General features: G+C 63.4%; 101 protein-coding genes and 1 pseudogene (1 of these 102 cut by a window edge). 52 read left to right on the forward strand and 50 right to left on the reverse strand.

The features are described 5' to 3' along the window. Positions 1-827: 827 nt before the first annotated feature. Genes VGO12_RS17355 through VGO12_RS17365 form a run of 3 tightly spaced genes read right to left on the reverse strand, consistent with a single transcriptional unit; the run spans position 828 to position 3,180 of the window. Positions 828-1,634, reverse strand: a complete 807-nt coding sequence (locus tag VGO12_RS17355; protein WP_327513992.1) for an aspartate dehydrogenase — start codon at positions 1,632-1,634, stop codon at positions 828-830. A gap of 26 nt (positions 1,635-1,660) precedes the next feature. Then, complete coding sequence (locus VGO12_RS17360) at positions 1,661-2,203, reverse strand: 3-hydroxyanthranilate 3,4-dioxygenase (protein ID WP_327513993.1); 543 nt, start codon at positions 2,201-2,203, stop codon at positions 1,661-1,663. A 20-nt stretch (positions 2,204-2,223) separates the two neighbouring features. Beyond that, positions 2,224-3,180 carry a dihydrodipicolinate synthase family protein gene (locus VGO12_RS17365; RefSeq protein WP_327513994.1) on the reverse strand — a complete coding sequence of 319 codons (957 nt, stop codon included), beginning with the start codon at positions 3,178-3,180 and terminating at the stop codon, positions 2,224-2,226. 141 nt (positions 3,181-3,321) lie between these two features. Here VGO12_RS17365 and VGO12_RS17370 point away from each other — a divergent pair, with 141 nt between their 5' ends. Continuing rightward, positions 3,322-4,227, forward strand: coding sequence for a LysR family transcriptional regulator (locus VGO12_RS17370; protein ID WP_327513995.1), 906 nt, complete (start codon positions 3,322-3,324; stop codon positions 4,225-4,227). Positions 4,228-4,300: 73 nt separating this feature from the next. On the opposite strand, the gene VGO12_RS17375 is transcribed toward VGO12_RS17370, so the two are convergent. From VGO12_RS17375 to VGO12_RS17395, 5 genes are all read right to left on the reverse strand, one after another. Next, positions 4,301-5,731, reverse strand: coding sequence for an NAD-dependent succinate-semialdehyde dehydrogenase (locus VGO12_RS17375; RefSeq protein WP_327513996.1), 1,431 nt, complete (start codon positions 5,729-5,731; stop codon positions 4,301-4,303). A gap of 202 nt (positions 5,732-5,933) precedes the next feature. Beyond that, the gene (kynU, locus tag VGO12_RS17380; protein ID WP_327513997.1) at positions 5,934-7,175 is read right to left on the reverse strand and encodes a kynureninase; all 1,242 of its coding nucleotides are present in this window, start codon (positions 7,173-7,175) and stop codon (positions 5,934-5,936) included. A gap of 12 nt (positions 7,176-7,187) precedes the next feature. Next, on the reverse strand, positions 7,188-8,111 hold the full coding sequence (locus VGO12_RS17385) for an ABC transporter permease (RefSeq protein WP_327513998.1): 924 nt from the start codon (positions 8,109-8,111) through the stop codon (positions 7,188-7,190). A 7-nt stretch (positions 8,112-8,118) separates the two neighbouring features. After that, positions 8,119-8,898, reverse strand: a complete 780-nt coding sequence (locus tag VGO12_RS17390; RefSeq protein ID WP_327513999.1) for an ABC transporter ATP-binding protein — start codon at positions 8,896-8,898, stop codon at positions 8,119-8,121. Between the two features lie 140 nt (positions 8,899-9,038). Further along, positions 9,039-10,025 carry an ABC transporter substrate-binding protein gene (locus VGO12_RS17395; RefSeq protein ID WP_327514000.1) on the reverse strand — a complete coding sequence of 329 codons (987 nt, stop codon included), beginning with the start codon at positions 10,023-10,025 and terminating at the stop codon, positions 9,039-9,041. A gap of 164 nt (positions 10,026-10,189) precedes the next feature. Between VGO12_RS17395 and VGO12_RS17400 the strand changes: the two genes are divergently transcribed. The 7 genes from VGO12_RS17400 to VGO12_RS17430 all read left to right on the forward strand — a co-directional run bounded on the left by VGO12_RS17400 (position 10,190) and on the right by VGO12_RS17430 (position 19,200). After that, entirely contained in the window at positions 10,190-10,969 is a 780-nt protein-coding gene (locus VGO12_RS17400) for a GntR family transcriptional regulator (RefSeq protein ID WP_327514001.1), read from the forward strand. Between the two features lie 237 nt (positions 10,970-11,206). Next, a complete protein-coding gene (locus VGO12_RS17405; RefSeq protein WP_327514002.1) occupies positions 11,207-12,943 on the forward strand; it encodes a hypothetical protein in 1,737 nt (578 codons plus the stop codon). Between the two features lie 147 nt (positions 12,944-13,090). Further along, complete coding sequence (locus VGO12_RS17410) at positions 13,091-14,164, forward strand: porin (protein WP_327514003.1); 1,074 nt, start codon at positions 13,091-13,093, stop codon at positions 14,162-14,164. Positions 14,165-14,947: 783 nt separating this feature from the next. Further along, complete coding sequence (locus VGO12_RS17415) at positions 14,948-17,311, forward strand: Orn/Lys/Arg decarboxylase N-terminal domain-containing protein (protein ID WP_327514004.1); 2,364 nt, start codon at positions 14,948-14,950, stop codon at positions 17,309-17,311. A 15-nt stretch (positions 17,312-17,326) separates the two neighbouring features. Continuing rightward, positions 17,327-17,887, forward strand: coding sequence for an N-acetyltransferase family protein (locus VGO12_RS17420; protein ID WP_327514005.1), 561 nt, complete (start codon positions 17,327-17,329; stop codon positions 17,885-17,887). Between the two features lie 271 nt (positions 17,888-18,158). Beyond that, positions 18,159-18,878: a hypothetical protein gene (locus tag VGO12_RS17425; protein ID WP_327514006.1), complete on the forward strand. Its 720-nt coding sequence runs from the start codon at positions 18,159-18,161 to the stop codon at positions 18,876-18,878. Continuing rightward, complete coding sequence (locus VGO12_RS17430; protein ID WP_327514007.1) at positions 18,871-19,200, forward strand: hypothetical protein; 330 nt, start codon at positions 18,871-18,873, stop codon at positions 19,198-19,200. The genes VGO12_RS17425 and VGO12_RS17430 overlap by 8 nt, the downstream gene beginning before the upstream one ends. An 86-nt stretch (positions 19,201-19,286) precedes the next feature. Here VGO12_RS17430 and VGO12_RS17435 read toward each other — a convergent pair whose 3' ends face one another. The 3 genes from VGO12_RS17435 to VGO12_RS17445 all read right to left on the reverse strand — a co-directional run bounded on the left by VGO12_RS17435 (position 19,287) and on the right by VGO12_RS17445 (position 22,918). Next, entirely contained in the window at positions 19,287-20,240 is a 954-nt protein-coding gene (locus VGO12_RS17435) for a substrate-binding domain-containing protein (RefSeq protein ID WP_057249660.1), read from the reverse strand. 63 nt (positions 20,241-20,303) lie between these two features. Beyond that, entirely contained in the window at positions 20,304-21,314 is a 1,011-nt protein-coding gene (locus VGO12_RS17440; protein WP_327514008.1) for an ABC transporter permease, read from the reverse strand. Between the two features lie 77 nt (positions 21,315-21,391). Next, entirely contained in the window at positions 21,392-22,918 is a 1,527-nt protein-coding gene (locus VGO12_RS17445; RefSeq protein WP_327514009.1) for a sugar ABC transporter ATP-binding protein, read from the reverse strand. A 161-nt stretch (positions 22,919-23,079) separates the two neighbouring features. Between VGO12_RS17445 and VGO12_RS17450 the strand changes: the two genes are divergently transcribed. Continuing rightward, the gene (locus VGO12_RS17450) at positions 23,080-24,102 is read left to right on the forward strand and encodes a LacI family DNA-binding transcriptional regulator (RefSeq protein ID WP_327514010.1); all 1,023 of its coding nucleotides are present in this window, start codon (positions 23,080-23,082) and stop codon (positions 24,100-24,102) included. A gap of 111 nt (positions 24,103-24,213) precedes the next feature. On the opposite strand, the gene VGO12_RS17455 is transcribed toward VGO12_RS17450, so the two are convergent. Continuing rightward, on the reverse strand, positions 24,214-25,557 hold the full coding sequence (locus VGO12_RS17455) for an enoyl ACP reductase FabMG family protein (protein ID WP_327514011.1): 1,344 nt from the start codon (positions 25,555-25,557) through the stop codon (positions 24,214-24,216). A gap of 325 nt (positions 25,558-25,882) precedes the next feature. On the opposite strand from VGO12_RS17455, the gene VGO12_RS17460 reads away from it, so the two are divergent. From VGO12_RS17460 to VGO12_RS17485, 6 genes are read left to right on the forward strand one after another with little or no spacing between them, the layout of a single operon-like run. Then, positions 25,883-26,905, forward strand: a complete 1,023-nt coding sequence (locus tag VGO12_RS17460; protein ID WP_327514012.1) for a LacI family DNA-binding transcriptional regulator — start codon at positions 25,883-25,885, stop codon at positions 26,903-26,905. Between the two features lie 34 nt (positions 26,906-26,939). Further along, positions 26,940-27,896, forward strand: a complete 957-nt coding sequence (locus VGO12_RS17465) for a substrate-binding domain-containing protein (protein ID WP_327514013.1) — start codon at positions 26,940-26,942, stop codon at positions 27,894-27,896. Next, positions 27,896-28,699: an ATP-binding cassette domain-containing protein gene (locus VGO12_RS17470; RefSeq protein ID WP_327514209.1), complete on the forward strand. Its 804-nt coding sequence runs from the start codon at positions 27,896-27,898 to the stop codon at positions 28,697-28,699. The genes VGO12_RS17465 and VGO12_RS17470 overlap by 1 nt, the downstream gene beginning before the upstream one ends. After that, the gene (locus tag VGO12_RS17475) at positions 28,696-29,697 is read left to right on the forward strand and encodes an ABC transporter permease (protein ID WP_327514014.1); all 1,002 of its coding nucleotides are present in this window, start codon (positions 28,696-28,698) and stop codon (positions 29,695-29,697) included. Before VGO12_RS17470 ends, VGO12_RS17475 begins: the two co-directional genes overlap by 4 nt. A gap of 5 nt (positions 29,698-29,702) precedes the next feature. Beyond that, a complete protein-coding gene (locus VGO12_RS17480; protein ID WP_327514015.1) occupies positions 29,703-30,770 on the forward strand; it encodes a phosphotriesterase in 1,068 nt (355 codons plus the stop codon). A gap of 40 nt (positions 30,771-30,810) precedes the next feature. Then, the gene (locus VGO12_RS17485) at positions 30,811-31,578 is read left to right on the forward strand and encodes a glutamine amidotransferase (RefSeq protein WP_327514016.1); all 768 of its coding nucleotides are present in this window, start codon (positions 30,811-30,813) and stop codon (positions 31,576-31,578) included. A gap of 27 nt (positions 31,579-31,605) precedes the next feature. On the opposite strand, the gene VGO12_RS17490 is transcribed toward VGO12_RS17485, so the two are convergent. Next, entirely contained in the window at positions 31,606-32,505 is a 900-nt protein-coding gene (locus VGO12_RS17490) for a ribokinase (RefSeq protein ID WP_327514017.1), read from the reverse strand. Positions 32,506-32,529: 24 nt separating this feature from the next. On the opposite strand from VGO12_RS17490, the gene VGO12_RS17495 reads away from it, so the two are divergent. Genes VGO12_RS17495 through VGO12_RS17505 form a run of 3 tightly spaced genes read left to right on the forward strand, consistent with a single transcriptional unit; the run spans position 32,530 to position 35,299 of the window. Next, on the forward strand, positions 32,530-33,372 hold the full coding sequence (locus tag VGO12_RS17495) for a BtpA/SgcQ family protein (RefSeq protein WP_327514018.1): 843 nt from the start codon (positions 32,530-32,532) through the stop codon (positions 33,370-33,372). A gap of 2 nt (positions 33,373-33,374) precedes the next feature. Next, positions 33,375-34,022, forward strand: a complete 648-nt coding sequence (locus VGO12_RS17500) for a TenA family protein (protein WP_327514019.1) — start codon at positions 33,375-33,377, stop codon at positions 34,020-34,022. A 26-nt stretch (positions 34,023-34,048) separates the two neighbouring features. Next, entirely contained in the window at positions 34,049-35,299 is a 1,251-nt protein-coding gene (locus tag VGO12_RS17505) for a Zn-dependent hydrolase (RefSeq protein WP_327514020.1), read from the forward strand. A 22-nt stretch (positions 35,300-35,321) separates the two neighbouring features. Here VGO12_RS17505 and VGO12_RS17510 read toward each other — a convergent pair whose 3' ends face one another. Both VGO12_RS17510 and cysK read right to left on the reverse strand, forming a co-directional pair. Next, positions 35,322-36,824 carry a pyridoxal phosphate-dependent decarboxylase family protein gene (locus VGO12_RS17510; protein ID WP_327514021.1) on the reverse strand — a complete coding sequence of 501 codons (1,503 nt, stop codon included), beginning with the start codon at positions 36,822-36,824 and terminating at the stop codon, positions 35,322-35,324. Between the two features lie 10 nt (positions 36,825-36,834). Further along, positions 36,835-37,923 (reverse strand): cysteine synthase A, encoded by a 1,089-nt coding sequence (gene cysK, locus VGO12_RS17515; RefSeq protein ID WP_327514022.1) that lies wholly within the window; start codon positions 37,921-37,923, stop codon positions 36,835-36,837. 77 nt (positions 37,924-38,000) lie between these two features. On the opposite strand from cysK, the gene VGO12_RS17520 reads away from it, so the two are divergent. The 3 genes from VGO12_RS17520 to VGO12_RS17530 all read left to right on the forward strand — a co-directional run bounded on the left by VGO12_RS17520 (position 38,001) and on the right by VGO12_RS17530 (position 40,651). Then, positions 38,001-40,016: a transcriptional regulator gene (locus tag VGO12_RS17520; protein ID WP_327514023.1), complete on the forward strand. Its 2,016-nt coding sequence runs from the start codon at positions 38,001-38,003 to the stop codon at positions 40,014-40,016. Positions 40,017-40,147: 131 nt separating this feature from the next. Beyond that, positions 40,148-40,315, forward strand: a complete 168-nt coding sequence (locus tag VGO12_RS17525) for a hypothetical protein (protein ID WP_327514024.1) — start codon at positions 40,148-40,150, stop codon at positions 40,313-40,315. Positions 40,316-40,357: 42 nt separating this feature from the next. Further along, positions 40,358-40,651 (forward strand): hypothetical protein, encoded by a 294-nt coding sequence (locus VGO12_RS17530; protein WP_327514025.1) that lies wholly within the window; start codon positions 40,358-40,360, stop codon positions 40,649-40,651. A gap of 58 nt (positions 40,652-40,709) precedes the next feature. Here VGO12_RS17530 and VGO12_RS17535 read toward each other — a convergent pair whose 3' ends face one another. The 4 genes and pseudogenes from VGO12_RS17535 to VGO12_RS17550 all read right to left on the reverse strand — a co-directional run bounded on the left by VGO12_RS17535 (position 40,710) and on the right by VGO12_RS17550 (position 42,652). Further along, complete coding sequence (locus VGO12_RS17535; RefSeq protein ID WP_327514210.1) at positions 40,710-41,330, reverse strand: YdeI/OmpD-associated family protein; 621 nt, start codon at positions 41,328-41,330, stop codon at positions 40,710-40,712. A gap of 255 nt (positions 41,331-41,585) precedes the next feature. Next, positions 41,586-41,774 carry a hypothetical protein gene (locus VGO12_RS17540; RefSeq protein ID WP_327514226.1) on the reverse strand — a complete coding sequence of 63 codons (189 nt, stop codon included), beginning with the start codon at positions 41,772-41,774 and terminating at the stop codon, positions 41,586-41,588. Positions 41,775-42,059: 285 nt separating this feature from the next. Continuing rightward, positions 42,060-42,188, reverse strand: a pseudogene (locus VGO12_RS17545) (TetR family transcriptional regulator); the annotation flags it as partial. Positions 42,189-42,265: 77 nt separating this feature from the next. Beyond that, positions 42,266-42,652 carry a hypothetical protein gene (locus VGO12_RS17550; RefSeq protein ID WP_327514026.1) on the reverse strand — a complete coding sequence of 129 codons (387 nt, stop codon included), beginning with the start codon at positions 42,650-42,652 and terminating at the stop codon, positions 42,266-42,268. Between VGO12_RS17550 and VGO12_RS17555 the strand changes: the two genes are divergently transcribed. Both VGO12_RS17555 and VGO12_RS17560 read left to right on the forward strand, forming a co-directional pair. After that, positions 42,632-45,775, forward strand: a complete 3,144-nt coding sequence (locus VGO12_RS17555) for a multidrug efflux RND transporter permease subunit (RefSeq protein ID WP_327514027.1) — start codon at positions 42,632-42,634, stop codon at positions 45,773-45,775. The two genes, VGO12_RS17550 and VGO12_RS17555, sit on opposite strands and share 21 nt — an antisense overlap. Positions 45,776-45,790: 15 nt before the next feature. Then, entirely contained in the window at positions 45,791-46,945 is a 1,155-nt protein-coding gene (locus VGO12_RS17560; protein WP_327514028.1) for an efflux RND transporter periplasmic adaptor subunit, read from the forward strand. A 69-nt stretch (positions 46,946-47,014) separates the two neighbouring features. Here the strand turns inward: VGO12_RS17560 and VGO12_RS17565 are convergent, their stop codons facing one another. Continuing rightward, complete coding sequence (locus VGO12_RS17565; protein ID WP_327514029.1) at positions 47,015-47,911, reverse strand: DMT family transporter; 897 nt, start codon at positions 47,909-47,911, stop codon at positions 47,015-47,017. A gap of 149 nt (positions 47,912-48,060) precedes the next feature. Here VGO12_RS17565 and VGO12_RS17570 point away from each other — a divergent pair, with 149 nt between their 5' ends. Further along, positions 48,061-48,522, forward strand: coding sequence for an Lrp/AsnC family transcriptional regulator (locus tag VGO12_RS17570; RefSeq protein ID WP_327514211.1), 462 nt, complete (start codon positions 48,061-48,063; stop codon positions 48,520-48,522). A 7-nt stretch (positions 48,523-48,529) separates the two neighbouring features. On the opposite strand, the gene VGO12_RS17575 is transcribed toward VGO12_RS17570, so the two are convergent. Then, positions 48,530-48,988, reverse strand: coding sequence for an SRPBCC family protein (locus VGO12_RS17575; protein WP_327514030.1), 459 nt, complete (start codon positions 48,986-48,988; stop codon positions 48,530-48,532). A gap of 250 nt (positions 48,989-49,238) precedes the next feature. Between VGO12_RS17575 and VGO12_RS17580 the strand changes: the two genes are divergently transcribed. Beyond that, entirely contained in the window at positions 49,239-50,327 is a 1,089-nt protein-coding gene (locus VGO12_RS17580; RefSeq protein WP_327514031.1) for an adenylate/guanylate cyclase domain-containing protein, read from the forward strand. Here VGO12_RS17580 and VGO12_RS17585 read toward each other — a convergent pair whose 3' ends face one another. Then, positions 50,328-50,783, reverse strand: a complete 456-nt coding sequence (locus tag VGO12_RS17585; protein WP_327514032.1) for an Lrp/AsnC family transcriptional regulator — start codon at positions 50,781-50,783, stop codon at positions 50,328-50,330. It abuts the gene before it with no gap. A gap of 117 nt (positions 50,784-50,900) precedes the next feature. Between VGO12_RS17585 and VGO12_RS17590 the strand changes: the two genes are divergently transcribed. Further along, positions 50,901-51,812, forward strand: a complete 912-nt coding sequence (locus tag VGO12_RS17590; protein WP_327514033.1) for a DMT family transporter — start codon at positions 50,901-50,903, stop codon at positions 51,810-51,812. Positions 51,813-51,837: 25 nt separating this feature from the next. Continuing rightward, positions 51,838-53,037 (forward strand): aromatic amino acid transaminase, encoded by a 1,200-nt coding sequence (locus tag VGO12_RS17595; protein ID WP_327514034.1) that lies wholly within the window; start codon positions 51,838-51,840, stop codon positions 53,035-53,037. On the opposite strand, the gene VGO12_RS17600 is transcribed toward VGO12_RS17595, so the two are convergent. After that, positions 53,021-53,503: an isoprenylcysteine carboxylmethyltransferase family protein gene (locus VGO12_RS17600; RefSeq protein WP_327514035.1), complete on the reverse strand. Its 483-nt coding sequence runs from the start codon at positions 53,501-53,503 to the stop codon at positions 53,021-53,023. The two genes, VGO12_RS17595 and VGO12_RS17600, sit on opposite strands and share 17 nt — an antisense overlap. 157 nt (positions 53,504-53,660) lie before the next feature. On the opposite strand from VGO12_RS17600, the gene VGO12_RS17605 reads away from it, so the two are divergent. Further along, positions 53,661-54,086, forward strand: a complete 426-nt coding sequence (locus VGO12_RS17605; RefSeq protein WP_327514036.1) for an OsmC family protein — start codon at positions 53,661-53,663, stop codon at positions 54,084-54,086. 20 nt (positions 54,087-54,106) lie between these two features. Here the strand turns inward: VGO12_RS17605 and VGO12_RS17610 are convergent, their stop codons facing one another. From VGO12_RS17610 to VGO12_RS17645, 8 genes are all read right to left on the reverse strand, one after another. After that, positions 54,107-54,490 carry a VOC family protein gene (locus VGO12_RS17610; protein WP_327514037.1) on the reverse strand — a complete coding sequence of 128 codons (384 nt, stop codon included), beginning with the start codon at positions 54,488-54,490 and terminating at the stop codon, positions 54,107-54,109. 68 nt (positions 54,491-54,558) lie between these two features. Beyond that, a complete protein-coding gene (locus tag VGO12_RS17615; RefSeq protein WP_327514038.1) occupies positions 54,559-55,239 on the reverse strand; it encodes a hypothetical protein in 681 nt (226 codons plus the stop codon). Between the two features lie 90 nt (positions 55,240-55,329). Beyond that, positions 55,330-56,271, reverse strand: coding sequence for an adenylate/guanylate cyclase domain-containing protein (locus VGO12_RS17620; protein WP_327514039.1), 942 nt, complete (start codon positions 56,269-56,271; stop codon positions 55,330-55,332). A gap of 137 nt (positions 56,272-56,408) precedes the next feature. Next, positions 56,409-57,380 carry an aldo/keto reductase gene (locus tag VGO12_RS17625; RefSeq protein WP_327514040.1) on the reverse strand — a complete coding sequence of 324 codons (972 nt, stop codon included), beginning with the start codon at positions 57,378-57,380 and terminating at the stop codon, positions 56,409-56,411. A gap of 471 nt (positions 57,381-57,851) precedes the next feature. After that, the gene (locus tag VGO12_RS17630) at positions 57,852-59,192 is read right to left on the reverse strand and encodes an HlyD family type I secretion periplasmic adaptor subunit (protein ID WP_327514041.1); all 1,341 of its coding nucleotides are present in this window, start codon (positions 59,190-59,192) and stop codon (positions 57,852-57,854) included. 6 nt (positions 59,193-59,198) lie between these two features. Then, entirely contained in the window at positions 59,199-61,613 is a 2,415-nt protein-coding gene (locus tag VGO12_RS17635) for a type I secretion system permease/ATPase (RefSeq protein ID WP_414650739.1), read from the reverse strand. A gap of 21 nt (positions 61,614-61,634) precedes the next feature. Next, positions 61,635-63,680 carry a type I secretion protein gene (locus VGO12_RS17640; RefSeq protein ID WP_327514042.1) on the reverse strand — a complete coding sequence of 682 codons (2,046 nt, stop codon included), beginning with the start codon at positions 63,678-63,680 and terminating at the stop codon, positions 61,635-61,637. Positions 63,681-63,810: 130 nt separating this feature from the next. Then, positions 63,811-65,559: a hypothetical protein gene (locus tag VGO12_RS17645; protein ID WP_327514043.1), complete on the reverse strand. Its 1,749-nt coding sequence runs from the start codon at positions 65,557-65,559 to the stop codon at positions 63,811-63,813. A gap of 536 nt (positions 65,560-66,095) precedes the next feature. Here VGO12_RS17645 and VGO12_RS17650 point away from each other — a divergent pair. From VGO12_RS17650 to VGO12_RS17665, 4 genes are all read left to right on the forward strand, one after another. Continuing rightward, positions 66,096-66,578 carry a hypothetical protein gene (locus tag VGO12_RS17650; protein ID WP_327514044.1) on the forward strand — a complete coding sequence of 161 codons (483 nt, stop codon included), beginning with the start codon at positions 66,096-66,098 and terminating at the stop codon, positions 66,576-66,578. A gap of 128 nt (positions 66,579-66,706) precedes the next feature. Next, positions 66,707-67,642 carry a DUF817 domain-containing protein gene (locus VGO12_RS17655; RefSeq protein WP_327514045.1) on the forward strand — a complete coding sequence of 312 codons (936 nt, stop codon included), beginning with the start codon at positions 66,707-66,709 and terminating at the stop codon, positions 67,640-67,642. Between the two features lie 230 nt (positions 67,643-67,872). Then, positions 67,873-70,935, forward strand: coding sequence for an AsmA family protein (locus VGO12_RS17660; RefSeq protein ID WP_327514046.1), 3,063 nt, complete (start codon positions 67,873-67,875; stop codon positions 70,933-70,935). Between the two features lie 102 nt (positions 70,936-71,037). Beyond that, positions 71,038-72,303: an alkyl sulfatase dimerization domain-containing protein gene (locus VGO12_RS17665; protein ID WP_327514047.1), complete on the forward strand. Its 1,266-nt coding sequence runs from the start codon at positions 71,038-71,040 to the stop codon at positions 72,301-72,303. Positions 72,304-72,385: 82 nt separating this feature from the next. Here VGO12_RS17665 and VGO12_RS17670 read toward each other — a convergent pair whose 3' ends face one another. Continuing rightward, complete coding sequence (locus tag VGO12_RS17670) at positions 72,386-72,949, reverse strand: methylated-DNA--[protein]-cysteine S-methyltransferase (protein ID WP_327514048.1); 564 nt, start codon at positions 72,947-72,949, stop codon at positions 72,386-72,388. Positions 72,950-73,138: 189 nt separating this feature from the next. Here VGO12_RS17670 and VGO12_RS17675 point away from each other — a divergent pair, with 189 nt between their 5' ends. Next, positions 73,139-74,416 carry a GGDEF domain-containing protein gene (locus VGO12_RS17675; protein WP_327514049.1) on the forward strand — a complete coding sequence of 426 codons (1,278 nt, stop codon included), beginning with the start codon at positions 73,139-73,141 and terminating at the stop codon, positions 74,414-74,416. Positions 74,417-74,486: 70 nt separating this feature from the next. On the opposite strand, the gene VGO12_RS17680 is transcribed toward VGO12_RS17675, so the two are convergent. Both VGO12_RS17680 and VGO12_RS17685 read right to left on the reverse strand, forming a co-directional pair. Next, positions 74,487-75,122, reverse strand: coding sequence for a LysE family translocator (locus tag VGO12_RS17680; protein WP_327514050.1), 636 nt, complete (start codon positions 75,120-75,122; stop codon positions 74,487-74,489). A gap of 64 nt (positions 75,123-75,186) precedes the next feature. Further along, the gene (locus VGO12_RS17685; protein WP_327514051.1) at positions 75,187-76,089 is read right to left on the reverse strand and encodes a M23 family metallopeptidase; all 903 of its coding nucleotides are present in this window, start codon (positions 76,087-76,089) and stop codon (positions 75,187-75,189) included. Positions 76,090-76,208: 119 nt separating this feature from the next. On the opposite strand from VGO12_RS17685, the gene VGO12_RS17690 reads away from it, so the two are divergent. Next, complete coding sequence (locus tag VGO12_RS17690) at positions 76,209-76,697, forward strand: Rrf2 family transcriptional regulator (RefSeq protein ID WP_327514052.1); 489 nt, start codon at positions 76,209-76,211, stop codon at positions 76,695-76,697. Here VGO12_RS17690 and VGO12_RS17695 read toward each other — a convergent pair. The 4 genes from VGO12_RS17695 to VGO12_RS17710 all read right to left on the reverse strand — a co-directional run bounded on the left by VGO12_RS17695 (position 76,680) and on the right by VGO12_RS17710 (position 79,479). Then, positions 76,680-77,690, reverse strand: coding sequence for a mechanosensitive ion channel family protein (locus tag VGO12_RS17695; RefSeq protein ID WP_327514053.1), 1,011 nt, complete (start codon positions 77,688-77,690; stop codon positions 76,680-76,682). The genes VGO12_RS17690 and VGO12_RS17695 overlap by 18 nt on opposite strands. A 76-nt stretch (positions 77,691-77,766) precedes the next feature. Next, positions 77,767-78,171 carry a cupin domain-containing protein gene (locus tag VGO12_RS17700; RefSeq protein WP_327514054.1) on the reverse strand — a complete coding sequence of 135 codons (405 nt, stop codon included), beginning with the start codon at positions 78,169-78,171 and terminating at the stop codon, positions 77,767-77,769. A gap of 43 nt (positions 78,172-78,214) precedes the next feature. Further along, positions 78,215-78,967: an SDR family oxidoreductase gene (locus VGO12_RS17705; protein WP_327514055.1), complete on the reverse strand. Its 753-nt coding sequence runs from the start codon at positions 78,965-78,967 to the stop codon at positions 78,215-78,217. A gap of 32 nt (positions 78,968-78,999) precedes the next feature. Beyond that, on the reverse strand, positions 79,000-79,479 hold the full coding sequence (locus VGO12_RS17710; RefSeq protein WP_327514056.1) for a carboxymuconolactone decarboxylase family protein: 480 nt from the start codon (positions 79,477-79,479) through the stop codon (positions 79,000-79,002). Positions 79,480-79,609: 130 nt separating this feature from the next. Here VGO12_RS17710 and VGO12_RS17715 point away from each other — a divergent pair, with 130 nt between their 5' ends. After that, entirely contained in the window at positions 79,610-80,515 is a 906-nt protein-coding gene (locus VGO12_RS17715) for a LysR family transcriptional regulator (RefSeq protein ID WP_327514057.1), read from the forward strand. A gap of 116 nt (positions 80,516-80,631) precedes the next feature. Here the strand turns inward: VGO12_RS17715 and VGO12_RS17720 are convergent, their stop codons facing one another. Further along, positions 80,632-81,117 (reverse strand): Lrp/AsnC family transcriptional regulator, encoded by a 486-nt coding sequence (locus tag VGO12_RS17720; RefSeq protein WP_327514058.1) that lies wholly within the window; start codon positions 81,115-81,117, stop codon positions 80,632-80,634. Between the two features lie 126 nt (positions 81,118-81,243). On the opposite strand from VGO12_RS17720, the gene VGO12_RS17725 reads away from it, so the two are divergent. Then, on the forward strand, positions 81,244-81,660 hold the full coding sequence (locus VGO12_RS17725) for a DUF2000 domain-containing protein (RefSeq protein WP_414650740.1): 417 nt from the start codon (positions 81,244-81,246) through the stop codon (positions 81,658-81,660). Between the two features lie 299 nt (positions 81,661-81,959). Next, positions 81,960-83,144, forward strand: coding sequence for an MFS transporter (locus tag VGO12_RS17730; RefSeq protein ID WP_414650741.1), 1,185 nt, complete (start codon positions 81,960-81,962; stop codon positions 83,142-83,144). A gap of 87 nt (positions 83,145-83,231) precedes the next feature. Here VGO12_RS17730 and ycaC read toward each other — a convergent pair whose 3' ends face one another. After that, a complete protein-coding gene (gene ycaC / locus VGO12_RS17735; protein WP_327514059.1) occupies positions 83,232-83,858 on the reverse strand; it encodes an isochorismate family cysteine hydrolase YcaC in 627 nt (208 codons plus the stop codon). A 147-nt stretch (positions 83,859-84,005) separates the two neighbouring features. Between ycaC and VGO12_RS17740 the strand changes: the two genes are divergently transcribed. Then, positions 84,006-84,923, forward strand: a complete 918-nt coding sequence (locus VGO12_RS17740) for a LysR substrate-binding domain-containing protein (protein WP_327514060.1) — start codon at positions 84,006-84,008, stop codon at positions 84,921-84,923. A 246-nt stretch (positions 84,924-85,169) separates the two neighbouring features. Next, positions 85,170-85,463 carry a hypothetical protein gene (locus VGO12_RS17745; protein WP_327514061.1) on the forward strand — a complete coding sequence of 98 codons (294 nt, stop codon included), beginning with the start codon at positions 85,170-85,172 and terminating at the stop codon, positions 85,461-85,463. Between the two features lie 71 nt (positions 85,464-85,534). Here VGO12_RS17745 and VGO12_RS17750 read toward each other — a convergent pair whose 3' ends face one another. After that, positions 85,535-86,236, reverse strand: a complete 702-nt coding sequence (locus VGO12_RS17750; RefSeq protein ID WP_327514062.1) for an aspartate/glutamate racemase family protein — start codon at positions 86,234-86,236, stop codon at positions 85,535-85,537. A gap of 247 nt (positions 86,237-86,483) precedes the next feature. Here VGO12_RS17750 and VGO12_RS17755 point away from each other — a divergent pair, with 247 nt between their 5' ends. From VGO12_RS17755 to VGO12_RS17775, 5 genes are all read left to right on the forward strand, one after another. Next, on the forward strand, positions 86,484-88,013 hold the full coding sequence (locus VGO12_RS17755; protein WP_327514063.1) for an ABC transporter substrate-binding protein: 1,530 nt from the start codon (positions 86,484-86,486) through the stop codon (positions 88,011-88,013). A 119-nt stretch (positions 88,014-88,132) separates the two neighbouring features. Beyond that, entirely contained in the window at positions 88,133-89,074 is a 942-nt protein-coding gene (locus tag VGO12_RS17760; protein WP_327514064.1) for an ABC transporter permease, read from the forward strand. Then, the gene (locus tag VGO12_RS17765; RefSeq protein WP_327514065.1) at positions 89,074-89,943 is read left to right on the forward strand and encodes an ABC transporter permease; all 870 of its coding nucleotides are present in this window, start codon (positions 89,074-89,076) and stop codon (positions 89,941-89,943) included. Before VGO12_RS17760 ends, VGO12_RS17765 begins: the two co-directional genes overlap by 1 nt. A gap of 3 nt (positions 89,944-89,946) precedes the next feature. Next, entirely contained in the window at positions 89,947-91,158 is a 1,212-nt protein-coding gene (locus VGO12_RS17770; RefSeq protein ID WP_327514066.1) for an amidohydrolase/deacetylase family metallohydrolase, read from the forward strand. A gap of 22 nt (positions 91,159-91,180) precedes the next feature. Further along, a complete protein-coding gene (locus tag VGO12_RS17775; RefSeq protein WP_414650742.1) occupies positions 91,181-91,696 on the forward strand; it encodes a RidA family protein in 516 nt (171 codons plus the stop codon). 15 nt (positions 91,697-91,711) lie between these two features. Here the strand turns inward: VGO12_RS17775 and VGO12_RS17780 are convergent, their stop codons facing one another. Then, positions 91,712-92,449, reverse strand: coding sequence for an IclR family transcriptional regulator (locus VGO12_RS17780; protein WP_327514216.1), 738 nt, complete (start codon positions 92,447-92,449; stop codon positions 91,712-91,714). A 283-nt stretch (positions 92,450-92,732) separates the two neighbouring features. On the opposite strand from VGO12_RS17780, the gene VGO12_RS17785 reads away from it, so the two are divergent. Both VGO12_RS17785 and VGO12_RS17790 read left to right on the forward strand, forming a co-directional pair. Next, positions 92,733-93,932 carry an aminotransferase class V-fold PLP-dependent enzyme gene (locus VGO12_RS17785; RefSeq protein WP_327514067.1) on the forward strand — a complete coding sequence of 400 codons (1,200 nt, stop codon included), beginning with the start codon at positions 92,733-92,735 and terminating at the stop codon, positions 93,930-93,932. Positions 93,933-93,980: 48 nt separating this feature from the next. Continuing rightward, positions 93,981-95,816, forward strand: a complete 1,836-nt coding sequence (locus VGO12_RS17790; protein ID WP_327514068.1) for an ABC transporter ATP-binding protein — start codon at positions 93,981-93,983, stop codon at positions 95,814-95,816. 7 nt (positions 95,817-95,823) lie between these two features. Here the strand turns inward: VGO12_RS17790 and VGO12_RS17795 are convergent, their stop codons facing one another. Together VGO12_RS17795 and VGO12_RS17800 are read right to left on the reverse strand one after the other, a co-directional pair. After that, entirely contained in the window at positions 95,824-96,354 is a 531-nt protein-coding gene (locus VGO12_RS17795) for a MarR family transcriptional regulator (protein WP_327514069.1), read from the reverse strand. Positions 96,355-96,368: 14 nt separating this feature from the next. After that, the gene (locus VGO12_RS17800) at positions 96,369-96,827 is read right to left on the reverse strand and encodes a hypothetical protein (protein WP_327514070.1); all 459 of its coding nucleotides are present in this window, start codon (positions 96,825-96,827) and stop codon (positions 96,369-96,371) included. 263 nt (positions 96,828-97,090) lie between these two features. Here VGO12_RS17800 and VGO12_RS17805 point away from each other — a divergent pair, with 263 nt between their 5' ends. Then, on the forward strand, positions 97,091-98,788 hold the full coding sequence (locus VGO12_RS17805) for an ABC transporter ATP-binding protein (protein WP_327514071.1): 1,698 nt from the start codon (positions 97,091-97,093) through the stop codon (positions 98,786-98,788). A 21-nt stretch (positions 98,789-98,809) separates the two neighbouring features. Here the strand turns inward: VGO12_RS17805 and VGO12_RS17810 are convergent, their stop codons facing one another. Next, positions 98,810-99,286: an Lrp/AsnC family transcriptional regulator gene (locus VGO12_RS17810; protein WP_327514072.1), complete on the reverse strand. Its 477-nt coding sequence runs from the start codon at positions 99,284-99,286 to the stop codon at positions 98,810-98,812. A gap of 143 nt (positions 99,287-99,429) precedes the next feature. Here VGO12_RS17810 and VGO12_RS17815 point away from each other — a divergent pair, with 143 nt between their 5' ends. The 5 genes from VGO12_RS17815 to VGO12_RS17835 all read left to right on the forward strand — a co-directional run bounded on the left by VGO12_RS17815 (position 99,430) and on the right by VGO12_RS17835 (position 107,192). Further along, a complete protein-coding gene (locus tag VGO12_RS17815) occupies positions 99,430-100,449 on the forward strand; it encodes a 1-aminocyclopropane-1-carboxylate deaminase (protein WP_327514073.1) in 1,020 nt (339 codons plus the stop codon). A 51-nt stretch (positions 100,450-100,500) separates the two neighbouring features. Next, complete coding sequence (locus VGO12_RS17820; protein WP_327514074.1) at positions 100,501-102,888, forward strand: 1-deoxy-D-xylulose-5-phosphate synthase N-terminal domain-containing protein; 2,388 nt, start codon at positions 100,501-100,503, stop codon at positions 102,886-102,888. Between the two features lie 158 nt (positions 102,889-103,046). Further along, complete coding sequence (locus tag VGO12_RS17825; protein ID WP_327514075.1) at positions 103,047-103,802, forward strand: alpha/beta hydrolase; 756 nt, start codon at positions 103,047-103,049, stop codon at positions 103,800-103,802. A gap of 267 nt (positions 103,803-104,069) precedes the next feature. Continuing rightward, positions 104,070-105,254, forward strand: coding sequence for a glycoside hydrolase family 5 protein (locus VGO12_RS17830; protein WP_327514076.1), 1,185 nt, complete (start codon positions 104,070-104,072; stop codon positions 105,252-105,254). Positions 105,255-105,371: 117 nt separating this feature from the next. Further along, positions 105,372-107,192, forward strand: coding sequence for an adenylate/guanylate cyclase domain-containing protein (locus tag VGO12_RS17835; protein WP_327514077.1), 1,821 nt, complete (start codon positions 105,372-105,374; stop codon positions 107,190-107,192). Between the two features lie 40 nt (positions 107,193-107,232). Here the strand turns inward: VGO12_RS17835 and VGO12_RS17840 are convergent, their stop codons facing one another. The 5 genes in view from VGO12_RS17840 to VGO12_RS17860 are tightly spaced (each overlapping or abutting the next) and all read right to left on the reverse strand, a layout consistent with a single transcriptional unit that may run on beyond the window. After that, positions 107,233-108,078 carry a sugar phosphate isomerase/epimerase family protein gene (locus tag VGO12_RS17840; protein WP_327514078.1) on the reverse strand — a complete coding sequence of 282 codons (846 nt, stop codon included), beginning with the start codon at positions 108,076-108,078 and terminating at the stop codon, positions 107,233-107,235. Beyond that, positions 108,075-109,385 (reverse strand): DUF6005 family protein, encoded by a 1,311-nt coding sequence (locus VGO12_RS17845; RefSeq protein ID WP_327514079.1) that lies wholly within the window; start codon positions 109,383-109,385, stop codon positions 108,075-108,077. Before VGO12_RS17845 ends, VGO12_RS17840 begins: the two co-directional genes overlap by 4 nt. Continuing rightward, a complete protein-coding gene (locus VGO12_RS17850) occupies positions 109,382-110,659 on the reverse strand; it encodes an AMP-binding protein (RefSeq protein ID WP_327514080.1) in 1,278 nt (425 codons plus the stop codon). The genes VGO12_RS17845 and VGO12_RS17850 overlap by 4 nt, the downstream gene beginning before the upstream one ends. Next, the gene (locus VGO12_RS17855; RefSeq protein WP_327514081.1) at positions 110,656-112,389 is read right to left on the reverse strand and encodes an IucA/IucC family protein; all 1,734 of its coding nucleotides are present in this window, start codon (positions 112,387-112,389) and stop codon (positions 110,656-110,658) included. The genes VGO12_RS17850 and VGO12_RS17855 overlap by 4 nt, the downstream gene beginning before the upstream one ends. After that, positions 112,373-113,926 carry the 3' portion of an IucA/IucC family protein gene (locus VGO12_RS17860; protein ID WP_327514082.1) on the reverse strand. It continues 141 nt past the right edge of the window, so 1,554 of the gene's 1,695 nt are visible here — the last part of the coding sequence; the start codon falls outside the window, past its right edge — the gene reads right to left on this strand; the stop codon is at positions 112,373-112,375. The genes VGO12_RS17855 and VGO12_RS17860 overlap by 17 nt, the downstream gene beginning before the upstream one ends.

Genomic DNA, 113,926 nt, shown 5'->3' on the forward strand with positions numbered 1-113,926 from the left:
ATGTGTTAAGCCTGCCGCCAGCGTTCGTTCTGAGCCAGGATCAAACTCTCAAGTTGAGAATTCAATCATTGGCATTACGTCACGTTCTGAATCGACGAGAACTCACACCCTTCTTCAATCAACAACAATCCGAAAACCGTCATTGAGAAAATAGGTGTAGTCTCTTGAAAACGTGACCGCCAAAGTCTCTTTCTGAAAGAACCCTTTCGAGTTCCTCACGAGCTCCGCCGCCCACGTTTCTCTTTCTCTGTATTCAATTGTCAAAAAACCGACGAACTCACCGTCCGTCAAACCGTTTCCATCAAGCCCGAAACTCTCGCCTCAGACCCCAAAATCAGCCTCAGCCAACCCAGGAAACTCTAGAGCGAAGATCGTCGTCGCCAGCAGCGCCGCCGCCCTCGTCAGTGATCGGGCTTATAGACCCCACACCTCAGATACGTCAACAGCCAATTTCTCAGTCCGTCGAGAAATCTGTCAACTTATTGAAAAAACACGTTATTTTCTATCCACAGCCGAACAGGGCGGTTTTTCGGCCGAACCAGCACACGAAACACCGGCTGTAACGCGGCCCAGCCGGTGTCGTTGGGGAGCGCGCCGATTGCGTGATCTTCCAGGTGGTCCATGCTTGCTGGACACAAGGCCAAATGCGCCTTCAAGGCTCCCGATTGGCTCGGTGGGCTACACCGTGGCGCTGCCGCCCCATGATCCGCGCGGGTGTCCTCGTTTGCAGGCAGTTCGGAGCGGCTGCGGGCGCGAACGAGGCGCCGGATGATGCCCTGCAGCGATGCGGTCGCCGGTCGCGTGGCTGACGCTCCGGCGACGACGGGTCAAATGACCAGTGCGCTTGTGCGGTTTTCGATCAGGCGCACAAGGTTCAGCGCCGTCATCTCCGAGGATTTCGGGTTGCTGGCGAGCGGGCGGTTCTGAAGGCGGATATCGAGCGTGCCGAAGGGGCCGTGGGCGTGAATGCTGTGGCTGTTTTCGGTGGCCTTTGGATCGGCAACCAGGCGAACGCGGGTCAACTCCATGCCGATGCCGGCAAGCGACGTGGTCGCCGCCACATTGGCGTTCTGCGGAAAGGCCGTGGCGGCTTCAGCGGCAGACCCTTCGAAGAAGGCTTCCGCCTGCTGCAGCTCCGCGAGCCGACAGAGCGTCTCGGCCGGCGTCCCGAGCCAGGCTCTCGCGGGCTTGGTGATGACGTGCTCGACGCTGTCGAGCCCCAACCGCGACGCCGCGGCAAGCGCATCGATGCCGCCGAGCGCGCCCGGCGGGATGATCAGCTTGCGACCGTTGCGCCGCGCCAGCTCGACAAGCTCGTCGAGCACGGCCGCATCCACCAGGGCCGATGTGGACGAGACCGCGAAATCCATGCCGACTGTGAGCGCCGCGCGCGCAAAAGGCGCAACGCTTTCGCGGCTCGCGGCCTCGACGACCAATGTCGCACCGGTCGCAGCCAGCGCTTCGGGACCGGCGACATGAACCGCCCCCTCCGGCATCGTCCCTTCGATCTCCTTCGGATCGCGGACCGCGATCCCAACGATGCGGGCGTTTGCGCCCCGCGCCTTCAGAAGGGCGGCGACGCGCTGACCGATGGCGCCCCAGCCGACGAGGCAGATGGTTTCGACTGAAGACATGACGGTCCCTTGTTGTTCGCTGCCAATCAGAGCGTCACCCAGCCCTCGGGCGGTGTCTTGCCCGGGTGCACGGTTCCGCATTTCGGGCATGTCCGCAGTTTTTCGTCGGCGTAGAACGCCTGGTAGATCGGCGGCAGGTCATCGACGATGGATTCGAGATCCACTTCGGCGCGATGCACCAGCTCCGTGCACTCGAAGCAGTACCATTCGACCGCGTCGAGCAGGCCTTCCGGACGCGTCGGTTCGATCACCAGGCCGATCGAGCCCTCCATAGGGCGCTGCGGCGAATGGCGCACATGCGGCGGCAGCAGGAAGATGTCGCCCTCTCGGATCGGCACGTCGTAGAACTCTTTGCCGTCATAGAGCTTCAGCACCATGTCGCCCTTGAGCTGGTAGAAGAACTCCTCGACCGGATCGTCGTGATAATCGGTGCGCTTGTTCGGGCCGCCGACGATGGTCACCATCAGATCGGCGTCCTTCCAGATCTGCTGGTTGCCGACCGGCGGCTTCAACAGGTGCTTGTGCTCGTCGATCCACTTTTGCAGGTTGAAGGCTTTCAGCTTGCTCATGGTTTTCCTCCCTCTCCCGTTTAACGCAATTTCAGGCCGCACGCTTCAAAGGCGGCTCGGGTCAATCTCTTTTCCTCGTCGGTCAGTTCCAGCAGCGGGCGGCGGACCGCGCCTCCCACCTGGCCGAGCAGTTCCTGCCAGTACTTCTGGTGCGCATGCGGCTTTTCCGCGGGCTTGGTCTTGCGGAAGGCGTCGCGCACGCCTTGCAGGCTCGCGCTGACGGCGCGTGCTTCATCGGCCTTTCCGGCCAAGGCGAGCGCCGTGTACTCCGCCATGCGGCGGTCGGCTTTGGTCTGGAGCGTGTAGGGCGGCGACGAGCAGAGATAAAGCTGCCAGCCGAGCTCCAGCACGTTATCCAGCCATTCCTCTTCCGAAGCGGTCGAGACGAGGATGCGATCGCCGGCAAGGGCCGTCAGCTGCTTGTAGAGGTCGCGGGGCACCGAATACTTGATCGCCACCACCGTCTCGATATCGGCAAGCCGGTTGCACAGCTCCGGGCTCATCAGGTAGCCGCTGTCGGGATGCGACCACAGCGCCATGCCGATATCGACCTTGGATGCGATGGTCTCGTAGTACCGCAGCAGCGTCTCGTCCTGCTGCTTGAAGAAGTGCAGGATCGGCGCATGCACGACGATGTAGTCGGCACCGCAGGCCTGCGCATGGCGGGCAAGATCGATCACCACGTCCATGTTCTGATCCGAGCAGGACATGATGGTCTGCGCCCGGCCGCCGGTGGCCTCCACCGAGAGATCGAACATGCGCTTGCGCTCGTCGACCGACATGGAAAAGAACTCGCCCTGCTTGCCGGCGATGAACAGGCCGTCGATGCCGAGATCCGAGATCCAATGATCGACGTTCTTGCGGTAGCCCTCCTCGTCGATCGCGCCGTCGGCCTTGAACGGCGTGTTGGCCGCAGCCCAGATGCCGCGCATCGTGGCGCGCGAATGGGCCTTTGCATCTTTACGCTGGTATTTCATGACGCTCCCTGTCGCATGTCCGTCCGGTGGCGCGTGAAGCCGCCGCTCCGGTCTCTGTCGGCGCATTTAGCGCAGGATTTTTTTATTCATTAAGACGCATAGTCTGTATATATTCATGCTGAAATCAGTATGGATCCCGCGATGCTCAATCTCCGTCAGATCAAGTGTTTCCAGGCCGTGGTCGAACTCGGCAACTTCTCCCGCGCCGCCGAACGGCTGCGCACCAGCCAGGCGGGGATCTCGCATGCGATCCGCGATCTCGAGGCGCTGCTCGGCGCCCGGCTGTTCGACCGCACCACCCGACGCGTCGAACTGACCGAAGCCGGGCGGGTCTTCGCGGCGGCAGCTCTGCCCGGCCTCGCGGAAATCGAGCGTGCAGTCGATGCGGTGCACGATCTCGGGCAATTGAGAACGGGCCTCGTGCGTATCGCAGCGCCACCCTTTCTCGGCGCGACCGTGCTGCCACGCCTGCTGCAGGAGGTCGCTCAAAGCCATCCGAACCTCAAGCTCAGGATCGAGGACGTGGTGACGGACATGATTGCGCCCCGGGTGCGCAGCGGACTATGCGACCTCGGCGTCGGCACCTTTGCCAGCGACGAGGACGGGCTCGAGATCCAGCGCGTGCTGCGCGACCAGTTGATGGTTTTTGCGCCCGAGGGCCACGCCATCTGCACGAAGGCCGAAGTGGCCTGGTCGGCCCTTTCCGACCAGCCGATCATCACGCTGACCCGCGAAAGCAATATCCGGCTGTTGACCGAAGTCGGTTTCGAAAGCGCCGGCGTGCCGCTGCGTCCGTCCCTGGAAGTGCACCAGATCAACACCGCCCTTTCGCTCGTCGAGCGGGAGGCGGGGGTTGCCATCCTGCCGACTTATGCCTTTACCGGCCTCAACGGCCGGAAGATTGCGGCGCGGCCACTGATCGAGCCGTCGATTGCCCGTGACGTCTCCGTGATCACGGCGCGCGAACGCACGCCCTCCCCCGCGACGCTCGCGGTGCGCACGCTGCTGCGCAAGGTGCTGCGCGACATGGTGCCGGTCGTCGGCTAATCAAACGCAACAAGGCCGAAACCACCACGACAGCGGTTTCGGCCTCAGTTTCATCCGGTTGCGCTCTGACCGCTCAAGCGGTGCGCAGCGAGACGTTCTTGACGACGGTGTAGTGGTGCAGGCCCTCCGCGCCACCCTCGCGGCCAAGGCCGCTCTCCTTGACGCCGCCGAACGGCGTTTCGGCGACGGATGCCTCCAGCGTGTTGATCGAAAGGTTGCCGGCCTCGATGCCCTGCATCAGGCGGTCGATGTTGGCGGCCGAGTTGGTGAAACCGTAGGCGGCAAGACCAAAGGGAAGCGCGTTGGCTTTTTGAAGTGCCTCATCGACCGAGGCAACCGGATTGATCAGCGCGAGCGGGCCGAAGGGCTCCTCGGAGAGCGCACGGGCATCATCGGGCAGGTCGGCAATCGCGGTCGGCGCGAAGAAGTAGCCCTTGCCCTCGAGACGGCCGCCGCCGCAGAGAACGCGCGCGCCTTTCTCGCGGGCATCGTCCACCAGTTCCTGGAGGGCAGCGATGCGGCGATCGTTGGCGACCGGACCCATCTGGGTCGTGGCATCAAGGCCATCGCCGACCCTGATCGAACGCGCCTTCTCCAGGAAGGCGTCCGTGAAACGCTTGTAGAGCGTTTCGTGCACGAAGAAGCGCGTCGGCGAGGTGCAGACCTGGCCGGAATTGCGGTACTTGCGGGTGGCGCAGGCAATGCCGGCCGCAACCGGATCGGCATCTTCGCAGACGATGACGGGCGCGTGGCCGCCAAGTTCCATCAGCGCCGGTTTCATCACCTGCGAAGCGAGCGTCGTCAGGTGCTTGCCGACGGCGGTCGAGCCGGTGAAGGCGACCATGCGGATGCGGTCCTGCGGGATGAGATATCCGGAGATTTCGGCGGGATGGCCGAAGACGAGATTGAGCACGCCGGCCGGCAGGCCGGCATCGTGGAACGCCCGGGCGATGTGAACGACGCCCGTCGGCGTCTCCTCGGACGCCTTCATGATGATCGAGCAGCCGGCCGCAAGCGCCCCGCCGATCTTGCGCGCCGGCTGGCTCATCGGAAAGTTCCAGGGCGAAAAGGCCGCGACCGGGCCGATCGGTTCCTGCAGCACGATGTAGCGGATGCCCGGCGCGCTCGGGATGACCCGGCCATAGAGACGCACGCATTCGCCGGCGTCCCATTCGAAGAATTCGCAACCACGAATGACCTCGGATCGCGCCTCGGAGAGCGGCTTGCCGTTCTCGAGCGTGATCGAGCGGGCGATCTCTTCAGAACGCTCGCGCAGCAGTTGGGCGGCCCTCAGGATGATGGTCGCGCGGGCGGCCGGCGACGTCCGGCTCCAGACCTGAAACCCCTGCCATGCGGCATCGGTCGCATCGGCGAGATCCGCCTCGCGGGCGACCGCGACCTTGCCGATGACATCCTCATTGGCGGGGTTGATGACGGCGAGCGTCTCGGAGGTCGCCCTCCACTTGCCGCCGATATAGAGCTGAGCATGCGTTTCCTGAACCATCAGATTGCCTTTTCGCCATTCCTTGGAAGGTCGAACCTTCCTGTCCAGCAATGGATGCAATCAGCGGTCTAATATGACAATCCACATAGGTTGAATGAATTGATATCGAGATGTGATAAATCTTCGGCAAGGCCAAAGACGTGAAAAGGCGCCTTCCCGAGCAGGAAAGCGCCTTCATCGTCTTGCAGATGGGGAGATGAGATCAGGTCACGGCACTGCGCACCGCATAGCGCGTGTCGCGCCAAGCGGCAGTCTCCATCACGTCGTGCAGCACGTCGACGGCGGTCCAGACATCCCTGAAACTCGTATAGAGCGGCGTGAAGCCGAAGCGAATGGTCGCTGGCGCGCGGAAATCGCCGATGACGCCCCGCTCGATCAGCGCCTGCATGATCTCGTAGGCGCCTTCATGTTCGAAGGAGACCTGGCTGCCGCGCACTGCAACGTCCTGAGGTCCGACCAGTTTCAGGCCAAACGAACCGCAACGCGCCTCCACAAGCTTGATGAACAGGCCTGTGAGCGCCACGCTCTTCCTGCGGATGGCCGCCATGTCCACCTCGTCCCAGAGGTCGAGTGCGGCCGAGAGCGTGCGCAGCGACAGGATCGGCTGGGTGCCGGAAAGGAAGCGCAGGATGCCCGCACCACCGTCATAGTTGCGTTCAAAGGCGAACGGGCGGGAATGGCCCCACCAGCCGCTGAGCGGCTGGCTGGCCTTTTCCTGATGGCGCTTCGCCACATAGATGAAGGCCGGCGCGCCGGGGCCGCCATTGAGGTACTTGTAGGTGCAGCCGACGGCGAAATCGACATTGCAACGGTCGAGCTCCACCGGCAGCGCACCGGCTGAATGGCAGAGATCCCAGACGACGAGCGCACCTGCCGCGTGGGCGCGCTTGGTCAGCGCTTCCATGTCGCGCAGCGCGCCAGTCTTGTAGTTGACGTGATTGACGAGCACAACGGCGACGCTCTCGTCGATCAGGTCCTCGATCCGGGGGCCATCGACACCCTCGAGCCGCAGGACCGTGCCGGGGCGCGTCGCGATCACGCCCTCGGCCATATAGAGGTCGGTCGGGAAGCTCTCGCTTTCCGCGACAATTACCTTGCGATCGGCGTTGAGGCTAAGCGCTGCGTGCAGCGCCTTGTAGACATTGGCCGAGGTATGGTCGGTGACCGCCGTCTGGCCGGGTTGGGCGCCGATCAGACGGCCGACACGATCGCCGAGCGTCAGCGGCAGGGCAAACCAGCCGGCCGTGTTCCAGCTGCGGATGAGATCCCGGCCCCATTCAAGCTTCGCGGCTTTTTCGATCTCGGCATAGGAGGCGTGAAGTGCTGCGCCGAGCGAATTGCCGTCGAGATAGGTGACGCCCTCGGGCAGGTCGAAGCGGCTCTTGAAGCCCGCAAGCGGATCGTCGCGGTCGAGTGCCTCGACGGCATGGATATCGATGTTCATGGGGCAGTCCTTCTATTCACGAATGGTTTCGCGGGCCGGCATGGGTCCGCGGGAACGCTTGAGGGTCGGCAGGGCCAGCATGGCGAGCACGAAGAGGCCGGTCGCAAGCTTCAGGTCGGTCGGCGGCATGCCGGCGGCAAGGCAGAGCGAGACGAGCTGGTAGTAGACGATGGCGCCGACGAAGGGTGCCGCAAGCTGGCGGCGGATCGTCTGCTTGCCGACGATGGCTTCGCCGATCATCAGCGCCGCAAGACCGTTGATGAGCGTCCCGATGCCCATGTTGACGTCGGCGAAACCCTGCGACTGCACCATCAGCGCGCCGCTGGTCGCCGAAAAGGCGCCGGCGAGACCGACGCCGCCGATGGTGGCGGCCCAGATGCTGATGCCTTGCGCTTCCGCCATGTCCGGGTTGGAGCCGACGGCGCGCATGGCGGTGCCCCGTTCGGTGCGGAAATAAAGGTTCAGCAGGCAATAGACGGCGAGACCGAACAGGCCCGCAACGACGATCTTGCTAATCGGGAAACCCGGCTCGGCAAAGGGGACGCCGTCAAAGATGGTCGGCGTGCCGTAAACCGAGAGGTTGGATTTGCCCATCAGCCGCAGATTGATCGAATAAAGCATGGTCATCATCAGGATGCCGGCAAGCAGCGTATGGATGCGGAAGCGCAGATGCACGTAGGCCGTGCAACTGCCCGCCAGGAACCCGGCGGCCATCGCCACCAGGATCGCCAGCCAGCCGGGTGCGCCACCGGCGAGCGACAGGGCGCAGACGCAGCCGCCGAGCGGGAATGCGCCTTCGCTGGTCAGGTCCGGAAAATTCAGCGTGCGGAACGGCAGCATGATGCCGAGAACGATGAAGGACAGGATGAGGCTTTGCGCCAGCGTCACCGGCACGAGCGTGATGAAGTTCGAAATGATCGTAGATACCGTTTCCATGTCCGTCTCAGCTTGCGAGCAGCATCCGGTCGGTCTTCATGCCGAAGTGACCGATGAGTTTCGGGATTGTGACCTCGGCCTTGTCCGAGCCGGCGATTTCGAGCCGGATGCTGCCAGCGTCGAGCATCACCACGCTATGGCCGAAGTCGACGGCGTGCTGCATGTTGTGCGTCACCATCAGCGTGGTGAGGTTGAAGGCCTCGACCGCACGCACCGTCGCCTGCATGACGTTGTCGGCCGTGCGGGGATCGAGCGCTGCGGTGTGTTCGTCGAGAAGCAAAAGGTCCGGCTGGTCGCAGGTCGCCATGATCAGCGAGAGCGATTGCCGCTGGCCGCCCGAAAGCAGTTCGACGCGCGTATCCAGCCGATTTTCGAGCCCGAGGTTGAGCGCCGCGAGGCGTTCGCGGTAGCTCGCAAGCCGCTTTGCGTTAAGGCCTCGGCTGAGGCCGAGCTTCTTGCCGCGCAGTTCGGCAAGCAGCATGTTTTCCGCGACCGTCATCGAGGCGGCGGTGCCCTTCATCGGGTCCTGAAACACCCGGGCGACGCGGCTTGCGCGCTTGTGAACCGGCAGCGCCGTGACGTCGTCGCCGTTGATCAGGATCTTGCCGCTGTCGAGCATCAGCGCGCCGGAAATGGCGTTGAGCATGCTGCTCTTGCCGGCACCGTTCGAACCGATGACGATGGCAAAGTTGCCGGTCGGAAGCGTCAGGTTGAGATCGTTGAGGGCGATCTTCTCGTCGGGCTGTCCCTTGTAGAAGACCTTACGTGCAGATCGGATTTCGAGCATCCGTTCCTCCTGCGAGCAATTCCCAAAAAGCCGCCTCGGCGGGCTTCTGTGCGGAATTCATGTAAAAACAAATGGACGGGGTGCGCGCTGCGCACACGCGGACGGCGGCGCTAAGGCCACCGTCCGTCGCTGGCTTAAGGTTACTCGACGATGCAGTTGCAATCGGCGAGCGAAGCCGGGATCTCGACGCCGAAGGCGGCCATGGCCTTCTTCGAGATCAGCGCCTGGTGATCCTCATAGGCAGGAAAGACCGGGGCGATGGACTTCGGGTCCTTGCCCTTCAGCACTTCAGCCGCGATCTTGCCGGCATTCTTGCCGACCTGCTCGTAGTTGACGGCGAAGCTTGCCGGCACGAAACCTTCCTTGACCGCCGTGTCGACGGCGTTGACCACCGGGATGCCCGACTGGCGGGCAGCCGATGCAACGGCCGCGATCGCCGGCTGGATCATGTTGGACGTCGGACCATAGATGACGTCGACCTTACCGGAGAGGGAGGTGATGCGCTGCTGGATGTCGTTGAGGTTGTCGACACCGACTTCGACGACTTCGAAACCCTGCTCCGATGCGATCTGGCGCACTGTTTCGAGCAGCGCGACGTCATTGGCTTCGCCCGGGTTATACGGAAGGCCGAGGCGCTTGGCGTTCGGCAGCAGCTTCTTGGTAAAGGCGAGCACCGCCGCCATGTCCTGGCTGTCGGTCGCGCCGGTGATGCCGTCGTCGCCGCTTTCCCTGGACGGAACCAGCTTTGCGGCGACCGGATCGGTGACAGCGGTGAAGATCACCGGGATGCCGGAACCGGCGAGCGCCTTCTTGGCGATCTGCGAGACCGGCGTGGTGACGGTGTAAACGAGCTTCGGCTGTTCGGCCTGCAGCTTGGCGATCATCTGCGGCACAAGCGAGGCGTCGAAATTGGTGTGGCTTTCCGTGTAGACGACGTCCTTGCCCTCGACGAAGCCGTTTTCCGCAAGCGCCTGCTTGAAGCCGGCAATGGCGGCGTTGAGCGGCGGGTGTTCGCCAAAATTGGCGATGCCGATGCGGATCGGATCGGCGGCGGCCGAGCCAACCGCGGCAAGCACCAGGCCGGCTGCCATCAGGCCTGTGATGAGTTTTGATTTTGTCGTGGCCATGTGTTCCTCCTCCAGCTGTCGCACTGACAGCACGAGGGATGAGGAAGCCCAGCCGTGGGACAAAGTCAACGATATAGTATACAATTATAGCAATTGGCGATTATCATATATTATTCTCGCATATATGACGACCGACCATCCAGGCGGCAACTTTGGGGGTGCCTTTGACCGACGAGCAGGAAAACAGCACGAAAACCGAGACCGCCTACCGGATCATGCGGAATGAAATCCTCATGGCGCGCCTGCATCCAGGCGCGCCGTTGCGGCCCGATCTCCTCAGCAAGACCTACGGCATCGGCCGAACGCCGCTGCGCGAGGCCCTGTCGCGGCTGGAGGCCGAGCGGCTGGTGGTAGCCATCTCCAATCGCGGCTTCACCGTCGCCCCCGTATCGCGCACCGGGCTCGAGGACCTGACGAAGGCGCGCGCGGTCGTCGAGATCCCGCTGTTGTTGGAAGCGATGGAGCGCGGCGGCGCCGAATGGGAATCGGCGATCGTGACTGCCCATTACCGGCTGTCGCGCTGCAAGACGATTGTCGAGGATTCCTCCGAGCTCGCTGTCGACGCCTGGATGGAGCGCCATGAAGCGTTTCACGCCGCCCTCTTGAGTGCTGCGCAGTCAAGCTGGCTGATGCATTTCCGCTCCACCATTTCCGATCAGTTGCAGCGCCATTACCGCTTCCTCGCCTTCGCCCCGGCGCTTCGCGCAGCGGCAGGAGAGACCGCCGGTTATGAGGAGGCGATGGCCGCGCTGCACAAGGCGCAGTCGATCGGCCCGCATACGGAGCTGATGGAGGCCGTGCTCGACCGCAACGTTGAGCGGGTCCGTCGCCTGATGGACGAGCATTTCGGCTACCCGCTCGAAGTCTACGCCGTTGAGCAAGGGGATGCACCCGCATCTCGAAAACCATCGACGCGCGGACGCACTTATAAAAATCCCGCATGAATTAATGCTCATTAAGGCGATTGTTATAGGGAAAGCGACCCTGTTTCATGGCGCTCAAGCAAACGGGAGCGGCATGATTTGTTCAGGCGTGAGGAGGCCTGCGCAATCAATCCACTGACAGGACGAAGCAATTCGAAACGGGACACTGAGGGGTGTTCGCCGCCGTGCTTTCGTTTGCCTTGCGCCGCTGCCGGCCATGGACGCGGGCGTTCACCGATATCGCAGGAGGAGACCGACATGCCGAGAAGGCTGATCATCACATGCTCAATTTTATGCCTGGCCGCGGGGACTGCCGTTGCTGCCGGCTGGGAAAAGGAAGTGCCGACGGAGATCAACATTCAGGATCCCCACCTGAAGCGCTGGTCGGAACTGACCTATGACAAGCAGCCGCCGGCGCTGACGCCCGGCAAGGACTACGGCATGGACCCGGCGACGGGAAAATTCAACGCGCCGCGCGCCACCGCACTCGGTGCGTCGCCCAATTTCCCCGGCCAGCTCACCCATTGGGACGACAAGACCTACAAGAGCAATGTCGAGGAAATCGCCTTCTACCCGCACATCACCTCGCCCTGGCATGCCTGGCCCGATGTCGCCGATTTTGACGGCAGGCGCTACATGTACCTGCACGACCGCGACTACATGCGCGTGCTCGACATCACCGACCCGGCTAGCGCAAAGGTCGTCTATTCCAAGGGCGGCGTCTGGGGACCGGAAGGGTCCAGCGAAGACTGGGACGCCAAGACCGTTCAGGACTATTTCGGCGGCATGACGATCGCCTGGAGCGAAAAGCTTCAGAAGAACGTCGTCGTTGCCTCCTACGAGATCGGCCGCTTCGGCATACTCGACAACAAGCGCACGCAGCCCGACATCGTCGAGACGCTGCGCCACTACAATTCGCTCAAGGGCTTCAAGGTCTACGAGATGAACGGTCCGCTGCCGAGCGACTGGAAACTGATCGCCACCCGCACGACCGACGTCAAGAACCCGGACGCGCCCATCGGCAAACAGCAGGGTTCCGGCTCCCTCGACGCACCCGCCTGGTTCGGCGGCAAGTACATGTACCTCTCGTCAGCGCCCGACGACAGCTACGCGCTCACCGAATACCCTGACTACCTGCATTCGCCAGGCTACCAGGCCTGGGACATGACGGACCCGGCCAATCCGGTCTTCGCCAGCCAGGTCACCGTTCCCGGCCAGGTCGTCGGCGACAAGGTTAGCGAAGACGCCTACCTCATGAACCCGCGCGCCGGCAACCGCACGTCCTGGATGGGCTCGCGCATGCCGCTGTTCCTGCCGAAGCCGGTGGAAAAGGGGGGAAAGATCGGCTTCGGCGCCATGGGCGGCCTCGGTTTCTACACCTTCGACCTCAGCAATCCCGGCACGCCGGAAATGATGGGCCACTTAAGCATTCCACCGAGCTTTGCCGGCACCGAGTTCGACAACGCCGACACCAGCCAGTACGAACGCACCGGCTATGTCTTTGCCAACGGCTACCCGATGAACTCCAACTGCTACGAGCCCTACAAGGACGTGCTGGTCATCGACGCCAAGGATCCGAAGGATCCGAAGGTGGTCGCCACCTTCCCGCGGCCAACCCCGCCGGCAGAGGCCGAATTCACCGACTATTGCCAGCGGCGCGGCAGTTTTGGTCCGAAGCGCTCCGGCACGACGCACCAGCCGGGGCACAGCCGCGACGGCATCCTGCCCTATGCCTTCTACAATGCCGGCCTGCAGATCTTCGATGTCAAGGACCCGAAGGAACCGAAGATCGCGGGCTACTACGTACCGCGCTTCCCCAAGCCTGAGGAAATGCCTGATTACACCTATGAGAACGCCAGTTTCGCGGTCTTCACCGAATATGACCGCAACATCATCTGGCTGATCAGCATCGACGGCATTCGCGCCCTGAAGACGCCGCTTCTCGGTGAGCCGAAGACCGGTCTTGCCGGCGACGTCTGGCCGCCGCGCGGGTAACCCCGACAGGGCCGGCATCGCAACCGATACCGGCCCCTTTTTCTCTCATCCCAAAAGACCCGCTCAGCACCCGCTTGTCCGCACGCCGCGGACAGAGCCGGCGAAGCTTTGCCAATTTTTTAGAACCGACAAGGGAACGAACTCGATATGTACAAACCAACCCGTGCTGCGCCACCTCTGCTCTTGAAAGGTGCCGCAGCGGCGCTCTGCCTGATGGCCGCCACCCAATCGGCTGCGGCCGCGGACTCCGAACCGGTCGACTATGTCCGCGTCTGTGACGCCTATGGCAACGGCTTCTTCTATGTGCCGGGGACCGAGACCTGCCTGAAGATCAGCGGCTACCTGCGCCACGAGGTTGCAGCGGGCGACGATGTCTACTGGGGCGGCTCGCTCGACGGCTTGCCCGGCAAGGCGCGGGCGACGATGCGCTTCGACGCGCGCAATGAAACCGAGTTCGGAACGCTGCGCTCCTATCTGGAGACGCGTTTCGAGCACAAGGCGTCGGGCGAGCGCATCTATATTTCGGAAGCTGTCATCGAGCTTGCCGGCTTCTCGGTCGGTATCGCCGATTCGCTCTTTGCCAACTGGACCTGGGGTGCCGGCAACGTCATCTACGACGACGTCATCTACTACTCCGGCGATCGCACCATGCAGGCAAGCTATACCCACGATTTCGGAAACGGCTTCTCCGCCATGGTCGGCGCCGAGGAAGGCAACGGCTCGTGGGAACTGGAGGCTGTCGACGCATCCGGTGTGGCAAGCCGCGAATGGTTCGATCTCAAGGCCGACAGCATTCCTCACCTCCTCGGTGGGGTCAAATACGAAGCGGACCGGATGACGCTTTTCGGCATGGCGGCCTATGACACACGCTACGATGCCTTTGCCCTCAAGGCACGTGTCAACCTCGAGGTCAGCGACGCGTTCTCCCTGTTCGTCATGGCTGCCTACCAATCCGATCCGAGCCAGCCGAATTATTATGGAAGCTGGTACGGCGACTGGGCGATGTGGGGTGGCTTCTCCGCCGAGATCAGCGAGAAGGCGACGATCAACACGCAGATCGACTTTGAAGAGGACGGCACCTGGAACGCGGCGCTCAACGTCGCCTACGAGGTCGTGCCGGGCTTCAAGATCACGCCGGAACTCGACTACACCGCCTTCCGTGGTTTCCGCGGACACGAAGACGCCTTCGGCGGCGTCGTGCGCTTCCAGAGAAACTTCTGACGACCCGAACCAGCATCGGCGGCAATACAAGGCGGGGAGACGACCCGACCGGGCACGTCGCTCCGTCAAGAGACACAACCGCCGCGCCCCGAACCGGGCGCGGCGGTTCCTCCGGGAACGGACAAGCCTGACCTGTTGGGTAGAATCAGGGCAGTTCAATATCGGTCATGGACACTCCGATGCCCCACTCGATCTGTGAGACCTACCCCGGACTATGCGAGAAAAGCCGGCGTCGGTCCGACCGTCCGCAGAGGCTGTTGCGCCCTGCAAACACCAACATGCCCAACGGCGACCGGGCACTCCTTCATGCCCCTCCGACTGTAGCGACACCTGTCCGCAGCGATGGGACGTCCCGTTTCGAAAACATATCCGCCGTTCTGATGATGGGATTGCTCCTGTTGACCGCCTATTTCGAAGTCGCGGCGGTGGGCGGGATTCTGGTCCGCGGGCTCGGAACATGGTTTGGCAGCGCGCCGTCGCTACCCTTTTGATGTCGGCTCCAAACACCTGCCTGTGTGACCGCCCTGCTTCGGGCGAGCCGACCGTCGCATATGTAGCCTCGGCCAAACATCAAAAAGATGGCTTGAGAGCGTGATGCCGCAGGCGCCCGGATAGCTGTTCGGGCAGGTCGCACTGATGGACACGGGCATCCATCCCGCCCCGGCGTTCCGCACACATACGTCCGCTCCCTTGCCGCGACGATCCCGGATAATCGGTGCAACCGTCACAACATCGTCATGAAACACGCAAACAACTCGTTTCGTATCGATGGCGGAGGCTCAGATGGACTATTTCAGACGCTTCACCTTTTTGTTCGCGACACCTGCCTTCGACAGCGAGGACCTGGAGGGAGCCCGCTACAACCAGATCGTCGAGGAAATCGAGCGCTCCGGTTTCGAAGTGGTGCGCGCGCGCAATCTTGAGGACGCCGAGATCGCCGTGCAGACGGACGCCGCCATCGGCTGCATGATGGTCGACTGGGGCAAGAAGGGCATGGAGGGCAAGACCGCCTCCCTCATCAACCTCATGCGCCGTCGCGGGCTCGAATTCCCGATCATCCTCCTGATCCGGCGCAAGCGCTTCGAGGACGTGCCGGTCGAAGTGCTCGATTTCATCGACGGCTATGTCTTCCTGTCGGAGGAGACACCCGCCTTCATCGCCAAGAACCTCATCAGCCGCCTCAAGCAATATGCCGAGACGATGAAGACGCCTTTCTTCGGCGCGCTGGTGGACTACGCCGAGGAAGGCAACCAGCTCTGGACCTGCCCCGGGCACAATGGCGGCGTATTCTACAGCCGCAGCCCGGTCGGCCGGGTGTTCATGGAGCATCTGGGCGAAGCGGTGTTTCGCGACGACCTCGACAATTCCGTGCTCGACCTCGGCGATCTCCTGACCCATGAGGGCCCGGCGCTGGCGGCACAGAAGGAAGCCGCCAAGATCTTTGGCGCGGAGAAGACCTATTTCGTCCTCAACGGCACCTCGACCTCCAACAAGGTCGCGCTCTCGGCGCTCGTCACCGATGGCGACCTGGTGCTGTTTGACCGCAACAATCACAAGGCGGCCCATCACGGCGCGCTGATGATCTCCGGCGGCATCCCTGTCTATGTCCCGACCGCGCGCAACGCCCATGGCCTGATCGGCCCGATGGATTTCGGCGCCCTCACCGAGGAGAGCCTGCGCGAGCGCATCCGCACGCACCCGCTCGTCAAGGACCCCGACGCCTGGAAAAAGCCGCGTCCGTTCCGGGTGGCGGTGGTCGAGCAGTGCACCTATGACGGCACAATCCACAATGCCGAGATGATCCTGAAGGCGATCGGGCATCTGTGCGACTACATCCTGTTCGACGAGGCCTGGGCGGGCTTCATGAAGTTTCATCCGCTCTATGCCGGTCGTTTCGCCATGGGTCTTTCAGAACTCGGACCCGAGGCGCCGGGCATCATCGCCACGCAATCGACGCACAAGCAGCTCGCAAGCTTTTCGCAGGCATCGCAGATCCACATGAAGGATCGGCACATCACAGGCCAGAAACGCCGGGTCGAACACCGGCGCTTCAACGAGAGCTTCATGCAGCACGCGTCGACCTCGCCCTTCTATCCCCTCTTTGCCTCTCTCGACGTCGGCGCGCAGATGATGAAGGGCCGCTCCGGCGAGGTGCTTTGGGACGATACGATCCGGCTTGGCATCGAGCTGCGCAAGAAAATCCGGGCTGTGCGGCGGGAGTTCGAGGAGAAGGAACGTCGCCCCGAGCGCCGCTGGTTCTTCGAGCCTTTCGTGCCGGACCGGGTGGCGATCCCGGATGCGGCGAGCCCAGGGGCGGTGCACGACGTGCCGTGGGAAAGCATTTCCACCGACCAGCTTTCCACCAATCCGGCCTTCTGGCACCTCACCCCGGGTGCTGCGTGGCACGGCTTTCCGAATATGGCGCCGGGCTTCGCCATGACCGACCCGAACAAGCTGACGCTGCTTACGCCCGGTTTCGACCGGGCGACCGGACACTATGCCGAGCACGGGATCCCGGCACCGATCGTCGCGCAATATCTGCGCGAAAACCGGATCGTCGCGGAGAAGAACGATCTGAACTCGCTGCTGTTTCTGCTGACGCCCGGTGTCGAGGCCAGCAAGGCAGGCACGCTGATCAGCGGGCTCGTCGCCTTCAAGAAACTTCACGACGACAATGCGCCGCTCGAAGAGGCGATCCCGGAATTCTATCGTCGCCGCCCCGGCCGCTATGCCGGCGTACGGTTGCGGGACCTGTGCGCCGCCATGCACCGCTTCTTCCGCGACGCCAATGTCAGCGCGCTGCAGGCCCGGCAATTTTCCGAGGCGCACCTGCCAGACATCGCACTTTCGCCGCACGACGCGGCGCGCTGCCTCGTGCGCAACGACGTGGACTACCTGCCGATCGACGCCATCGCCGGGCGGATCGCAACGACACCCTTCGTCGTGTATCCGCCGGGGATAGCGACCATCGTGCCGGGCGAGCGGCTGAGCGCTCGCGCCGAGCCGATGATCGCCTATCTGAAGATGTTCGAGGCCTGCTTCAACACGTTTCCCGGCTTTGACGTCGAGATCCAGGGTCTCTATCGCGAAACCGATGCATCGGGCCGCATCAGACTTCACACCTACGTTGTCGCCGAACAGGATTGAGGAACGTCGCAGCTTATGCAGCAGGACCATTCAGTCGCCATTCGACCGTCGCGGGACGGAGACGTTGACGCCATGCTGGCGATCTACCGCCGCCACATTCGCCGCGGCATCGAAGACGGCGTGGACGACGGCGACACGCCGCAGCCCGACGACCTGCGCGAGCGCCGGAAAAATCTGAAGAGCCGCCGCTTCCCGCACCTTGTCGCGGTCAGGGAGGGGGTCGTGGTCGGCTACGCCTATGTCGTCCTGTTTCGCAAGCGGCCTGCCTATCGCTACACAGTCAAGCACTCGATCTATGTCCATCACGACTATCAGGGCCAGGGCGTCGGGCGCCTTTTGATGCGTGGCCTGATCGACGCTTGTGCGGCGGCCGGTTTCCGCCAGATGATCGGCTACATCGCCGCCGACAATCTCGCCTCGCTGGCGCTGCACGAACGGTTCGACTTTGTCCGCGTCGGCCTGCTGCCGGGCATCGCCTATCGCTACGGACGCTGGGCCGACAGCATCATGGTCCAGCGTTCGCTCGGCCCGGGCGCAACCACCCCACCGCCTCCACCGCCCTTGTCCACCCGCTGAAGATCGGAAGATTTGGGCGCGATCACGCACCAATAAAGGGGGGTGCCGCGAACGGACCGAGCGGCCGCGCGTCATCGCCATCGCCTGCTATATTTCAGTGCAGATACGACTTGACGCAATCTTTGCGTGATGGCCAATGATGCGACGGCAGGAGCTTGCGTCCCTTCGAACGGATCACGGCCTTTCGCCGCGCAGGCGACGGTAACTTGCCGTCGCGGAAAAGACTGACCGACACCTCGGATGGACAGGCTCAATTCTCATGGAGTGCCCGATGAATTCCTCGACGGACGCAGAGAGGGTCCGGGCCGTCATCCATCGCATCTCGGCCTCGAAGATGAAACCGGATCCGGACGATGCGCGCCGACCACTCGCCGAAGGCGGCAGCTGGTTTTCGCTAGATAAGGAGGCATGCCTTTATCTGTCTTTCGCAAAAATTCTCCTGCTCCGGGATGCGCCGCCCCATGCTCCCCGTTGGAAACCCTGGCTACACGCAGGCAGCATTCGCCTGGGTGGCGTCTTTATCGAATTCTGCGTCTGGCGCTGGATCGAAGAGATTGCTCCATCCGGTTCATCATGGTGGCCATTCCGGTCGGCCGGGACCGCGTCCATCCGGCTCCATCTGGCGATCGAGCAGATCAACTTCTCCGGCGCTTACCATCCGGGCGTCGCCGAATTGAGCGACGAAGACATGGAGAAGGTCGCCGAATTGATCCGCGTTCCGATGACGCAATATCTCAAGAAATGGATCGCCTACGATCGCCGTATTCAGGCTCCCTACGGTCGTTCCGTAACGGGCTCGCTGCACGAGAACTGGCGTCGCCCGCGCCCCCTCCTTGCGGAACTGCACGAGCACCTCGCCCGGCATACCCGCGGCTTTTCGTGGGCACGCATCAGCGACCCGCGCCTTGAGCGTTACCAGCTCGACGAAGACCATGGCGGAAAGATCGTACGCGTCGACGGGGGAACCGGATGTTCTAGTCGTCATGCCTGATCGCGATCGCGAGGACCCATGGTTCCATACGGGAATTGTCCAGATTGGCGCGACGCGGATACCGATCGACATCGAGGACATCAGCTATTTCCGGCCACTTAAGCCCGTGTGCGACCCGACCGGCAGGACGATTGACCTGGTCAGCCTTTGCCAGATGACCCATCCATTCAGTCTGCGGGCGGAGCCGCGAAGCCGAAACCCGGCAGACCTCGATATGGCAGGTGCGACAAGGGCGGTCGAACACATGAGAGGCGCGTGGATGAAGTCACAAAACCACCGCCTTCGCCCCAATTCCTCGCCGACCGACGTTGTGATCACCTAGCCCAAACGTCGTTGCGGACGCGTTTGGCCCCGCGCTGGTGATGGCGGCCCGCGCCAAGTGCGGGCCGCCTGTCTCTGTGGGCTCGCTCAGAAGGGCGAATCCGGGAAGTAGAAGTCCTTCGCATTGTCCTTGGTCACGAGGGTCGCGTCGATCGTGTAGACACCGCGGACCGGAACTTGACCGTAGAAGTTGGCGACGGTCATTTCGAGTGCGGTACCGACCATCGCCGGCGGGTAGAGCACGTCGACCGGGATCATCTTGTCGCCGTCCATGACCTTCTTGATCATTTCCTTCGAGCCGGCGCCGGCAACGACATACTGGATGTCGGTGCGTTTTGCCTGTTCGATCGCCTGCAGCACGCCGACGGCCATGTCGTCGTCCTGGCACCAGACGACGTCGATCTTCGGGTACTTGGTCAGGTAGTCCTGCATCACCTTGAAGGCGTCGTCTCGGTTCCAGTTGCCGTACTGGCGGTCGAGAACCTTGACCTTGGAGCCTTCGATACCCTTGTCGAAGCCGTCCTGGCGCTGCTGGTCGATCGGGATCGGCAGGCCGCGGATGACGACGACTTCGGCTTCCGGCGTGGTTGCCTTGATGTATTCACCGGCGACCTGGCCGAGCGCCGGGTTGTTGCCAGCGACATAGAGGTCGCGCACGGAGTTGTCGTTGACGCTCGGCGCCCGGTCGACCAGCGCCACGAAGGTCCCCTTGCCCTTCACTTCCTTGATGGCGTTGACCAGCGGATCCGGATCGGTTGGCAGGATGACGAGCGCGTCGATCCCTTGCGTCTCCAGGTCCTGCACGGCATTGGCCTGGCTTGCCGGATCGGGCGACGTCTTGACGATGACGTTGAGGCCCGGGTTGCGCTCCATCAGGATTTTGGCGACGCGCTCGGCATGGAAGACCACGCCGGCGGTCCAGCCGTGGTCGGCGGCCGGGATCGACACACCGATCGTCACTTTCTTTTCCTCCTGCGCATGCGAGACGCCGGCAAGGGCGGTCATGGCTGCGAGCGTCAGGCCGAATAGCTTGTTACGCATTAAGTTCCTCCCAAATATCAGGTCAGCCTGTTGCAGGCCGGGAGACCTGAGGACCCGGCCGTCTCACGATTTCCGCACCAGCGAGCGCTGGACGAGCATCGCAATGATGATGATCGCGCCCTGGATGGCCCCGATCAGGTATTCACTGATGAAGTTGGACAGCAGCATGATGTTGCCGACCAGTTCGAGGATGAAGGCGCCACAGATCGTGCCCCAGACGCGGCCTGCGCCGCCTTTGAGCGCCGTTCCGCCGACGACAACGGCGGTGATCGCCTGCAGTTCCCACAGAATGCCCGTCGTCGCCGAGGTCGAGCCGAGACGCGGCACGTAGAGGAGAACGGCAACCGCCACGCACAGGCCTTGGATGACGAAGGCGATGGTGCGCACCTTGTTGACGGAAATGCCCGAATAGCGCGCCACGTCCCGGTTGGAGCCCACGGCCACGACATGCCGGCCATAGCGGGTGCGATAGAGAATGAAGGCAGCGACGGCAGTGACCGCGAGAATGACGACGATCGGAACCGGCACGCCGGCGATGGTGCCGAAATAGGCTGGGCGATAGATCTCCTGAAGCTCGGGCTCCTTGAGCGTGATCGCGCCGCCCTGCGAGAGCCAGGTCGTCAGGCCGCGATAGATCCCCATGGTGCCGAGCGTGGCGATGAACGGCTCGATCTTGCCGACTGTCGTGATCAGCCCGTTGGTAAGGCCACAGAGCGCGCCGGCGACGATGGTGAACAGGATCGCCGCCAAGAGCATCAGCACCGGGTCGGCGATGACGCCGGAGTTCATGAACAGGATCATCAGGCTGGCGATGAAGGCGACCATGGCGCCGACAGACAGGTCCAGATCCCCTGACGAAATCACGAAGGTGGCGCCGACGGCGATGATGGCGATGAAGGCGCTGCGGGTGGCGACGTTGGCGAGGTTGTTGATGCTGATGAAGTTGGGATTGACCAGCGCCCCCACGAGCAGCAGCAGCGCCAGGGCCACGAACGGCGCCACCGCCCTCAGATCGATGTCGCGCCAGCTGCGGCGGCGGATCGCCTCCTGGCTGCCTTCCTGATTCACGCTCATGTCCAATCGAACCTCCGTCCCCTTCGTCGGGATTGTCAAAGCCCTCGGCATTCACTCCGGACGACGCCGGCGCTGCCTCAGGCTGCCGTCTTTTTCTTCAGGCCGGCCGCATAGCGCATGATCTCCTGCTCGGAGATCTCGTCGCCTTCCAGGATCCCGGCGATATGCCCCTCGCGCATCACCGCGACCCGGCTGCAAAGGCCGATGATTTCAGGCATCTCCGAGGAGACCACGATGATCGAGCGGCCGTCCCGGGCGAGTGCCGAAATGAAATGGTAGATCTGCTGCTTGGTGCCGACATCGATGCCGCGGGTCGGCTCATCGATGATGATGATGGCAGGGTCGGTTTCCATGACCTTGGCGAGAAGCAGCTTCTGCTGATTGCCGCCGGACATGCGCCCGGCGACGACCCTGTCGTCCCGGACACGAATGTCGAAGCGGCGGCGCGCCTTGACGAGCGCCGCTTCTTCGCTCCCGGGATCGAGGTAACCGTGGCGACTGTGGCGACCGAGCGATTGCAGCGTCAGGTTCGCCATCATGCCGGCGTTGAGCAGTAGCCCCTTGGCCTTGCGGTCCTTGGTCATGTAGGCGAGGCCCGCCTTGTTGACCGCATGGACGTCGCCCGCAGGCACCGGCTGCCCCCGCACCAGAACCTCGCCGGCGACGCGGTTCCGCAGCCCGACGATCGCCTCCATCAGTTCCGTCCGGCCGGAGCCGATCATTCCGGAAAAGCCGAGGATTTCGCCGCGGCGGACGTCGAAGCTCGCGTCGCGGACATAACCGGTCGACACGTTCTCGACCCGGAGCATGACCTCCTCGTCGACATCCGGCTCGCTCTTTGCCGGATAGAGGCTCGACAGTTCGCGGCCGACCATCAGCTGGGCGATCGCCTCGCCGTCGAGCACGGATGTAGGCGACGTCTTGATCCACTGGCCGTCGCGCAGGACCGTCACGCGGTCGGTGAGTTCCATGACTTCGTCCAGCTTGTGCGACACGAAGACGAAGCTCGTTCCCTTGTCGCGCAGCTTGCGCACCAGCCGGAACAGGAAGTTGGTTTCCTCGCGCGACAGCACGGCGGTCGGTTCGTCCATGAAGACGACGCGGGCGTCGCGGCTGATGGCCTTGGCGATCTCGACCATCTGTTTCTCGGCGATCGAGAGAGAACCGATCATTGCGTTTTCGTCGACATGGGACCCGAGAAGATCGAGCACGCGACGCGTCTCCGCCCGCATGGACCTGCGGTCGAGCACCCCGAACCGGGTTACCTCCCGCCCCAGGAAAAGGCTTTCGGTGACGGTGAGATGTTCGGCAAGGTTGAATTCCTGGTGGATGATGACAATGCCAAGCGCCTCGGCCGCGCCATTGGGCGGCAGCTTGACGGAAGCGCCGTCGAGCAGGATCTCGCCGGATGTCGGCTGCTCGAAGCCGGACAGGATCTTCACGAGCGTGGACTTGCCGGCGCCGTTCTCGCCCATCAGCGCATGAATCTCGCCCTGACGCAGCTCGAAGTCGACGCTGAACAGCACCTGCACGCCGCTGAACGACTTGCTGATGCGGCGCGCGGACAGCACGACGGGAGCCCCGCCGACAACCTCCGTGGTCATTATCCCCTCCCTGCGGCCTCCACCGCTTTTTCAATGATGTAAACCTTTACACTGAGCAATGTAAAGGTTTACATCGTTGCAGCATGAGATTTTTTTCGGCTGGCGCGTTTGACCGTCGGGCGAACCTGTGTAACGTCCTCGCAGCAAATTCGAGGCCAAGCGTGTCCAATTCCCAGCCCGCAACCATTGAAGACGTCGCACGCATCGCCGAGGTGTCGATCGCGACCGTGTCGCGGGCCATTCACATGCCGGAGAAGGTTGCCAAATCGACCCGACTGAAGGTCAACCAGGCGATCGCGATTACCGGCTACACGCCCAATGCGATGGCCCGCAGCCTCAGGCTCGGCCGGTCGAACATGATCCTCGTGGTGGCGCCCGATATCGGCGACCCGAACTTCTCGAGCATCCTGGTCGGCCTCGAAAACGAAGCGCGCGCCCACGGGTACGGCGTGCTGATCGGCCATACGCAGAACGACGCCCAGCGTGGACTTGAATATCTGAAGTTCTTCAACTCGAACCAGGCGGCCGGCATGATCCTGTTCACCGGCATCCTGCCCTTCGGCCATCAGACGCTGACCGCACGCCTGCCGCCGACCGTCGGCGTGTTCGAGCCGGTCTTCAACGGCGGCATCCCCTATGTCGGCGTCGATGATGTCGAGGGCGCACGCAAGGTCATCGACCTGCTGATTTCCGAAGGACATCGCCGCATTGCCTTCATCGGCGATTCGCATACCCGCCTTGCCTATGGACGGCGCCGGTCCGGATACGAGACCGGCCTTGCCGCGGCCGGCATTCCGCTCAACCGCCAGCTGGTCATCGAGGGAGACGGAACGGTGGAGAGCGGGCGACTTGCGCTGGAACAGCTGTTCATGCGCGACGATCTTCCGACCGCCTTCATGTGTGTGAACGACCAGACGGCCCTTGGCGTCACGCTCGGCCTGCGGGCGCGAGGCTACGACATACCGGGCGATTTTTCGGTCACCGGCTTCGACGACGTGCCGCAAGCGAGTTTCATGACGCCGTCGTTGACGACCATCCGTCAACCGCGCACCGCGATCGGCAAACATGCGATGGCGCTGCTTCTGGATTTGCTTGGCGACCGCGCGGCCTCGGAGACCGAAATCCTCTTGCGACCCGACCTGGTGATCCGCAATTCGGTCGGCCCGCCCCCGTCACGACGATAACCGGCTCGCGCCGGCGATCAGCCGTCACGTCCGGTTCAGATTGTTCTTCTGAAAGACCGCGGTCACGCGGATTTCAATGACAGCGGCAAGTTCCGCCGCTGTCATCCCGGCTTATGCCGCTTCGCGCTCAGCGCGCGATGCACCCTTGGTCTTGACCAGCGTGCGGGCAACGATGTCGTGGTTGAGCCACAGCACCGGCCCCGTCGGCTCGGAGCTCTCGCCGAAGATCAGCTGCCCGACGGCCTCGACGACCAATCGGCTCAACAGGTCCGAGATCAGCGCCTTGCCATCCCGGTGCATCTGGGTGATCTCGTTCGACGTGCCGATCGTCACGTCGGACTGGCCGGGGCTGTTCGCCATCGGCCAGGACGAAAAATCGTAGAACGGCCGCATTACGTCGCTTGTCTGCATGTCCGCGATCTTCTTCAGCACGTCCTCGACCGTGTGCTCGTCCGCCAGGAGATCCTGGCATGCCTGCCACTGCTGGTCGACCCAGGCGCCGCCGCCCTCTTTCTTGAGCGCGAGCAGCAGCGGAATGAGCGGCAGCTCGATGCCTGCGAAGACGTCGGACGAATTGGTGCGGATTTCAGGGCAGTTGTAGACGGTGGCCTTGATGCCCTGATCCCACGCCTGCTGCGCGATCTGCTCGAGGCGCATCTTGGCGTAGCCCTGCGTGTAGTTGGTATAGGTCTGCCAACGGTACTCATCCTCAACGAGGATCCCGGTGCCATGGTACCCGAAGGCCGAGTAGCGGACCTGTCCGCCAGCGGCCTCGACGCGGGCCCGGATGCCGGCGCTGAGATCGATCAGGTGCGCGAAGGTGTTGGCCGAGACTTCATCGAAGTTCTGAAGGATCAGCTTACCGAGATCGCTGTCGAGCAGCGTCTGCGACGACATGTGCCTGCTGCCACGACCCTTGTAGACGCGGTTGGCGATGACCAGGAACACTTTGGCCTTCGGGATCCCGCCGGCCATCGTGTGCGCGAAATAGACGTTCTTGCCATCGGCGATCATGCCGTCGAGAACAGCCATGACCTCAGACAGGGAATTGCGGAAGCGCTCAACGCCGACTTCACGGCACTTTTCGATATGGGCCCAGTCGAGCTTGTCGGCTTCCCAGGTCTCAAGCGTCATTTTGGCCAACAGATCGGTCGGCGTCGGCTCGCCCGCCGGGGCATCGAGATCGAAGCCGGCCATGATCGGCACGTTGATGATCTTGCCGCCGAGCCGGGCTTCGGCCGCGGCGAGTTCTTCGTCGTTGAGCGGACGCAGGGCATTGTTTTCGTCCCGCCGGCCAACCGTCACGCCGACGATTTCCATGCCGGCGTTCCTCGCCTGATCGACAAGATGGGTGGCGTAGCCGCGATCAAAGAGCTCACCGAACAGCACGAAGACATCGCCTTTTCGGAAGATGTTCGTCTGCGGGAACTGCGTCAGAGCGATCGGACTTTTCATGTTGCCGGTTCTTTCAAAGCTGGGTCGCGGGGCAACCATAAAACTGTGTGATGAACCACTGCACTGATCCGCCGCCAATAGGAAGTGACATTCCGTGTCACTTTAATTCAAACCGTGAGCGAACATCGCGACTTTTGATGACAGGGTTTCGATCCGCAACCCGTTTCGCAACGCCTTTCCGAAGGACGGCGCAGCGACAATCCGCGCCCGCGCATCACCATCCCCTCATAGGCTCGGAAAAAGTGCCTTGACAGAATTCGAAAGTCGAAATCTTATTGTAAAGCGGTTTAGTAAATCGGTTTACAACGGCAGGGACGGAGCCAAGGTGACCACACGACGCGCCACAAGCCTGAAGGATGTAGCCCGCGCCGCCGGCGTTTCCGTCACGACGGTCTCGCGTCTGCTGAACGGTTCGCTCGACCTGCCCCATGAGACCAAGAAGCGGATCTCGGACGCGATCCACGACCTGAATTATCAACCCAATCCGCACGCCCGCCGTCTCAGCCGCGGCCGCTCCGACACGATCGGCCTCGTCGTACCCGACATCGCCAACCCGTTTTTTGCGACTCTGGTTGCCGCCGTCGAAGAGGAAGCCGACAGCCGCGGCCTTGCCGTTTCCCTCTACGCCACGCTGAACCGGGCAGGCCGCGAAGTCGCCTATCTGCAGCTGATCGAACGCAATCACGTCGATGGCCTGATCTTCATCACCAACCACCCTGATGACGGCCAGCTGGCGACGCTGATCAATCGCACCGGCAAGGTCGTGATCGTCGACGAAGACGTGCCCGGCGCCCGCGCTCCGAAGCTGTTTTGCGACAACGAGCTTGGTGGTTACCTGGCGGGCAGGCACCTTGCCGAATTCGGGCACCGGGACGTGCTGTTCGTGGGCGGGCCTGAGGAAATGATCAGCTCGCGCCGGCGTCTCGACGGGCTTGAGCGTGGCTTGCGGGAAGCCTCAAGTGGAAATTCTCGCGTTGCCAGATATGCCGGCGATTACACCGTCGGCTTCGGCCGGCAGGCGGCGAAGCGCTTCATCGCGGAAAACCGTCCCGCGACAGCGATCTTTGCGAGCTCCGACGAAATCGCCATCGGCATGATCGAGGTCTTTCGTGACCAGGGCGTGTCCGTCCCCGACGATGTCTCGGTCGTCGGCTTCGACGATGTCGGCCCGCTCCACCTTTTCGGTCCGCCCATGACCGCCGTTCGCCAGCCGGTCCGCACGATCGGCGCGCGCGCCCTTTCCTTGCTTCTCGAAACAAACTGGCAGGACAAGCAGCTTGCCACCGAAGAGCTGCTGCCAGTCGAAATCGTCGTGCGGAAATCCGTTGCTCCGCCTGCGAAACGATAAATCACGCAATGGAGAACCAACAGAGGACTGGAACATGAACTGGACTTTGAAACGCAGGACTTTGATCGCCACGCTTGGGTTCACCGCATTGACCACCCTTGGCGCCGCACTTTCGCCGGCCCTTGCCGCCGAAAAGACATTCGCGCTTGTGCAGATCAACCAGCAGGCGCTCTTCTTCAACCAGATGAACGAGGGCGCGCAGAAAGCCGCCGACGCCGCCGGAGCAAAACTCGTCATCTTCAATGCCAACAACGATCCGGCCGCGCAAAACAGCGCGATCGAGACCTATATCCAGCAGAAGGTTGACGGCATCGCGGTCGTCGCCATCGACGTCAACGGCATCATGCCCGCGGTCAACCAGGCGGCCGAAGCCGGCATTCCCGTCGTCGCCATCGACGCGATCCTGCCCGAAGGCCCGCAGAAAGCGCAGATCGGCGTCGACAACGCCACGGCTGGCGCCGACATGGGCAAGCACTTCCTCGACTACATCAAGGCCAATGCCGATGGCAAAGCCAAGATCGGCGTCGTGGGTGCACTGAACTCGTTCATCCAGAACGTACGTCAGGAGGGTTTTGAAAAGACCATCAAGGGTGTTGACGGCATCACGTCGGCCGGCGTCGTCGACGGGCAGAACGTGCAGGACAACGCGCTTTCGGCCGCCGAAAACCTGATCACCGGCAACCCTGACCTGACCGCGATCTATGCAACCGGCGAACCGGCCCTGATGGGCGCCATTGCCGCGGTCGAAAGCCAGAGCAAGCAGGATAGCGTCAAGGTCTTCGGCTGGGACCTGACGGCCCAGGCGATCGCCGGCATCGACGCCGGTTACGTCGCCGCCGTGATCCAGCAGGATCCGTCCGCCATGGGTGCGGCCGCCGTCGACGCCCTGAAGAAGGTGTCCGAAGGCGGCAGCGTCGAGAAGAACATCGCCGTGCCGGTCACGATCGTCACCAAGGACAACGTCGAGCCGTACCGGGCGATCTTCAAATGATGACGACTGAAAGACAGCATCCTCCCGCTGTCGCTGGTGTCGGGGGGGCTTTGCCCTCCCGCACCGGTGTCAGCCCCCGCGTGTCCCTCAAGGGGATCATCAAGACGTTCGGGTCGCACCAGGCGCTGCGTGGCGTGGACCTCGACATCTATCCCGGCGAATGCCTCGGCCTCGTCGGAGACAATGCCGCCGGCAAGTCGACGCTGACCAAGATCATCTCCGGGACCTACATCCCGGATGGCGGAACCATCACGCTCGAAGGCGAGGACGTGAGGTTCTCAGGTCCCGCCGACGCCCGCAACCGCCACATCGAAATGGTCTTCCAGGATCTGAGCCTCTGCGACCACATCGATGTCGTCGGCAATCTCTTTCTCGGCCGCGAGATCAGCAAGGGACCATTTCTCGATACCAGGACCATGCTGTCTGAAGCGCGCAAGATGCTCGACGCGCTGGAAATCCGCATTCCGCGGCTCACGGGCAAGGTCGCCCAGCTTTCGGGCGGCCAGCGTCAGGCGATCGCCATCGCGCGCGCGGCATCCTTCAATCCGAAGGTGCTGATCATGGACGAACCCACTTCTGCGCTCGCCGTTGCGGAAGTCGAAGCCGTGCTCGCGCTCATCAACCGCGTCAAGGCCAAGGGTGTCTCGGTGATCCTGATCACCCACCGCCTCCAGGACCTCTTCCGCGTCTGCGACCGCATTGCCGTGATGTACGAGGGCACCAAGGTCGCCGAGCGCGAAATCGGCAAGACCAACCTGGAAGACCTCGTCAAGCTGATCGTCGGGGAAGGAGCCAAGCAATGACGGCCTATACCGAACGCGCAAAAGGTTCGCCGGCGGCGGATTTCCTGTCGGAAAACGCCCAGGTCCTGTCGATCGCCTTCTTCTTCCTCGCCTGCGTGGTCTTCTTTGCAGCGACGACCGACACGTTCATGACGCTCGGCAACATCCTCAACGTCATCCGTCAGGCGGCCCCGATCCTGATCGTCGCCGTCGCCATGACGCTCGTCATCATCACCGGCGGCATCGATCTCTCGGTCGGCTCGCAGGTGGCATTGGTCAACGCGGTTGCGGCCATCGTGATGGCGATGGGCTACCCGTGGCCTCTGGTCGTCATCGCCATGCTCTTCTTCGGCGCCTTCCTCGGCTTCGTGCAGGGCTGGTTCACCGCCTATCAGGGCATCCCCGCCTTCATCGTCACGCTCGCCGGCCTGTCGATCCTGCGCGGGCTGGCACTTTATCTGACCCAGGGCTATTCGATCCCGATCAAGGACGCGCCGGGTTTCTTCATGCTTGGCCGCGGCGAGTTGCTCGGCATTCCTGTGCCCGCCTTGATCGCGGTCGCCGTCGCCGTGCTCGGTTATGTCGTCATTTCCTCGACCAAGTACGGCCGCCAGGTCGTCGCCGTCGGCTCCAACATGGAAGCCGCCCGTCGCGTCGGCATGCCGGCAAAATGGGTGATCGCTTCGGTCTACATGATCGCCGGGGTCGCCTGCGCCCTTGCCGGCCTCTTGATCGCCGCGCGCCTCGGCTCCGGCTCGTCGAATGCGGCGGTCGGCTTCGAACTACAGGTCATCGCCGCCGTCGTGCTCGGCGGCACGTCGCTGATGGGCGGCCGCGGCACCATCCTCGGCACCGTGCTCGGCACGATGACGATCGCCGTCATCGGCAACGGCCTGATCCTGATGCATATCTCGCCGTTCTTCACACAGATCGTCACCGGCGCGATCATTCTTGTTGCGATCTGGCTCAACACCCGGATCTTCACCGCCAACTTTCGCCTCGGCGGCAGGAAGAGATAGCCGTCATGACACAAGTGCTGTCAGAGGCGCATGTGCGCTCCGGCAAGGTGATGACGGTGACCGGGGCGATCGACGCAGACGCGCTCGGCATCACGCTGATGCACGAGCATATCCTCAACGACTGCCGCTGCTGGTGGCATGCACCGAAAACCAGAGAGCGTCAGTATCTCGCCGAAGGTTTCGTCTGCATGGAAATCCTCGGCGAGCTTCGCCAGGATCCCTTCGTCAACAAGCACAACATCACGCTGGATGACGAACCGCTGGCGATCACTGAGTTGAAGGCGTTTGCCACCGAAGGGGGGCGCACGGTCGTCGAGCCCACCTGCAACGGCATCGGTCGAAACCCGCTGGCGCTCCGGCGGATTTCCAGGGCGACCGGTCTCAACATCGTGATGGGTGCCGGATACTATCTTGCCTCCTCCCATCCGGCGGAGGTCGCCGGCATGAGCGTCGATGAGATCGCCGACGGCATCGTTCGCGAAGCGATCGAAGGCGTCGACGGCACGGATGTGAAAATCGGGCTGATCGGCGAGATCGGCGTCTCCTCGGATTTCACGGCAGCCGAGGAGAAGTCGCTGCGTGGCGCCGCCCGGGCGCAGGTCCGCACCGGCTTGCCGCTGATGGTGCATTTGCCGGGCTGGTTCCGGCTCGGCCATCGGGTGCTCGATGTGGTGGCCGAGGAAGGTGCGGATCTGCGCCACACCGTGCTTTGCCACATGAACCCGTCGCATGACGACTTCGCCTACCAGAGCGAACTCGCCGCCCGCGGGGCGTTCATCGAGTACGACATGATCGGCATGGACTTCTTCTACGCCGATCAGCAGGTGCAATGCCCGAGCGACGAGGAAGCGGCGCGGGCGATCGCAAGACTGGTGGAAGCCGGTCACATCGACCGCATCCTGCTGTCGCACGACGTGTTCCTGAAGATGATGCTCAGCCACTACGGCGGCAACGGCTACGCCTATGTGCTGCGCCACTTCCTGCCGCGCCTCAGGCGACACGGACTGGACGACAGCGCGCTCGACCTGATGATGCGGGGCAACCCCCGCTCGGTGTTCCAAACCGGAGCCTGACATCAAGCTCCAAACGCAATTCAAGACTTACGGATAGACCATGACCAAGAAAGTACTCCTCGTCGGCGAGAGCTGGGTCAGCTCCGCCACCCACTACAAGGGCTTCGACCAGTTCGGCAGCGTCACCTTCCATCTCGGCGCGGAACCGCTCGTCAAGGTATTGAAGGACAGCGAATTCGAGCTGACCTACATGACCGCGCACGACGCGGTCGACCAGTTCCCCTACGAGATGGCCGGGCTCGACGCCTATGATGCGATCATCCTTTCCGATATCGGCGCCAACTCGCTGCTGCTGCCGCCGGCGGTCTGGCTGCATTCGCGCACCGTCCCGAACCGGCTGAAGCTGATCAAGGCGTGGGTCGAAAAGGGTGGCGCGCTTCTGATGGTCGGCGGCTACTTCTCCTTCCAGGGCATCGACGGCAAGGCGCGCTGGCGCCGCACGGCGGTCGAAGACACGCTTCCCGTCACCTGCCTTCCCTATGACGACCGCGTCGAAATCCCGGAAGGTGCGGTTGCCGACGTCGTCAAACCGGATCATCCGGTGATGGCGGGCCTTTCCGGCACCTGGCCGCTGCTCCTCGGGGTCAACGAAGTGGAGGTGCGCCCAGGCGCCGAGGTCATCGCCCGCCTTCCGGCAGACCAGGGCGGCCACCCGCTGCTCGTCCTTGGCGGCTTCGGCAAGGGCCGGACCGCCGCCTGGACGTCCGACATCGGCCCGCACTGGCTGTCGCCGGCCTTCTGCGAATGGGAGGGCTACGGCCGTCTCTGGAAGAACATCCTTGGATGGATGACGGAGACCGGGCGCTGAGCACCGCAAAGCGCGCTGGGACGAACCTCAGCGCGCGGCGAGGATCGCCGCCAGCTGCTCGATCGTCGGGAACGCCGAACGGGTGCCGGGTCGGCTGACGGTGATGGTCGCGGCCCGGGTCGCATGTTCGATCGCGGTGCGATCGAGATGGGTGCCGCGAAGCGCTGCGGAGGCGAGCGCGACGGCCATGAAGGTGTCGCCGGCGCCTGTCGTGTCGACGACGTCGCATTCGACGGCGGCAATGCGGATACTCGCCTCGGCCGTGACGAGCATCGCGCCGTCGCCGCCGAAGGTCAGGACGACTTCGCGAACGCCGGCCGCAAGCAGCTTGCGGGCGGCTTCTTCGCCACGGGTACCGGTCATTGCCTGCGCCTCGCCTTCGTTGAGAAAGGCGATGTCGGTCAATGGCCACAGATTGCTGAAAGAAGGACGCAAGGGAGACGGATTGAAGGCGGTGATCATGCGGCGGGTGCGGGCGGCTTCAAGCACGCCCCGGGTCGTCTCGTCAGAGAGATTGCCCTGGAGCACCGCGAGGTCGCCGGGAGCGGCATCGGCCAAGGGGGCGATGGCATCGGCAAGCGTCAGGTTCTGGGCGCAATCGGTCGTGGTGATGTTGACGTTTTCGCCATCCGGCGTGGTCAGCACGATCGAGAAGTCGGTGGACTTGCCGGGGATCGGCACAAGGCGGCTGACGACCGGTTCGCTCGCGAGGTGCTGGCGGATCATGTCGGCGCGAAAGCCGTCGCCGATGGCGGCGACAAGGCTCGTCGGGAGCCCGGTGCGGGCCATGACGACCGCCTGGTTCGCGCCCTTGCCGCCGAGGTCCCGCGACCGCTGGCTGCCGTGGATCGATGCACCGGCGGCCGGCATTTCCGACACGGCGATGGTCTCGTCCACCGTCACATTACCGATTACGTAAGCGTGCATGAACATACCTCGAAAGGGAGAGAAATGCAGGAAATATCCGACAAGTCATCCAGCGCCATAAGGGAAATATTCGGGACTGACAAGGTTCTGATCGGTATGATCCATTGCCCTGCCTTCCCCGGGGCGCCGCGCTATCGCGGCGGCAATATGGCTACGATCTACGACGCCTGCATGCGCGATGCCGAGGCGCTGGTCGAAGGCGGCCTGCATGGCCTGATGATCGAAAACCACGGCGACGTGCCGTTCTCCAAGCCCGAGGATATCGGCCACGAGACGGCAGCCTTCATGTCCGTCGTCACCGACCGGATCGCGCGGGCGACGGGCGTTCCGCTCGGCATCAACGTGCTTGCCAATGCGCCGATCCCGGCCTTCGCCATCGCCATGGCCGGCGGCGCGAAATTCATCCGCGTCAATCAATGGGCCAACGCCTATGTCGCCAATGAAGGCTTCATGGAAGGCCGGGCGGCGGAAGCGATGCGGTACCGGTCGCTGCTGCGCGCCGAGCACATCAAGGTCTTCGCCGACAGCCACGTGAAACATGGCGCGCACGCGATCGTTGCCGACCGGTCGATCCAGGAACTGACCCGCGACCTCGCCTTCTTCGACGCCGACGGCGTGATCGCCACCGGCCAGCGCACCGGCAACACCGCAACCATCGAGGAGATCGAGGAGATCGGTTCGGCGACGCACCTGCCGCTCTTGGTCGGCTCGGGCGTGACCAAGGACAACATCGTCGAGATCCTGAAACGCACCAACGGCGTGATCGTCGCCTCGTCGCTGAAGGAAGGCGGCGTGTGGTGGAACCCGGTCGACATCGACAGGGTCAAGGCCTTCCGCGCCGCCGCCGAGCCCGCGCTGGAGGCGTGACGATGCCGCAAGAAACGCTATCGGAACAAATCCTGCGGGAGAATTCTGCCGTCTTCGAAGCGATGGTCAACCATCGCTTCGTCGAAGACATCGTGCATGGGCGCCTGTCCAATGCGGTGTTCGAGCGCTATCTCGTCTACGAGGGCGCGTTCGTGGAAACCGCCATCTCGATCTTCGCGCTAGCGACCGCCAAGGCCCGGACAATCGACCAGAAGCGCTGGCTGATCGCCGTTCTCGATGCGCTTGCCAACCAGCAGATCGCCTACTTCGAGAGGATCTTTGCCGAGCGCGGCATCGATCCCGGCACATACGATGTCGATCGCCCCGAGGTCGAGGCGTTCCGACAGGGCATGCTGGAGATTGCACAGGAAGGCGGGTTCCTCGATATCGCCGCCGCCATGTTTGCAGCCGAATGGATGTACTGGACCTGGTCAAAAAGGGCAGCACGCGCAAACTTTGCCGATCTGCACCTGAAAGAATGGGTCGAGATGCACGCCGATGACGAATTCGCAGCGCAGGCGACGTGGCTCAGGCAACAGCTCGACGACGCCGGCGTCGGGCTCGACGCTTCCGAGCGTCACCGCCTCAGCGCCATCTTCGGGCGGGCGCAACACCTCGAAATCGCCTTTCACGACGCAGCCTACGGCTGACCGAGAGCACCTTTCCGGAGCCGACCATGACCCCTCCTCTCGCAATTGACGGCAAACGCCTGCTGCAGCGCCTCGATGATTTCGCAAGAATCGGAGCAACGCCTGCCGGTGGCGTCAACCGGCAGGCCCTGTCGGCCGAAGATCGCGCCTCACGGCGGCTTCTCGCCGAGCTCGCGCTCGCGCGCGGCTTTCGGGTGTTTCAGGATCCGATGGCCAACCTGTTCATCCGGCGCGAAGGCCGCTTTCCCGAAAAACCACCCTTCGTCATCGGCAGCCACCTCGACAGCCAGCCGACCGGCGGACGTTTCGATGGCGCACTTGGAACCCTTTCGGCCTTCGAGGTGATGGAAAGCTTCGAAGATGCCGGGATCAAGACCGATCTGCCCCTTGAGGTCGTTGCCTGGACCAACGAAGAAGGCAGCCGCTTTGCCCCGGGCACGATGGGGTCCATGGCCTTCGCAGCGGCCAAGATCCCTGATGCCTGGTCTGAACTTCGGGGTCACGACGGAGCGCCGTTCGTCGAGGAGCTGAAAACAACGCTCGAAGCCTTGCCGGAGGCAGAAATGCGTCCCCTCGGTTTTCCGATATCCGGCTATATCGAGCTTCATATCGAGCAGGCTCCGACGCTCGAACGGGAAAATATCCCGATCGGCATCGTCCAGGGCATCCAGGGCACCCGGTGGCTGGAGGTGACGATGACTGGCCAGGCGGCCCATGCCGGCACGACGGCGCTCGCATTCCGTCGGGATCCGATGGCAGCGGCGGTCGCCGCGCTCGAACCGCTCTTCAAACAGGTGATGCCGGGCGATCCCCGCGCCCGCTTCACGGTCGGCCGGTTTGCGGTCGAGCCTGGCTCGGTGAATGCCATTCCGGGTTCGGTGACCTTCACCATCGACCTCAGGCACCCCGAAACCACGGTCATCGACGCCTTGGAAGGCCGGATCCGCCATGCGTGCGAGCGTGCGGCATCGGCCGCCGGCTGCCAGAGCGCATTGAAACAGATCTTCGACATGCCGCCCGCCATCTTTTCGAAAGACCTATTGGCGTGTCTCGACCGCGCCGCCGCATCACTCGGACTTGAGACCAGACCGATGCTGTCCGGCGCCTTCCACGATGCCCTGTTCGTCAATCGCGTCGCGCCAGCAGTGATGATCTTCGTGCCGTGCCGCGATGGGCTTAGCCACAACGAGGCCGAATATGTCGAGCCCGAGCAATCGATTACGGGCGCGCGCATGCTGCTTGCGGCCACCATGGAAGCGATGGCTTCCGGCGATTGAAACGCGGCGGCATCGCTGAAACTTACGACCGGGCAACCTCCTGGCCGACCCGCAAGACCTCGGTGACGAGCAGGGTCAGGTCTTCCGCCCGGGTTCGATGGTTGCAGATCGCGGCGCGCAGGCAATGCCTGTCGCGGATCGTCGTGTCGGAAAGCGCCGCCACGCCCGTTTCCTGTAGGCGCAGCATGATCTCGACATTGACCGCCTTCAGCCGCGCTTCATCCAGCCCTTCGGGCGCGTAGCGGAAGCAGACGATGTTGATCTCGGGCACGACGAGCAGTTCCAGCGGCGGATGCTGGCGCACGAGCTCCGCAAGATAGGCGGCCTGCGCGATGTTCTGGTCGATCAGCCGGCCGAACTTGGCAACGCCATGTTGCTTGAGCGCCATCCAGACCTTGAGCGCGGCAAAGCCGCGACTGGTCTGAAGACCGAAATCATAAAGCCATGGAGCGGATGCTATGCCACGTGACATGCCCTGGAGATACTCAGGTGAAACGGCAAAGGTCTCCCGATGCTTCGCTCGGTCGCGGACCAGCACGCAACCGACCTCGAACGGCGCATGCAGCCATTTGTGCGGGTCGAGCGCAACGGAATCGGCCCGCTCGATTCCCTTCACGCGCCAGGCGTTGTCGGGGGCGATGGCCAGCAGAGCGCCGATGCATCCGTCGACATGGAACCACATGTCCTCTCGGGCCGCGATATCGGCCAAGGCGGCGAGATCGTCGACCGCGCCGGAATTGACCGTACCGGCCGTGCCGATAACGCAGGCTGGCCTGAAACCCGCCGCACGATCGTCGGCGATTGCCGCACGGAGCTTTTCAAGGTCGATCCGGTAATGGTCGTCCGTCGGGATTCGCCTGAGCGCCCTGTTGCCGAGGCCAAGCGTTTCGAGCGCCTTGCGGTGGCAGGAATGAACCTGGTCGGAAGCGTAAAAGCGCAACGGTTCTTTCAGCGCCGCCACCCCCTCTTCGCGCAGATCGATGCCTGCCATGGCGTTACGGGCAACCGTCAGCCCGACGAGATTTGCCACCGAACCGCCGCTGACGAGCGTGCCGCTCGCGGTCTCCGGGAGACCGACCATGTCGCGGAGCCAGCCGACGACCTGCTGGTCGGCGAGAGCCGCCGTGTGGCGGCCGCCCCCGAGGTTGGATCCTTGGACCGCCGCGAGAAAATCGCCGAGCGCCCCGGTAAAGTTGCCGGAACCCATGTACCAGGACCAGAACCGCGGATGGATGTTGCCCATCGGATAGGCGAACACGGCGTCCTTGACGAGCCCGTAGACGTCCTCGATCGGCATCGGCTCCGTTGGAACCGGCGTGCCGAACAGCGCCTCGACCTCCTCCGGCACCGACCGCCAGACCGGTCGCTCGCGCACGCGGGCGACATGATCGACGGCATCGTCGACGATCCGGTGGGCGAGCGTTGCGACGGACGCCCAATCCGAAGGGTCGAGGGTTTCCGGACTGTGCAGACCTTCGGGCTGCCGGAGCAGACCCTCTCCCCGCCGCAACGATTGCGCTTCCATCGCTCCCTCCCTATTCGGCCGCAAGCTGGAACCCGGGCGTCGAGCGCGACAGTTCCAGCTCTTCGGCGTCCATCTCCGCCGGAATTGCTTCAAACAGCGGCGTCGACAGGTAGCGTTCGCCGGTGTCGGGCAGCATGCAGAGGATCACCGCGCCCGCCGGCGCGCGCTCCGCGATCTGGCGTGCGACGGCGAAGGTCGCACCGCCCGAAACGCCGGTGAAGATGCCCTCCTTCTGCGCGAGGGCCTTTGCCCATTCCAACGCCTTCGGGCCGGCTATCGGAACGATCTCGTCATAGTAGCGCTTGTCGATCGCCTCCTGCAGCACGTCGGGGATGAAGTCAGGCGTCCAGCCCTGGATCGGATGCGGCTCGAAGGCGGGATGGCTCGCCGCGGGCGCACCGTTCGCGCCGCGCTGTTGACCGTGGCCGCTGCCGAGCAATTGCGCATTGGCGGGTTCTGCAAGCACGATCTTCGTTTCCGGCCGTTCCCGGCGCAGCACGCGCGAGACGCCGACGACCGTGCCGCCTGTACCGTAACCGGTGACGAAATAATCGAGACGGGAGCCGGCGAAATCGTTGACGATCTCCCTGCCCGTCGTCGCCTCATGGATGGCCGCATTGGCCGCGGTCTCGAACTGGCGGGCGAGGAACCATCCGTTCTTCTCGGCGAGTTCCACCGCCTTGCGATACATCCCGAGGCCTTTCTCGGCGCGCGGCGTCAGCACGACCTTGGCGCCCAGCATGCGCATCAGCCGGCGGCGTTCGACGGAGAAACTGTCGGCCATGGTCACAACAAGTGGATAGCCCTTTTGCGCACAGACCATCGCCAGTCCGATGCCGGTGTTGCCGCTGGTGGCCTCGACCACCGTCTGCCCCGGCTTCAGCTTACCGCTGCGCTCGGCGTCCTCGATGATGGCGACCGCCAGCCGGTCCTTCACCGACGATGCCGGGTTGAAGAATTCGGCCTTCACATAGATGCTCGCATTGCCGACACCAAGGTTGTTGATGCGGATCGCCGGCGTGTCGCCGATCGTCTCCAGCACGCTGTCGAAAAGCCGGCCGCGACCGTTCGTGGTTCTCAGTTCTGAATTCGTGGGCATGGATCCTCACTCTCCCGGATGCCAGGTTATTCAAGCGATGCTAAAGTGCGGGCGTGGGAGCCAGCGTGGGAGCGCGCATGGAAACGCATGGTCCGGACGTGGATATTTCGGCGCGGGAGCTGGAGCTGCGGCTCTTCGGACCGATGAAGCTGCTGCGCCGCGGCGTGCCCGTGAACCTTCCCCCGTCGCGCAAGGTCCGCGCCCTGCTCGCCTATCTTGCGTTGACATCAGGCTCGGTTCCAAGGGAGCGACTTTGCGACCTGCTCTGGGAAATGCCGAACGATCCACGCGGTGAACTGCGCTGGAGCCTGAGCAAGTTGCGCGCGCTCGTCGACACAAACGGCCGCAGGCGGGTGATCGCCACCGACGACCGCATTTCGCTCGACCTCGAGGACTGCGACGTCGACGCGCGCCATCTGGTAGAGGCAGGACGCCGCGGCATCCGAAACCTCGACCTGGCCGAATTGCAAGAGATCGCAGGGCGCTGCGGCGGCGACCTGCTCGAGGGCGTAGACCTCGGCAAGTGCCCCGCCTTCGAGCACTGGCTGACATCGATCAGGAGCGAGCTTCGTGCGTACAGGTTGGAGATCGCAGCGGAAATCGGCGGCAGGACGCCGGTCGGCGGCGAGGACGGCCTGTCGGCGGCCCGGCGATGGCTCGACCTCGCCCCACTCGATGCCGGCGCCAACATCAGGTTCCTGGCGGAACTCAATCACCGACGCATGAACGACGCCTGCAACCGCCATCACGATACCGCCGCGCGCCTGTTTGCAGACGAGGGTGAGGACTTTTCGCCGATCGCCGCAGCATGGGAAGCGCTTCGACGCCAGCACCGGCAACCGGCCGTCGCAAGCGCCCCCGAAGCGGCTGGCGGGCCCGCGGATCGTGTCCACGTGACGACGTCGCGCCGCGCCTCGATCGCCGTCATGCCGTTCCGCGACCTTGTCCCGGGCCCTGACGGCCGCTCCGATCTCGGCGGCGCGATCGCCCATGACATCATCAGCAAGCTGGCGCGATTGCGCAGCCTTTTCGTCATTGCCCGCGGGTCTGTCTTTGCGATCGCCAACGAAGGGCTCGAACCGCCGGAAATCGGTCGACGGCTCGGCGTCGATTACGTCGCGACCGGTTTTCTCGAGCATCACGATCACGGGATCGGCGTGACCGTGGAGGTCGCCGAAACGGCGACCGCCCATATCATCTGGACCGAACGTTTCGAGGCCCGATCCGCCGAGCGCCTGGCGCTGCTTGACGAGGTTGCCGACAGCATCGTCTCGTCGATCGCCGCTGAAATCGAGAACGAGGAGCGCAACCGCGCGATCCTGAAACAACCGGGCTCGCTCGACGCCTGGGAAGCCTATCACCGCGGCCTCTGGCACATGTTCCGCTTCACGGCCGAGGAAAACACGCGTGCCGCCGAATTCTTCCACCTTTCGACACGCCTCGATCCGACCTTCTCCCGGGCCCATGCCGGGCTTTCCTTCACCCATTGGCAAAGGGCGTTCCAGCGCTGGGGCGACCGCGACGCCGAAATCCGGGAAGCCCTCCGGGCGGCCGGGCAGAGCCTTCTGGTCGACGACCAGAACCCGGCCGCGCACTGGTCGATGGGACGTGCGCTGTGGCTGACAGGCGACCACGACCAGGCGGTGCGCGAACTGGAGCACTCCGTCCATCTCAGCCCCAACTTTGCACTCGGCCACTATGCGCTTGCCTTCGTGCACTCCCAGTCGGGCGACCCTCAGGCGGCGATCGCCGCCTCGGATCATTCGCGGCTGCTGAGCCCTTACGATCCCCTGCTCTTCGGCATGCTCGGAACCCGGGCGATTGCCCTCATCCGGCTTGGAGCTTTCGAGGAAGCCGCCGGCTGGGCCGTCAAGGCGGCCGCCCGCCCGAACGCGCATGTGCACATCCTGGCGATCGCGGCCCATTGCCTCGCGCTCGCCGGGCGTATCGACGAGGCCCGCAACTACGCCACGCGCATCCGCCTCCAGAACCCGGACTACCGGACGGACAACTTCCTCGACACGTTCCATTTCACGCCCGACGTCATTGTCCGATATCGCAAGGCCGCCGCCCTGATCGGACTGGCGCGCTGAGCGATCGGACAAAAAGGCAGACGATTATGGCGTTGCGGCTGGAACCCTCGGCCGCTTTCGACGTTTCCCGTCCCGCTGGGAACGTTTCGCGTGACGCCCCTTTTTGATGAGACGCGTACGAGGATCTGACGATGTACGAGAAAGACGGATACCCGGAAAGCAGCGCATCGACCGGGTTGCCGGTGGGGATCATGCTCCTTTCGGCCATCATCATCACCGCCTACCTCGTTGTCGGCAGCGCGATGGCGCAAGGTGGGGGCGGCACGGTCGCCTACCTTCCCGAAGCGCATGTTCAATAGCCGTCGAAACAACGCTGGCGACGTTTTCGGGACGGTGGAGCCATGGCGAACACCGTCGCTGGAGGGCTTATGGGCTTAGTTCAACTTGGCCGGGCCCGGCTGGCAATGGCGCTGCCGCGACACCGGCGCCTGCTCCGATCCACGAAGGACCGGCAGCTCGACGATCTCTTCGAAGCCTATGCGAGGGCGTCCACGGCGCTGGACACGCTCATGCGCGAACTTCCCCGTCCGGAGATAGAGATCGTGCAATATCACCAGCGATGCCTGGACCTGCAGGCGGAAGTCGTGACCCTTTTGGCGCAACATCAGTCCGTTTCCGGCGAACCGAAGGTGTGACGCGCGCCATCGAGTACGCGAAATTTTCCACCCGTCCGGTACGAGGTGCGGACACGGCCTATCTTTCGGTCGCACCCTTGCCGGCCAGTATGTGGCTTCGAAACTTGGCGATCCGCGCCATCCGCGTGGCGGAGGCCTTGGCGCTCGCCAGTGCTATGACATAGCTGCGCTGACGACCGGGCGTCAGATTGTGAAACGCCTCGGCGAGCTCCGGATCGCAATCCATGGCCTCGATCAGCTCGTCCGGCAGCTCGAACTCGACGGTCCCTTTCTGCGGCCTGATCCCGGCTTCGGCGTATCCCTTCGCTTCCGCCAGATAGGCGCGCAGGACAGGTTCGAGCGCTGAAACCGTCTCGTTTTCCGAGAAACGGATGACTTCGCGATGCTGCGCATTGGGGCCATTCAGCTCGAGCACGTTTTCCGCATCCTTCAGCAGCGCAGCGTTCATGAAGGACAGACGAAAATCGCCGCGCAGGGCGCCGATGAGCGCAATGTTGCGCCCGGCATGCATGTAGCAGGGATGTCCCCACTTCACCGTCTCGACCAGGCCCGCTTCGCGACAGATCCTGCGCAGGGCATTGAGGCCCGCTTCCCATTTCCTGGTGGAACAGTCTGACGTCGCAAACCGCGCGCACCGCCCGCAGCCCTTCGTGAAATAGTCCTCTATGTCGGTGATCATCATTACGCCTTCTGCTTGAACGCCACCCTGCGCGTCCAGATTGACCGTCGCGAACCGCTCACGATTTTGAACCATTCGCTGCGGTTAAATATGCAGATTTCGCGTCGCCGCGGTGAACTTTCCATTCGAACGCGTTGAAAGTGTGAATCAAGATCGGGAAAGGCCGCAGCGGCACGGTCGGACATTTGTTCGCGCGAGCGTCCGTTCCGCCTTCAGACTCCCGCAGGGCGCATCAGACGATGCCCGCCTGCTGTCTCAGCCAGGCCTGCGCTCCTGCCCGACGAAAAACAGGATCGCCGCGTTGGCGATTTCGGCGAACCGCGCGCTTGGCCCGTCGGCGCCCGAGCTTTGCTGCGCCACCCGCGCGCCCTCGATCAGCAACAGCAGCGTATCGGCGAGAAGCTCGGGATCGGCGACATCAGCCTTGTGGCAAAGGTCGACCACGCGTTCACGCTGTGCGTCCTTGAAGGTCCGGATCAGAGACCGGCCGGGATGATCCTCATCCGTCAGTTGAACGGCGGCGCTCATCATTTCGCAGTGGCAATTGTCATCGCCGAGGTGCGCGGCGACCCACCGGACCCACGCCCTGAGCTGTCCCAACCCATCGCCTGGATGCGCAAGATCAAGTTCCTGCCAGAAACCGTCCATCTCCGATCCGGCGCGCTGAAGGCATTCGACGATGAGTTCGTCTTTCGACTTGAAGTGCCGATAGAGCGTCATCTTGTTGCTGTCGGCCGCGTCGGCAATGGCATCGACGCCGGTTCCGGGAATGCCGTTGCGGCGGAAAAGGCCGCGCGCCGCCTCGATGATTCGATCGCGCGGGGAACGCCGTGGCTGATTGCAGAAATCCGTTGTCATCGCACCGGGCCCACCGAGATCCGTATGGAAAACTTGCCCCTTGACGCTTCACAGGCGGTCGATAACATGCAGCCCTGTTACCGACCAGTAACATTTTCGGCAAGCACCCAGAAAAACGGCCATGAGCCTTCCGCTGTCCGAAAACGTCGGTGACCGCAGAAATTTTCTTTCTCGATGTCGGTGGGCGCGGTCGTCAGGCGTCTTTTAGCCAAAGTGCACACCGCACAGACCTGTTGAATTTGATCACGTTCGCGATCTGGGTCGCTCCGACCGGTCGCGGTTGCGTGCCGGAGCCTTACGATGCGCATGTTGGATGGGCTGAAGGCGAAGAGGTGCGCCGCTGACCGGATGGTTGGCGGGGCCTGCGTGCGCGCGCCCGACCCCATGATCTCGCCATCTGCCGTCCACTGCCAGGACGTCTCCACAAAAGGATCGATCCCGTCATGATCGACTTCTTCATCCACCGTCCGATCTTCGCCTCGGCGATCGCCATCATCATGACGCTCGCCGGCGGCATCTGCTATTTCCTGCTGCCGATCTCGCAATTTCCCGACGTGACGCCGCCGCAGATCGTGGTGGCGGCCAATTATCCCGGCGCCAGCGCCCAGGTCGTCGCCGACACCGTCACGACGCCGCTCGAACAGCAGATCAACGGCGTGCCCGGCATGCTCTACATGACCTCGACGAGCTCGAACGACGGCTCGTCGCGCATCATCATTTCCTTCGAGGTCGGCTATCCGATCGATGTCGCGGCGCTCGACGTCCAGAACCGGGTCTCCCAGGCTGCCTCGTCGCTTCCGGCGCTCGTCAACCAGACCGGCGTCACCATCGCCAAGCAGATCCCGAACTTCACCGTGCTCGTCAGCCTGGATTCGCCCGACGATTCGGTGGATTTCGCTTCGGTCAGCAACTACGCCTACCTGCAGATCCTCGACCCCTTGAAGCGGTTGCCCGGCGTCGGCGACGTCCAGCTGTTCGGCGAGCGGCGCTATTCGATGCGGATCTGGCTCGATCCCGACCGCATGGCCAATCTCGGGATAACCGCCATCGACGTCCAGAACGTGATTGCCGAGCAGAACATCCAGGTCGCCGGCGGCAAGATCGGTCAGTCGCCGGCACCGGCCGGAACGCCCTTCGAGATGCAGATCAATGCGCTTGGCCGATTGAGCGACCCGTCGCAGTTCGGCGATATCGTGCTGAGGGCCGACCCGACGACCGGTGCTGCGACCCGGCTGCGCGACGTCGCGCGCATTGAGCTCGGGGCACTGCTCTACTCGTCGTCGGTGACCTTCAACGGCAAGGAAAGCGTGGTGCTTGCCGTCTTTCAGGGGCCTGGCTCCAACGCGCTCGACCTGCAGAGCCGCGTCCAGAAAAAGATGGACGAACTGTCGGAGCGCTTTCCCTCGGGCATCGCCTATCACATGTTCTATGACACCACCCGCTTCGTCTCGGCGGCGATGAAGGATGTGGTCTACACATTGCTCGAGGCGCTGGCGCTCGTCGTCTTCGTCGTCTTCATCTTCCTGCAGAACCTGCGAACGACGATCATCCCGACGATTGCGATCCCGGTTTCGCTGATCGCGACGCTGGTGGTGATGTACTTGTTCGGCTTTTCCCTCAACATGCTGAGCCTGCTCGGCATGGTGCTCGCGATCGGCCTGGTGGTCGACGACGCCATCGTCGTGGTCGAAAACGTCGAGCGCCAGCTCGAAGCCGGATTGCCGCCGCTCGAGGCCACCAAGAAAGCGATGCAGGAGGTGACCGGCCCGATCATCGCAACGACCGCCGTGCTGCTTGCCGTCTTCATCCCGGTCGCCTTCATCCCGGGCGTTGCCGGCAGCCTGTACAACCAGTTCGCGCTGACGGTCGCGATCTCCGTCGCCTTTTCCGCCTTCAATTCGCTCACCCTCAGCCCGGCGCTCAGCGCCGCCTTCCTGCGCTATCGCGGCGAGCCGCGCTTTGCGCTGTTCCGCTGGTTCAACGATGGTTTCCATGCGCTGTCGCATGGCTATGCACGCAGCGTCGTCGGGCTGGTGCGCTGGCGTTTTGCCCTGTTCGCGCTCTTCCTCGTCGCGGTCGGATCGACCTACGCGCTGTGGCAGCGCATCCCCTCAACCTTCCTGCCGGTCGAGGACCAGGGCTATTTCTTCGTCGTCATCCAGTTGCCGGACGGCGCCTCGCTGGAGCGCACCGAAGCCGTTGCCCGCCGTTCCGAGGAGATCCTGCGCAAGACCGCAGGGGTCGATTTCGTCGGCTCTGTCGTCGGCTTCAACTTCCTCTCCTTTGCCGCCCAGTCGAACTCCGCCGTGCAGTTTGCGGTTCTGAAGCCGTGGGATGAGCGCCCGCCCGAACAGGGTGCTTCGGTGCTGCGCGAGGCCGTGATGCCGCAACTCCTGCAGATCCCCGACGCCTTGGTGCTGGCGTTCGACCCGCCGTCGATCCAGGGCCTCGGCGCGACCGGCGGCTTCGAATTCCAGGTGGAGGATCTGGCAGGCCGCAGCGCGCAGGCGCTGAGCGACGCCACCCAGGCGCTGATCGCCGAGGCGCGCAAGCAGCCGGAGATCAATCCCTACCAGCTGTTCACAACCTTCAGCACGTCGAGCCCGCAATTCGACTACGACCTCGACCGCGACAAGGCCAAGCTTCTGGGTCTCAACCTTCCCGATATCTTCGGCACGCTGCAGATCTATTTCGGCTCGCTCTATGTCAACGACTTCAACCTGTTTGGTCGCACCTTCCGCGTGACCTTGCAGGCAGACCAGGCCGCACGCGCCTCGGCAACCGATCTTTCGCGCCTCTACGTGCGCAACACGGCGGGCGAGATGGTGCCGCTCAACACGCTCGGCACGTTCCGATCCACGGTCGGTCCGGAAACCATCACCCACTACAACAACTACCCCTCGGCGCTGGTCAACGGCGCGGCAGCACCCGGCTTCAGTTCGAGCCAGGCGGTGGCGGCGATGGAGCGGGTGGCGAAGTCGACGTTGCCGCGGGACTACACATTCGAGTGGACCGGCATTACCTATCAGGAGATCCGCGCAGGCTCGATCGCCGCGCTCGTCTTTGCGCTCGCCCTCGTCTTCTGCTTCCTGATCCTGGCGGCGCAGTACGAAAGCTGGTCGATGCCGTTCATGGTGCTGCTCTCCGTGCCCCTGGCGCTGCTTGGCGCACTGTCGGCACTCTGGCTGCGCGGAATGCAGATCGACGTCTATTCGCAGATCGGTTTCGTGATGCTGGTCGGACTTGCCGCCAAGAACGCCATCCTGATCGTCGAGTTCGCCAGGCGGCGGCGTGAGGAAGGGCTCGACGTCGTCGCAGCCGCGGCCGAAGCCGCGCGCCTGCGGCTGCGGCCGATCCTGATGACCGCCTTCGCCTTTATCCTTGGCGTGCTACCGCTGATGTACGCCAGGGGCGCCGGCGCCGCCAGCCGGCAATCGATCGGCACGACCGTGTTCGGTGGCATGCTGGCCGCCACGGTGCTGACGCTGATCTTCGTCCCGGTTTTCTACGCGGTCATCGAAAAATGGCGCGAAGGCGCCGCGGCAAAACCGATCGGCCATAGGCACGAACCGGAAGCAGCCGAATAGCAATTGGAGCCTGACATGCGTGGTTCGAAACTGGTCCTTGCCGCCGCGGTCGCAGTTGCCGCCCTTGTCGCGGCCTATCACTACAAGAATGGTGGCTTCGAGCTGAAAGGCGGCGATGCCGGCGCCGCCGTTGCCCCGCCGCAGCAGCAGGCCATGCCCGTTCCTGTCGCCGCGGTCGTCAAGAAGACCATCCCGATCTATCTCGACTACTCCGCACGCACCGAGGCGATCCGCAACGTGACGCTTCGCGCCAAGGTCACGGGCTTCGTGGAGGCACAGGCGGTTCCGGATGGCTCCGACATCGTGGAGGGCGACCTGCTTTACCGGATCGACGCGCGCGACTATCGCGCCGCACTCGACCAGGCGAAGGCGCAGGTCGAGCGGGACGACGCCTCGCTCGCCTACCTTCGATCGAGCCTGACCCGCGGCAACGAGCTTGCCACCACCGGCTACCTGGACAAGGACACTTTCGACCAGCGCCGGAGCGCCGTTCACCAGGCGGAAGCAGCACTTGCAATGTCGAAGGCGGCGGTGCGCACGGCCGAGATCAACCTCGACTACACCGAGATCCGCGCCCCCTTTGCCGGGCGGCTTGGGCGAAACCTGGCGCCTGAGGGAACGCTCGTCAGCAACACCGCCGGAACCCCGCTCAACAACCTGGTTCAGCTTTCGCCGATCTACGTCTCGTTCAATCCGAGCGAAGCCGAACTCGGCGACATCCGCAAGGCCCAGGCGAAGGGCAAGGTCGAGGCGGAAATACTCCTGCCCGGCGACAGCGAGCCACGCTACCGCGGCGACCTCAGCTTCATCAACAACACGGTGGAAGGCAACACCGGAACCGTCGTGGCGCGCGCGACGATCGACAACAAGGACCTCTCGCTGCTGCCCGGCCAGTATGTTCGCGTTCGCCTGAAGATCCGCGACGAACCCGATCTGCTGATGGTTCCTGAAACCGCGCTCGGATCGAGCCAGCTCGGCAAGTACGTCTATGTCGTCGGAAAGGGTGAAACGGTCGAGCAGCGGCTGGTCACGCCCGGCCCGACGAGCGGCGACCTCATCGGCCTGACATCCGGGGTTTCGGAAGGCGACCAGGTGATATCAGGCAATCTGCAGAAGATTTTCCCCGGCGCCCCGGTGAAGCCGATGCCCGCAGAACAGGCGCAGAAGTAGACCGCAGTAACTCCAGGAAAGTGCGAAGCGGTTTTCCGTCCGGGATTGCGATCTAACGGCCAGCGTTGCCTACGGTCGCTTCAGGATCGGGAAGACCATGCCGAAGGTGATGACGGCAATGGCGATGACCTGAAGCGGCGTCGGGACTTCGCCGAGAACGACGACGCCTGCCGCAGTCGTCGTCACCGGAACGCACGGCATGAACAGCGACGCCGGCTGCGGGCCCAGTTGCCGAATGACATAGGTATAGAGAACGCTCGCGAGCGCGCCGGCAAAAAAACCCTGGATGACGAATTGCGTGGCGATCTCGGTGAAGGACGCAGCGGAAAGTCCGCTGGGCGCCAGGACGTGCAGCAGCGGCAACGGCAGGCAGGAGAAGAACACGACCGCGATCGTCGCCGTCACGGCGTCGACGGACCAGAACCGCACGAGCACCGCATAGGCGGCAAACATCACCCCCGACAACGCAAACAACAGATCGCCACGCAACGTCTCGGGGTCGCCGGCGCCCGACTGGACGACGAACAGGAGCAGGCCGGCAATGACCGTGATGATGCCGGCAAGACGCGTGCGGGAGAATTTGTCCCTGAAGACGACGCGCGAAAACAGGAACGTGAAGAAGACGATCACGGCGGGAGAGAGAGCTGCCGCATGGGCGGCCGGCGCCATCGAAAGTCCCTGGTTGATGATCAGCGGATAGGGCAATCCGGTCAAAAGCGCGAGCACGGCTGCCTTCCGCCAGCCAAGCTGTCTCAGTTTCGGCAGGCCGGACATCAGGAACACCGGCAGGAAGGCAAGGGCGGCACCGGAGAAGCGCAAGGTGACGATGTCGGGGGCCGTCAGATGTTCGCGGAGACTGAACCGGGCCGCGACGAATTGAATGGTGGTGATCGCGACGACAGCCAGTCCGGCGAGGACCGCAAGCCGGCGGCTGTCGGAACCGTCCTCGATTGTAACACTTTGCACCGATGCCTCCCGATATTGCAGCTGCCCCAACCACTGAGAGGCCTCGACACAAACACCGTATTGCGCAAATGAGCGTGTCGAAATACATTGATTTCTATCACTTTGAGTGCATTTCACTTATTTATGGGCAAAATAGCGTGACGAACGAAATCGCAGGATTGGACACGATTGACCGCACCCTGCTGCGGCTGCTGCAGGAAGACGGCCGGCGCACCACGCTGGAGCTGGCGGACCGTGTCGGCCTTTCGCCGACGGGCACCAGCCAGCGCGTGAAGCGCCTGTTTCGAGAGGGTTTCATCAAGGCCGTCAGGGCCGTCCTCGATCCGCAGAAAATCGGTCGCGGCACGGTGGTCTTCATCCAGGTGCGCCTCGATCATACGGCGCCGCATATTTTCGAGCGGTTTTCCGACGCCGTCGCCAAGGCGCCGGAGGTGCTGGAATGCCACATGGTGATTGGCGGCTTCGACTATCTGGTCAAGGCGCGGATCGGCGACATGTCGCTGTTTCAGGGCTTTCTCGAGCGTGTGATCCTGCCTCTGCCTGGTGTCCGGGAAACCCACACCTACGCATCGGTCGGCGACGTCAAGCCGGACGCGCTGCTGCCGATCTGAGCCGATCTCAGGTGCTGCTGCCGTGGCGCCCTTGCCAGCGATCCGGTCCGGGGTCGCGCCCGGCGGCGACCTGCGCCAGCCGCTCGAGATAATGCGCCCAGCCTTCCGCATGCCCGGCACACTGATCGGCAGTCGGCAAGCCGGTGTGCGTCAGCCTGAGCAGCGTTCCGTCCGGCTCCTCGATCAGGTCGATCTCGACGAGGCTCGAGCCCGGCGGCACGATATCGCTGCCCTCCCAACCGAAGCTGTAGGCGAGCCGGTGCACCGGCACGACCTCGCGGAACGCGCCGCGCGCAAACCGTTCGCCGGTGACATTGACGAGATAGAGGCCACCGGGTTCCGCCCTGGTATCGGCCTCCGTACCCATCCAGCGCAGGATCTTTTCCGGATCGGTCAAAAGCGCAAAAACAGCGGCCATAGGCGCCTGGATGTGGGTCTCGCGACGGACAACGAGGGCTTCCTGCATCGGACTTCCCTTTCGCTTCTCGCGGCACCTGTCTTGAAAGTTCCGGACGCCGCAGACTGCCTAACGCGCGGAGCGATGGTTCAGATCCGCTCGTGCGTTTTCGTTCATGGATCTGTTGTCTGTCGCAATCGCACAATCGCTGCGTATCGGTGCGCGACAAGCTCAAGTATAGCCGCCTGCGCCGTGCCGCGCCACCTTCCCTGCCCGCTCCGCCCTTGCCCGAAGGCGATACGACCCTATCATTCCGATCATGGACCTGCCTGCACCCCTCGCCTGGCTCGTGGACGAGGCAATCGCCTGCCATGAACCGGAGCAGTTTCTCGCCACGCTCGGGCGTCAGCTGCTTGCCGACAACCTGCCATTGGCCGGCGGCGCCCTGACGCTCGCCGTGCCCGACCCGATCATCGCCCACCGCAGCTGGTTGTGGCAGGCGGAGACCGGAGCGGTGATCGAGCGCCTGAGTTTCAAGGGAGCAGCGACAGGCGGCATGGGGCCGGACGGCGCACCGCAAGATCGCACCGCTGAAGACTGGCTGGCAGGACTTGGGTCGCTGGCTGAGGACACGGATGCGTCAAACGCGCCGGCGCCCGTCCTGCGCTGGGCGGGAATCCACCCGTTCTCTCCCGGCGAAACCGAGAGGCTGCATCAGGTCGCGCGGTTTGCCGCGACACCGCTCGCACTCCTTAAAGAAAAAGCGGCTTTGAGCGCCCTGCTCGACGCCTATCTTGGCCGACGCAGCGCCGCTCGCGTCAGGGCCGGCGCCGTCGGCCGCGGCACCGGTGAAACCATCCGGGCGGTGTTGCTCTGCGCCGATCTGCGCAACTTCACCACGCTCTCGGAAACGACAGATCCCGATCTCGTCATCGCCGCGCTCGACGCCTGGTTCGACCGCATGGCCGGTGCGATCCACGCCTTCGGCGGCGAGGTGCTGAAATTCATCGGCGACGGCCTTCTCGCCATTTTTCCCGTGATCCATTCGCCGGCCGAAGCCTCGGACGCGGCCTTGCGCGCCGTCATCGCGGCGCGCGCGGGCATGGCGCACCTCGACGCAACGCGCAAGGAAGATGGCCTGTCGCCGCTGCCCTTTGGCGTCGCCCTCCATCTCGGAGACATCCTCTGGGGCAACATCGGCGCGGCCGATCGGCTCGACTTTACCGCCATCGGCCCGGCCGTGAACCTCGTCAGCCGGCTTGAGGGCCTGTGCCGGCCGCTTGGTCGCTCCGTTCTCGCATCCGGCGCCGTCGCGGCGCAGACCTCCATTCAGCTGGTCCCGCTCGGCGAGCATCGGCTGCGCGGCATCGCGGCCCCCTGCGCCATCTTCGCCGTGCCGGACGCGTAGCTAGGACTTCGGAAAGACCGTCGCCCGCTTGACGGTGCCGTAGGCGAAGCTGGTGTCGATCGCGGCGATGCCTTCGATGTTGTGCAGCTGGCTGCGCACGAACTGCTCGTAGTCCTTGAGGCTCTTGACCAGCACCCGCAGCAGGTAGTCGGCTTCGCCGGTCATGACGTAACAATCCTGGATATTGTCGATCGTCTTCACCTTGCGCTCAAAAGCGGCCACCGAGGCCTCCGAGTGACGTTCGAGACGGATGCGCACGAAGGCGGTGATCGGCAGGCCGTAGGCCTCCTCATCGACGATTGCCGTATAACCCTTGATGATCTTCGCCTCTTCGAGCAGTCGCAGCCGCCTCAGGCACGGCGACGGAGACAGGGCCACCTTCTCCGACAGGTCCTGGTTGGAAAGCCGTCCATCCTTTTGCAGCGCCCAGATGATCTGCCGGTCCTTGTCGTCCATCGCTCCCCCTTCGTTGGCAGATTCTGCCAATCCTTGCATCAACCAAGAGCGAGATAGCAAGAAACCGATACGTCGAGAAGCATATCATGCAGGCCAAATCCGAAAGGCAAAAGCGGCATGACCGACGTGACGTCAGACTTTCAACCATCGAAGCCCCGGTTGCTGGAGCCAGTGATCGCCGGATACCTCGTGCTCTTCGTCGTCGTTTTCGTCTGGGCGGGGTTCGCCTTGAGCATGCGTTTCATTGGCGCGTCGCCCCTTGCCACCGCCGACGTCGCGCTGATCCGCTTTGCAATCCCGATCGTCGCACTGCTGCCGGCCATCCCGCAGCGGCTCGTTGTCTTCCGCCGCGTCAGACCAAGGGATGCAGCCCTCGTCCTCCTTGGCGGCGTGCCGTTCTTCTTCGTCGTCTCGGAGGGCGCCAAGGCAACGTCGGCGGCCCATGTCGGCGCACTCGTCGCTGGAACGACGCCGCTTTCCGTCGCCTTGCTGATGCTTGCCCTGGAGCGCACGCGTGTGCCGAAAAAGCGTTGGCTGCCGCTGGGGCTGATCCTTGCCGGCGTCATCGGCATCGTCGCCGGTCAGCAGCAGGCGATGACCGCCGAGATGCTGCGCGGCGTCGGGCTGCTGCTCGTCGCAAGCCTCATCTGGGGCGCCTACACGATCGGCCTCAGGCGCACCGGACTGGATGCGATTGCCAACGGCCTGCTCCTGTCCATAGGCTCCCTCGTGATCCTATTGCCGCTGATCCTGACCGGCGCCGTCGACAGCCATATCGGGCAGTTTTCATGGCACCAGGCCCTGCCCTTCATCCTGGTGCAGGGGCTCGGGGTCGGCCTCGTTTCGACAATTGGTTATGCCTTTGCAATTTCGAAGCTCGGCACCGCGCGCAGCGCCACCTTGGGCTCGCTCGCTCCGGCCCTTGCAAGCCTGCTGGCCATTCCGATCCTCGGCGAGCCGCTCACGGTCGCAACCGCCATCGGCGTCGCCGTCATCACGACCGGCGTGTTCCTGGCAAACCGCCCCTAGACTCTTGAAACAAAAGGGACCTGACATGCTCGCCGCTTTGCCGCTCGCCGAACCCGATCCGCTATGGGCGCTTCTCAGAGCATTCCGAACGGACGGCAGAACAGACAAGATCGACCTCGTCGTCGGCGTCTACAGGGATGCGACGGGTGAAACGCCTGTCATGCGCGCCGTGCAGGAAGCCGAGGTGCGGCTCGCGTTAGCCGCCGCCTCCAAATCCTACCGGGCCCTGTCGGGAAATGCGGCGTTCAACGACGGCATGGCAAAACTGCTGCTCGGCGAAAACACGATGGCGCTCGAACGCCAGTGCACGATCCAGACGGTCGGCGGCACCGGTGCACTCCGGCTTCTTGCCGATTTCATTGCGCTTGCGTCACCGCATGCGACGGTCTGGAGCACCAATCCCGGCTATGTGAACCATCGTCCGATCATGACGGCTGCGGGACTCGCGGTCCGGTCCTTCCGTTGGCAGGAAAACGAAACGGGACTTGATATCGGCACGGCGATCGCCGACCTGCAGCAGGCCCGCCAGGGTGACATCGTCCTCTTGCACGGGTGCTGCCACAATCCAAGCGGGATCGACCCCTCGCGTGAGCAATGGCGGCAACTGGCCGAACTCTGCGGGAGACGGGGGCTGATCCCGCTCATCGACATGGCCTATCAGGGTTTCGGCGATGGGATCGAGGAAGACGCCTTTGGGCTGCGCCATCTCGTCGGCGAGCTCGAAACCGTGCTCGTTGCTGCAAGCTGCTCGAAAAACATGGGGCTCTATTGCGAACGCACGGGTGCTGCCATGGTGATCGCCGCCGAGGCGCGGCCGCTCGCCAATGTCCGCGCCACGCTCGAAAGGCTGACGCGCGCCAGTTACTCCATGCCGCCGGAGCACGGCGCCGCGATCGCCGCCGATCTTTTCGAGAATTCCCGCACATGGCTTGCAGAACTCGCGGCATGCCGAAAGCGCGTTGCCGACACCCGCCGCGATCTTGCCGACGCGCTGGCGCGCTGTGGGGCGCCTGAACCCTTGCAGGCGCTCAGCCGACAGAAGGGCATGTTCTCGTTGCTGCCGCTCGATCAGCACCAGATGAACCGGCTTCGCCAGGATTTCGGCGTCTACGGCACCGCCAGCGGACGGATCAACATTGCCGGCTTGCTGCCGCACCAGATCGACCGGCTGGCGGACGCCCTCGTCTCGGTGTCTGAGCTGCCCCCCGTCAAAGCCAGCGCCTGACGCGCGCCTTGTAGGTGAGATATTCGCTCGCAAACTTGCGCTCCAGATAGGCCTCCTCGCGGGCGACCACGCCATAGCGGATGACAAGCCAGAAAGGCATAAGCAGGAACAGGAGCCAAAGGCTGTTGAAGGCAAGGGCAAGACCGAAAATGCCGAGCAACATGGCGACGTAGATCGGGTTGCGGCTGAAGCGATAGGGCCCAACCTCGACTATCGCGCTCGTCGGCCGCGTCGTCTGAATTTCGGTCCCGGCTCTGCGAAATGTCGTTGCCGCCCAGATCATCAGCGCAAGGCCGGCAGCGAAAATGGCAAGCCCGATCAGCCGACCGGTCAGCAACCCTGGCAGAAACGGCAGCGGATAGGCGCCGTCGAGCAATAGGCCGCCACCAACGGCGGCGAGCCACGCGATCGGTGGCCGAACCACTGCACCGGAGCGGTCACTGTCACCTTCGTCGCTATCGTTCATGCACCCCCCTTGCTTGCCAGCGTTCGGCGCAACGCGCCGACGACCCCGACTTTAGCCTCGGCCGCCTCTTTGCGAAATTGCCGGAACTCGTTATCTCAGGGAAGGGTCATCGACCATCTGGACCGATGACGGCACTGCAGAAATGAGGACGAGAGACATGAAAGCACGCGTCAAATGGGTGGAAGACCGGACCTTCGTCGGGGAATCCGGAAGCGGCCACAAAGTCGTATTGGGAACCGCCTTCGGCGACGACGGCCGCACGCCGGGGCCGAGCCCGATGGAGCTTGTGCTGATCGGGACCGGTGGCTGCTCGGCCTATGACGTCGTTCACATCCTCGAAAAGGGTCGCGAACCGGTCGAGGACTGCGTCGTCGAGCTCGAAGCCGACCGCGCGGAAACCGAACCCCGGGTCTTCACCCGCATCCACATGCATTTCGTCGTCAAGGGGCGCGGCCTGTCGCCGAGCAAGGTCGAGCGCGCCGTCTCGCTGTCGATCGAAAAATACTGCTCGGCCTCGGCGATGCTCGCCAAGACCGCGACGATCACCCACGACTTCGAAGTGGTCGACACCAGCGCAAGCTGAGCGCCCTTTCAGCGGCAATCCTAAAGACCTGCGGGCTGAAACAGCTCGACGACATTGCCGGAGGGGTCGACCAAAAGGATCTGCGCCCCTCCAGGCCCCCTGACGACATCATTGCGGAAGGTGACGCCGGCTGCGCGCAGCCGTTCAATCTCACGCGGCAAATCATCGACGATCAGATGGATCCGGTTCCAGCCGCCGGGCCCCGGCGTCTCGCCGTCCGGCATCGGCCGGCCGGCCGAACTGGTCGGCCCGCTGAGCAGCAGCCGCAGATCACCGCGCCGCACGTCGGCGAACGCCGGCGCAAAATTCGTCAGGAGAGCGAAGCCGAGATGGGTGGTGTACCAGGCAACCGCAGCCTCGACGTCGTCAACCATGTAGCGAACATTGACCAGATTTTCCGACAACGCCTTCCGCCCCGTGCTCCAACTTGGATCCGTTGCTACGCGCGCACTGGAGGTGACAGGCCGCGGGACTATTCGGGCAATCCCGCCAACCGCAGACCCTCGACGTATCGCTCAAGCAACGCCTTGTCGCGATACGGCGCGCGAGAACTGTATCGCTCGATCGAGAATTCCGGATTGAGCTTCAGCAGTTCGCCCGCAGCGCGACGCGCATCTTCCACCCGGCCGAGTTGCGAATAGGTCGCTGCGAGCAGCCTATAGGCGGATCCGAGATCCGTCATCTTTTCCAGCAGCGCCAATGCCTCGCCATAGTGGCCCGAAAGGTACTTGCTGGCAGCGATGTTCCAGAAATACCAGTCCGGCCGACTTGGGTTCAGCCGCAATGCCAGCTCTCCGATCCGGATCGCGTCCTCGAGAAGACCGAGATAACCCAGGGCATCGCAGTACTCGGCGAGCAGATCACAATTGTTCGGCGCCAGTTCACGGCCGCGTTCATAGCAACCGATCGCACGCTCGGTCTCTCGCTTCCAAAGATGGACGACACCGAGCGCCCAATGAACGTCGGCGTCATAGGGGCTCAACTCCAGCGCCTTGCTTGCCCAGGCGAAGGCGCTGGCCAGTGTCGCCTCCATGTCCACGCACTCGTTCCACTTCAGCTTGCGAAGCTCAAGCCAAGCGAGGCCGAGGTACCCACGCGCGTAGCCCGGATCAGCGTCTATCGCAGCGAGGAACATCTCCTTCGCAAGCCGCACCTCATCCGACTTGAGGCTTTTTTCAAGGTGTCGTCCGCGCAGATAGAAATCATAGGCGTTCAGGTCCCTGATAGGCTTGGACAGAACCCTTTAGCGTTCGGCCTCCTCGATCTTGACGTTCAGGGCAGCCGGAATGGAGCGCGACAGTTCGTCCTGGACGTCAAACATGTCGATCGGGCCGAAATCGAATTTTTCCGCCCAAATGTGTTCGCCTTCCGCATCGGTCAGGCTGGCGTTGACCCTGACGCGGTCCCCAATCCGCCTGACGCTGCCCTCAAGCGTGTAAAAGGCGGCTAAAGCCGGCTGGTGCGGGTCCGCACGGGGCAACCGCACGATGACATTCAACCCCGAGAAGCGTGACAGTCCCGCGACGACATCCTGCGTGATGCCAGCAGCGAAGTACTCCTGGTCAGGATTGCCGCTGAGGTTCACGAACCTTGTCACGTAGAGAAGCGTCCGGTTCGACTTGATCGGGGGATTTTCCCGCACACCCTGAGATGATGGAGGCACAACGGTTTCGTCGATGACGATGTTGTAGACGTGGACCGGACGGGCGATGTTCTTCAGCCTCTGCTCGCCGATGTCTTCGAAACGCATGCCGAGCCGGCCACCCAGCGTGTCGTGAACCGAGGATGAGACGGAGACACCTCCGGGCTTTGCGAGACTTTCAATACGAGCGGCCACGTTGACGCCATCGCCATAGACGTCTCCCTCCTCGAACAGAAGGTCGCCGATGTTGATGCCGATGCGGAACTCCATCTGTCGATCGCTGGCGGCGGTCGCATTGCGTTCTCGCATCCCGCGCTGAATAGCGACAGCACAGCGAACCGCGTCTTCGACAGCGTGGAACGCGACGAGCATGCCGTCGCCGATCAGTTTGACGATACGCCCATCGTGCGAGGCGACCTCGACGTCCAGAAGCTCCTGCCGATGCGCCATCAGCGCCGCCAGGGTGCCTTTCTCATCAACTTCCATGAGCCGGCTATAGCCGACCACGTCCGCGGCCATGATGACGGAGAGTTTCTGTTCCATCGGCACCCTCGGCTCCTGCCTCCATATGGATAGCATATTCGAGGGCCCGAGACACCGACCGGGTTCTGTGTCCCGACCCTTCCCGTGATATCGAGGAACCGCCGGACAGGCGACGAAATGCCGGCAGACCAAGCAGTTCAATCGCGATAAAAATTGCGCTTCCAGCTGTGGGCGGTGAGCTTGGCCCGTTGCGCGTCCGGCAAGCCGACCCCGTCGCCGATGGCGCAGTTGCGCTCGACATTGCGAACCGAGCGCATGCCCGGGATGACCGTCGAGACCGCCGGGTGGCTGAGCACGAAGCGCAGCGCCGTTTCTGCCAGCGCGTCGGGCGCGATCTGAAGGTCCCCGACGATCTTTCGCGTCCGTTCTTCAACCTCGCGCTTGCGATCGCCGCGGAAATAGGTCTCGCGGAAATCTCCCTCGGGAAAGACGGTGTCGGCGCGGATCTGGCCGGTCAGGCCACCCTCGTCGAGCGCCACGCGCACGATCACCCCGACCTTGTGCTCGAGGCACGCCGGCAGCAGTTTTTCTTCCGGTGCCTGTTCGAAGATGTTGTAGATCACCTGGACACTGTCGACCACGCCGCTCTCGATCAGCCGCAGCGCATTGTCCGGTTCGTAGTCGTTGATCGAAACCCCGAAGAAGCGGATCTTGCCGTCGCGCTTCAGGCGCTCGACCGCCTCCAGCCAGTCACCGCGCCCCACCCATTCGTCCGACCAGACATGGAATTGCTGCACGTCGATCGTCTCGACGCCGAGATTGCGCAGGCTCGTCTCTGTTGAGGCGATCACATGGTCGGCCGGGAAGGTCTGCTCGGCCGGCGTTCCTGCGTGGGCGGGCCATTGCATGTTCTTCGGCGGGATCTTGGTCGCAACGTAGATCGTCTCGGCGCGCTCCTTCAGCAGGCCGCCGATCAGTCTTTCGCTGTGGCCCTGGCCGTAACCCAGCGCCGTGTCGATGAAGTTCAGGCCGAGATCGACGGCGCGGTTGAGGGCGCGCATGGATTCGTCGTCGCTGGCGCCCTGCCAGTGGCTCTTGCCGATGCCCCAGGCGCCGTAGCCGATTTCGGAAATGCGAAGGCCGGTCCGGCCATAGGATCGATAGTGCATGACGCGCTCGCTGACGTTGGCGGGAATGATGCCGCTTATCTAGAGCCCGGCATCCGGCCGTCAACGGCCGCGATCGAGGTGGCTTCGCCATCGTGCATCGCGCGGATGCCGAAGAAGCGGTTTTGACGTCGATGATATCGAAGAAACAAAAAAGCCTGCCGCGGGAGGAGGTGCGGCAGGCTCTTTAAAATATCGATCAGCAGCCTGGGAGGAGGAGTGGCGCTGATCTTGCGAACGATCAGGGAGGAGGAGATCGTTCACCCATCGAAGCTCTGCGGGAGGAGGTGCATTGCTTCGATGAATAGGAATATACAGCGTCCCTGCCCAAATAGTAGGCGGGATTTCCGCAGGCCAGCTATGCGCTATGCGCGTAGCGCAATACCGGGATCGCCTGTTCTTCCCGATAGGACGACCGACGAACGCGTCGTCCAGCAGAGGGACCTGCAGGTGGAAACCGGATACCGCCGCTCCTCAGTTTTCCATGAAGGCGCGCGCCATGCTGTCGCGGATCGGCTTGGTGAGATAATCGAAGAAGGTGCGCTCCGCCGTCTGGATGAGGATTTCGGCAGGCATGCCCGGGGTTACGACGAGCCCGTGGATCCGGGCAAGCTCGCTCGCCGGCAGGCTGACGCGGGCCAGATACACTTCGCGCGTGCCTTCCTGGGTTTGCACCGGCAGCGCATCTGCCGAGACATAGAAGACCTGGCCGTTGAGCACAGGCGTCGTGCGCTGGTTGAGCGCCGTCATCCGCACAGTCGCCTTCTCGCCCACCCGGATATTGTCCACGTCGGTGCGCAGCACCTGCGCCTCGATGATCAGCGGAACGTCGGCCGGCAGGATCTCCATGATCGGCTTGCCGCTCTCGATGACGCCGCCGGATGTGTGGAAATGCAGGCGAATGACGGTGCCCGTCACCGGTGCGTTGATCGTGGCGCGACGTAGGACATTGGTGGCGCCGCGCAACTGCTCGCGCACGGTGTCGAGTTCGGCCTCTGCCTTCTGCAAGTCGTCAAGGGCGGCCTCGCGGTAGCTCTCTTCGGTCTGGTTGACCTGCTGCTGCTGCTTGAGGATCTGGGCGCCGGTCTCCGAGACTTCGGACATCAGCCGCCCGATCTGGCCTTCGGCATCGGCGATTGCCCGCTGAATGGTCTTGATCTCGGTCTTGCGGATCAGGTCCTTGGCCAGAAGCGTCTTCTTGCCGATATACTCCTCTTCCAGCAGCACGCGCTGCTCGCGCACCGATTTCAGCTGTTCCTCAAAGCCCTGGGCGCGAAACTGCAGGCTCTCGATGTTGCGCTTCAACAGGCCGATATCGCTGTCGAGCTTGCTCCTCCAGGTCCGGAAATTCAGCTGCTGGCTCTGCACAATCGGCGCGACCTCCGGATCATCCTTCAGGTGATCGGTCAAAGCCGCCGGCAAGGCGATTTCCGTCAGGCCGTTTGCCTGGGCGTTGAGCCGCGCAACGATCGCTTCAAGTCGTGCGCGCCTCAAAAAGAACTGCCGCTCGTTGGCGAGTGCCGCCGTCTCGTCCAGCCGGATCAGCGGCTGCTCGGCCGTGACGTGATCACCCTCGTTGACGAGGATCTCCTTGATGATCCCGCCTTCGAAATGCTGGACCACCTTGTTCTGCCCGGTTGCGACGAAGCTGCCCTGGGCGATGACCGCTGCGGCAAGCGGCGCGGTGAAGGCCCAGAAGCCAAAGCCCCCGAAGGTGACGAGGATCAGCGCAAGGCCGATCGCCGTGTGCTGCCAGATCGAGCGCGGAACCTCCGCGTACCAGGTCAGGTCCTGTACTTTTGCCGTTTCTGCCATGATCGCCTACGGAAGCTGGGGTTGGTCGAGCGGGTTGCCCTCGGTGTTCACACCGCGGGCAGCCAGCGCCTTCAGCACGTCCTGGCGCTGGCCGAAGAGCGCGACGGTGCCGTTCACCAGCAGCAGTACCTTGTCGACGCTGTTGAGAAGGGCTGGACGCTGGGTGATGGTGACGACGGTGATCTTCTCCCGCTTTGCATGGGTGAGCGCGCGCGTCAGCGCCGCCTCGCCCGCGGTATCGAGGTTGGAGTTGGGCTCGTCCAGCACCACCATGCGCGGATTGCCGAAGAAGGCGCGGGCAAGTGCTACGCGCTGCTTCTGGCCGCCCGACAGCGGCGAACCATCTGCCGCCACCACCGTCTCGTAACCGTGCGGCAGCATGGCAATCATGTCGTGAACGTCGGCAAGCTTGGCGGCAGCGTAGATGTCGGCGTCGGTCGCATCCTCGCGCATGCGGGCGATGTTCGCCTTGATCGTTCCCGGGAACAGCTGCACGTCCTGCGGCAAGTAGCCGATGCTCTCGCCGAACTGCCGCTGGTCCCAGTTCCTCAAGTCCATCAGGTCGAGCCGGACATTGCCCGAGGTCGGCAGGATGGAGCCGACCAGCATCTTGCCGAGCGTCGTCTTGCCGGCGCCGGAACTGCCGATCACCGCAAGAGAATCACCGGGCTCGAGCGCGAAGGTGATGCCATTCAGCACCACGCGCTTGGTTCCCTGCGGCACGAAAAGCAGCCGCTCGACATCAAGGCGCCCTTCCGGCCGCGGCAGCTTCAGGCGTTCGAAATTGAGAGGCGACGTCTGCAGCAGCGCGGTGATGCGCCCATAGGCGGCCCGCGCCTGGATCACCTGATGCCAGCCCTCGATCGCCGCTTCGATCGGACCGAGCGCACGCCCGGCGACGATCGAGGCCGCGATGACCATGCCGCCCGACAGGTGGCCGTGGAGGGCGAGATTGGCGCCCCAGCCGAGCATGGTCACCTGGGTCAGCAACCGCACTGCCTTGGAGAGCGAAGCAAAGGCGATGTTGCGGTCCTGCGCCAGGACCTGGGCCTTGAGCGACCCCGCCATGTCCTTGCCCCAGATGTGCACGGCTTCCGGGATCATCGCCAGCGCGTTGATGATCTGCGAGTTGCGCGACATCGAATCGAGATGCAGGTTCGCCTTGGTCTGGTAATTGGTCGCCTCGCCGAAGCCGGCGGCGGTCGCGCGCTGGTTCAACAACGTGACGATCAAAAGGAGCACGGCCGAGGTCACGACGATCGCGCCGAGATGCGGATGAATGAGGAAGACCGCCAACAGGAACAATGGCGCGATCGGCGCGTCGAGAAAGGAAAGCAGCGTGCCAGAGACCAGGAAGGACCGAAGCTGCTGCAGATCGCCAAGCGTCTGGTACTCGCGCCCGTTGCTGTGGAGGGATGCCCTGGCCGCGGCACTCAGGATCGGCGCGCCGAGTTGCGCGGCGACCTCAACCGCCGTGCGCATCAGGATCATGCGGCGAATGCCGTCGAAAATGGTCTGCAGCACGACCGCGCCGACGATCAGTATTGTCAGCATCATCAAGGTGTCGAGCGAACGGCTGGTTAGCACCCGGTCCGAGATCTGGAACAGATAGACCGGGATTGCCAGCACCAGCACATTGGTGGCGATGGTGAACACCATGACGATCATCAGGTTTTGCCGGATCGCCTTCAGACCGGCCTTGAGGCTCGCCGAAAAATCGACCGGCCCCAAGCGCTTGTGGAAGACCCCGCCTCCACCGCCGCCGCCGCCATTGCCGCTCGTTGAACCGCCGCCTTTGCCAGGTGACCGATCATCCACTTTCACCGGTCCGCGGTCGCCATCGATCACCACCATGCCCGATGGCGAATTTCGCTCCTTCATTTCCGCCGTCGGCCAGACGATCGGCTTTTCGACCCGGGCCTCCGGCTTTCTGTCGTCGACAAAGAGCCGACGCTCGGTGACAGGCGCCGCTTTGACAGGTTCAGGGCTGGCTTCGCCCCGAACAGGAGCCTCCGTCCTTGGCGGCCAGGGCCGCGGAGTGACCGCGCTCGGCTGCGCCGTGGCGGCTGTTGGGGCGGGCGCGACATATGTGGGCGCCGGGTTCGGTGCAGCGCCGACGGCCGACACCGGTCTTGCCACGACCGGTCCCTGAAGGGGCGTAGGCGCCGCGGTAGGGCGGTTCGCATTGTCTCTGGCGTCGGTTGCCGCCGCTCTTCTTATTTGATCCGCCACCCCGTCGATCTCCCTAACGGCACGATCCAGAACGTGCTCATGATGGTCAAGCTTGCGCAGAAACTCTCGCCGGGCCTGGTCGGCATCGGGTTTCTCCGACCCACCGCCATTGTTTTCGTCTACACGCGTCGCGCCGGCATCGCCGGTTTCCAAGGGCGCTTTCCAAGCCGGGCTGATGCGGTCGTTCATGAAAATCCTCTCGCGCTCCGATCAGGCGACCATGCTGTGCATGGGATCGACGCTGGCCGTGTCGATTGTGTGCAGTCCCGGGTTTGGCGAGATCTGGTCAGGCTGCTGGCCGTGATCCGGAGCGAGCATGTCGTCGCCGAGGAAGACGACGGCCTCGCTGACCAGCGCATCCGGATTTTGACTTTCGAGATAGGGGTCGTTCTTCACCAGCTCGGCCTGGATGAGCACTTCGTCCGAATAGACGCCGCCGCCGGCATAGATCGTCTTGCCGGTGTCGACGTCGACGATCCCAGCGTAGTTGAGCAGGGCGTTCGAGCCGGTGGTAATCGTCCAATCCGCATCCGGACGGGCGGTGAGTGCGTTCATCGCCAGCGTCACCTGGTCGTTGTCACCCAGAATGTTGGTCTGCTGGATGTAATTGAGGCTGATGAGATCGCCTGAAATATAGAGCACCCTGATCCCATGAAGCCCGGCAAAGGCGGGATCGTGCAGGAAATCGGCGGATGACGGCTTGTTGCCTTGAGACAGATCCTGCAGGGCGGAGAGATAGCCTTCCGACAGAGGGCCGACCGGACCCGCGGTGCCCGCTTCGACGATCCCGGCGTAGTTCCAAAGCAGGTTGCCGCCGGTCGAGACCGCGCCGGCGCCGCTTGTGTGGAACCCGCCGACAGCACCTATCAGATCGTTGTCGAGCAGGATGTTCGTCTGCTGGATGATGTTGGCGTCGAAGACGCTGCCGCCGACGAATATCAGATCGTATCTGTATCCCAACTCCAGCAGGGACACTTCGTTGGCCGCCGTATTGTCGCCGGCAACGATCGACAGCTTGGAGCCCGAAGCCGAGACGATGGCCGTGTCCTGATCCGACATGAAGGTGAACTGCTGCAACCAGTTCACCATCATGAGATCACCCTTCACCTCGGTGATCGCCCACACCGAGGGGAAGCCAGCGGTGTCGGCGTGCGTCGTTTCGGCGGCTGCCGGCTCGACATGCTTGAACATCGCGATGTTGAAGGCCTGTGTCGCATTCTGCTCGGGGTTGCCGCCGCCGAGGGCCGCGCTGACGAGGTCGCTGTCGTAATAGGCGTTGGTCTGGATGATGGCGTTGAGTTCGACATGATCGCCGGCGACCGCGAGCACCTCCGCCTGCAACCAGTTGCTGGTCACCACGGCGGAATTCACCAGCGTGTTGCTGCCGGTATCGAGGTCGACGGAAACGTCGATTGATACCGTGCCTTCGCCATGAGCGGTGCCGCCATCGACATCAACAGGACCGTTGGAGAGCTTTGGCTCATCGGCGGCCTCGGGCGCTGCGTCCTGGTTCGGCAGGTGATCCTTGAGAACAGGCGCTTCGTCCGCGATCACGCCATTGACGTAGATGCCCTCGAGCGCACTCGCCTTGGCGACGAAACTCTTGACGGAGAGGCCGTTCACCTCGGCCTCGCCGCCGGAAGCGTTGGCATTCAGTCTTTCGGCCGTGCTCGTTACCAGGATGGCGATCGCATCGCTTGAGCCGGCGACGTCCGTGTCGCCCAGCAGCGAAATTTGCTGCGCCGCATCGATCAGTTCGCCCATCGTGGCGCTGTCGTCGGCGTGCAGGCCCGATTTCAGGCCGTGCCCGCCGATGCTGATCGTATCGTTGTCGGAGAGTTCCGCCGTCTGGGCGCTGTAGACCACGACCGAGCCCGGTGGATTGATCTGCGGCGTCCCGGCCTGGGCCGCCGCCGTCTTGACCGCTCCGCCCTGCAGCGCGTTCTCGCTCACGCCACGGCCCAGAAATCCGCCGGAAATCGGATACTCGGGGAACGCCACGCCCGCATATCCATCCGGTGTCGGCATGTAGATATCCGGCGCGAGCGGCTTGTAGGGGACGTCGGGGTTGAAGTCGTCGAGATCGTAGGGCGCCTGCACCTTGACCGGCGCTGACACAAGCTCTTTCGGGTCTTTGTGGATTTCGCGGTCGGGATCGAACTTTTCGTGCACTTCGCGCAGCCGCGCCTCTTCGGCGGTGAGTTCGAACAGACCTATGAAATGGGCAATGGCCTCGGTGATCTTTGCAGAATACAACGTCAGGCCCTCCTCCTGTCGTCGGCAGTCCCCGTTGGCGCAACGGTTCGTGCCGAACTGCGCGGGAGGTTTCCCGCGCAGTCCTTTTCAAGCCGATTCCGCGACATGCGGTTCGACATCGCCTGATCGATCAGGTGTTGTCGTCGTCGCCGACAGCGGTTGTCGTGTAGTCACCACCGACGACTGTCATGTCGATCGTGTTGCCCTGGAGGTTCGCACCGAGCACGATCTGCTGGTTGAAGGCATTGGTGTCGATGACGGCATCTGCCGAAGCCGAGGAGAGCCCCTCAACGAAGCTGTCATCACCATTGTACGAGCCCCACATGCCAGCGCTGCCACCCGCGCCGCCATCGCCATTCGTTGCAAAGCCACCGGCACCGCCGGCACCGCCGTCGCCGCCAAAGGCGTGACCACCATAGGCGTCGCCACCGTCGCCGCCCGCAGCCCACGAACCCGTCAGCGCAAGGCCGCCAAGGCCATGGCCACCGGTTGCAGCGCCGCCCGTGCCGTCGCCGCCGGTCGCATCACCGCTGGCTCCGCCTGTCGCAAAGGCATCGCCGCCGGAACCACCGGCGCCACCGATACCGGCACCCGCACCGAAACCGGCGCCTGCACCGAGGCCTGCACCAAAGCCGTCGCCACCGTCGCCGGAGTTGCCGGCGTTACCGCCATTGGCATCACCGGTATCGCCGACCGCGACACTGTTGCCGCCATTGCTGTCGCCACCGTCGCCACCAAAGTTCAGGATCGGCAGGACGAAGCCGCCGGCGTCGCCGCCGTCACCGGCGTCCGAGGCTCCGGCCGGGCCGCTGGCTACGTCGCCGCTGGTCCCGCCGTTGCCAGCGCCATTGCTGCCGCCGTCACCGCCGGCTGCAGCACCGACGCCGAGGCCGACGCCAAGGCCGAGACCGACGCCGAGGCCCGCACCGCCGGCCGCACCGGCACCAGCCGTCGCGGCTGCACCGGTTGCGTCACCGCTGCTGGCCGAACCGCCAACACCGACGCTGGCTGCGATGCCACCGAGCCCGGCACCGCCGGTCGCATCGGCATTGTTGTCTGCGTCGCCGCCGTCACCGTCGCCAGCGCCGGCAAAGCCGCCGACCGTATGGCCGCCATCACCGCCGTCGCCACCATTGGCGTAGGCCTTGCTTCCGCCTTCACCGCCGTCCGCACCGGCGCGGATGCCGTCGCCCGAATGTGCGTCCCCGGCATTGGCGTCGCCGTTCTGGTTGAGCGTACCGCTGTTGTTGATGTCCGACGCACTGTCGTCATCCGACATGATGGCGTTCTGGCTGAAGACGTTGGCAACGTTGCTGTTGCCGTTCATCGAGCCGTTCAGGATGTCCTTGAAGCTCGTGTTCGCCATGCCGTGGATATTCGAGTGGTCGATATCGGCGAAGTCGTCGTCCGACGGCTTGTAGCCGCTGAGGTCGAGATCGACATCCACATCGACGGTCGTCTTGCTGTCGACATCGACGTGGCTGCTGTTTTCGTTGAGGTTGGCATTCAGATTGGCGTTGCCGTTGCCGTTCAGGTTGGCGTTGCCATTGCCGTTCAGGTTGGCGTTGCCGTTACCGTTCAGGTTGCCGTTGCCGTTGGCATTACCATTGGCGTTGCCGTTGCCATTCAGGTTGCCGTTGCCGTTCAGGTTGCCATTGTAGGATTCGCTGTATTGCGACTGGCCCTGATCCTGGCCCTGGCCCTGATCTTGTCCCTGGCCCTGGTCCTGGCCTTGTCCCTGGCCTTGTCCTTGACCCTGAAGCTGGCCCTGCAGCTCCGCCTGCAACTGTCCCTGACCCTGGCCTTGTCCCTGGTCCTGGTCTTGATCTTGAGACTGGCTGTCATCCCATGGCCACAGGATATTCTTGTCCTTGCTCATAACGATCACCTCAAGTTGAGGCCGCGACAGCCGAGCCGCATTCTTCTCATACGCGGATTTGGGCCATGCGCGGGCTACGTGTTGAACTTAGTGAACTTCGTGAAGTGGTTTCCTCCGGGCGCCTAGTCGCCCTCATGCCGATATCTTCGATCGCTTTTTTCTTGCCTCTCCCCTTACTGGGCCGAGAGGACCGGAACAGGTACCCAACTGGGCATTTCCATTCGATGCAGTGCTCGCCCTTAGGGGCCTGTTTGCGTCCTGCTCGCCGGTTGCAGGGGGGAGTCTGTCTAAAACCGACACACATTGTAAGTTGTCAGTTCGGGCTAACCTTCGCGGGCTAGCGACAGGCCCCTGAAATCTTCACCCGTGGGTTAGGTAAAATGTGGCTATCAACCTGCGGCTGGCCGCGACCAAACAGCGGTCCAACCGCTGCTTTCCGGGGCCTGCTCGTCCGTCGCGAGAACAAATTTACTGCCGGCAGGAATGCGGTATTCTGGAAGAACGGATTGGCGATTGGCGAGCGTTGGCAGGAGCCCATGGCGAGATTTCACGAAATCCTACTGTTGATCGGACAACTCAACTATACGTGGACCAACACCGAGAGTTTGCTGATCTATCTGATCGCCGGCCTTGCCCGCGTGGACAAGGAAACCGCGATCGTCATCTTTCTCACGCTCAACACCACGCGGGCCCGCATCGAGCTCGTCGAGCGGCTGACCAAGATGGGCAAGACACCGGCCGTCCAGCGCCAGGAGATCCTGGCGATCACCCAGCAGCTGGGCCGGCAGGCGAAACTGCGCAACAAATACAGTCATTGCATCTACTCCTTCGACGAAACCGGCGATCAGGCGAGCACGCAGCTGATGGCGATCTTCGACAGCAAGGATACGATCAAGTACGGCAAGATCGAACAGATCAACGATGCCGAGATCGCACGGATCAACGAGGTCATCGAGCAGTTGCAGGAGGTCAACCGGGACATCTGGGCGATCGTCGATCGCTATTCCTTCCCGCGTTAAGCGGCGATCCCCGGCGAGACGCGCCACAGTCGTCGCCGGGCGACCACGCGGCATGGTTTCCGGACGTCCACAATTCAACCGCAATATCGGGCCATCGCATCGAGAGGGCGATGCGGAGGCGATGTTCGATGGACAAATGGACGGGCGAAGAGCGGTTTACCAGCCGCGAAGCACGCATCGACGCTACCGCCCACCGCCTGCTCGACAGGCTTCCGGCCAGCGGCATCCTCGGCGGACTGACCGAGTTTCTCGTCTTCGGCATCAAGCAGGCCTTCGCCTGTGTCTTCGGCGGCGCGATGCTCGGCCTCATGCTGGCTACACGGCTGTGGTGGCCGGAGGATATCGGCCTTGCCCGCTACGACTTCCTCTTCCTGGCCGCGCTTCTCATCCAGTTCGCGCTTATCGCCTTCAAGCTCGAGACACTCGCCGAAGCCAAGGTCATCCTGATCTTCCACATCGTCGGAACTCTGATGGAGATCTTCAAGACGTCGGTCGGGTCCTGGGTCTATCCCGAGCCGAATCTCTTCCGGATTGGTGGCGTGCCGTTGTTTTCAGGCTTCATGTACGCCGCCGTCGGCTCCTATCTCGCCCGCGTCACCCGCATTCTCGACATGCGATACAGCAACTATCCTCCGCTCGCTGCGACCTTGCTCCTGGCGTTGGCGATCTACGTCAATTTCTTCAGCCACCACTACATCATCGACCTGCGCTATCTCCTGTTCGGCGCCACCGCAATTCTCTTCCTGCGCACCACGGTGCACTACCGCGTCTTCCGGTTCCGCCATCGCATGCCGCTGCTTTTGGGCTTCCTGCTGGTCGCCCTGTTCATCTGGTTTGCCGAAAACATCGGCACCTGGTCACGCGCCTGGATATACCCTTCGCAAGCGGCGGGCTGGTCACCGGTTTCGCTGCAGAAGCTCGGCGCCTGGTACCTGCTGATGATCCTGTCCTTCGTCCTGGTCACGCTCGTGCACCGCCCGAAGCGACAGCCCGACACCGCAGATGCACGCGTGGCGGACATCCTGGCGCCAGCTACGGAGATCGGCGGCAAGGCTGCCGGATAACGTGCGCCGCAATCCCGCTCCGGTCCGGCTTGGCCCGCTCGAGGCCGAAGAACGGCTGTGAAGAGTTGCAAATCGCCCCTCCCTGGCAAACCATACCGAATCAACCGCTCTACAGCGCCGCGCGTCTGATCAGACGCGCAAAGGTCGCTGTAGCATTTTGAATTGCTGCATGTTTTTGTCCTTTAGTCGGCTACGATCAAAGGAAACATGCAGTAGCAACGGAGAGACACATGCGGCGTTTCTTTCTTTGCCTGCTCGCCTTCGGCGTCCTCGTCGCCGTTTCCCTCGTCATCCTGCCGAGTTTCGTTTCGAGTGACTGGATGCGTGCGGAACTCGCGCGGCAACTCTCCGGCGCAACCGGAAGTACGATCGCGCTGAACGGCCCGGTCAGGCTTTCGGTCGTTCCCCATCTGGCGGTTGTCGCCGAAAACGTCGCGCTTGAGGCCGACGGTGTGACGGCACGAATTGACGCGGTTGCCGGTTCCGTAACAGTCTCATCGCTCTGGTCGGAGCGCCTGCACATCCGAGAGGTCCGGCTGACGCGCCCGGTGGTGACGATACGCCAGAGCGCGGATTCCGTTGAGGATTCCGTTGAGGATGTCATCGCTCAATCCGAGAGCGGCGGCGAAACGCAGCCGAAGGTCGCTGACCCGCTCGCCGCCCTTGTCGCCTTTCTCGAACGCAGCGCAATCGACAGTGTGTCGATCGATAAAGGCATCCTCGAGAAGGAGGACGCGACTGGCGCGACGCAGATCGCAAGCGATCTCGATCTCACGCTCGCCGTTCCCGACATCGACGGTGAATTGTCGCTTTCGGCCGGTGCCGGCGTCGAAGGGCGGCGCTACGAACTCACGCTCGCCGTTTCACCGCTCCGCCCGCTGCTCGAACGCAAGCCGGCCGAGCTCGACATCTCGCTCAAAACCGACCCGGTGCTCGCGCCCGGCCTCGACGAGGTGAAGGCAAACGGACAGGTGGCGCTCAATGCCAACGGCAGCTACCAGATCCGCGGCGGAAAGCTGCTCCTGGGCGAGGAGGCGCTCGGCCTCGACGCATTGTACGTCCCCGGGAGCCGCCCGCGTTTCCTCGCCGACCTCAGCGCCGACCGGCTGGACATCGGCGCGTTTTCGGCAACTGGATCCTCGACCGCGTCCCAATCCGCGGGGCAATCCGAAACGACCACAAAACCGGCCTCGGCAGGCATCGAAGCGCTTGCCGGCTTCGACGCGGATATCAGCGTCAATGTCGGCGCACTGACGCTCGGCGAGATTTCCGCCTCCGACGTCGCGTTGACCGCGACGCTCAAGGACGGGCTCTTCACCGGGAAGCTCGCGCATCTCGGCATCGACGCCGGAGGACTGTCAGCCGATATCGAGACCGATGTGCGCAAAAGCCCGCCGACGTTTCAGGGGCGCATCGTCAGCAACGGCCTCGACATTGCGAAGCTGGCGAACCTTGCCGGGCAATCCGTGCCACTCACCGGAACCCTGACCACGGACACCGGTTTTGCATTTCGCGGCGTGGATACCGCGTCCCTGCGCCAGACGATCAACGTGGCGGGCGTCGCCAATCTTCAAAACGCCACCCTGATCGTGCCCGGGATTGCCGATGCTTCGATGTCCGAGGTACGGACCAAGAAACTCGCCATCAAGGTCGATGGTCTCGGCAAGCCCGCGCGTCTTGCAGGCGATATCGCCTGGCGTGGGAAATCGGCGACCGTCGACCTGCAGACGCCCCTCCCCGATCTGATTTCGGCAGCCGGGTCCGGGACGGGAGACATCCCTCTGACGCTGGCCTTGCGCATGAAGGAGGCGGCGCTGGCGCTTGAAGGCAAGCTGGCTCTTACGGGCGGATATGCAGGCAAGGTGAATTTTTCGACGCCGGACCTCGGAGCACTGCTTGCCTGGGCGGGTCAGGGCGGTGGCGACAGCATCGATCAGTTCGCCTTCAACGGCAATCTCAGCGCGAGGCCCGACGGCATTTCGTTTGACAACGCCGCGCTGTCCGTCAATGGCGTCGAGGCCAATGGCAGCGGGGCGGTAGAGCTCGGGAGCCCGCTGAAGATCTCGAGCGCACTGCGGTTTGCCGAACTTGATCTGGCGCGACTTGCAGGCGCGCCATCGGCTGCCCCGCGCTCCAACGCCAAGGCCAAGGCCGGCAACGGGCCGGTGGCCGACGCCCCCCTCGACCTGTCTTCGCTCCGCTCGATCGAAGCGTCCATCAAGGTGGATGCCGAGAAGCTCGGATACGGTCGCGTCTTTGCCGGCCCCGTCGCAACGACGCTGGTGGTGTCCGGCGGCGTGGCAAACCTCGATCTGCCCGAAAGCCCCTTCTATGGCGGCAAGGCAGCGGCGAGCTTGCGGGCGGACGGATCGGGTTCCGAGCCGTCGATCACCGTGAAGGCATCCATTTCCGGCGCCTCGTCGGCTCCGCTTCTGGCCGATCTCGCCAATTTCAAGCATCTCGAAGGTGCGCTGGAAGCCAAGTTCGATATTGCGGGCGCCGGCGGCACCACAGGAGCGCTGAAACGATCGCTGCAGGGCACGGCCAATGTGCGGTTTTCCGACGGCGCGATCCGCGGCATCGACGTTGCGGATGTCTACAACAACCTCGTCGGCCTGATGTCGTCGGGTTTCAAGCAGAACGACAACACGGCGACGGGTTTCACGGAGCTCGGCGCGTCGTTCGCGATCGAGAACGGCATCGCCCGGACCGATGACATCAAGATGATCGGCCCGCTCGTGCGCATGAGCGGCAGCGGCCAGGCAAACATTCCCGACGATCAGTTGAACTTCCGCCTCGATCCGCGCGTGGTCGCTTCCCTGCAGGGCCAGGGGGGCGACATTGCGACCGAAGGCATCGGTGTTCCCGTCGTCATCGAGGGTTCGTTTGCCGCGCCGCGCATCTACCCGGATCTCTCCGGACTGCTGAAGGACCCCGATGCAGCGCTTTCGGCCCTGAAGAAATTCGGACTGCCGACCGACAAGCTGAAGCTTGACGAACTGCTGTCGAAAGGCGGCAAGAGCGGGGCGCTGCGCGACATCATCGGCGGCGCGCTCGGCAAACCGCCCAAGGCCGATGACGGCGCAGTCTCGATCGAGCAGATCATCGGCGGCAAGGGAGCAGAAGCCGGCGAAGCGCCTCCCCCTCAACCAGCCGACGAACAGACGTCGCCCGACACGGCAACCGAGCAGCAGCCCCCGGAGGCGGCAGAGCAGGATCAACAACCGCAGGCGGACCAGCCGAAGGAAGAAGGCGGCGCGCTCGGCAAGCTGTTCAACCAGATTCTTCAATAGCAGAATCGGAATACCCAGGCCGGGGCAAAACAACATCCGGCCGCGCTTCCATTCCGGGCCGGCGGTGCTAAACGTATCGGCCGCTTTGCTTCGAGGAACACCATGCGACACGATCCCCTGTTCGAGCGCCTTTGGGACGGCAGCGCCCCGATGGAAGAATGGACGTCTGCGGTTTCGCACGGCGCCATCACCAAGGTCAGCGACAACATCATCACCGTCCACACGACCTATTTCTGTGGCAGTGTGACGGCGATCCGGACAACAGAAGGACTGGTGCTGATCGACACCGCAAAGCCGGACACCGCCAGCCGGACGCTCGACATCGTGCGCTCCTGGGACGACAGCCCGATCCACACCGTCATCTTCACCCACGGCCACATCGATCACACAAGCGGGATCACCGTGATCGACGCGGAGGCGGATGCGCGCGGCCTGCCGCGGCCACGGATCGTCGCGCACCGCAACGTCAAGCGGCGCATGGACCGTTACGAGGCCTCCCATGGCTTCAACAGCATCGTCCAGGGCCAGCAGTTCAACATGCCGGGCTACGTCTACCCGATCGGCCAGAGGCAGCCCGATATGGTCTATGACGATGCCCTTTCCCTTTCGATCGGCGGAGAACGGATCGAGCTGTTCCACGGCCGCGGCGAAACGGACGACGCGACCTTCGTCTGGCTGCCGGAGCAACGGGTGCTCGCGAGCGGCGACTTCGTCATCTGGGTATTTCCCAATGCCGGCAACCCACGCAAGGTGCAGCGCTATGCGGCGGAGTGGGCGACCGCACTGAGGCGGATGCAGCAGCTCCGCCCGTCGATCCTCATTCCCGGCCATGGCCCGGTCGTCTTTGGCGCGGAGCGCGCGGCTCAGATGCTCGGCGACGGCGCCGAGCCCCTCGAGCATCTCGTCGGCGAGACGCTTGCGCTGGTCAACAGGGGCGCGACGCTGAACGAAGTCCTGCACACAGTGAAGGTGCCGGCCGCCACTCTCGACAAGCCGTATCTTATTGCGAAATACGATGATCCGGAGTTTCTGGTCCGCGCCATCTATCACTTCTATGCAGGCTGGTTTGACGGTAACCCCGCCCATCTCAAGCCGGCGCGCGCAGCGGATCTTGCGTCGGAGCTGGCCGAACTCGCCGGCGGCGCCGACAAGCTCGGCGAGAGAGCCGCCGTCCTCGCCAAAACCGGACAGTTGCGTCTCGCACTTGAACTGGTCGAGCTCGCCAGCGCCGCAGCGCCGGACGATCCCGGCATCCAGGCCACACGCGCCGCCGTTCTCAGGCAAAGCATCGAGGCCGAGAGCACCCTCATGGGCAAGGCATTTCTGGCGGTCTACGCACGCGACGCCGAGGAGCGATCCAAGGGTTGAGCATCCCCGGGCCATGGGGGCCCCTGGTGTGTGCACATGGGCGCACGCCGTGCTGCCAACCAGGCGCTTCGCGCGGCAGTCCTTAGAAGCCGAAGGCCTGCTGCGCGGGTTCGGGCGGTCCGAGGCGAACACCCTCCAGTTCCAGCATGCGGGTTTTTGCGGTCGAACCGCCCGGCGCCGAGAAGCCGCCAATCTTGCCGCCGGCCGCAAGCACCCGGTGGCAGGGAATGATCAACGAAACCGGGTTCCTGGCCATTGCCTGCCCGACATCGCGCGCGGCTTCCGGCCCGGCACCGAGCTCCTTTGCCAACGCACCATAGGTGGTCGTCTGGCCCCAGCGCAGTGCGCGTGCAGCGGCATAGATCCGCATAAAAAACGCGTCCTGCCCGTCAAGATCGACCTTGAAGCCGGAAAAATCGACTTCGGCCCCCTCGAAGTACCGCCGGACCGCATCGACCACGTCGCGGATCTCGGCTGTCGGTGGCGAGGGCGCGGCGTCCGGAACGCGCCGCAGCAGCAATCGTTCGGTCGCCTCGGCCGCACGGGTCGGCAGCTGAAACCGCGTGATGCCCACGTCGTTCCAGGCGATGCCGCAATAGCCGGCAACGGTATCAAAGACGAAATAGTGATGTCTTGCCTGGCCCATCGACCCAGCCTCCGCCGATACGTTTCCAACAAAAATCGTGCGATCCGGGCCGGAATTCAACCCGTTTCCTGCCTGACACAGATCTTTCCCGACGCCCTGCGGTCGGCGCCGGTGCTGGCGGCGGTCCCACCATTTGCGAAAGCTTTACGGTTCTTCGGCAATGGTTCCCGCCACAACCAGGAGGTTAGAGTGGGCCCGCTGCATACCCCGACGATCATGTTCAGCTCGTTTGCGACGCTGCTCATCTTCGGCGCTTTTTTTGGCCTTGCCTGGTGGCAGGAACGTAGGAGCCTCGAACTCCTGCTCTGGTCGTCGGCCTTCTTCACCGGCGCGATCGGCTTCGTGCTTCTGGCCGTGCGTGGGGACGGCTACCAGTTCGTCACCATCTCGCTCGGCAATGCGCTTGCGGTCCTGGCGCTTTCGATGATCTGGCTCGGCTTGCGCGCCTTCGACGATCGGTCGCTCAAGATCGTCTGGGCCCTGGCCGGCCCGATCCTCTGGATCGCCGTTACCTACTTTTCCGACCACTTTCGCGACAGCGTGACCAGCCGGATCGTGCTCTACTCGGTGCTGATCTTCGTATACTCCGCGCTCGTCGCCTTCGAAGTCTTGCGATCCGACAATTTCCTGAAGCTGCCAAGCGCCTATATCGTCGCTTTCGTCTTCGTCAGCCATGGCGTGTTCTATCTCATCCGCATCCCGCTCATCCTGTTGTGGCCACTCGCCGGTAACAGCGCCTCGGGAACGCAGCAGCCGCTGTGGTATCAGTTCGTGACCTTCGAGCTGTTCCTGCATTGCCTGGCGGGCGGCTTTGCCTTTTTCGCGCTGGTGAAAGAACGGACGCAGCAGCGCTACAAGCGTGCATCGGAGACGGATGCCCTGACAGGTGTCCCGAATCGCCGCGCATTCCTGGATCAGCTCGACCAGCATCTGGCGACGACCCCGACCGGAGGGGCATTTCTCTATCTCGACATCGATCACTTCAAGACGATCAACGATCGCTTCGGCCATGCGGTCGGCGACGAGGTGCTCATCGATTTTGCCGACGTTGTTTCCAGAAGCGTGCCCGGCGGCGCCTTCGTCGCTCGCCTCGGCGGCGAGGAGTTCGCCGTCTGCCTCCCCGGCTCTGGCGGCAAGAAGGCGATCCTCCTCGCAAACGACATCCGCGCCGTCTTCGAAGGACGCCGGTTCGTCACCCCCAAGGGCGTTCTGTCGGCAACGGTCAGCATCGGCATCGCGGAAATGGCGGGTCGGTCGACATCGCACGAGATCATCTGCGCCGCCGACGCCGCGCTTTACGCGGCAAAGGCGGCCGGCCGCAACAACGTGTGGTCGATCGAGAACAACGGTACCCCACAGTTTGCCGCCGGCCCGGACCACCGCGATCTGTCATCAAACCGGCCAGCGCAGCTGTCCCTGCGCACATCGGGCGGCACTGCTGCGCCAAGACAGTCCGCTTTCCCTTGACGCGTTCTGTCTCCGGCTCCCCACTCGCGGTTGCCGATAACGTTGCTGGCGGTGGAAACGGCAACCTCGATCAGTTGGCGCGTTTCACCATTGCAAGCGAAGCGGCGGACAACAGGAGGGCGCCGCCGCACCCCTTTTCCATCCAGCGGCGCATGGAGGATGCCGCAAACTGCGTGGTCTTGAAGCCGACGAGGGCGTAGCCGAACATGACCGCAAACTCGACGACGGAAAACACTACCGTCAGCGCCAGGAACTGTGGGACCTGCGCTTCTGCCGGATTGATGAACTGCGGCAGCAGTGCGGAGAAAAACAGGTAGGCCTTCGGGTTGGTGATCGCCACGATCATGCTGTGGCGGCAGATGGATAGCGCGGTCTCCTGGCGAACCGGGCTGGCGTCGCCCAGGGTCTGCATTGTGTCGCGGCGGCCGGGCTTAAGCATCTTGTAGCCGAGCCAGGCGAGATAGGCGGCGCCCGCATATTTCACGACGGAGAACCAGAATTCCGAGGCAGCAAGAAGGGCGCCGAGACCGGCCGCCACCGCCAGGATGAGAAAGAAATCCGAGATGAGGACGCCGACCATGCCGGCAATCGCTTTTTTCATGCCGAAGCGCGATCCGTTGGCCATGGCCAGGATGACGTCCGGCCCCGGTGTGACGACGGCGACAAAGGTGACGACCGCAAATCCGGCCAGTGTCCCAAGTTCCATGAACGCGTTCCTCCCTGCCCGTCGATCTTTGGCGATTCAACCGGGCGTGTAAAGCGCCAATCCTTCACCGGAAAAATTGCGCGTTGCGTACTGGAACCCGCCCATCGAAGGTGATCGGGACGGCTGCCCCGGACCGGTCGTCGACGGCGTGAATGTGGAGATGCGGCTCGGTACTGTTGCCGGAATTGCCGACCTCGCCGATCGGCATCCCCGTGACGAGCCGTGCGCCGATCGCCGCCACGATGCTACCCTCACGCAGATGCGCAAGCTCCACCCTGATGCCGTCGCACGAGAGGATCACGTGGTTGCCGGCCGCATTTTTTCGATCGGTCATCGGCGGCGACAAATCCGGAAATCCGTCGACCGCGGCGATCACGGTTCCCTCGCACGGACTGACCACGGCCTTGCCGAAGATGGCGTAGCGCGACGGGTCCTTTGGCAGCAGGCCGGCCGCACGAAAGCCGGCGCCGTTGACGGCGGTGATATCGAGAGCGTGGCGTTGCGCGGGGTGATCGCTGTGATGGTTGAGAACGGCGATACCCCCGCCTTGCGCAATGACGAAGCGCCCGCCGGCAAGCGGAAACGAAAGCGCGCGGGCCCCCTCGTGATGACCCATCCCGGCGACGACGTAGGCGAGCGCCGCGCCGAAGATCAGGAGCGAGAGCGCTGTCGTGGCGAGCCTGGCATCCAGCGACCCTCGGTCCCCGGCAAACCACGGCCGGCCGCGATGGCGAACCAGTGAAACACCAGCTGCTGCCAGCGCAAGACCGGCGAGGCCAGGGCGCGTCCAGACGCCCGAGACATCCCAGCGGCCAAGGATCAGGATCAAGCCGATGACCGCCGCGGTCTCCGAGAGCACGAGCAGCCAGGTGAGACGGGTCGGCGCATCGAGCCGCCACAGACGCCAGATGAAGGACAGCGGCAGCAGCACGAACAGGGCAGAGAGGAAACCGATAATTGCAATCATGAGGATCTCCTTGCCCGCAGCACTTGTAGCGTCCTCATGTAGGCGCTGTTTACACGAGTGAAAAATAGGGATATTTTTTGTCCTTAATAGATGCGATTTGGCATCTGCCGGACGGAACCATGATCCTTAAAAGCCAAGTCGAATGGGCGCTTCACTGTTGCGCCATTCTCGCCGGCCTGCCCGAAGGCCGGTATCTGTCGACCAAGGCGCTGGCGGAGTTCCACGGGCTGCCGAAGGAATATCTGTCCAAGGCACTGCAGAGCCTTTCCCAGGCCGGCCTGGTCGACACGACCCTTGGGCCTTCCGGCGGATACCGGCTGGCGAAAGCGCCGACGGATCTGACCTTTCTCGATATCGTCGAGGCTGTCGAAGGCAAGACGCGCACATTTGTGTGCACCAACATCAGAGCCAACAATCCCTGTCGTGCGCCCGGCTATTGCGAAAGCGGGCCTTGCGCAGTGGCGCGCATCATGTGGGAGGCGGACGAGGCCTGGCGCGGCAAGCTGCGCAGCGTGCGCCTGTCCGATCTTGTCGACACGCTGTCGAAGGAAATCCCCGCAGAACTCTGGAAAAAGAGCTTCGAGTGGGTGCTAGGGCGCGCCGGATGAGGGCAAGCTGACCTGCGTCGCTGCCATCGGCGCATAGAGATAGGCTTGAGCCGGCGGAGCCAGCGAAAGACCACCTTGCCGACATTGCTCGTGAACACGCGTTATCACTTCGTTTCGGGCCGGCGTCCTTTCCGCCGGGCTCTTCACGCGAAACTGCAGCTCGACCTCGATCGCCACGCAATCGATCGTCTTCAGGGCGACGACCGGCATCGGGTCATGGACGATGCGCGCGCAGGCCAGAAGTGCGGCCTGCATCACCTGCTCGACCTGTTCAGGCGAACGGTCCGGCAGGACGCGAACGAGCAACGGAACCTGGTGCGTTTCGTCTGGCCGGCTCAAATTGGTGAGCCCGACCTTGGCGAGCGCGCTGTTGGGCAGGACCACGACGTTGTGCGCGCCGGTCAGGAGGAAGGTCGAGCGCCAGTTGTTCTCGATCACGCGCCCCTCCGTCCCGTCGCTGAGCGCGATCCAGTCGCCGATGGCAAAGGGACGCCCCACCGTCAGCGCGATTCCGGAAAACACGTCGCCAAGCGTGTTTTGGAGCGCCAGCCCGAAGATGATTGCAACAACGCCCGAGGTCGCGACCAGCGTGCCGATCGGAGCGTTGAAGACGAAGCCCAGGATCGAGAGCGCCACGCCGAGATAGACGACGGCGACGACAAGGTCCTGCAGCAGACGCGCCTCCTTCGGCCGCTTTTCCAGGACGATGTAGATGCGAACGAAGCCGATCAGCGACCAGGCAAGATGCGTCCACCATAAGACCCGGGCAGAGGTGGCGAGAAGGGCGGCAGCGCCCCGAAACTGCGCGTCGCCGCTGCGATGCGGCACCAGCCCGGCAACGATCATGACCGTCGTCATGACGCAGAAGAAGACGATCTGGACGACAAGCCTTGCCGTGGGACGGCCACGCCCTTGCAGATGCCAGACAGCGATGCCGGCAGCGCCAAGAAGGTTGATCAGGATGAGCGGCAGCGGCAGATGGCCGGCGTACATGACATGCTCCATCGGGTTCGCAGGCGAAGAAGGACCGGCACGGCACAGGCGGCAAGCCGGCCCTTCCCCAAGTTCCCTATTTCAAGGGATAGGTCAGTTCCTTCTGGGCGGTGTCGACGACGAAGACAGCGAGCAGCTTGGCGGGCTTCGTCTTGCTTCCGTTTGCGCTGACACCGTGGCGGTCGCCGGGCATCTCGGAGAAATTCTCGCCAGCCTTGTATTCCTTGACCGGGCCGTCATTGACCTGGCTGAGGATCGAGCCTTCCAGCACCGTTGCGTAGATGAAGGCGGTGCTCGGATGGGTGTGGCCTTCCGACGAGCCGCCCGGCCCGTATTCGACCAACACGCCCTTGATGCTCTTGCCCGGCACGTTCGGCAGTTCGTGCTCATAGACGAGCGAGACCTTGGCGGCTTCACCGGCCTCGGCCATGCCGGCCAGGGCCGCGGCGATCACGCATGCGGAAACGAGGGACCTGATCATGTCGAAAATCCTTTCAGATGCGGTTTGGGCGCAAAGCGCCTGCTTACTTGCGGGGGGCCGTGGCGAACCAGTCCTTGAAGGTGATGCGGCCAAGGCGCGGGTTGTTGTCGGAGACGAGCGAACCGTCATCGAGCCTTGCGCCGAAATACCGGGCCTCGGGATCAGGCTCGACCTTGCGGCTGTCACCCATCGCCCGGAGATAGCGGGCGACGAGATCACTGAGGCGCACGCGCTCGGGGCCAGCGATCTCGATCGTACCGTTGACGGGGGCGTCCAGCGCCACCTCGGCCATGGCATCGGCGACATCGTCAGATGCGATCGGCTGCACATAGGCCGGCGACAGATAGACCCTGTCGCCGACGGTTCCCGATTGCGCGATGCCGCCCAGAAACTCCATGAACTGGGTGGAGTGCACGATGGTATAGGGGACGCCGCCGGCCTTGATCAGCTTTTCCTGGGCGAGCTTGCCGCGGAAATAGCCGCTTTCGAGCAGCCGCTCGGTTCCCACGACCGAAAGCGCGATGTGATGCCTGACGCCGGCTGCCTTTTCGGCGGCGAGCAGGTTGCGCCCGGAGGTCTCGAAGAACTCGAGCACCGCCTTGTCCTCGAACGAAGGCGAATTGGCGAGATCGACGACGACGTCGCAACCGGCCAGCGCCCCGGCGAGGCCCTCGCCCGTGATTGTGTCGACGCCCGTGTTCGGTGAGGCGGCGACCACCTCATGTCCACGCCTTCTCAGGCGCTCGACCGTCTTGGAACCGATCAGGCCGGTCCCGCCGATGATGACGATTTTCATGAGATCCTCCATTGCCGGCGGCTGTCGCCGCATCAGTTGAGCCCGGCCTTGTCGAGGCCGTAGAGCTTGTCGACCGAGCCGGGCACGGATTTGAAGGCGACGCCGACGCGGTTCCAGGCGTTGATGACCATGATGGAGAAGGTCAGGTCGGAGATTTCCTTTTCCGAAAGCTGGCCGCGCACCCGCTCGTACAGCTCCTCGGGAATGCCGCCTTCCGGCAGCTTGGTCAGCGCCTCGGTCCAGGCGAGCGCTGCCCGCTCGCGCGGTGAAAAGAGGTTGGATTCACGCCAGATCGGCACGTGATAGAGGCGCAACTCGCCCTCGCCGTGGATCTTCGCCTCCTTCACGTGCATGTCGACGCAGAAGGCGCAGCCGTTGATCTGCGAGGCGCGCAGATTGACGAGATCGCGGATCGTCTGCTCGATGACGCTGTCCCTCAGGCTGAGGCTGAGGTCGGAGATCTTCTTGAAAAACTCAGGCGAGTGCTGGGCGTAGTTCAGGCGCTGTGTCATGGCTTTTCTCCTTATTAAGGACACTCAGTATCCTTATGGATACAAGATATCCTTAATATCTGGACAGTAAAGCGCCGTGGGCGTAAACTGGGCGCATAAGCCTTATGCCGAAACGTTTGGGGGAAGTCGGATGGACATCGTCTCTGCGCTCAGAACCTTCCTGCGCGTGGCCGAGACCGGCTCGTTCTCAGCCGCCGCGAACGACCTCGGATTGACGCAACCGGCGGTCTCGCGCCAGGTGTCAGCGCTGGAGGAGCACCTGAGCACGCGCCTCCTCCATCGAACGACCAACGCGCTGGCGCTCACGGCCGAGGGTGAACACATGATCCCGATGGCGCTGAAGGTGGTCGAGGCGGTCGATGCCCTGAGCGAGGCAAGCTGCGGCGAAGCCGCACTGGCGACAGGACGGGTACGCCTGACCCTGCCCGCGCCTCTCGGCCTCTATGTGAGCGATCGACTGAATGTCCTGCTTGAGCGACATCCGGGCCTTTCGGTCGAAATGATGTTCCGCGAAGGGCCGTCGGACCTGGTCGGCGAAGGCATCGACCTTGAGGTCCGGCTTGGCCCGGTCTCCGACAGCAGCCTGATGTGCCGGCGCATCGGCTGGACGACGGCATTTCTGGTCGCAGCACCAGGCTATCTCGAGCGGCGGCATACGCCAACGGCACCGCACGAGATCAGCGGCCACGAATGCATCTGCTACAGCCGCGCCGGTGACGGGCGCGCCTGGACCTTTTCCGATGGATCCGACGAGGTGTTCGTGCGCATCGCGCCAAGGCTGGTCGCCAACAATGCAGTGGCGGTGCACCGCGCGGTTCTGGCCGGCGGCGGCCTTGCAATCCTCTCGCATATCCTTGCTTCAGCCGACATCGAGGCGGGCCGGCTGGTCAACGTCATGCCGGACTTTCCGCCGGCGCGGCTGCCGATCAGTGTCGTCTATCCGTCACGTCGCAACATGCCGCTGAGGGTCCGCACCGTCCTCGACTTCCTCGTCGACGCCATCAGGGAGGACCCCCTGATGGCGTCCGCCGGCTAGAGCGTCCGGAAAAGTGTCTTGCGGTTTTCCGTGCGCATGTGCGTGACAACAGAGCGTTGGATCAAATCATGGTTCCGACAAAACAAGGACATGATCCAGTCGCGCCAGCCGCATGCTCAACGTGGCACCGCCGTTGCCCGCACGGGTACGCCGCCATAGGGCTTGATCTCCTTGAGGACGAACGTGGTCTGCATCTCCTTGATGCAGGGAAGCCGCCGAACGACCTTCATGGCGAAGTCCGAATAGGTGTCGAGATCGGCCGAAACCACCTGCAGCAGGAAATCGGCGTCCCCGGCAATGCTGTAGCAGGCAACGACACTGTCGAGCTTCATGACTTCTGCGGCGAAGGCTTCGGCTTCCGTCTCCGTGTGGCTGTCGATCTTCACCCGGATGAAGGCGAGCACGCCCAGGCCGATCTCGCGCCGATTGAGGACGGCCATGTAGCCCTGAATGACCCCGTCATCCTCCAATTGCCGCACCCGCCGCCAGCATGGCGAGGTAGACATGCCCACCGCGTCCGACAGAGCCTGGTTGCTCAGGCGGCCATCGCCTTGCAGCGCGGACAGGATTTTCACATCGGTGGCACTGAGCGGAGCCGGCATTTTCTACCTCCAGATTTCTTGTCTTAGGTAGATTTTACCAGAATTTCGGCTCCCTCCGCAACAATCGAAAGAACCTGCCGGGCATTCCAACCTATTCTCCCCCTCGCCAAACAGGGAGTGAACATCGTGCCTGAAGACATCCGCCTCGCCATCATCGTCAATCCCGATCTACCGGCGGGGCACCTCGCCAATACCGTCGCGGCCATCTCCATCGGCATCGGCGCCGCGCTGCCGGGCCTCGGCAACAGGCGCCTGACGGACAGCAAGCAGAACACCATCGACATCAGCTCCAACCGACCCGTTCCCATCCTGCAGGCCGACAGCCGGGCGATCGGCGCACTGCTCTTGAGGGCACTGCCGAAGGACGAGGACCGCGTCGTGGTGCCGTTTCCGGCTTTCGCCCGCATGCTGCACAGCTATGCCGATTATGAAGCGCAATTTGCAAACCGCGACCTTTCCGAGGAGATGATCGACGGCATTGGTCTCGCCGGCGCATCCAGGTGGGTCAAATCGCTGACCGGATCGCTGAAACTGCTGCGCTGATCGTCCGCCTCTCCGCCGGGCTGTCGTACGCACCACCGCATTGGTCGCGCCGGTGTACATTATTTTCACGCGACCAGACCAATACACGGAGTGGTGGCTGCACATTCGCAACACCTGCGATCATTTAACGCGGACACCCCGGGGTTTCCGCGCGGATTGCCTGTTGCAGCCTTGACGGCGCAGACCCCGCGGGAGAAGCTTTGAAAATCAGTTTCAGAACTGCCCCAAACACCCTCGGCTCGGCGGTCCCGCCTCTGCCGCAGCTGTTTCGCGCGATATCATACCAGTCGGGGGGACCGATGCGCTTGACCAATCAACGCCTCATCATGTTGATCTTCTTCCTGCAGCCGATCGCCTTCGGCGCGTGGCTGCCGCGCATTCCCGATGTGCAGCAAAGACTTGGGCTTGGACCGGCCGAACTGGCGATCGCATTGCTCGGGATGCCGGTCGGCATTCTCATGACGCTGCCGTTTGCCGGACGCCTGGTTGCCCGGATCGGCGGCCGCGCCACCATCCTCTACGGTTTCGTCGTCTTCCTGGCGCTCGTCTGGTTGCCGACATGGGCGACAAGCATCGAGCAGCTCTTCGTGACGCTCGCCATCGTTGGCGCGGCCCTGACGACGCTCGAGCTCGGCCTCAATGTCGAGGCCGACGCGATCGAGAAGCACTCCGGGCAATTGATCATGAGCACCTGCCACGGTTTCTGGAGCCTCGGCATCATGACCGGCACATTGGTCGGCGTCGGCTTTGCCGCACTTCAGATGGCGCCGGAATGGGCGGTGCCGATCACCGCCGCCGTGATGCTGCCGGTCAGCGTCTATGTCGCCACCAAGCTGCCGCTGTTGCAAAGCGCCGAAGCAAAGGGCGGTGACGCCGCGTCTTCGAGGCGGAAACTGCCGAGCTTGGCGCTTCTCGGCGTCTGCTTCTTCGTCTTCGGCATCACCATGACCGAGGGCGCCGTCGCCGACTGGTCTGCCGTGTTCCTGCGCGACGTTTTCGGTCTGTCCAGCGCCAGCGCCGGTTTCGGCTATTCGATCTTCGCTTTCATGGTGGCAACCGGTCGGTTTGCCGGCGACCGGCTGAAAGCGAGCTACGGACCGGTGGCGGTCGCCCGGGCTTGCGGCGTGGCCAGCATCTGCGGCTTGCTGCTCGTGGTCTCAAGCCCGGCGGCCTGGGCAGCACTGGCCGGCTTTGCCGCCATGGGTTTCGGCGTTTCCGTCGGCTTCCCCCTCGCCGTGACGGCCGCGGCCGACCAGACGGATCGCCCGGCAGCCGCCAGCGTCGCCATCCTCTCGTTCATCGCGCTCCTCGGCTTCCTGCTCGGCCCGCCGTTGATCGGCCTGATCGCGGAATATAGCGACATGCGCTTCGGCCTTGGCGTGCTGGTGCCGTTCCTTGTCACGAGCCTGCTGCTGACCGGCCGCCTGAAGCCCGCTGTCCGAACCGCAGCAGCGGATGCCGAGCGTGCCGCAAGCCGGGCCTGACGACGGCCCGCCAGGATACTATCGACCAGAAACGCAAGAAGCGCCGGCGGAGACCCGCCGGCGCTTCTTGCGTCTTCGAGCAGCAGCCTATTTCCGGGCTACCATGGTGTTGTAGCTGGTGATCAGGTTGCGATAGTCAGGGATGTGGTTCGAAAACAGCGTTCCAAGGCCCTCGATGTCGTTGCGCCAGTCACGGTGCAGTTCACAGGCAACGCCGAACCAGGTCATCAGCTGAGCGCCGGCGGCGGTCATGCGCGACCAGGCGGAATCGCGGGTCACTTCGTTGAAAGTTCCGGAGGCATCGGTCACCACAAAGACTTCGAAGCCTTCCTCGATCGCCGACAGCGCGGGGAACGCCACGCAGACCTCGGTCACGACGCCGGCGATCAATAGCTGCTTCTTGCCGGTCGCCTTCACCGCCCTCACGAAATCCTCGTTGTCCCAGGCGTTGATCTGGCCCGGGCGGGCGATGTAGGGCGCGTCGGGAAACAACGCCTTCAGCTCCGGCACCAGCGGGCCGTTCGGGCCGTCTTCGAAGCTGGTCGTCAGGATCGTCGGCAGCTTGAAGTACTTGGCGAGATCGCCGAGCGCCAGAACGTTGTTCTTGAACTTGTCCGGATCGAAGTCGCGCACCAACGACAGGAGACCGGCCTGGTGGTCGACGAGCAGGACGGCGACATCATCCTTGTTGAGGCGTGCATAGGGCTTGGTCATTGGAAAATCCTTCCTTGGCTTTGGCTTCGATCACCGTCGGCAGCGCGCTTGTTGCCGCCGGATCGGCTGTGACTGAATGCAAGGTACTTCGGAACGATGGGAGCCAAAAGATTGTCAATTTCGACGCAGCGTCCTATCAATAGAACGATGCACGATCTGAACGACCTTTATTATTTTGTCCAAGTCGTCGAGCATGGCGGCTTTGCGGCGGCAGCAAGGGCGACCGGCACGCAAAAATCTCGACTGAGCCGGCGCATCGCCATGCTCGAGGACCGGATCGGCGTCCGCCTGATCCAGCGTTCGCCGCGCCGCTTTTTCGTCACCGATGTCGGCCGTGAGTATTACCAGCGCTGTGTCGCCGTCCTCGTCGAGGCAGAGGCCGCTGACGCCTATATCGCGCAGCACCAGGGCGAGCCTCAAGGGATCCTCAAGGTCAGTTGTCCGACAGCGCTGATTTCGTTTCAGTTCGGCCGGCTGTTTGCGCGTTTCATGACCACCTATCCGAAAATCGGCCTGCAACTCGAAAGCACGAACCGCCGTGTCGACGTTATCGCCGAGGGATTTGACGTTTCGATCCGCGTCCGGTTTCCGCCGCTCGAAAAAAGCGATCTCGTCATGCGCAAGCTGGACGAAAGTTCGCAATATCTCGTCGCCAGACCGGGTTTCCTCAAGCAACCGCTCCAGTCGCCCGAACAACTGGTGGGCCTGCAAAGCCTTGCCTGGACCTCGGCAACGCACACTTACGAATGGCGCCTTGAATGCACCAATGGCGAACGGACGGTCGTCCGGCACCAGCCGCGATTTCTGACTGACGACATGGCGGCCCTGCGCGATGCCGCACTCGACGGCGCCGGCATCGTGCAACTGCCGTCGATGATGATCTGGAAGGACCTTGCTGCCGGCACGCTTGTCCCGGTGCTGCCGGAATGGCGACCGGCCTCGGGCATCGTGCACGCCGTCTTTCCGTCGAGGCGCGGGCTGTTGCCCTCCGTTCGCACCTTCATCGACTTTCTCGCACAGGAATGCGCCGCCGAACGTCTCGCCATCGACAAGAGCCTTTCCTGACGGGCAATCGAAGCGCCGTCTGCACGCGTCTCGGCAGGAACCGGCGGTCGAAGGCAGGGGCTTGCGACCCATGCAGCCGCTGCATGGTAGCCATACCTTGCAACTGCCGCCTCACTTGACGATTTATAAGGACAGAAGCCGCGTTCGACGCCGGCTCCCTTCATTGATCCAATCCCAGTCGTAGACGTCTCCCCCGGCCTAGAGCCGGCGCAGCCGGTTTCGATCTGAACAACAGGGAAGGTAATCATGCAGCATTCAGACAAGTCACTCGACGCCAAGACCCTTGAAGCCATGACGCCGCTTGAGCGCTCGAACATGATGGCACTCGTCGTCGACGCTCTCGAAGCCACCGCCGAGAAGGCCTACGAGATCGGCGACGACAGGTTCGCGGAAAATTCGATCAGCCTCGCCAACATCATCATCAGCTGTGCCGACGACCTGGTGGTTGGCAATCTGCCGGCCGCCGAGCTGCTTTTGCAGCAGGGCATCGCGCTGCTCAGCCTGTTTCAGGGCGAGCCGCAAACCGCCACGCTGCACTAGGCGTGGCCACCTGACGTCCAGCTTCCAAGCAGCTGCCGACGGCGGTTCGCCGTCGGCCCTTCACAACGCGCCTAACGAGCCTCGCCAAGCGCCAGGTCGACGGCGGCCAGCGCGTGGATCTCCGTCGTATCAAAAACCGGAACGGTGCTGTCGGCCTGCGAAATCAGAAGCATGATTTCCGTGCATCCCATGATCACCGCCTCAGCGCCCTGATCGACGAGCCTTGCAATGACCGCGCGATAGGTGTCACGGGATGTGTCCTTGACGATGCCCGCAACGAGTTCGCGGTAGATGATCTCGTGCACCCGCGCGCGGTCATCAGGTCCAGGAACCAGCACCTCGAGACCGAACTTCTCCGCCAGCCGGCCCTTGTAGAAATCCTGCTCCATCGTGAAGGCGGTGCCGAGCAATCCGACCTTGCGGATGCCCGCCGCCCTGATCTTTTCTGCCGTCGGATCGGCGATGTGCAGGAGCGGGATCGACACCGCGGCTGAAACCTCGTCGGCCATCCTGTGCATCGTGTTGGTGCAGATCATCAGGAAATCAGCGCCGCCCGCCTCCAGCCGACGCGCCGCACCCACCATCTCCTCCGTCAGCGCCGGCCAGTCGCCATGGTGTTGCAGGCGTTCGATCTCGCCGAAATCCATCGACCACATCAGCGACTTGGCCGAATGCACGCCGCCCAAGCGGTCGCGCACTGTCTCGTTGATGATGCGGTAATACTCGGCCGAGCTCTCCCAGCTCATGCCGCCAATCAGCCCGATAACCTTCACCTGACGTCTCCTCTTGCAAGCACTCCGAGGTAACAAATCGGCGGCGATGACGAAAGCGGCCGCAAGCCGAAAAGGTCTATGACGCCGGGCGGTTGCAGCGAACAACCGGCCCGCTTGCGTAAGCGCCCCCCTACTAAAGTCCGTGACCGGACGACGACAGGCGGTTGACAATTCCGGTTTGGTGCCGTTTTATATTCCAAAATAAAGAACGACATAGCATAACTATGGAATATTAGGAGGAGAAAATATGAAATCAGTTAAATTTGCATTGCTTATCGGCACGGCACTCGCGGCGTCGGCGCCCTTCGCCTTCGCCCAGGAAAAGGGCGGCGTCATCAATGTCGCGACCGTCGGCGAGCCGCCGACACTTGACCCGATGGCTTCGACCGCCGATCTCGTCGGCATCGTCTCGCAGCATATCTTCGAGACGCTCTACACCTTCGACAAGGACTGGAAGCCAACCCCGCTTCTGGCTGCAGCCCTTCCGGAGATCAGCGCCGACGGCAAGACCTACACGATCAAGCTGCGCCCAGGCGTCAAGTTCCACGACGGTACCGACCTCGACAGCAAGGACGTCGTCGCCTCGCTCGAGCGCTGGACCAAGGTCGCATCGCGCGGCAAGCAGACAGCAACGACGATTTCAGGCATCGAAGCGGTCGACCCGCTGACGGTTAAGATCTCGCTCGCCACCCCTTACGCGCCGCTCGTGTCACTGCTCGCCTTCAACAACTCCGCGGCCATCGTGCTGCCGTCGGAAAAGCAGGCCGAGCCGATGACCGATTTTGTCGGCACCGGTCCCTATCAGCTGAAAGAACGCAAGGCGGACCAGTACATCCAGCTGACCCGCTACGACGCCTACAAATCGCCGGAAGGCGAAGCCAACGGCTATGGCGGCGCCCGCCACCAATATGCCGACGAAATCCGCTTCGTGCCGGTGCCGGACCCAAACACCCGCGTCGAGGCGGCCGTCTCCGGCCAGTATGATTATGTCGATTCCCTGCCGGTCGAATCCTTCGAGCGCGTGAAGGGGTCGAGCGCCTCTGAACCCGTGATGCTGCAGCCCTTCGGCTGGCCGGTCTTCGTCCTGAACTCCGGCAACGGCATGACCAAGAATCTCGACCTTCGCAAGGCGATCCGCGCTTCGCTCAGCATGGAAGACATGATGGCTGCCGCCTTCGGCACCACCGACTTCTATGCGCTCGACGCCGCCCTTTACCCGTCGCAGTTCACCTGGCGAACCGATGCCGGCACCGAAGGCGCCTACAACATCGCCGACGCGGAAAAAGCCGGCGAACTGTTGAAGGCGGCCGGCTACAAGGGTGAGCCGCTGCGCATCCTGACGAGCCGCCAGTACGAGTTCCACTACAAGATGGCGCAGGTCGCCGCCGAGTATCTGAAGCTCGCCGGCTTCACCGTCGATCTGCAGGTGGTCGACTGGGCGACCTTGACCCAGCGCCGTGCCGACCCGACGCTCTGGGACATCTACATCACCCACAGCCCCTTCCTGCCGGAACCGGCCCTGATCGGCATGATGTCGACCAAGGCCCCCGGCAACTGGGACACGCCGGCGCGCGCCAAGGCGGTTGACGCCTTCAACGCCGAATCCGACCCGGCCAAGCGCGTGGCACTCTGGGCCGACGTGCAGAAGGTGATCTTCGAGGAAGTGCCCTTCATCAAGATCGGCGACTTCAACGCGCTTTCGGCCAAGGCCAAGACGCTCGACGGCGTCTCGCCGGCCCCGTGGCCGTACTTCTGGAACGCTTCGATCAAGAAGTAAGCTCCCCCTCCCAAGGGACTTCGGCGGATGCCCGGACGCAAGTCCGGCGTCCGCCTGAAGGGGCGCGTCGCTCTGCCTCCTCTCGCGGCGGAGCGCTCAAGCAAAGGTTCGAGGCCACCATGTTACGCTACATTTTCCAGCGGCTGATGGGCATGATCGTCGTCATGGCGATCGTCGTCACCATCGTCTTCGTCATCGTCCGCGTGACGCCCGGCGATCCGGCCGCCGTCATGCTCGGACCTGAAGCGACCCAGGAAGACATCGCTGAACTGCGCACCCGGCTTGGCCTCGACCAGTCGCTGGGCCTGCAATATGTCTACTATATCGGGCAGTTGCTTCAGGGTGACCTCGGCCAGTCGATCTTCCTCAACCAGCCGGTGACCTCGGCGCTGGCCGAACGGGCCGAACCGACCTTCTTCCTGACCCTGTTTTCGATCCTGATCGCCTGCGCCATCGCTCTGCCGATCGGCATCTACGCCGCCTACAGGCGCGGATCCTTCGTCGACCAGGCGGCGACGACGCTGGCGATGCTGGCGGCGAGCATTCCGAGCTTCTGGCTCGGGCTCATTCTGATCCAGATCTTGGCGGTGCGTCTCGGCTGGTTCCCCGTCTCCGGCTATGGCGGCCCGGGATCCTCCTTTGCCGAGCGCATGTATCACCTGACCTTGCCGGCGATCGCCCTCGGCGTGGTTTCGTCGGCCTTGATCCTGCGCTTCACCCGCGCCTCGATGCTTGACGTGCTCGGCGATGATTTCATTCGCACCGCCCGCGCCAAGGGTCTCGGCGAACGCAAGGTGGTGATGAAACACGCGCTGAAGAATGCGCTGATTCCGATCCTCACGATCATCGGCCTGACGGCCGCAGTGCTGATCTCCGGCGCCGTCGTCACCGAGACGGTCTTTGGCCTCCCGGGCGTCGGCAACCTCGTCGTCTCCGCCGTGCTCCGCCGCGACTACCCGGTCATCCAGGGCGCCCTGCTCGTGATTGCAGCCCTCTACGTGCTGATCAATTTCGCGATCGACATGCTCTATCTCCTCGTTGATCCAAGGGTGCGCTACTGATGGCTATCTCCGTATCTGCCCCCACCGAGAGCGAAGGCCGCAAGTTCATCCGCCGGCTGTTGAAGCGCAAGACCGTCGCCTTCGGCCTGATCGTGCTGACCGTCTTCGTGCTGCTCGCAATCTTCGCGCCGCTGATTGCGCCCTATGCGCCGGGCAAGCTGTCGATCGTCAACCGGCTGCAGCCGCCGAGCCTGCAATGGTTCTTCGGCACCGACGAGTTCGGCCGCGACGTCTTCTCGCGCACAATCTATGCCGGCCGCCTGTCGCTGCTGGTCGGCGCTGCCGTCGTCACGCTCGCAACCGTGATCGGCGTCGTGCTTGGGCTGCTGGCCGGCTTCTTTCCGAAGCTCGACACGCCGATCGCCCGCGTCATCGACGCGATGATGGCTTTCCCCGACATCCTGCTTGCGATCGCGCTGGTCGCCGCCCTCGGGCCCTCGCTGACAACAGTCATCATCGCGCTCAGCATCGTCTATGCGCCAAGGCTTGCCCGCGTCGTGCGCGCCTCAACGCTGGTGATCCGTGAGCTTCCCTATGTCGAGGCGGCGCGCGCGCTCGGCATCTCGACGCCGCACATCATGACCCGGCACGTGCTGCGCAATCTGCTGTCGCCAGTCCTGGTGCAGGGCACCTTCCTCTTTGCCCATGCGATGCTCGCCGAAGCCGGGCTTTCCTTCCTCGGCGTCGGCGTCAGCCCGGAAATCCCGACCTGGGGCACGATGATCGCCTCGGGTCGCCAATATATCGGCCAGGCCGACTGGGTGACGCTCTTCCCCGGCATCGCCATCGTGCTTTCGGTACTGTCGTTGCAGATGGTCGGTGACGGCCTGCGCGATATGCTCGATCCCCGCCTCAGAAAGGACCTCTAAGTCATGACGAACGCAACCAACAGCGCTGGTCCGGTGCTGATCCGGCGGGTGAAGCCCGTCGCCTTCGGCATGGCCGCGCCGGCAGAAACGATCGACATCCTCGTCGACGGCGACGGCCGCATCGCGGCCCTCGATCAAAACCTCGAAGCGTTAGGCGATGTCCGGCGCATCGAAGGCAAAGGCGCCTGGATTTCGCCCGGTTGGATCGACCTGCACGCCCATGTCTGGCACGGCGGCACCGACATATCCGTGCGCCCGCAGCTCTGCGGCATGGAGCGCGGCGTCACCACCATCGTCGATGCGGGCTCGGCTGGCGAAGCCAATTTCCACGGCTTTCGCGAATACATCATCGAGCCGTCGCGCGAGCGCATCAAGGCGTTCCTCAATCTCGGCTCGATCGGTCTCGTCGCCTGCAACCGCGTCAGCGAGCTCTCCGATATCCGCTCGATCGACATCGATCGCATCATCGCCTGCTACCAGGAAAACCGCGAGCACATCGTCGGCCTCAAAGTCCGCGCCAGCCACGTGATCACCGGTTCCTGGGGCGTCACCCCGGTCAAGCTCGGCAAGAAGATCGCCAAGATCTTGAAGATCCCGATGATGGTGCATGTCGGCGAACCGCCGGCGCTCTATGACGAAGTGCTCGAAATCCTCGGCCCCGGCGACATCGTCACCCATTGCTTCAACGGCAAGGCCGGCTCCAGCATCATCGAGGACGAGGATCTGTTCGAGCTTGCCGAACGTTGCGCGGGCGAAGGCATCCGCCTCGATATCGGCCACGGTGGTGCGTCCTTCTCCTTCCGCGTGGCGGAAGTGGCGATCGCGCGTGGGCTGCTGCCCTTCTCGATCTCGACCGACGTGCACCTGCGCAGCATGAACCAGTCGGTCTGGGACCTCGGCACCACGATGTCGAAACTCTTGAGCGTCGGCATGCCCTTCGAGAAGGTGGTCGAGGCCGTCACCCAGGCGCCTGCCTCGGTGATCCGCCTGGATATGGACAATCTCTTGAGCGTCGGCGCACGCGCCGAATTCACCCTCTTCGATCTCGTCGAGTCGGAGCTCAGGGTCTTCGATTCGCTGGGGGCCGAGGCCCATCTCAACCGCCTGTTCGAGCCGCGCTTTGCGGTGATGGGTACCGAAGTGGTCGCAGCCAACCGCTACCAGCCGCAGCATATCGAATGCACCGACCACAGCCATGGCTTCAGCTATCGCTGACTCGGGACGACAGAATACAGCAATGACAGGACATCGCGTGAACAGTCTGGACCAGAAAAAAGGCAGCCCTGCCGCCGTCTCGCCCTATGAGCGCCTTCAGGCCCTCGGCATCGACTTACCGCCGGCACCGCCGCCGATCGCCAACTTCGTAACCCATGTGCAGGAGGGCAACATCCTCTACCTCTCCGGACAGGGACCGCGCGAAGTCGACGGACACCTGCATGCCGGCAAGGTGGGCGCCGATGTCGATATCGAGAGCGCCTATGAGCATGCACGGCTGACGGGCATCAACCTGCTCGCCGTGATGCATGACGCGCTGGGAGATCTCGGCCGCGTCAAACGCATCGTGAAGCTGCTCGGCATGGTCAACGCCGTGCCGGATTTCGAAGAGCACCCGCGCGTCATCAACGGCTGCTCGGACCTGATGGTCGACGTCTTCGGTGATGCGGGCCAGCATGCCCGCTCGGCGGTGGGATTCGGGTCTCTGCCCGGAAACATCACCGTCGAGATCGAGGCGATCGTCGCTCTTCACGAGTGACGACGGGAGGTCGGATCAATGGCTGCGCCAGCCCATCATCTTTTCGATCCGCTCGGCGGAAACCCTGACGTGATCGGCATAGAACGCCCGGTCGTCGAGGATTTTCTGCTCGGGCAGCACGATCGAGATCGTGGCGGCGCAATTGCCCTTGTCGTCGAGGATGGGTGCCGCGACGCAGGCGACCGCGTAATCGGATTCGCCCGCCTGGATGGAAAGCCGTGCCGTGAGCGCGCTCTCGGCCTGAGCGGAAAGCGCAGCCGGATCGATATCGGCGCGGCCGGTCGGCGAGGTTCGGGCGCAGCGGCGGAAAAGCTCGAGCCGTTCATCGGCTGGCAGATGACCGACCAGCAGGCGGCCGGATGCCGTCCAGTTGAGCGGCACGCGGGTGCCGACGCGGGAGGTCACCTGGAAATGGCCGGGACCGTCGGCCATGGCCAGCACCTGCATGTAGTCACCGTCGCGGCCGCAAAGCTGGATGGTTTCGGACACCTCGCGCCCGAGGTCGTGCATCTCGCGGGTGGCAACACCGAGGAAGTCGAGCGAGCGCGCATAGGCGAGGCCATAGTGATAGAGTCGGTCGCCAAGCCAGACGAGACCATCGGCGTCGCGGCTGAGCAGGTTCTTCTCGACCATGTCGTCGACGATCACATAGGCCGTCGACAGCGGCGCGCCGACCGCCTTGGCAATTGCATAGACACCGCTCGGAGCGCCGGTTTCGTAGAGGAAATCGAGCACCTGCAGGGCGCGGTCCATGCCGCTCACGCGCGAGCGACGCGGCTTTCCGGTGGTTTCGCTGTCGTCATTCGGCTCGGCGCCGGTCGTCGTCTTGTCCAATGGTCCACTCCTGCGCAAGCCTGTCTGCGCATCACCGGAAAAATTCCGGGCTTCGTCCTCGCCAATCCGCAGACGGTGTCGGGAGAACGCGACGACGAGCCTCAATACTTCATTACTATGGTAGATATTCCGAGAAAACGGAATAGTCTATCCGTTTCGACCGCCAGAAAATCGCCTGCCAGACACTCATATGGAGACCACTATGCCTGACCGTGACATTCGCGAAGCTCTCGGACTTCGTCCCGTTATCAACGTCTCCGGCACGATGACAGGCCTCGGCGCATCGATCGTGGTCCCGGAAGCGATCGCGGCGATGACAGCCATACTGCCGCAATTCGTCGAGATCAACGATCTGCAGCGCAAGGTGAGCCCGGTGATTGCACGGCTGACGGGTGCCGAAGCCGGCTTTGTCACAGCCTCCTGCTCCGCCGGTATCAGCCTTGCCATCGCAGGCTGCATGACCGGCCCCGATCTGGCCGCGATCGAGCGCCTGCCGGATACGACCGGCCTCAAGAACGAGGTTCTCATCCAGATGGGTCATGTAGTCAGCTACGGCGCACCTGTCGACCAGGCGATCCGCATCGCCGGCGCCAAGCCCGTGCTGGTCGGCCAGGCAACCTCTGCCTATCGCTACCATCTCGAAGGCGCGATCAACGAGCGCACCGCCTGCGCCGTCTATGTGATCTCGCACCACGTCGTGCAGTACGGACTTCTGGACCTCAAGGAATTTGCCGAGGTCTGCCATTCGAAGGGCGTGCCCGTCATCGTCGACGCGGCCTCGGAATATGACCTGCGCATTTTCCTCGAGCACGGTGCCGACCTCGTGCTCTACTCCGGCCACAAGTTCCTGGGCGGCCCGACCGCCGGCATCGTCGCCGGCAAAAAGGAAATGGTCCGCAACACCTTCCTGCAGAACCTCGGGCTCGGCCGCGGCATGAAGGTCGGCAAGGAAAGCATGCTCGGCGTGATGGCGGCGCTCGAGGCCTGGGAAAAGCGCGACCACGCCGCCATCCGTGAGCGCGAAACCGGTTACCTCAGCCTCTGGCATGAAGCCCTCGATGGCCGCCCCGGCATCAGGCCGGTGATCGAGGCCGATCCGACCAAGAACCCGCTCGACCGCCTGCGCGTCAACATCGACCCTGAGGAGGCCCATATCACCGCCTGGGATCTCGCCGACGCGCTTGCCCGCGGCACGCCGCCGATCATCGTGCGCGACCACGAGGCCGAGCACAATTACTTCTACCTCGACCCGTGCAACCTGCATCCGGGCCAGGAAAAGGTGGTTGCGATCAGGATTGGCGAAGAGCTCGACAAGGCGCGCGCCTCCAACGAGATCATCGCCACCCCGCTCAGCGAGCGCAACGCCCGGCGCTTTGCCGGCCTGCTGCGCTGGCCCGACTGACCCGACCCGAGACCGACAAGACGCGAAGACACAGGCGGAGGAGCCGACATGACTGACACCGCAATCGCCAGGGGCCATCCGGTCCCGCCTGTTCTCTCCGTCGAGAACCTGACGACCTCGTTCCTGGTGGATGGCGCCTGGAAGCCGGTGGTGCGCGACATCTCCTTTGAGGTGGCGCTTGGCGAGACCGTTGCGATCGTCGGCGAATCCGGTTCCGGCAAGAGCGTGACGTCGCTGTCAATCATGCGGCTCCTGCAGAAGGAAACGAGCCGCGTCGAGGGGCGGGTGATGATGGGCGGGCGCAACATCCTCGACCTGCCCGAAAGCGAGATGCGACGCGTGCGCGGCAACGACGTCGCCATGATCTTTCAGGAACCGATGACCAGCCTCAACCCGCTGTTCACCATCGGCGACCAGATCTCCGAGGCGCTGCTCTGCCACAGCCCGATGTCGAAGGCCGATGCCAGGGCGGAGACCATTCGCCTCCTGGAAAAGGTCCGCATTCCATCGGCTGCCTCACGCTTCGACGAGTATCCGCATCGCTTCTCTGGCGGCATGCGCCAACGCGTGATGATCGCCATGGCGCTTGCGAGCCGCCCGAAGCTGCTGATTGCCGACGAGCCGACGACGGCGCTCGACGTCACCATCCAGGGCCAGATCCTCGACCTGATCAAGGTGCTGCAGGAAGAGGAAGGCACCTCGGTCCTCTTCATCACCCACGACATGGGCGTCGTTGCCGAAATCGCCGACCGCACCGTGGTGATGTTCCGTGGCGACGCGGTCGAGACCGGCCAAACGGAAGATATCTTCCTCAGGGCGAAACACCCCTATACGCGTGCACTTCTGTCGGCGGTGCCAATGCTCGGCTCGATGAAGGGCGAACTGCAGCCCATGCGCTTTCCGGTCATCGATCCGGGCACGGGCCTGCCGAACGCCGTGGCTGAAGCCACCGACACGGTGCAATCCGGCCGCAAGCCGATCCTCGAGGTCAAGAACCTCGTCAAGCGCTTCGACATCCATGCCGGCCTGCTCGGCAAGCTCAAGGGTCGCGTGCACGCGATCGAGAATGTTTCTTTCAGCCTGCAGCCGGGCGAGACACTGTCGCTCGTCGGCGAATCCGGCTGCGGCAAGTCGACGACGGGTCGCGCCATCATGCGGCTGATCGAGCCGGAAAGCGGCTCGGTGACGCTTGACGGTAACGACGTGCTGTCCATGGACCGCAAGGCGTTGCGTGACATGCGCCGCACCATGCAGATGATCTTTCAGGACCCTTTCGCCAGCCTCAATCCGCGCATGACGGTGGGTGCTGCGATCGCCGAACCCTATCTCGAGCACAAGCTCGGCACGCCGCGCCAGGCGCGCGAGCGGGTTGCCGACCTGCTGGAACGGGTCGGCCTCCAGGCCGACATGGCGGCCCGTTATCCGCACGAATTCTCCGGCGGCCAGCGCCAGCGCGTCTGCATCGCCCGGGCGCTCGCGCTCGACCCGAAGGTCATCGTCGCCGACGAATCCGTCTCGGCGCTCGACGTCTCGATCAAGGCGCAGGTGATCAACCTGTTGCTCGACCTGCAGGCAAGCCTCGGTCTTGCCTATCTCTTCATCTCGCACGACATGGCCGTGGTCGAACGGGTCAGCCACCGCGTCGCGGTCATGCATCTCGGCGAGATCGTCGAGATCGGATCGCGCGCCCAGGTGTTCGAGAACCCGCAACACGCCTATACGAAAAAGCTGATCGCCGCCGTACCGATCGCCGACCCGACCCGTCGGCATACACGCCGCGGCGTCGCCAGCGACGAGCTCAAGAGCCCCTTGCGTGCACCCGACTATGTACCGGTCGAGCGGCGTTACCAGCAGATTGCCGAGGACCACTTCGTCCAGATGTAAGTGGCCGTCAGCTCCGCCCGCCTCCACGCGGCCCACGCCGGCTGGCCGGCGGCGCGCCCGTTCGAATTTCCTCGACGCAGGCCTTGGCGAGTTCCGTGCTGCGGGTGAGGAAATCGGCGATCAGCGTCAATTCGTCGGCATCGTAGCGCGACCACAGTTGAAACATGCGCTGCTGCATGGGCTCGTAGACGGCCTTGATCGGGGCGACGGATTTCGGGCGGATGCGGACATAGACACGACGACGGTCGGCGGCATCGGCGGTGCGCTCGACATAGCCCGCGCGCGCGAGCCGGTCGATGAGCGCGGTCGTGGCCCCTGACGTGAGCCCCGCGGCCGCGGCGAGTTCTCCGGCCGTGACGCGCTCACGCAGATAGATGAGATCAAGGCATTCGAGGTCCGTCGTGTGAAGCCCGAAACGGTCGGCGACCGCCTGGCTCGTCATCACGCTCTGAGCCCCCATTTCGCGCACGCTGCGGTCCACGTCGTCGATGCGCTGTTGTTTTTGCGCTGCGCGCTCGTCGCTATCGTCAGGTCCCATCGCCATCTCCGGGCTCACGCGGTTGAAAGGGCTGTAGCAAGGGCCGCAAGGATTGCGCCGCTGGTAATCAGATCGAGCGGCAAACGCAGCCGGCTTCTTAGGCTCCAGCTGAGCGCCGCCTTTTCATCGAAACCTGCAGCATCGACGCGTTCGAACGCCAGCGCCTTCGGGATAAAATCGAACGCCGACCAGAGGCGCATGACGGTGTGGCTCGCGAGACCGGCGAGCAGCCAGAAACGCACATCGGGCTGATGCCAGTTCGAAACGAGCGCCATCACCAGCGCCAGCTCGAAGGCTATATGCGCGGGGATCCAGAAGCGGCGGCGCGAGATACCGCCGCGGCCAGGCTGGATGAGGTCCGGGCGGCGCGGCCACGAGGGGTCGACGACGGAAAATTCGTAAAGCGCACCACCGACACCGACAAGCGCCAAGGCGCTCGCCAGGCCGACGGTTGCAACCGAAAAAGAGATCACGCGCCATCCTCCTGCTCAGGTTTTCCAGGCGAAATAATCTTTACCATGAAGTATCTTGATGATCAAGATAAATGACATTGCGCGTCGACGCGCGCCAGCTCGAACGCGCTCACGAAATGACGCCGCGCTGCCAGAACGGCCGACCGGCGATGCCGGTGCGGGGCCGGAATACCAACGGGCGGGAGCGCTCTCATTCGTTGCGCCGCTCTTCCGCCACACCTATGAGTAAACGCTAGACTTTCCTTTTGAGTCGGAGCATCCGGATGTCGCCCAACAACAAGCCCGCCCTGCTGCGACCGATCTCCGAGGTGCTTCGCGCCTATTGGCGATCCGACCGCTGGATGTTGCTCGCCGTTGCAACAATCGTCCTCGTATCGAGCATCAGCAGCGTCGCCGCCCCTTATGTCTTTTCGAGGCTGATCGACCGGCTGCCGCAGGATGCGCTTGTCCCGGGCCTTTTCTGGGGGTTCGTGTTCTATGCCGTGCTTCTCGGCCTGTCGTCGGCGCTCCAGCACATGGTGCAATATCTCTCGTTCATGACGTCGGAGAACCTCGGCTTCATCGCCAGCACGCGTTTCTTCGAGCGCATCCTGAAAAAGACGGCAGCCTTCTTCGTCGAACACAATCCGGCGCAAATTCAAAACGCAAGCGCCCGCGGCAGCGGTGCGCTGGCCACCCTGGTCGAGCTTGGCCTCGCCACCTTCATTCCCGGGACAACCCAGATCGTCCTTGCGCTATTCACCCTCGGCGCTCTCATCAATGCCGAAGTGGTCGTCATCACGGTGGTTTACGGGCTGCTGGCAATCGCGGTCACGCTGATATCGGCGCGGCGCGCCCGCGTTCATCTCGAAAAAGCGATCGAAGCCGGCCAGGCGAATGCCCGCTTCGTCGGCAACGCCATGAACGCCATGGAAACGTTGCGGCATTTCGGCAGCCATGCGTGGGTGAGCCAGCGGTTCTCGGCGAAAGCAGGTGAGGCGCGCGACCACGGGCGCTCCTATGCTTTGCAGCGCATCGGTTCGATCGCTCTGTTGGGCGTCGGGCTATCCATCCAGTTTGCGACAACCTTCTCGCTGCTGCTCCCGCGCTACGAGAGCGGCGCCCTGTCGATCGGCGAGCTTGTCCTGTTCAACACGCTTCTGCTTCAGCTCAACATGCCCTTCGAGATGATCGCGCAGGCGATCGACGATGTCGCCCGCGCCCGCGCAGGGCTTCTTCCGATGGCCGCCATGTGGGCTGCCGCGGAGGAGCGACAGGTCTCGCATGCACCGGATTTTACCCCGCGCAGCGGACACATGACATTCGACAAGGTCGGTTACACCTATGGCAACGGTCGCGGCCTGAATGCCGTCAGTTTTGTTGCCCGACGGGGTGGCATCACCTTTCTTGTCGGCGAAACGGGCTCCGGAAAATCCTCCATCTTCAAGCTGGCGCTGAAATCCCTCGAACCCGACGAGGGACAGATCCTTGTCGATGGCATCGACCTCGCGGACATCGACCGTGCCGATTGGTATGGCGCGGTGGCGATCGTGCCGCAGGATGTCGTGCTGCTCAACGACAGCCTCGAAGACAACATCCTGCTCGGGCGTCCGAAAAACGATGAACGTCTGCGTCAGGCGGCCGAAAAGGCCGCGATCCTGCCCTTTATCGAGGCCCTGCCCGAGGCGTTCGGCACGACTGTCGGCGAGCGCGGCCTGAAGCTCTCGGGCGGCGAGCGCCAGAGGATCGCCATTGCCCGTGCGCTTTACGGCAACCCCGCCATCCTGTTTCTCGACGAAGCGAGTTCGGCACTCGACGAGGCGACCGAGCGCGACATCATGGACCATATCCGGCAGCTGGCCCTCGATGTGACCGTCATCGCCATCACCCATCGACGATCCGTGATTGCCGCAAGCGACACGGTCGTAACGCTTGGCGGAAGCAAGCCGTCAAGGGCGCAACCCGAGACAGTGCAGGCTTGAGGAAGGCGCGACCGTTTTCGGTCAGAACGGAAGACGCGCATTTTCCTTGACCTCTTTCATCACAAAGAAAGTGCGCGTTTGGCGCACGCCCGGCAGCGCGATCAGCTTCTGGCCGTGCAGCTTGTTGAAGTCCGCCATGTCGCGAACCCGTATCTTCAGGAGATAGTCGAAGTCGCCGGCAACGAGATTGCAGTCGAGCACTTCCTTCATTTCCAGCACCGCGCCCTCAAACGCCGCAAAACTCTCAGGCGTCGAGCGGTCGAGCACCACACCGACCATCACGAGAGCTCCAAGGCCAACCGCCGCCGGCGCCACCTCGGCCCTCACGCCGGTGATGTAGCGCTCTTCGAACAACCTCTGCGTTCGCCGATGACAGGTGGCAGGACTGACATTGACCCGCTCGGCGAGGTCTGCGTTTGTCAGCCGTCCCTCGGATTGCAGGGCACGCAGGATCTTGAGGTCGATCCTGTCAAAATCCTCATCGGAAGAATCTTTCATTTTTTATCCACCGCATTGAAGAAAAGCGAAACTAGATCGGAATTCTATTCGATTTGGTGAAATAGGAATATCAACTTAGAGAGCACCTTTCACGCGACTTCACCTATCCTTCGCCTACAATTTTCACACGGAGGCCTGGATCAATGTCACTGCTTGAGAAGTTCGAACGCTATCCCCTCACCTTCGGCCCGACACCGATCGAGCATCTGCCGCGGCTGACCGAGGCACTCGGCGGCAAGGTCGAGATTTATGCCAAACGCGACGACTGCAATTCCGGTCTCGCCATGGGCGGCAACAAGCTCAGGAAGCTCGAATACATCGTGCCCGACGCGATCGCCTCGGGCGCCGATACGCTGGTCTCGATCGGCGGCGTCCAGTCGAACCACACGCGCATGGTTGCCGCGACCGCCGCCAAGATCGGCATGAAGTGCGTCGTCATCCAGGAAAAGTGGGTTCCGCACTATGACGCCGTCTACGACCGCGTCGGCAACATCCTGATGACGCGACTGATGGGCGCCGACAGCCGGCTCGTCGACGACGGTTTCGACATCGGCATCCGCAAGAGCTGGGAGGATGCGATCCAGTCGGTGAAGGATGCCGGCGGCAAGCCCTACCCGATCCCGGCCGGCGCCTCGGTGCACAAGTATGGCGCACTCGGTTACGTCGGCTTCGCCGAAGAGGTGGCGGCACAGGAAAAGGAGCTTGGCTTCACCTTCGACTACATCGTCGTCTGCGTCGTCACCGGCTCCACCCAGGGCGGCATGATCGTCGGCTTTGCCGCGCAGGACCGCGCCGATCGGGTGATCGGCATCGATGCATCGGGCACGCTTGAGGAGACCCGCTCCCAGGTTCGAAAGATCGTCGATGCGACGGCCGAACTGGTTCGCCTCGGCAGGACGATCCGCGAAGACGAGATCGTCATCAATCCCGATTACGCCTATCCCGCCTATGGCGTACCATCGGAAGAAACCAACGCAGCGATCCGGCTTGCGGCCCGCACCGAGGCGATGATCACCGACCCCGTCTATGAGGGCAAATCCATGCAGGGGATGATCGACCTTACCCGCAAGGGCTTCTTCCCCGAGGGCTCCCGCGTTCTCTACGCCCATCTCGGCGGCGCGCCAGCCCTCAACGGCTACAGCTACTACTACAAGGACGGCTGAAACGCCGGTCGCACCCTGTCACCTTTCGTCCTTCTCCATCGGAACCTGGCGATGACCGACACGAACCACCTGAAGACCATCGAAAAGCGCCTGCTCTGGCTCTCCCACTGGATGATCCATCATGCGAACCACGTCCGGCCGAAGGTCGACGGCATCAAGATCGGCGGGCACCAGGCAAGCTCCGCCTCGGTCGTCTCGATCATGACGGCGCTCTATTTCTCGGCGCTCAGGCCGGAGGATCGTGTCGCGGTGAAGCCGCATGCCGCACCGGTCTTTCACGCGATGCAGTATCTGATGGGCCGGCAGACGCGCGAGAAACTTGAGAACTTTCGCGGCTTTGGCGGGGCGCAGAGCTACCCGAGCCGGACCAAGGACGTCGACGACGTCGATTTTTCGACCGGCTCGGTCGGTCTCGGCGTCGGCATCACGGCACTCGCCTCGATCGTCCAGGACTTCGTCCGCGCCAAACAATGGGGCGAGGGCAAGCTTGGCCGCATGGTGGCGCTCGTCGGCGATGCCGAGCTTGACGAAGGCAACGTCTACGAGACGCTGCAGGAGGGCTGGAAGAACGACCTCAGGAATTGCTGGTGGATCATCGACTATAACAGGCAGTCGCTCGACGGGATCGTGCGCGAAGGCCTGTTCGAGCGCGTCGAGAAAATCTTCGACGCATTCGGCTGGGACGTGGTGCGGGTCAAGTACGGCGTGTTGCAGCGCGCGGCCTTCGCCGAGCCTGGTGGGAGCAAGCTGCGCGACTGGATCGACCGCTGCTCCAACCAGGATTATGCGGCGCTCACCTTCATGGGCGGTGCCGTCTGGCGCAAGCGGCTTGCCGACGATCTGGGTGACCAGGGCGACGTCTCGGCGCTGATCGATCGCCGCAGCGATGCCGAGCTTTCAGCGCTGATGGAAAACCTCGGTGGCAACTGCGTCGAGACGATGGCCGAAACGTTCGCCGCGATCGACCATGACCGGCCGACCTGCTTCCTTGCCTATACGATCAAGGGCTGGAGCACGCCGATCGCCGGCCACAAGGACAATCACGGTGGCCTGATGACGACGGCCCAGTTCGCCGAATGGCAGGCGCATATGGGTGTCGCGCGCGGCGAGGAATGGGAGCCGTTCGCCGGTGTGGCGGATCGCCAGGCGCTCAAGGCATTCCTCGCCGCGGTTCCTTTCTTTGCCGAAGGCACGCGCCGGCACGCCGACCAGCGTCTGAAGGTACCCGCGATCGCGGTTGAGACGCAGCGCGAAATTTCCACGCAGATGGCCTTCGGCAAGATCCTCGACGACCTCGCCAAGGGCAGATCGGACCTCGCCGAACGCATCCTCACGACGTCGCCGGATGTGACAGGCACCACCAGCCTTGGCGCCTGGGTCAACCGGCGCAAGCTCTTTGCCCGCCAACCGCTCGCCGACGCCTTCATCGAGCACCGCATCGCCTCGACGGCAAAGTGGGAGTTCACGCCGGAAGGCCAGCATGTCGAACTCGGCATTGCCGAGATGAACCTCTTCCTGCTGCTCGGTGCGGCCGGCCTCAGCCATTCGCTCTTCGGCAAACGGCTGATCCCGATCGGCACAGTCTATGACCCCTTCGTCTGCCGTGGCCTCGATGCGCTGAACTACGCCTGCTATCAGGATGCCCGCTTCATGATCGTCGGCACGCCCTCGGGCGTGACGCTTGCGCCCGAAGGCGGTGCGCACCAGTCGATCGGCACGCCGCTGATCGGGATCAGCCAGGATGGACTGGCAGCCTTCGAACCGGCCTTTGCCGATGAGCTCGCCGTCATCATGGAATGGGCCTTCGACTACATGCAGCGCGATGGCGACAACGATCCGGACGAGCGCACCTGGCTGCGCGACGAGACCGGCGGTTCGGTCTATCTGAGGCTCACGACCAAGCCGCTGGAACAACCCCTGAAGCGGGTCGACGACGACTTTCGCCAGGGCGCGATCGACGGTGCTTACTGGCTGCGCAAGCCAGGGCCCAACTGCGATATCGTCATTGCCTATCAGGGTGCCGTGGCGGACGAGGCGATTGCCGCTGCCGGACTTATAGGCGAGGTCCGCCGTGACATCGGCGTGCTCGCCGTCACCTCGGCTGACCGTCTCAATGCCGGTTGGACGGCTGCGCAGCGCGAACGCGCCCGGGGCAACCCCCGTGCGAAAAGCCATATCGAGCGGTTGCTCGATCCGCTGCCCGGCCACTGCGCGATCGTCACAGTGCTCGATGGCCATCCGGCAACGCTTTCGTGGCTCGGTGCGGTCGCCGGCCACCGCACCGTCGCGCACGGCGTGGAACATTTCGGCCAGACCGGCACGATCGGCGATCTCTACCGCCACTTCCGGCTTGACCGTAACGCGCTCGCGGCCTCCGCAATGGCACTGACGGCAGGCCGGAGAACGGCTGCCGGCCAATCGGCTCTCCTCTTTCCATAGTTCGGCAATCGCCGTCCGAACCACCGAAGACGAACCATCATGCGCCGCATGCCCCGCGGCCAGAGCATGCGTGCGCCTTCCAAAATCCAGAAGCGTCACCTGAAGAAGACGCCGCTTGTCGGGGAACAATCACTCCGCTCTCAAGAAAGGACCTAAGAATGAGAACGATAAGAATCCTGGCTGCCACTCTCTTTGCCTTGGCGGCGGCCCCGCTTGGGCATGCCCTGGCCGAACCCGTCAAGAATGTCGTCATCGTGCACGGAGCACTCGCCGACGGCTCGGGCTGGCGCAAGGTCTTCGACCTTTTGACCACCAAAGGCTTCAACGTCACGGTCGTCCAAGCACCGATGACCTCGCTTGGCGACGATGTCGCGGCAACCAAGCGCATCCTCGACCTGCAGGACGGCCCGTCGGTCCTCGTTGGCCACAGCTATGGCGGCATGATCGTCACCGAAGCCGGGACTTCCGAAACCGTCGCCGGCCTCGTCTATGTCGCAGCCTTCCAGCCGGATGCCGGCGAGACGCTGCTCGACCTCGCGGCCAGAACGCCGGCGGCAACCAAGGGCATCGCGGCAACAGACGACGGATATCTCTATCTCGATCCGAAGGTCTTCGCCTCGGACTTCGCCGCCGACGTTCCCGAGGGGGAAGCCCGCTTCATGGCCCACTCCCAGGTCCTCCCGGCAAAATCTGCCTTCGAGACGAAGATCACGACACCGGCCTGGAAACACAAAAAGAGCTGGGCGCTGATTGCGACCGAAGACCGCGCCATTCATCCGGATCTGATGCGGACGATGGCCAAGCGTGCCGGTAGCGATACGGTCGAGGTCAAGGCAAGTCATGCGGTCTTCCTCTCCCAGCCGGCCGCCGTCGCCGAACTGATCGAGAAGGCGGCGACAGCACTTTCCGACTGATGGCTTAGATATCCAGGCAAGCGGGCTTCGCAGCGGATCGGTCGATCCGCTGCGAAGCCTTTTCTCGCGAAGGACGAAACCGATCGGGCATCGATCCCCCCCGATGGATTTCACAAAATCACGCGGACCCTGAAACTGTTCCCCAGGGAACATCAGTGAAACGATCCGCCGTTAGTTTGGCCGCGCAAAACGAAGAGCCGCCAAGGCCAGGAACCCCAGAAGGCCGAAAACTCCAGAAGGCCAGAAAACTCCAGAAGGATCGACCGCATGCGCCTGATTGCCTCCACCCTCCTCGCCCTCAGCATCGCCGGCCAGGCCAGTGCAGCCGACCTCATGACCTTCTGGGACAGGCCGCAGCACGGCGGCAACAGCTTCAACCGGCTGCCGCCGGATGATGCCTATTTCCAGGCGCTTTCCGCCTACGGTGCCACCTGGGTGCGGCTGTCCTACGACAAGTGGAAGCCGGCCAAACGCGACTATCTGATCGGCGACGCCGACACGTATGAAGGTATACCGGCGTCAGACCTGAAGACGCTCCGCGAAACGCTCGACCGCGCCGACAAGGCCGGCCTCAAGGTCGTCATCGCCCCGCTATCGCTGCCCGGCATGCGCTGGGCCCAGAACAACGGCAACAAATTCGACGGCCGGCTCTGGCGGGACAAGGCCTGGTGGGGAGAGGCCGCGAATTTCTGGCGGGATCTGGCGCGTGAACTGAAGGATCATCCGGCAATCGCCGCCTACAACATCGTCAACGAGCCCGCGCCTGAAAAGAAGAACGGCCTTGCCGAACATGCCGACGCACAGGCCATGCGGACCTGGTATGAAAGCAAGGCAGGCAGCGCGTCCGACCTCAGAGCCTTCTACGACACGGTGATCGCCGCCATCCGCGAGGTCGACCCGGCGACGCCCGTGATGGCCGATGCCGGTTGGTATGCGGCAGCCGACGCCTTCTCCTATTGGCCTGCGGCCCTTTCGGACCAGAGGGTGCTCTACAGCTTCCATATGTACGAGCCCTATGCCGCAACCAGCGCGCCCAACATGAAACGCGACAAGCCCTATGCCTATCCGGGCAAGGTGCCCTTCGGCGAGGGCGAGGAGACCTGGGACAAAAGCCGGGTCGAAACCTATCTCGCAGCGCCCGTAGAGTGGGCGAAAGACAAGGGCGTGCCGCTCAATCGTCTCGTTGCCGGCGAGTTCGGCTGCATGCGCCTCTGGTCCGGATGCAAGGCCTATCTTGAGGATGTGCTGACCGTTTTCGACAAGGACGATCTGCATTGGGCCTTCTACAGCTTCCGCGAGGACGCCTGGGACGGCATGGACTACGAACTGGGATCGAAGAAGGTCGGATGGAAGTACTGGCAGCAGATGGAGGCCAACCAACGCGACACGACGCCGCGCAAGGCCACGCCCGAGTTCGCGCCGATCAGCAAGCGGCTGCAAAAGGCAGATTGACGCAGGACCGAAAAGGTCGGCACGCGCTTGGAAAAAAGCCCCAAACAACTAGAAGACGGAGCATTCCCTGCAGAGCTTCGCGAATTGCGAGCGCCTGCTGCAACGTGAGGCATGCGCGTGCAGATCACCAAGCCGGCTGACGCCGACAAACGGACCCGAACCATACGCCTGTCGCGCACACTGGCGATCGTGATGGCGGCGCTGGTCGCCCTGACCGCGGCCGTCATCCTGTCGGTCGTCTGGTTCATGTCGGCCGGAACGACGCGCGACCTGCTGGTGCAATCGGCGCATCTCGGGCTGGAGGCGGTGCAGACCCAGATCGGCAGCCGCTTTTCGCCGGTGGAGGATCAGCTCGCCTTTCTGGCGCGCGAGGTCGGTGCAGGCCGTCTCGATCCGGCAAATGGGCTCGAACTCGAACGCGTGATGACGGGGGCGCTCGCCGGGACCCCGCAGGTTCGCGTGCTCTCGTTCGTCCGGCCGAACGGCGAGATCCTCGGCGTGACGCAAGGTCCGAAGGGCGTCTTTTCCTTTGAAGACAAGGTCATGAGCGCCAACGAGCGTTCGGAAATCGAGGCGGCGCGGCGCAGCGGCACCGCCCATTGGGGCCCGGTCTACTTCGTTCCCGATCCGGCGATCCGCACGTCTGTCGCAAACCTGCAGCAGCCGGCAAGCCATGGGGGCGAGTTCGCCGGCATTTTCCGGGCGACGATCACGGTCGACACCATGTCCGACTTCCTGCGCCAGATCGCCGTCACCAACCCCGGGACGACGCCTTTCGTGCTCTATGGCCGCGACCAGGTGCTCGCCCATCCGCTGATGGCTTCGGGCCATCCGCTGCTGTCGGCCGAACACCGGCTACCGAAGCTCGACGAACTGGGCGATCCCTTTCTCGCCGCTTTGTGGAACGGGCCGCCCGAGACCTTCGACGATAGCGACATGGAAGTGCGCGCGGTCAAGCTCGGAGACGACGGACGGGTAATCCTGACGCGCGAAATCCACGGCTACGCTCCGGCCTCGCTGATCATCGGCGTCGAGGTTCCGATCGAATCGGTGGAGAAACCGGTCTGGGATCTGCTGCGGGCCGGCATCGCCGGTCTCGCCGTCCTGTTCGTCGCGATCATCATCGCGTGGATTGTCGGACGGCTGATCGTTCGCCCGGTCACCAGCATGGCGCGCGAGGTGCGGGCGGTCGGCATGCTCGATTTTGCAGCACTCCGCCCGCTTCCCGGCAGCCTGTTCACCGAACTCGACGAACAGGCCAAGGCCTACAACACGATGCTGACCGGGCTGCGTTGGCTCGAAACCTACGTGCCGAAGAAACTCGTTCGCCACCTCATCGGCAACGAGGACCTCGCCTCGACCCAGCGCGTCGTCACCATCATGTTCACCGACGTGGTCGACTTCACCGCGACGGCCGAGAAGACCAGCGCAGGCGACGTCGCAGCGCTCCTCAACAGCCACTTCGACCTGCTCGGCCACTGCATCGAGAGCGAGGGTGGAACGATCGACAAGTTCATCGGCGATTGCGTCATGGCGTTCTGGGGCGCGCCCGACGTCCAGAAGGACCATGCCGACCGGGCGATCCGTGCCGCACGCGCCATTGCCCAGGCGGTCGCCAACGACAATGCCGAGCGGCGCCGACAGGGGCTCCAACCGCTGAGGGTCCGCATCGGCATCCACTCGGGCCCGGTCGTCGCCGGCAATATCGGCATGACCGGACGATCGGCCTACACCATCGTCGGCGACACCGTGAACGCCTGCAACCGGCTGGAGCAACTCGGCAAATCCGTTGCACCGGACGAGGAGGTGATGATCCTTCTGAGCGGCGAAACCTTCGAGCTGGTGGCTGAAGACCGCAGCGACCTCGTCCAGCAGGGCAAGCACTGCCTCGCCGGACGAACCGAAGAAACCGAGATCTACAGGCTTCAGACGATCTAGCGACCGAGGGCTCGCCCCGTCGGCGAGCCCTCGGGACACTTTAGAGGCTCGCGGCGCGGCGGGTCTGTTCAGGCCCTCCAACCACCTGACGGACCTGCTGGCGGTCGCGACGCAGGGTTTCGTGGCAGTCGTTGCCGAACCATTCAAGCGACGCGTCGAGCGACGGCTCGCTGGCGATCTCCGCCAGGAAGCGTTCGTAGTCGACCACCCCTTCGAACAAAGGCGTCATACCGCGGCGGCTGCCGGCGGCGGCATAGACATTGGCCGGCTCGAACACGGAAAGGTCGCTGCGCCCGACGATGTTCTTGAGATGATAGTGGCGGACATGCGGCTTCATCGTCCGGTGAACGGCAACCGGATCATCGCCGCCTTCCCACACATGCAGCGTATCGAAATTGATCGCGAACGAGGGATGATCCACCTCTTCGATCAGCCGCATCGTCGAAGCTGCCGTGTCGGCCAGCGTCTTCGGGTGGGTTTCGGCAAGCAGGTGGATGCCGTAGCTGGCGGTGATGGTGCAGATCTCCTTCAGCCGGTCGACGATCTGCTGCCGCTCCTCGGCGCTGACCTCCAGGCTGCCGCGGCTTCCGGCAAAGGTGCGGATCTTGCGGGTGCGCCATCGGCGGGCAAGCCGGCAAAGCTCCACCGCCTTGTGCCTCAGCGCCTCGACGTCACCGTCGAGCGGCAGGTAATCGCTGATCATCGGCACGGACAGGCCATAGCCGTCTAGCCATTCGGCGTTCCGGTCGGCGCGGGGTGCAAGGTTGCGCGCATGCGCGCCCCACAGTTCGATCCCCTGGAAGTCGTTGGCCTCGGCCCAGGCGGCGATCTCGTCGAGCGAGATCAGGTGGTGGCGGAAGGTGATGGTGCAGAGCGAAACTCTCATCGTGCAACTCTCTTCAAGGGGGCAATTTCGGCAGGGATGGCAAGATCGCACCAGAGGTCGAAGACCTCGGCGAGCTTGACCTTGAGCTTCGTTTCCAGCCGGTCGGCTTCGTCGAGACGCTCAAAGACGGCTTTTGCATGGGACCGATCACCGGTCTGGGCGAGCTTCATGACGGCGTAGTGCAGGGTCTTCAACGTCTGGACCAGCGCCTCGATCTCCCCGCACCACGTCTCGAATTCGGCCGCCGGCAGCTTCAGCGCCCGCCAGTAGAAGGCAAAACCGTGCTCGTAGGCGTATTTGCGGATGGTGATAACAGGCAGCTCGCGCACCGCTGGGCCAAGATCCGCAAGTGCCACGCCATTTCTGCCTTCGAGATGGGCCGTGACGATCTCACGCACGGCATCGACCAGCGGATTTCGGTCCCTGACGAAGCAGGCCTCGAAATAGGCCTTCAGGTCTTCGGCATAGGGCGCGCGCGCCTCGGCATTGTCAAAGACATAACCGCCGCCGACCGTCGGCTGCATGATGGCGTTGATGACCTTCTCCCGGGCGATCTCGCCCTCCCAGCGGTAGTCGGGATCGTGCACGAACCAGGTCTCGGGATCGGCCGTCTCCTGCAGCATCAGATAGTGCGGGAAAGGGTTCTGGTTGAACTTGTTCTCGCGCTCCGGCAGATGGAACATGTCGAGCATGACCATGACCGAGCCGGTGTCGCTGCGCTGCTTGAGCAGACCGAAAAGCACCGCGAGATTGTCGAGCTTGGTGCGTTCGGGCTCGTACCACTCGACGACCGAGACGCCATAGAGCCGCTCGAACCAGCTGCGGAAGAACTCCTGGCTGATGTCGGGCGCGTGATAGAGAAGCTCGAAACGGTCGCTCACCGCGAATTTCGCGTCCCAGACGCCGAAATAGAACGGGCGCTGGTCGAGGCCTTGGCGTTTCAATCCGTCCGAAACGCAACTGACGAAGCAATGGACCTTGATGTCGTAATAGGCCTCGCCGTGCACGCCTTCGTCGCTCGTCCCGCCGGTGAGCGCAAAGGCGGGCACGATGGTCGCCGTCTGCTTCGGCAAGTAGAGCGCAACGAGATCGGCGACCGTATCGATCTCCTGTTTCGCGATCGCCTCTTCCGGCACCGAAAGCCCGTATTCGAGCTCGAGGTTGAGGAAGATTTCGAGGATCAGCACGGAGTCGAGATAGAGGTCCTCGTTGAGACGGGCATCGACGCCAAAGCCGTCCATGTGCCCATGCCCCATCCTGTCGGTCAGAACAGTCTCGATCGCCGCAATGATTTCGTTTTCGGTCATGATGCGGCTCCCTTGAGCGGTGTGTTGAATTCGCCCGCCAGGTGTCGCGCCGCGACATCGCGACGGCTGATCTTGCCGTTCGCCTGCCGTGGAACGACATCGACCTGGAGGATTTCCATCGGCAGCTGGTGGCCGGCGAGATGGCGGCTCAACCATTCGCGCACCGCCTGCGGCGCCATCGGAACCTCGGCGCTGAAGATGAGCGCGACACGCTCGCCGGCGAAACGGTCGGCCTTGCGGAAGGCAACCGCATCGGTGACTTCAGGCATCGCCATGGCGGCGTCCTCGACGTCCTTCGGGTAGACATTGAGGCCGGAGACATTGATCATGTCGTCCATCCGCGAGACGAACACCAGCATGCCGTCGGCGCGACGATAGCCGAGGTCGCGGGTGTGGATGGCAGCACCTGCGGCATTGGTAACGACGATCTCGCCGGCGTCCTCGACGCCGGTACCGGTTGCCGCGACCAGATGCGGCAGCACGAAGCCCATGTCGCCTGCGGCCGTGACATCGGGATTGATCGCGATGCAGCCGGATTCCGAGCAACCGTACTGCTGGAACATGAACCGGCTCTTGGCGCGGATATCGGCAAACCAGGGATCGGGAAGCAGCGTGCCTGACGTCATCGTCGCGTGGATCTGCTCGCCCGCGGGCAGCAGCCGTGCGAGCGTGTTGAGGATCGCCGGCGACGAATAGAGCAGCGGCCGCTCGGTTTCCCGCAGGACCTTCAGCAGGTATTTCGGATTGGCGGTGTTGACGATGAGCGGCGTCTGGCCCCGTTTCAGCGCCACCAGGATGCCGCAGATCAACCCGTAGGAATGGGTGGTCGGGCAGGCGACGACCGGCGTCATATCCTCCGGCTCGCGGAAGGTACGGACATAGCTTTCGATCTCGGCGTCGATCTCGCGCCAGCTGCGCGCGATGCACTTGGGCGCGCCCGTCGTTCCCGAACTCATCTGCAACAGCGTTCCCTCGGTCGAGGCGACCGGGCCTTCGAGGACTTCCGCCGTCAGGCTGTTGTAGAAGAGCCGATCGCAGCCGGCATTGAGCGCGAGCTTGCGGGCGGCCGGATAGGGCGTTCCCGGGTGGATCGGCAGCACGCTCGCTCCCGCCTTGCGGATGGCGAAAAACAGCGCCAGCCAGTCGACCGTTTCTGCAAAGCAGACGGCGTAGCGGCCGGTGTCGCGTTCGCCAAGGCCGATCTCGGCGGCCAGCCGGGTTGATTTGTCGTCGAAATAGGCCTCATCGTAGAGCCTGTCATCGATGCGGATCATGACTTTCTCCTTCGTTGAAGCGCACCCGCGGCAAGCGCATTCGGCACCGTGTGGTGGTACTCCGGCTTGGCTGCGAGGAGCTTCCTCGTCATCAGGGATTCGGTAAGGATCTGGGGTTGGTCGCAGCCGAGCCTGGCCAGCCGTTCCGCCGCGCTGTGCTCGGTCGCATAGGCGCCGAGCGCGCTATCGACACGCTGCCAGAACAGCGCTTCCGGCAGGTTATAGGCGTGGTCGAGCAGATGGGAGATTTCGCTCAGGTTGTAGACGAACAGCGTGTCCATCACCAGTTCGCGCAGCGAATCCAGATTGTCAGTCCAGTAGTACTGGTCGGGCTCGGCATCCTTGTAGGCCGGATCCAGCGCCGCAAAATCCGGCGCCTTGTCGGGCTCGCGCAGGAAGCCTGGCGAAAACTCGATACTCTCGTGGAAGTCGCGCAGGATGAGTCTGACCGGCCAGCCGTCGCGATGGACAAGAAGCATGTTCTGCCCGTGCGCCTCGACGGCAAGGCCATGGTGGACGAGCAGGTGCCAGACGGGCAGGACGGCGATCTCGATCAGCCGGTTGATCCACGGCATAAGGCCGAAACGGGCGATCCAGTCGTCGGCGAAGGGGCGGCCGTCCGCCTCCACCATCATCAGCGCGTTGAAGGGAACAACCGCCTCGCCGGCAAGGAGCGTCGCTTCGGCACTGTCGCGCCAGATGGCGGCCACCTGGCCGGCCAGCGACCCGCCGCGATCGGCAATGACGCCGGCATATTCCTTCAGGATGGTAAGCGGATAGCGTTCGCCAAAGGCGGGATCGCCTGCAACGATGTCCGCGATCCAGCGCGAGATGACCGGCGCTGTGCAGACGGACGGCGGATCCAGCGTCCGCCGGGACGAGGTGTTGACGATGTTGAGCGGCAGCTTGACGCTTGCCGCCGTCGGCCGGTCCTGATTGAGCAGCGAGCGCACCGACTGCGTCGCGGTATAACGGTCGCCCAAGGGCCCGAGATAGTGGGCCTCTCCGGCCGCGATCCAGCCCGCGCGGAGCGCGTCGCCGAGCTCGCGCCATTGCCAGGGATGCAGCGGCACGAGGCCAAAGTCATCAGACGGCGCATTCAGCTTCAGCCGCGCCGCGGTCAGATCGGACCAGGCGTCTGCCAGCTCGGCCTGCCAGAAGGCGTCCTCGTCCCCTGATATTTCGCAGGCCAGATGCTTGCGCGCCACCAGCAGCCAGACGAGCTGGAACGCATGGCCGACCTCAGGACCGAAAGCGGCGTGATCCTTGACGGAAAACCCGGTGCGCGCCTTGAAGCAAGGGTGGTAGGGATGACCTTCGTCAAGCGCGCCTTCGAGTTCGGCGAAGGACATTGCACGCCTTGCCCTGTCGGGCAGATGCCGCTCGTTCCAGCGGCAGAAGGCGATGGTCTGCGTCAGCTCGTCAAGCAGCTTGCCACGGGTTGGACCGTTGCCCGGCAGGGCTGCGACCAGGGGCGCCAGCACCGGCGCGATCCAGCTGTCGGCATCATCCAGCATTTCTACCGAGCCGGCGGCAAGCCGCAGGCGTCCGAAGGGGCCAATGGCGCCGCGGCAGCGGAATTGTCGGCCGCCAAGCGACCATGAGAACACCGTTTCTCCGTCGACGCTTCGCTGGAGTGCGGGAACAATGCCTTCGTAAAGCAGGGCCGCGACGAGTTGCCGAAGCACCCGCTCGTCCGGCCGACCCTTGAGATCAAGAGGCAATGGCATGGTCGGTCCTCGGCAATGTCAGCACGGTGGGCGCCCGCAGCGGATTGGGCACGGGGCGGTAGAGCGTCGGCGCGTGATTGGATTGCAGCTCGTCGACGTCATAGAGGCGCGTCGTCAGATTGGCCTTCGAGACGATCGTCGGCAGGTCGAGCACGTGGCGCGCGAAATCGCGTCCCGCTCCCGTCATTTGGGTGGTGTAGCGCTCGAGATGGACGCGCAATTCGCGTAAGAGCACGCTTTCCTCGCACAGCCCGTCATGGCCCATGCGGCTGATCACCGAGAACACCTGGTTGACGATCAGGTAGTAGGCGAAGCGATCGCGGATTTCGCTGTCGGGGAAATAGAGCGAGGCGATCGTCTGCGTCTCGGGTACGTAACCGACAAGCCGGCTGCGATAGCGTTCCGAAAGATAGAAGCCCTGATTGTCGCGGTAGTAGCTGATCGAGGGATAGCCGTTGTCGACGTCGAGCAGACTGTTTTGCTGGTGCGCCTCGAGCGCTATGCCGAAGTCGTCGTAAAGTCGGATCAGCGGTTCGACGGCGCAATCGAGATAGTGCCTCAACCAGGCGATGGCCGCCTGGTTGAGACTGCCTCCATCGCGCGTGGCAACCAACTGCACGAGCCGCTTAAGCCTCGATGGTTGGCCCGGCAGAGGATCGGCCGTGAGGGCCGCGACGGTGACGACGCCACGCCCGGTCCCACGGGCAAACGGATTTTCGCGCAGGATGACCTCGAAACCGCTTTCGCTGCGCCCCGGCAGGTCGAGCGTGATATAGGCTGGATCCTGAATGATGCGGAAATTCGAGGACCGTTCGACAAGCCCAATCCGGTCGATCAGCTTGGCCATGGCAACGCCCGCCTCCAGTTCCTGGCGCCGGTTGAGGCGCACGGAATTGGTGATGCGCACGGGCAGCGAGAACTTGAGCATCCAGTCGGCGTCGGCAGCATAGACGGTGCGCACCGACGAGGTCGCGGTGAAGGTCGGCCCGAGCGGGCCGATGTGGCGCAGGGCCCCCTGCCCGATCAGCGCCTCGATTTCGGGAGCGAGAAGCAGCGCCTCCGCCTGCAATGGATGCATCGGCAGCAGCTGTTCATTGCCGCGAAGGGCAATCGCGTCGAGATCCGCTCCAACCAGCGACCGCACGATGGCGTGGGCGTCGACGTCGCGCGCCGACGCCTGCCTGATATGGGTGGCGTTTGCCGCGAAATAGTGCAGCTTGAACTGGCCGCGCAGTTCCGGCGCGTAGCTCTCCTGCTGCCAGTAGGTCATGCCCTGCCGGCTTTTCGGCGTCGGATGCTGCCAGTGGCCGAAGACGAGCGACTGCTCCGCCTCGATGAAATGATCGGACCCCGCCGAGCCGGCCCCCGCCCTTTCGACGTAGAGCGCCGTTTGCTGGTAGCTTTCGAGCACGCGCATCAGAAGTTCGAGCTCGAAGCCGCGCAGCGTGTCCGCCTGAGCCTCGTCGACCTGCCGGTAGCATTCGTGAATGAGGATATGGAGGGCCGACACCAGCTCGATCTGGCGCCATGTTGCGTC

Origin of the sequence: Ensifer sp., assembly GCF_035999135.1 — a bacterium.
GTDB lineage: Bacteria > Pseudomonadota > Alphaproteobacteria > Rhizobiales > Rhizobiaceae > Ensifer.

Excerpts from the sequence above, each read along its gene's own strand:
- VGO12_RS17620 (WP_327514039.1), bottom strand. The coding sequence starts at position 56,271 with ATGGAACAGAAACTCTCCGTCATCATGGCCGCGGACGTGGTCGGCTAT.
- VGO12_RS17575 (WP_327514030.1), bottom strand. The coding sequence starts at position 48,988 with ATGCAGGAAGCCCTCGTTGTCCGTCGCGAGACCCACATCCAGGCGCCT.
- VGO12_RS17435 (WP_057249660.1), bottom strand. The coding sequence starts at position 20,240 with ATGCGTAACAAGCTATTCGGCCTGACGCTCGCAGCCATGACCGCCCTT.
- VGO12_RS17755 (WP_327514063.1), top strand. The coding sequence starts at position 86,484 with ATGAAATCAGTTAAATTTGCATTGCTTATCGGCACGGCACTCGCGGCG.
- VGO12_RS17480 (WP_327514015.1), top strand. The coding sequence starts at position 29,703 with ATGACACAAGTGCTGTCAGAGGCGCATGTGCGCTCCGGCAAGGTGATG.
- VGO12_RS17690 (WP_327514052.1), top strand. The coding sequence starts at position 76,209 with ATGATCCTTAAAAGCCAAGTCGAATGGGCGCTTCACTGTTGCGCCATT.
- VGO12_RS17635 (WP_414650739.1), bottom strand. The coding sequence starts at position 61,613 with ATGAACGACCGCATCAGCCCGGCTTGGAAAGCGCCCTTGGAAACCGGC.
- VGO12_RS17715 (WP_327514057.1), top strand. The coding sequence starts at position 79,610 with ATGGACATCGTCTCTGCGCTCAGAACCTTCCTGCGCGTGGCCGAGACC.
- VGO12_RS17780 (WP_327514216.1), bottom strand. The coding sequence starts at position 92,449 with ATGGACCGCGCCCTGCAGGTGCTCGATTTCCTCTACGAAACCGGCGCT.
- VGO12_RS17740 (WP_327514060.1), top strand. The coding sequence starts at position 84,006 with ATGCACGATCTGAACGACCTTTATTATTTTGTCCAAGTCGTCGAGCAT.
- VGO12_RS17795 (WP_327514069.1), bottom strand. The coding sequence starts at position 96,354 with ATGGGACCTGACGATAGCGACGAGCGCGCAGCGCAAAAACAACAGCGC.
- VGO12_RS17590 (WP_327514033.1), top strand. The coding sequence starts at position 50,901 with ATGACCGACGTGACGTCAGACTTTCAACCATCGAAGCCCCGGTTGCTG.
- VGO12_RS17475 (WP_327514014.1), top strand. The coding sequence starts at position 28,696 with ATGACGGCCTATACCGAACGCGCAAAAGGTTCGCCGGCGGCGGATTTC.
- VGO12_RS17440 (WP_327514008.1), bottom strand. The coding sequence starts at position 21,314 with ATGAGCGTGAATCAGGAAGGCAGCCAGGAGGCGATCCGCCGCCGCAGC.
- VGO12_RS17500 (WP_327514019.1), top strand. The coding sequence starts at position 33,375 with ATGCCGCAAGAAACGCTATCGGAACAAATCCTGCGGGAGAATTCTGCC.
- VGO12_RS17625 (WP_327514040.1), bottom strand. The coding sequence starts at position 57,380 with ATGCACTATCGATCCTATGGCCGGACCGGCCTTCGCATTTCCGAAATC.
- VGO12_RS17760 (WP_327514064.1), top strand. The coding sequence starts at position 88,133 with ATGTTACGCTACATTTTCCAGCGGCTGATGGGCATGATCGTCGTCATG.
- VGO12_RS17355 (WP_327513992.1), bottom strand. The coding sequence starts at position 1,634 with ATGTCTTCAGTCGAAACCATCTGCCTCGTCGGCTGGGGCGCCATCGGT.
- VGO12_RS17385 (WP_327513998.1), bottom strand. The coding sequence starts at position 8,111 with ATGGAAACGGTATCTACGATCATTTCGAACTTCATCACGCTCGTGCCG.
- VGO12_RS17410 (WP_327514003.1), top strand. The coding sequence starts at position 13,091 with ATGTACAAACCAACCCGTGCTGCGCCACCTCTGCTCTTGAAAGGTGCC.
- VGO12_RS17630 (WP_327514041.1), bottom strand. The coding sequence starts at position 59,192 with ATGGCAGAAACGGCAAAAGTACAGGACCTGACCTGGTACGCGGAGGTT.
- VGO12_RS17815 (WP_327514073.1), top strand. The coding sequence starts at position 99,430 with ATGTCACTGCTTGAGAAGTTCGAACGCTATCCCCTCACCTTCGGCCCG.
- VGO12_RS17855 (WP_327514081.1), bottom strand. The coding sequence starts at position 112,389 with ATGCCATTGCCTCTTGATCTCAAGGGTCGGCCGGACGAGCGGGTGCTT.
- VGO12_RS17845 (WP_327514079.1), bottom strand. The coding sequence starts at position 109,385 with ATGACCGAAAACGAAATCATTGCGGCGATCGAGACTGTTCTGACCGAC.
- VGO12_RS17830 (WP_327514076.1), top strand. The coding sequence starts at position 104,070 with ATGCGCCTGATTGCCTCCACCCTCCTCGCCCTCAGCATCGCCGGCCAG.
- VGO12_RS17790 (WP_327514068.1), top strand. The coding sequence starts at position 93,981 with ATGACTGACACCGCAATCGCCAGGGGCCATCCGGTCCCGCCTGTTCTC.
- VGO12_RS17370 (WP_327513995.1), top strand. The coding sequence starts at position 3,322 with ATGCTCAATCTCCGTCAGATCAAGTGTTTCCAGGCCGTGGTCGAACTC.
- VGO12_RS17685 (WP_327514051.1), bottom strand. The coding sequence starts at position 76,089 with ATGATTGCAATTATCGGTTTCCTCTCTGCCCTGTTCGTGCTGCTGCCG.
- VGO12_RS17710 (WP_327514056.1), bottom strand. The coding sequence starts at position 79,479 with ATGACACAGCGCCTGAACTACGCCCAGCACTCGCCTGAGTTTTTCAAG.
- VGO12_RS17375 (WP_327513996.1), bottom strand. The coding sequence starts at position 5,731 with ATGGTTCAGGAAACGCATGCTCAGCTCTATATCGGCGGCAAGTGGAGG.
- VGO12_RS17825 (WP_327514075.1), top strand. The coding sequence starts at position 103,047 with ATGAGAACGATAAGAATCCTGGCTGCCACTCTCTTTGCCTTGGCGGCG.
- VGO12_RS17535 (WP_327514210.1), bottom strand. The coding sequence starts at position 41,330 with ATGATCACCGACATAGAGGACTATTTCACGAAGGGCTGCGGGCGGTGC.
- VGO12_RS17670 (WP_327514048.1), bottom strand. The coding sequence starts at position 72,949 with ATGGGCCAGGCAAGACATCACTATTTCGTCTTTGATACCGTTGCCGGC.
- VGO12_RS17700 (WP_327514054.1), bottom strand. The coding sequence starts at position 78,171 with ATGATCAGGTCCCTCGTTTCCGCATGCGTGATCGCCGCGGCCCTGGCC.
- VGO12_RS17595 (WP_327514034.1), top strand. The coding sequence starts at position 51,838 with ATGCTCGCCGCTTTGCCGCTCGCCGAACCCGATCCGCTATGGGCGCTT.
- VGO12_RS17415 (WP_327514004.1), top strand. The coding sequence starts at position 14,948 with ATGGACTATTTCAGACGCTTCACCTTTTTGTTCGCGACACCTGCCTTC.
- VGO12_RS17705 (WP_327514055.1), bottom strand. The coding sequence starts at position 78,967 with ATGAAAATCGTCATCATCGGCGGGACCGGCCTGATCGGTTCCAAGACG.
- VGO12_RS17555 (WP_327514027.1), top strand. The coding sequence starts at position 42,632 with ATGATCGACTTCTTCATCCACCGTCCGATCTTCGCCTCGGCGATCGCC.
- VGO12_RS17405 (WP_327514002.1), top strand. The coding sequence starts at position 11,207 with ATGCCGAGAAGGCTGATCATCACATGCTCAATTTTATGCCTGGCCGCG.
- VGO12_RS17490 (WP_327514017.1), bottom strand. The coding sequence starts at position 32,505 with ATGCACGCTTACGTAATCGGTAATGTGACGGTGGACGAGACCATCGCC.
- VGO12_RS17650 (WP_327514044.1), top strand. The coding sequence starts at position 66,096 with ATGGCGAGATTTCACGAAATCCTACTGTTGATCGGACAACTCAACTAT.
- VGO12_RS17655 (WP_327514045.1), top strand. The coding sequence starts at position 66,707 with ATGGACAAATGGACGGGCGAAGAGCGGTTTACCAGCCGCGAAGCACGC.
- VGO12_RS17455 (WP_327514011.1), bottom strand. The coding sequence starts at position 25,557 with ATGAAAAGTCCGATCGCTCTGACGCAGTTCCCGCAGACGAACATCTTC.
- VGO12_RS17820 (WP_327514074.1), top strand. The coding sequence starts at position 100,501 with ATGACCGACACGAACCACCTGAAGACCATCGAAAAGCGCCTGCTCTGG.
- VGO12_RS17720 (WP_327514058.1), bottom strand. The coding sequence starts at position 81,117 with ATGCCGGCTCCGCTCAGTGCCACCGATGTGAAAATCCTGTCCGCGCTG.
- VGO12_RS17525 (WP_327514024.1), top strand. The coding sequence starts at position 40,148 with ATGTACGAGAAAGACGGATACCCGGAAAGCAGCGCATCGACCGGGTTG.
- VGO12_RS17485 (WP_327514016.1), top strand. The coding sequence starts at position 30,811 with ATGACCAAGAAAGTACTCCTCGTCGGCGAGAGCTGGGTCAGCTCCGCC.
- VGO12_RS17365 (WP_327513994.1), bottom strand. The coding sequence starts at position 3,180 with ATGAAATACCAGCGTAAAGATGCAAAGGCCCATTCGCGCGCCACGATG.
- VGO12_RS17840 (WP_327514078.1), bottom strand. The coding sequence starts at position 108,078 with ATGAGAGTTTCGCTCTGCACCATCACCTTCCGCCACCACCTGATCTCG.
- VGO12_RS17585 (WP_327514032.1), bottom strand. The coding sequence starts at position 50,783 with ATGGACGACAAGGACCGGCAGATCATCTGGGCGCTGCAAAAGGATGGA.
- VGO12_RS17430 (WP_327514007.1), top strand. The coding sequence starts at position 18,871 with ATGCCTGATCGCGATCGCGAGGACCCATGGTTCCATACGGGAATTGTC.
- VGO12_RS17360 (WP_327513993.1), bottom strand. The coding sequence starts at position 2,203 with ATGAGCAAGCTGAAAGCCTTCAACCTGCAAAAGTGGATCGACGAGCAC.
- VGO12_RS17785 (WP_327514067.1), top strand. The coding sequence starts at position 92,733 with ATGCCTGACCGTGACATTCGCGAAGCTCTCGGACTTCGTCCCGTTATC.
- kynU (WP_327513997.1), bottom strand. The coding sequence starts at position 7,175 with ATGAACATCGATATCCATGCCGTCGAGGCACTCGACCGCGACGATCCG.
- VGO12_RS17850 (WP_327514080.1), bottom strand. The coding sequence starts at position 110,659 with ATGATCCGCATCGATGACAGGCTCTACGATGAGGCCTATTTCGACGAC.
- VGO12_RS17645 (WP_327514043.1), bottom strand. The coding sequence starts at position 65,559 with ATGAGCAAGGACAAGAATATCCTGTGGCCATGGGATGACAGCCAGTCT.
- VGO12_RS17505 (WP_327514020.1), top strand. The coding sequence starts at position 34,049 with ATGACCCCTCCTCTCGCAATTGACGGCAAACGCCTGCTGCAGCGCCTC.
- VGO12_RS17775 (WP_414650742.1), top strand. The coding sequence starts at position 91,181 with ATGACAGGACATCGCGTGAACAGTCTGGACCAGAAAAAAGGCAGCCCT.
- VGO12_RS17470 (WP_327514209.1), top strand. The coding sequence starts at position 27,896 with ATGACGACTGAAAGACAGCATCCTCCCGCTGTCGCTGGTGTCGGGGGG.
- ycaC (WP_327514059.1), bottom strand. The coding sequence starts at position 83,858 with ATGACCAAGCCCTATGCACGCCTCAACAAGGATGATGTCGCCGTCCTG.
- VGO12_RS17695 (WP_327514053.1), bottom strand. The coding sequence starts at position 77,690 with ATGTACGCCGGCCATCTGCCGCTGCCGCTCATCCTGATCAACCTTCTT.
- cysK (WP_327514022.1), bottom strand. The coding sequence starts at position 37,923 with ATGCCCACGAATTCAGAACTGAGAACCACGAACGGTCGCGGCCGGCTT.
- VGO12_RS17425 (WP_327514006.1), top strand. The coding sequence starts at position 18,159 with ATGAATTCCTCGACGGACGCAGAGAGGGTCCGGGCCGTCATCCATCGC.
- VGO12_RS17445 (WP_327514009.1), bottom strand. The coding sequence starts at position 22,918 with ATGACCACGGAGGTTGTCGGCGGGGCTCCCGTCGTGCTGTCCGCGCGC.
- VGO12_RS17465 (WP_327514013.1), top strand. The coding sequence starts at position 26,940 with ATGAACTGGACTTTGAAACGCAGGACTTTGATCGCCACGCTTGGGTTC.
- VGO12_RS17395 (WP_327514000.1), bottom strand. The coding sequence starts at position 10,025 with ATGGCCACGACAAAATCAAAACTCATCACAGGCCTGATGGCAGCCGGC.
- VGO12_RS17770 (WP_327514066.1), top strand. The coding sequence starts at position 89,947 with ATGACGAACGCAACCAACAGCGCTGGTCCGGTGCTGATCCGGCGGGTG.
- VGO12_RS17745 (WP_327514061.1), top strand. The coding sequence starts at position 85,170 with ATGCAGCATTCAGACAAGTCACTCGACGCCAAGACCCTTGAAGCCATG.
- VGO12_RS17510 (WP_327514021.1), bottom strand. The coding sequence starts at position 36,824 with ATGGAAGCGCAATCGTTGCGGCGGGGAGAGGGTCTGCTCCGGCAGCCC.
- VGO12_RS17420 (WP_327514005.1), top strand. The coding sequence starts at position 17,327 with ATGCAGCAGGACCATTCAGTCGCCATTCGACCGTCGCGGGACGGAGAC.
- VGO12_RS17390 (WP_327513999.1), bottom strand. The coding sequence starts at position 8,898 with ATGCTCGAAATCCGATCTGCACGTAAGGTCTTCTACAAGGGACAGCCC.
- VGO12_RS17520 (WP_327514023.1), top strand. The coding sequence starts at position 38,001 with ATGGAAACGCATGGTCCGGACGTGGATATTTCGGCGCGGGAGCTGGAG.
- VGO12_RS17765 (WP_327514065.1), top strand. The coding sequence starts at position 89,074 with ATGGCTATCTCCGTATCTGCCCCCACCGAGAGCGAAGGCCGCAAGTTC.
- VGO12_RS17805 (WP_327514071.1), top strand. The coding sequence starts at position 97,091 with ATGTCGCCCAACAACAAGCCCGCCCTGCTGCGACCGATCTCCGAGGTG.
- VGO12_RS17560 (WP_327514028.1), top strand. The coding sequence starts at position 45,791 with ATGCGTGGTTCGAAACTGGTCCTTGCCGCCGCGGTCGCAGTTGCCGCC.
- VGO12_RS17530 (WP_327514025.1), top strand. The coding sequence starts at position 40,358 with ATGGCGAACACCGTCGCTGGAGGGCTTATGGGCTTAGTTCAACTTGGC.
- VGO12_RS17730 (WP_414650741.1), top strand. The coding sequence starts at position 81,960 with ATGCGCTTGACCAATCAACGCCTCATCATGTTGATCTTCTTCCTGCAG.
- VGO12_RS17665 (WP_327514047.1), top strand. The coding sequence starts at position 71,038 with ATGCGACACGATCCCCTGTTCGAGCGCCTTTGGGACGGCAGCGCCCCG.
- VGO12_RS17605 (WP_327514036.1), top strand. The coding sequence starts at position 53,661 with ATGAAAGCACGCGTCAAATGGGTGGAAGACCGGACCTTCGTCGGGGAA.
- VGO12_RS17810 (WP_327514072.1), bottom strand. The coding sequence starts at position 99,286 with ATGAAAGATTCTTCCGATGAGGATTTTGACAGGATCGACCTCAAGATC.
- VGO12_RS17580 (WP_327514031.1), top strand. The coding sequence starts at position 49,239 with ATGGACCTGCCTGCACCCCTCGCCTGGCTCGTGGACGAGGCAATCGCC.
- VGO12_RS17495 (WP_327514018.1), top strand. The coding sequence starts at position 32,530 with ATGCAGGAAATATCCGACAAGTCATCCAGCGCCATAAGGGAAATATTC.
- VGO12_RS17600 (WP_327514035.1), bottom strand. The coding sequence starts at position 53,503 with ATGAACGATAGCGACGAAGGTGACAGTGACCGCTCCGGTGCAGTGGTT.
- VGO12_RS17660 (WP_327514046.1), top strand. The coding sequence starts at position 67,873 with ATGCGGCGTTTCTTTCTTTGCCTGCTCGCCTTCGGCGTCCTCGTCGCC.
- VGO12_RS17680 (WP_327514050.1), bottom strand. The coding sequence starts at position 75,122 with ATGGAACTTGGGACACTGGCCGGATTTGCGGTCGTCACCTTTGTCGCC.